The 108,425-nt window shown below is 59.9% G+C and carries 88 protein-coding genes, 1 tRNA gene and 1 riboswitch (1 of these 90 cut by a window edge); of the genes, 38 read left to right on the top strand and 51 right to left on the bottom strand.

Annotated elements, in window-relative coordinates; genetic code table 11:
- Positions 1-380: 380 nt before the first annotated feature.
- The 9 genes from rplT to recJ form a co-directional block, all read right to left on the bottom strand.
- Complete coding sequence (gene rplT, locus AAAX35_RS02780) at positions 381-740, bottom strand: 50S ribosomal protein L20 (RefSeq protein ID WP_006234421.1); 360 nt, start codon at positions 738-740, stop codon at positions 381-383.
- 46 nt (positions 741-786) lie between these two features.
- Positions 787-978, bottom strand: coding sequence for a 50S ribosomal protein L35 (rpmI, locus tag AAAX35_RS02775; RefSeq protein ID WP_006234422.1), 192 nt, complete (start codon positions 976-978; stop codon positions 787-789).
- A 32-nt stretch (positions 979-1,010) separates the two neighbouring features.
- Complete coding sequence (gene infC, locus AAAX35_RS02770; RefSeq protein ID WP_006234423.1) at positions 1,011-1,580, bottom strand: translation initiation factor IF-3; 570 nt, start codon at positions 1,578-1,580, stop codon at positions 1,011-1,013.
- A 431-nt stretch (positions 1,581-2,011) separates the two neighbouring features.
- Positions 2,012-2,098, bottom strand: a tRNA-Leu gene (locus AAAX35_RS02765).
- 39 nt (positions 2,099-2,137) lie between these two features.
- Positions 2,138-3,571 (bottom strand): transglutaminase-like domain-containing protein, encoded by a 1,434-nt coding sequence (locus AAAX35_RS02760; RefSeq protein WP_349116669.1) that lies wholly within the window; start codon positions 3,569-3,571, stop codon positions 2,138-2,140.
- Between the two features lie 350 nt (positions 3,572-3,921).
- On the bottom strand, positions 3,922-4,788 hold the full coding sequence (fba, locus tag AAAX35_RS02755) for a class II fructose-1,6-bisphosphate aldolase (protein WP_349116668.1): 867 nt from the start codon (positions 4,786-4,788) through the stop codon (positions 3,922-3,924).
- 194 nt (positions 4,789-4,982) lie between these two features.
- A complete protein-coding gene (locus AAAX35_RS02750) occupies positions 4,983-5,666 on the bottom strand; it encodes an MBL fold metallo-hydrolase (RefSeq protein WP_117758818.1) in 684 nt (227 codons plus the stop codon).
- Between the two features lie 88 nt (positions 5,667-5,754).
- On the bottom strand, positions 5,755-8,115 hold the full coding sequence (locus AAAX35_RS02745; protein WP_349116667.1) for a bifunctional (p)ppGpp synthetase/guanosine-3',5'-bis(diphosphate) 3'-pyrophosphohydrolase: 2,361 nt from the start codon (positions 8,113-8,115) through the stop codon (positions 5,755-5,757).
- A 15-nt stretch (positions 8,116-8,130) separates the two neighbouring features.
- A complete protein-coding gene (gene recJ, locus AAAX35_RS02740; protein ID WP_349116665.1) occupies positions 8,131-11,418 on the bottom strand; it encodes a single-stranded-DNA-specific exonuclease RecJ in 3,288 nt (1,095 codons plus the stop codon).
- 275 nt (positions 11,419-11,693) lie between these two features.
- Between recJ and AAAX35_RS02735 the strand changes: the two genes are divergently transcribed.
- Complete coding sequence (locus AAAX35_RS02735) at positions 11,694-12,692, top strand: bile acid:sodium symporter family protein (RefSeq protein ID WP_349116664.1); 999 nt, start codon at positions 11,694-11,696, stop codon at positions 12,690-12,692.
- Between the two features lie 27 nt (positions 12,693-12,719).
- Here AAAX35_RS02735 and AAAX35_RS02730 read toward each other — a convergent pair whose 3' ends face one another.
- From AAAX35_RS02730 to AAAX35_RS02695, 8 genes are all read right to left on the bottom strand, one after another.
- On the bottom strand, positions 12,720-13,520 hold the full coding sequence (locus AAAX35_RS02730; RefSeq protein WP_349116663.1) for a DUF4931 domain-containing protein: 801 nt from the start codon (positions 13,518-13,520) through the stop codon (positions 12,720-12,722).
- A 3-nt stretch (positions 13,521-13,523) separates the two neighbouring features.
- A complete protein-coding gene (locus tag AAAX35_RS02725; RefSeq protein WP_349116662.1) occupies positions 13,524-14,201 on the bottom strand; it encodes a copper homeostasis protein CutC in 678 nt (225 codons plus the stop codon).
- A gap of 318 nt (positions 14,202-14,519) precedes the next feature.
- A complete protein-coding gene (locus AAAX35_RS02720; RefSeq protein ID WP_117563737.1) occupies positions 14,520-15,221 on the bottom strand; it encodes an ABC transporter ATP-binding protein in 702 nt (233 codons plus the stop codon).
- Positions 15,222-15,233: 12 nt separating this feature from the next.
- Complete coding sequence (locus AAAX35_RS02715; protein ID WP_089573307.1) at positions 15,234-16,094, bottom strand: ABC transporter ATP-binding protein; 861 nt, start codon at positions 16,092-16,094, stop codon at positions 15,234-15,236.
- Positions 16,084-17,163, bottom strand: a complete 1,080-nt coding sequence (locus AAAX35_RS02710; protein ID WP_117821257.1) for a branched-chain amino acid ABC transporter permease — start codon at positions 17,161-17,163, stop codon at positions 16,084-16,086. Before AAAX35_RS02710 ends, AAAX35_RS02715 begins: the two co-directional genes overlap by 11 nt.
- A gap of 9 nt (positions 17,164-17,172) precedes the next feature.
- Positions 17,173-18,054, bottom strand: coding sequence for a branched-chain amino acid ABC transporter permease (locus AAAX35_RS02705; RefSeq protein ID WP_117582912.1), 882 nt, complete (start codon positions 18,052-18,054; stop codon positions 17,173-17,175).
- Positions 18,055-18,193: 139 nt separating this feature from the next.
- Positions 18,194-19,381: an ABC transporter substrate-binding protein gene (locus AAAX35_RS02700; protein WP_035137075.1), complete on the bottom strand. Its 1,188-nt coding sequence runs from the start codon at positions 19,379-19,381 to the stop codon at positions 18,194-18,196.
- 215 nt (positions 19,382-19,596) lie between these two features.
- The gene (locus AAAX35_RS02695) at positions 19,597-19,848 is read right to left on the bottom strand and encodes a hypothetical protein (protein ID WP_230318676.1); all 252 of its coding nucleotides are present in this window, start codon (positions 19,846-19,848) and stop codon (positions 19,597-19,599) included.
- Positions 19,849-20,098: 250 nt separating this feature from the next.
- Here AAAX35_RS02695 and AAAX35_RS02690 point away from each other — a divergent pair, with 250 nt between their 5' ends.
- Both AAAX35_RS02690 and AAAX35_RS02685 read left to right on the top strand, forming a co-directional pair.
- The gene (locus AAAX35_RS02690; protein ID WP_138340725.1) at positions 20,099-21,442 is read left to right on the top strand and encodes a homoserine dehydrogenase; all 1,344 of its coding nucleotides are present in this window, start codon (positions 20,099-20,101) and stop codon (positions 21,440-21,442) included.
- Between the two features lie 214 nt (positions 21,443-21,656).
- Positions 21,657-22,406: an SDR family NAD(P)-dependent oxidoreductase gene (locus tag AAAX35_RS02685; protein ID WP_138340724.1), complete on the top strand. Its 750-nt coding sequence runs from the start codon at positions 21,657-21,659 to the stop codon at positions 22,404-22,406.
- 345 nt (positions 22,407-22,751) lie between these two features.
- Here AAAX35_RS02685 and AAAX35_RS02680 read toward each other — a convergent pair whose 3' ends face one another.
- Positions 22,752-24,314: a cation:proton antiporter gene (locus tag AAAX35_RS02680; RefSeq protein WP_006234446.1), complete on the bottom strand. Its 1,563-nt coding sequence runs from the start codon at positions 24,312-24,314 to the stop codon at positions 22,752-22,754.
- A gap of 184 nt (positions 24,315-24,498) precedes the next feature.
- On the opposite strand from AAAX35_RS02680, the gene AAAX35_RS02675 reads away from it, so the two are divergent.
- A complete protein-coding gene (locus AAAX35_RS02675; RefSeq protein WP_349116661.1) occupies positions 24,499-28,245 on the top strand; it encodes a phosphoribosylformylglycinamidine synthase in 3,747 nt (1,248 codons plus the stop codon).
- Between the two features lie 99 nt (positions 28,246-28,344).
- Positions 28,345-29,280, top strand: a complete 936-nt coding sequence (locus AAAX35_RS02670; RefSeq protein WP_226790398.1) for a DMT family transporter — start codon at positions 28,345-28,347, stop codon at positions 29,278-29,280.
- A gap of 110 nt (positions 29,281-29,390) precedes the next feature.
- Here the strand turns inward: AAAX35_RS02670 and AAAX35_RS02665 are convergent, their stop codons facing one another.
- The 4 genes from AAAX35_RS02665 to AAAX35_RS02650 form a co-directional block, all read right to left on the bottom strand.
- Positions 29,391-30,533 (bottom strand): diguanylate cyclase, encoded by a 1,143-nt coding sequence (locus AAAX35_RS02665; protein WP_349116660.1) that lies wholly within the window; start codon positions 30,531-30,533, stop codon positions 29,391-29,393.
- A gap of 189 nt (positions 30,534-30,722) precedes the next feature.
- Positions 30,723-31,745, bottom strand: coding sequence for a 2-keto-3-deoxygluconate permease (locus tag AAAX35_RS02660; protein ID WP_195544283.1), 1,023 nt, complete (start codon positions 31,743-31,745; stop codon positions 30,723-30,725).
- A gap of 150 nt (positions 31,746-31,895) precedes the next feature.
- Entirely contained in the window at positions 31,896-32,219 is a 324-nt protein-coding gene (locus AAAX35_RS02655) for an AzlD domain-containing protein (protein WP_349116659.1), read from the bottom strand.
- Positions 32,209-32,865 (bottom strand): AzlC family ABC transporter permease, encoded by a 657-nt coding sequence (locus tag AAAX35_RS02650; RefSeq protein ID WP_196032218.1) that lies wholly within the window; start codon positions 32,863-32,865, stop codon positions 32,209-32,211. The genes AAAX35_RS02655 and AAAX35_RS02650 overlap by 11 nt, the downstream gene beginning before the upstream one ends.
- Positions 32,866-33,027: 162 nt before the next feature.
- Here AAAX35_RS02650 and AAAX35_RS02645 point away from each other — a divergent pair, with 162 nt between their 5' ends.
- Positions 33,028-33,840 (top strand): HD domain-containing protein, encoded by an 813-nt coding sequence (locus AAAX35_RS02645; protein ID WP_196032215.1) that lies wholly within the window; start codon positions 33,028-33,030, stop codon positions 33,838-33,840.
- Here the strand turns inward: AAAX35_RS02645 and AAAX35_RS02640 are convergent.
- From AAAX35_RS02640 to AAAX35_RS02630, 3 genes are read right to left on the bottom strand one after another with little or no spacing between them, the layout of a single operon-like run.
- Positions 33,837-35,042 carry an electron transfer flavoprotein subunit alpha gene (locus tag AAAX35_RS02640; RefSeq protein ID WP_196032212.1) on the bottom strand — a complete coding sequence of 402 codons (1,206 nt, stop codon included), beginning with the start codon at positions 35,040-35,042 and terminating at the stop codon, positions 33,837-33,839. The genes AAAX35_RS02645 and AAAX35_RS02640 overlap by 4 nt on opposite strands.
- Positions 35,043-35,858 carry an electron transfer flavoprotein subunit beta/FixA family protein gene (locus AAAX35_RS02635; RefSeq protein ID WP_349116673.1) on the bottom strand — a complete coding sequence of 272 codons (816 nt, stop codon included), beginning with the start codon at positions 35,856-35,858 and terminating at the stop codon, positions 35,043-35,045. It lies immediately after the preceding gene.
- Between the two features lie 2 nt (positions 35,859-35,860).
- Positions 35,861-37,462 carry an FAD-binding oxidoreductase gene (locus AAAX35_RS02630; protein ID WP_349116658.1) on the bottom strand — a complete coding sequence of 534 codons (1,602 nt, stop codon included), beginning with the start codon at positions 37,460-37,462 and terminating at the stop codon, positions 35,861-35,863.
- A 345-nt stretch (positions 37,463-37,807) separates the two neighbouring features.
- On the opposite strand from AAAX35_RS02630, the gene AAAX35_RS02625 reads away from it, so the two are divergent.
- The 9 genes from AAAX35_RS02625 (at position 37,808) to AAAX35_RS02585 (ending at position 47,554) form a co-directional block, all read left to right on the top strand.
- Positions 37,808-38,104, top strand: a complete 297-nt coding sequence (locus AAAX35_RS02625; protein WP_035137058.1) for a hypothetical protein — start codon at positions 37,808-37,810, stop codon at positions 38,102-38,104.
- The gene (locus AAAX35_RS02620) at positions 38,101-38,610 is read left to right on the top strand and encodes a hypothetical protein (protein ID WP_035137057.1); all 510 of its coding nucleotides are present in this window, start codon (positions 38,101-38,103) and stop codon (positions 38,608-38,610) included. Before AAAX35_RS02625 ends, AAAX35_RS02620 begins: the two co-directional genes overlap by 4 nt.
- Positions 38,611-38,699: 89 nt before the next feature.
- Positions 38,700-39,299 (top strand): hypothetical protein, encoded by a 600-nt coding sequence (locus tag AAAX35_RS02615; RefSeq protein WP_349116657.1) that lies wholly within the window; start codon positions 38,700-38,702, stop codon positions 39,297-39,299.
- Positions 39,283-39,564, top strand: a complete 282-nt coding sequence (locus AAAX35_RS02610; protein WP_035137055.1) for a hypothetical protein — start codon at positions 39,283-39,285, stop codon at positions 39,562-39,564. The genes AAAX35_RS02615 and AAAX35_RS02610 overlap by 17 nt, the downstream gene beginning before the upstream one ends.
- An 18-nt stretch (positions 39,565-39,582) precedes the next feature.
- Entirely contained in the window at positions 39,583-41,013 is a 1,431-nt protein-coding gene (locus AAAX35_RS02605; RefSeq protein WP_349116656.1) for a hypothetical protein, read from the top strand.
- A gap of 118 nt (positions 41,014-41,131) precedes the next feature.
- Positions 41,132-41,848: a DUF554 domain-containing protein gene (locus AAAX35_RS02600; RefSeq protein WP_349116655.1), complete on the top strand. Its 717-nt coding sequence runs from the start codon at positions 41,132-41,134 to the stop codon at positions 41,846-41,848.
- An 87-nt stretch (positions 41,849-41,935) separates the two neighbouring features.
- Positions 41,936-43,696, top strand: coding sequence for a TerB N-terminal domain-containing protein (locus AAAX35_RS02595; protein WP_349116654.1), 1,761 nt, complete (start codon positions 41,936-41,938; stop codon positions 43,694-43,696).
- On the top strand, positions 43,689-44,993 hold the full coding sequence (locus AAAX35_RS02590) for an ATP-binding protein (RefSeq protein ID WP_349116653.1): 1,305 nt from the start codon (positions 43,689-43,691) through the stop codon (positions 44,991-44,993). Before AAAX35_RS02595 ends, AAAX35_RS02590 begins: the two co-directional genes overlap by 8 nt.
- Before the next feature lie 116 nt (positions 44,994-45,109).
- The gene (locus tag AAAX35_RS02585; RefSeq protein ID WP_349116652.1) at positions 45,110-47,554 is read left to right on the top strand and encodes a DEAD/DEAH box helicase; all 2,445 of its coding nucleotides are present in this window, start codon (positions 45,110-45,112) and stop codon (positions 47,552-47,554) included.
- A gap of 26 nt (positions 47,555-47,580) precedes the next feature.
- Here the strand turns inward: AAAX35_RS02585 and AAAX35_RS02580 are convergent, their stop codons facing one another.
- From AAAX35_RS02580 to AAAX35_RS02565, 4 genes are all read right to left on the bottom strand, one after another.
- Entirely contained in the window at positions 47,581-48,459 is an 879-nt protein-coding gene (locus AAAX35_RS02580; RefSeq protein WP_349116651.1) for a fused MFS/spermidine synthase, read from the bottom strand.
- The gene (locus AAAX35_RS02575) at positions 48,460-50,367 is read right to left on the bottom strand and encodes a tRNA uridine(34) 5-carboxymethylaminomethyl modification radical SAM/GNAT enzyme Elp3 (RefSeq protein ID WP_349116650.1); all 1,908 of its coding nucleotides are present in this window, start codon (positions 50,365-50,367) and stop codon (positions 48,460-48,462) included.
- 97 nt (positions 50,368-50,464) lie between these two features.
- A complete protein-coding gene (locus AAAX35_RS02570) occupies positions 50,465-51,364 on the bottom strand; it encodes a DUF4097 family beta strand repeat-containing protein (protein ID WP_349116649.1) in 900 nt (299 codons plus the stop codon).
- Complete coding sequence (locus tag AAAX35_RS02565) at positions 51,361-52,083, bottom strand: helix-turn-helix transcriptional regulator (RefSeq protein WP_349116648.1); 723 nt, start codon at positions 52,081-52,083, stop codon at positions 51,361-51,363. The genes AAAX35_RS02570 and AAAX35_RS02565 overlap by 4 nt, the downstream gene beginning before the upstream one ends.
- A gap of 267 nt (positions 52,084-52,350) precedes the next feature.
- Here AAAX35_RS02565 and AAAX35_RS02560 point away from each other — a divergent pair, with 267 nt between their 5' ends.
- The 3 genes from AAAX35_RS02560 (at position 52,351) to AAAX35_RS02550 (ending at position 57,173) form a co-directional block, all read left to right on the top strand.
- On the top strand, positions 52,351-53,223 hold the full coding sequence (locus AAAX35_RS02560; protein WP_349074551.1) for a class I SAM-dependent methyltransferase: 873 nt from the start codon (positions 52,351-52,353) through the stop codon (positions 53,221-53,223).
- A 119-nt stretch (positions 53,224-53,342) separates the two neighbouring features.
- On the top strand, positions 53,343-54,182 hold the full coding sequence (locus AAAX35_RS02555) for a methyltransferase domain-containing protein (protein WP_349116647.1): 840 nt from the start codon (positions 53,343-53,345) through the stop codon (positions 54,180-54,182).
- A 309-nt stretch (positions 54,183-54,491) separates the two neighbouring features.
- On the top strand, positions 54,492-57,173 hold the full coding sequence (locus AAAX35_RS02550) for a DUF3516 domain-containing protein (protein WP_349116646.1): 2,682 nt from the start codon (positions 54,492-54,494) through the stop codon (positions 57,171-57,173).
- A 79-nt stretch (positions 57,174-57,252) separates the two neighbouring features.
- Here AAAX35_RS02550 and AAAX35_RS02545 read toward each other — a convergent pair whose 3' ends face one another.
- The 6 genes from AAAX35_RS02545 to AAAX35_RS02520 all read right to left on the bottom strand — a co-directional run bounded on the left by AAAX35_RS02545 (position 57,253) and on the right by AAAX35_RS02520 (position 63,332).
- A complete protein-coding gene (locus AAAX35_RS02545; RefSeq protein WP_349116645.1) occupies positions 57,253-59,010 on the bottom strand; it encodes a DUF2130 domain-containing protein in 1,758 nt (585 codons plus the stop codon).
- Positions 59,011-59,160: 150 nt separating this feature from the next.
- Entirely contained in the window at positions 59,161-59,721 is a 561-nt protein-coding gene (locus AAAX35_RS02540; RefSeq protein WP_349116644.1) for a metallophosphoesterase, read from the bottom strand.
- A gap of 51 nt (positions 59,722-59,772) precedes the next feature.
- Positions 59,773-59,952, bottom strand: a complete 180-nt coding sequence (locus tag AAAX35_RS02535; protein ID WP_349116643.1) for a hypothetical protein — start codon at positions 59,950-59,952, stop codon at positions 59,773-59,775.
- A gap of 18 nt (positions 59,953-59,970) precedes the next feature.
- Positions 59,971-60,297 (bottom strand): HIRAN domain-containing protein, encoded by a 327-nt coding sequence (locus AAAX35_RS02530; RefSeq protein ID WP_117655201.1) that lies wholly within the window; start codon positions 60,295-60,297, stop codon positions 59,971-59,973.
- Positions 60,298-60,722: 425 nt separating this feature from the next.
- Positions 60,723-62,102, bottom strand: a complete 1,380-nt coding sequence (locus AAAX35_RS02525; protein WP_349116642.1) for an aldehyde dehydrogenase — start codon at positions 62,100-62,102, stop codon at positions 60,723-60,725.
- Positions 62,103-62,111: 9 nt separating this feature from the next.
- Positions 62,112-63,332, bottom strand: coding sequence for an iron-containing alcohol dehydrogenase (locus tag AAAX35_RS02520; RefSeq protein WP_349116641.1), 1,221 nt, complete (start codon positions 63,330-63,332; stop codon positions 62,112-62,114).
- A 253-nt stretch (positions 63,333-63,585) separates the two neighbouring features.
- On the opposite strand from AAAX35_RS02520, the gene AAAX35_RS02515 reads away from it, so the two are divergent.
- Positions 63,586-64,149 (top strand): ferritin family protein, encoded by a 564-nt coding sequence (locus AAAX35_RS02515; RefSeq protein ID WP_070097113.1) that lies wholly within the window; start codon positions 63,586-63,588, stop codon positions 64,147-64,149.
- 242 nt (positions 64,150-64,391) lie between these two features.
- On the opposite strand, the gene AAAX35_RS02510 is transcribed toward AAAX35_RS02515, so the two are convergent.
- The gene (locus AAAX35_RS02510) at positions 64,392-65,273 is read right to left on the bottom strand and encodes a hypothetical protein (protein ID WP_349116640.1); all 882 of its coding nucleotides are present in this window, start codon (positions 65,271-65,273) and stop codon (positions 64,392-64,394) included.
- 538 nt (positions 65,274-65,811) lie between these two features.
- Entirely contained in the window at positions 65,812-67,251 is a 1,440-nt protein-coding gene (locus AAAX35_RS02505; RefSeq protein ID WP_349116639.1) for a PLP-dependent aminotransferase family protein, read from the bottom strand.
- A gap of 145 nt (positions 67,252-67,396) precedes the next feature.
- Here AAAX35_RS02505 and pdxS point away from each other — a divergent pair, with 145 nt between their 5' ends.
- Both pdxS and pdxT read left to right on the top strand, forming a co-directional pair.
- Positions 67,397-68,287, top strand: coding sequence for a pyridoxal 5'-phosphate synthase lyase subunit PdxS (gene pdxS, locus AAAX35_RS02500; protein ID WP_161115323.1), 891 nt, complete (start codon positions 67,397-67,399; stop codon positions 68,285-68,287).
- Between the two features lie 20 nt (positions 68,288-68,307).
- Complete coding sequence (pdxT, locus tag AAAX35_RS02495; RefSeq protein WP_349116638.1) at positions 68,308-68,895, top strand: pyridoxal 5'-phosphate synthase glutaminase subunit PdxT; 588 nt, start codon at positions 68,308-68,310, stop codon at positions 68,893-68,895.
- A gap of 399 nt (positions 68,896-69,294) precedes the next feature.
- On the opposite strand, the gene AAAX35_RS02490 is transcribed toward pdxT, so the two are convergent.
- Both AAAX35_RS02490 and AAAX35_RS02485 read right to left on the bottom strand, forming a co-directional pair.
- The gene (locus AAAX35_RS02490) at positions 69,295-70,197 is read right to left on the bottom strand and encodes a hypothetical protein (RefSeq protein WP_349116637.1); all 903 of its coding nucleotides are present in this window, start codon (positions 70,195-70,197) and stop codon (positions 69,295-69,297) included.
- 152 nt (positions 70,198-70,349) lie between these two features.
- The gene (locus AAAX35_RS02485; RefSeq protein WP_349116636.1) at positions 70,350-71,765 is read right to left on the bottom strand and encodes an MFS transporter; all 1,416 of its coding nucleotides are present in this window, start codon (positions 71,763-71,765) and stop codon (positions 70,350-70,352) included.
- 205 nt (positions 71,766-71,970) lie between these two features.
- Here AAAX35_RS02485 and AAAX35_RS02480 point away from each other — a divergent pair, with 205 nt between their 5' ends.
- Positions 71,971-72,381, top strand: coding sequence for a peptide deformylase (locus AAAX35_RS02480; RefSeq protein WP_349116635.1), 411 nt, complete (start codon positions 71,971-71,973; stop codon positions 72,379-72,381).
- Positions 72,382-72,456: 75 nt separating this feature from the next.
- Here AAAX35_RS02480 and AAAX35_RS02475 read toward each other — a convergent pair whose 3' ends face one another.
- Both AAAX35_RS02475 and AAAX35_RS02470 read right to left on the bottom strand, forming a co-directional pair.
- Positions 72,457-73,938: an aminotransferase class I/II-fold pyridoxal phosphate-dependent enzyme gene (locus AAAX35_RS02475; RefSeq protein ID WP_349116672.1), complete on the bottom strand. Its 1,482-nt coding sequence runs from the start codon at positions 73,936-73,938 to the stop codon at positions 72,457-72,459.
- Positions 73,939-74,139: 201 nt separating this feature from the next.
- Positions 74,140-74,997, bottom strand: coding sequence for a LysR family transcriptional regulator (locus AAAX35_RS02470; RefSeq protein WP_349116633.1), 858 nt, complete (start codon positions 74,995-74,997; stop codon positions 74,140-74,142).
- A gap of 118 nt (positions 74,998-75,115) precedes the next feature.
- Here AAAX35_RS02470 and AAAX35_RS02465 point away from each other — a divergent pair, with 118 nt between their 5' ends.
- A complete protein-coding gene (locus AAAX35_RS02465; RefSeq protein WP_349116632.1) occupies positions 75,116-76,027 on the top strand; it encodes a DMT family transporter in 912 nt (303 codons plus the stop codon).
- A 138-nt stretch (positions 76,028-76,165) separates the two neighbouring features.
- On the top strand, positions 76,166-78,415 hold the full coding sequence (locus AAAX35_RS02460) for a KUP/HAK/KT family potassium transporter (RefSeq protein ID WP_349116631.1): 2,250 nt from the start codon (positions 76,166-76,168) through the stop codon (positions 78,413-78,415).
- 79 nt (positions 78,416-78,494) lie between these two features.
- Here AAAX35_RS02460 and bsh read toward each other — a convergent pair whose 3' ends face one another.
- Both bsh and AAAX35_RS02450 read right to left on the bottom strand, forming a co-directional pair.
- Positions 78,495-79,460: a choloylglycine hydrolase gene (gene bsh / locus AAAX35_RS02455; protein WP_055310022.1), complete on the bottom strand. Its 966-nt coding sequence runs from the start codon at positions 79,458-79,460 to the stop codon at positions 78,495-78,497.
- 244 nt (positions 79,461-79,704) lie between these two features.
- On the bottom strand, positions 79,705-80,124 hold the full coding sequence (locus AAAX35_RS02450) for a peptide deformylase (RefSeq protein ID WP_138375320.1): 420 nt from the start codon (positions 80,122-80,124) through the stop codon (positions 79,705-79,707).
- A 193-nt stretch (positions 80,125-80,317) separates the two neighbouring features.
- Here AAAX35_RS02450 and AAAX35_RS02445 point away from each other — a divergent pair, with 193 nt between their 5' ends.
- The 4 genes from AAAX35_RS02445 (at position 80,318) to AAAX35_RS02430 (ending at position 86,471) form a co-directional block, all read left to right on the top strand.
- Positions 80,318-81,628 carry an NCS2 family permease gene (locus AAAX35_RS02445; protein WP_349116630.1) on the top strand — a complete coding sequence of 437 codons (1,311 nt, stop codon included), beginning with the start codon at positions 80,318-80,320 and terminating at the stop codon, positions 81,626-81,628.
- A gap of 207 nt (positions 81,629-81,835) precedes the next feature.
- A complete protein-coding gene (locus AAAX35_RS02440; protein WP_349116629.1) occupies positions 81,836-83,614 on the top strand; it encodes a hypothetical protein in 1,779 nt (592 codons plus the stop codon).
- A gap of 271 nt (positions 83,615-83,885) precedes the next feature.
- A complete protein-coding gene (locus AAAX35_RS02435; protein ID WP_349116628.1) occupies positions 83,886-85,598 on the top strand; it encodes a hypothetical protein in 1,713 nt (570 codons plus the stop codon).
- Between the two features lie 207 nt (positions 85,599-85,805).
- Complete coding sequence (locus AAAX35_RS02430) at positions 85,806-86,471, top strand: alpha/beta hydrolase-fold protein (RefSeq protein WP_349116627.1); 666 nt, start codon at positions 85,806-85,808, stop codon at positions 86,469-86,471.
- 61 nt (positions 86,472-86,532) lie between these two features.
- Here AAAX35_RS02430 and AAAX35_RS02425 read toward each other — a convergent pair whose 3' ends face one another.
- The 4 genes from AAAX35_RS02425 to AAAX35_RS02410 all read right to left on the bottom strand — a co-directional run bounded on the left by AAAX35_RS02425 (position 86,533) and on the right by AAAX35_RS02410 (position 91,093).
- Positions 86,533-87,867 carry a uracil-xanthine permease family protein gene (locus AAAX35_RS02425; RefSeq protein ID WP_349116626.1) on the bottom strand — a complete coding sequence of 445 codons (1,335 nt, stop codon included), beginning with the start codon at positions 87,865-87,867 and terminating at the stop codon, positions 86,533-86,535.
- A 121-nt stretch (positions 87,868-87,988) separates the two neighbouring features.
- Complete coding sequence (locus AAAX35_RS02420; RefSeq protein WP_349116625.1) at positions 87,989-89,122, bottom strand: 5-methyltetrahydropteroyltriglutamate--homocysteine S-methyltransferase; 1,134 nt, start codon at positions 89,120-89,122, stop codon at positions 87,989-87,991.
- Between the two features lie 155 nt (positions 89,123-89,277).
- Positions 89,278-90,174: a LysR family transcriptional regulator gene (locus tag AAAX35_RS02415; RefSeq protein ID WP_253056567.1), complete on the bottom strand. Its 897-nt coding sequence runs from the start codon at positions 90,172-90,174 to the stop codon at positions 89,278-89,280.
- A gap of 10 nt (positions 90,175-90,184) precedes the next feature.
- Positions 90,185-91,093, bottom strand: a complete 909-nt coding sequence (locus tag AAAX35_RS02410; protein WP_349116624.1) for an HAD family hydrolase — start codon at positions 91,091-91,093, stop codon at positions 90,185-90,187.
- A gap of 93 nt (positions 91,094-91,186) precedes the next feature.
- Positions 91,187-91,297: riboswitch (TPP riboswitch) on the top strand.
- 51 nt (positions 91,298-91,348) lie between these two features.
- On the opposite strand from AAAX35_RS02410, the gene thiM reads away from it, so the two are divergent.
- Genes thiM through AAAX35_RS02395 form a run of 3 tightly spaced genes read left to right on the top strand, consistent with a single transcriptional unit; the run spans position 91,349 to position 93,225 of the window.
- The gene (gene thiM, locus AAAX35_RS02405) at positions 91,349-92,188 is read left to right on the top strand and encodes a hydroxyethylthiazole kinase (RefSeq protein WP_349116623.1); all 840 of its coding nucleotides are present in this window, start codon (positions 91,349-91,351) and stop codon (positions 92,186-92,188) included.
- A gap of 3 nt (positions 92,189-92,191) precedes the next feature.
- Entirely contained in the window at positions 92,192-92,533 is a 342-nt protein-coding gene (locus AAAX35_RS02400) for a thiamine-binding protein (RefSeq protein WP_349116622.1), read from the top strand.
- On the top strand, positions 92,530-93,225 hold the full coding sequence (locus AAAX35_RS02395; protein ID WP_349116621.1) for a thiamine phosphate synthase: 696 nt from the start codon (positions 92,530-92,532) through the stop codon (positions 93,223-93,225). The genes AAAX35_RS02400 and AAAX35_RS02395 overlap by 4 nt, the downstream gene beginning before the upstream one ends.
- Positions 93,226-93,326: 101 nt before the next feature.
- On the opposite strand, the gene AAAX35_RS02390 is transcribed toward AAAX35_RS02395, so the two are convergent.
- Complete coding sequence (locus tag AAAX35_RS02390; protein WP_349116620.1) at positions 93,327-94,196, bottom strand: patatin family protein; 870 nt, start codon at positions 94,194-94,196, stop codon at positions 93,327-93,329.
- A 323-nt stretch (positions 94,197-94,519) separates the two neighbouring features.
- Here AAAX35_RS02390 and AAAX35_RS02385 point away from each other — a divergent pair, with 323 nt between their 5' ends.
- From AAAX35_RS02385 to AAAX35_RS02355, 7 genes are all read left to right on the top strand, one after another.
- On the top strand, positions 94,520-97,237 hold the full coding sequence (locus AAAX35_RS02385; protein ID WP_349116619.1) for an EAL domain-containing protein: 2,718 nt from the start codon (positions 94,520-94,522) through the stop codon (positions 97,235-97,237).
- Positions 97,238-97,365: 128 nt separating this feature from the next.
- Positions 97,366-98,895 carry a diguanylate cyclase gene (locus AAAX35_RS02380; protein ID WP_349116618.1) on the top strand — a complete coding sequence of 510 codons (1,530 nt, stop codon included), beginning with the start codon at positions 97,366-97,368 and terminating at the stop codon, positions 98,893-98,895.
- Positions 98,896-98,969: 74 nt separating this feature from the next.
- Positions 98,970-99,593 carry a flavodoxin family protein gene (locus AAAX35_RS02375; protein WP_349116617.1) on the top strand — a complete coding sequence of 208 codons (624 nt, stop codon included), beginning with the start codon at positions 98,970-98,972 and terminating at the stop codon, positions 99,591-99,593.
- A 14-nt stretch (positions 99,594-99,607) separates the two neighbouring features.
- Positions 99,608-99,946 carry an ArsC/Spx/MgsR family protein gene (locus AAAX35_RS02370; RefSeq protein ID WP_349116616.1) on the top strand — a complete coding sequence of 113 codons (339 nt, stop codon included), beginning with the start codon at positions 99,608-99,610 and terminating at the stop codon, positions 99,944-99,946.
- An 86-nt stretch (positions 99,947-100,032) separates the two neighbouring features.
- A complete protein-coding gene (locus AAAX35_RS02365) occupies positions 100,033-101,163 on the top strand; it encodes a GTP-binding protein (protein WP_349116615.1) in 1,131 nt (376 codons plus the stop codon).
- 101 nt (positions 101,164-101,264) lie between these two features.
- On the top strand, positions 101,265-101,864 hold the full coding sequence (locus AAAX35_RS02360) for a tRNA (cytidine(34)-2'-O)-methyltransferase (RefSeq protein WP_349116614.1): 600 nt from the start codon (positions 101,265-101,267) through the stop codon (positions 101,862-101,864).
- Between the two features lie 436 nt (positions 101,865-102,300).
- Positions 102,301-103,161, top strand: a complete 861-nt coding sequence (locus AAAX35_RS02355; protein ID WP_349116613.1) for an ATP-binding protein — start codon at positions 102,301-102,303, stop codon at positions 103,159-103,161.
- Between the two features lie 41 nt (positions 103,162-103,202).
- Here AAAX35_RS02355 and AAAX35_RS02350 read toward each other — a convergent pair whose 3' ends face one another.
- The 3 genes from AAAX35_RS02350 to AAAX35_RS02340 all read right to left on the bottom strand — a co-directional run.
- Complete coding sequence (locus AAAX35_RS02350) at positions 103,203-105,698, bottom strand: excinuclease ABC subunit UvrA (protein ID WP_349116612.1); 2,496 nt, start codon at positions 105,696-105,698, stop codon at positions 103,203-103,205.
- A gap of 10 nt (positions 105,699-105,708) precedes the next feature.
- Positions 105,709-106,827, bottom strand: coding sequence for an ATP-binding protein (locus tag AAAX35_RS02345; protein WP_349116611.1), 1,119 nt, complete (start codon positions 106,825-106,827; stop codon positions 105,709-105,711).
- A gap of 164 nt (positions 106,828-106,991) precedes the next feature.
- Positions 106,992-108,425, bottom strand: the 3' portion of a protein-coding gene (locus AAAX35_RS02340; RefSeq protein ID WP_349116610.1) for a translation factor GTPase family protein. It continues 567 nt past the right edge of the window; only the last 1,434 of its 2,001 coding nucleotides appear in the window; the start codon falls outside the window, past its right edge — the gene reads right to left on this strand; its stop codon occupies positions 106,992-106,994.

The raw sequence follows: 108,425 nt of genomic DNA, 5'->3' as shown, positions 1-108,425 counted from the left end.
GTTCGATGTCTGCCCGGATGCGACACTTGAAGTGTCCATCCTCGCAGTATCCGGTTCTCAAGGTGCACGCTTTGCGGCTCATCCGGTCCGACCGGGCCGCGCGGCAAGGAGATATATTGCCAGACCGCGAAGCCCTGTGGGACGTCAATTCCACTCTTCACAAGTCCTACACAACATATTGCTTTCTATAGGTAATAGAAAGACTGGTGCGGATCTTCCGCACGTATCAGATGATGACCCTTTGGTTCAGGAATATATAGAGATCGGTCACCTGTAAGTGTTTATCTACCCGCGCTTTTAGCAATGTAAACCGCGCCTCAGATAAAAAGAGGGAGCGCCGCGCACAACGCGACACTCCCCTAGCGATTCAAGAGAATCTATTAGGCCTCGAGAGCCTTCTTGGCGATGGTAGCCAGCTCGTTGAAGGACTCGATATCCTCGTAAGCCATCTGAGCCAGGACCTTGCGGTCGAGCTCGATGCCGGCAACCTTCAGGCCGTGCATGAACTGAGAGTAAGAGATGTCGTTCAGGCGAGCAGCAGCGTTGATACGAGTGATCCAGAGAGAACGGATCTCGCGCTTCTTGTTGCGGCGATCACGATACTGATACTGCAGGGAGTGCTGGACCTGTTCTTTAGCATGCTTGTAAGTACGCGAAGCGGCACCGTAGTAACCCTTCGCACGGTGCATAACGGTACGGCGCTTCTTCTTGGCGGCAACAGCGCGCTTAATACGTGCCATGTTCTATCAACTCCTAGACGGTAAAACGAAAAACGGGAACGCGAACTTAGGCGAGACGCGACTTGATGACCTTGCGGTCGGCAGCGGCGATCTCGGTCTCCTGACGGAAGCCACGCTTACGCTTGGTGGACTTCTTGCTCAGGATGTGGCTCTTGAAAGCCTTGGCGCGCATAAGCTTGCCGGTACCAGTCTTGCGGAAACGCTTCTTGGTGCCGCTGTGGGACTTCATCTTAGGCATGAAATACTCCTTAATCGGTTACAGAACACTAGTTACTTGGTATCGCTTGCCGCTTTATCCTCATCGAAGGCGCCCTTAATCGGGGCGAGCAGCATAAGCATGTTACGGCCTTCCATCTTAGGCTTGGACTCGACCGTAGCGTAAGGCTTGAGATCCTCGGCGAGGCGCTCGAGAACGTTAAGGCCCTGCTCCGGGTGAGCCATCTCACGGCCGCGGAACATGATGGTGATCTTAACGCGTGCGCCCTTCTTGAGGAAACGCAGAACGTGGCCCTTCTTGGTCTCGTAGTCGCCAACGTCGATCTTGGGTCGGAACTTCATTTCCTTGACCTCGACCTTGGACTGGTTCTTACGAGCAGCCTTGGCCTTCATGGCCTGCTGGTACTTGAACTTACCGTAGTCCATGACCTTGCAGACCGGCGGCTCCGCGTTGGGAGCGATCTCGACCAGGTCGAGACCCTGATCGTCGGCGACGCGCTGGGCATCGCGGATGGCGAACAGGCCGAGCTGAGAGCCATCGACGCCAATCAAACGGCACGAAGATGCAGTGATCTCGTCGTTGATGCGGGTGTCATCAGACTTAGCTATTTTCCCTACCTCCATTCATAAAAAAATAACCCGGCGCTTCTCAGCAACCAGGTCGTACACATAGACTTCCTCGATTTGAGGAAGGTAATCTAAGTTGTATGACCAGTCAGCTGCTCATTGGCGCCAAAAGGTGGGAACCCTCGGGTTCCTCTTTAGGGCATTGCGGGAACAACGCCTTGCGAATAATAACACGTACAGCGCGTTATCACATTACATACACGAAAAAGGGGCCTTGACCCCCTTGAACGCTCGCTTGCATGTATGGTGCCCGAGGCGAGACTCGAAGGGCCTTCGCTTCGCGAAGCCCCGGGCTTCGGGCGCGTGGCGCCCTCGCCACGCTCTGCTACAGACAGGCCACAGGCCTGTTTGCTTAACGCTTCGCGCGCTCACGCGAGTTCGGCACGAAAAAGGGGGCCGCAACCCCCTTGAACGCTCACTTGCATGTATGGTGCCCGAGGCGAGACTCGAACTCGCACGTTGTTGCCAACGGTGGATTTTGAGTCCACTGCGTCTGCCAATTCCGCCACTCGGGCACGCAATGCGTGAGTTAGTTTATCACAGCTTTCTACCGATTAGTCCGAAAATGGAACTTCGAGCATTTCGATGAGTTCGACCGTGCGTAGCATCTCGCGCTGACGGCATCCGCGACCGTCGACCGAAGCCTCACCCATCTGGTTATCGTAAGGGTCCTCGCGCATGCCGTCGAAAGAGGGCTCAAACTCTGCCTGGAATCGATTGTTGGCCACCATACGCCATGGGTCGAGATTGCCAAAGTAGTGACGGCGGCGCCACTCCTCCCCCATCCTGTGAGCAGAAGATCCAAATGACACGTCGGCGTTGAGCCAACCGGTCTGCGGCGTATAGAACTCTGCCCAGTCGTGCGACCCCACCGAATCGGGCGCAACGTACAGGCCGCTCTGCCAACGGGCAGGCACGCCCGCGATACGGCACATGGTGATAAACGTGAGCGCCATAACGCCGCAATCGCCGCGGAGCGAATGCGCGCAGTCATCGGCAATAGATCCCAAAAGCAAGTACGGCGGCTGATAGCGATAGTCGATATGCTGCGTCAGATAATCATAGATAGCACGAGCGCGATCGAGCGGATCCTCGAGTCCGTCAACAACACCGGCCGTCAGCTGCTGCAGATACGGCGTGAATGCAATGTGCGGACGGTCCTCGGAAATATCCTCGGGCAGAGGCGCGTCCATACGCGGATGAACCGGAAGTGTGCCACCGTAGACATCACAATAAGCAGCATCGATGTGATAACGATAAGTCACCGAGAATGAGCGCTCACTCGAAGAAGACCACGAGGCGGTACGCGCCGAAGCGTTCGCGGGAGCAACAGCACCCTCCGGCGTCATGTCGAGAATCTCGACCCGAGACTGCTGACGGCAGGCAGCCGCGACGGGAAGCCAAGCGCAAACGGTCTCCCCCTCCAGAGCGCCGGGGACAGACACGGACGCTTTAAGCGTAACGACGCGAGGCAATCCGTTTTGTGACTCCATCTCCTTGAGCATCTCGTCGCGCAGTGCTATTCCGTCCGTAGAATCGGGACGCATGCCGGGGACCTCTTTGGGATATACGCGAAGCGAATCGAGGAAGTTGTCGAGAACGAACAGCTCGCCATCGATAAAGCGCCAGTCAATACGCTTACGGTCAATCAGATCGTCAAACTGCTCCTCGGTAAACTCAGGCCACTCCTCGCGAATCATCGCAATAGCTCGATCGCGCGACACCGAAAAATGAAGCGGCGTCTCAAGCATGCGATACCGCTCGGCACGAACGCAGGCAGCAAGCGAGGGATCGGGATCTTGGGCAAGTAGGCGGTCGCAAGCCTCAATAGCCTGCGAAAGATACCCCGCGTCCTTTAAACGCAGAATCTCGGGTGGCAAACCAACATCTAGAAAACGGAAGTCATCATTGCAAACATCAACAGAGCAACCAACGGGACCCTCGTCAATAACCTTCCCATCCGAAGGCAGCACATTAATAACAGCCATACCAAACTCCAAGTCATTAGAACTCTTGAAGTCCATTGTAGCGAGATAAAAAAGAAAGCCCCAACAAGGGAGCCATCAACACCGCCGAGCGGTAGTCAAAAAATGAATTCAGCCCAGTAACCCTGTAGCGAGTTAACGAAGGAGGCCCCGTTTCCCCGGAGCTGATTCCGTCGCGCGACTTCTGGCGAAGCCAGTAGCCACCTTAATTCAGACTCGTAACCCTGCGGCGTTAAACGAAGGAAGCCCCGTCTCCCGGAACTGTTTCCTTGGCGCGACTTCTGGCGAAGCCAGGTGAGCGCAAAGGAAACAGTGTAGGGAGACGGGGCTTCCGGTGGGAAGTTTAGCGACGCTTACGCCTTGTTGACGGAGCCAAACTCCTCCATGAGCTCCTTGGTGCGGGCAACGATGTTGTCGCGACCAGGCTTGAGGAGCTTGCGGGGGTCAAAGCCCTTGCCCTGCTGATCCTTGCCAGCCTCGATATACTCGCGAACGCCCTTGGCGAAGACGAGCTGCAGATCGGTGTTAACGTTGATCTTGGAGATACCCAGGGAGATGGCCTTCTTGATCTGATCCTCGGGGATGCCGGTACCACCGTGCAGAACGAGGGGCAGGTCGCCGGTCTGAGCCTTGATCTCGCCCAGACGCTCGAAGGAAAGGCCAGCCCAGTCGGCGGGATACACGCCGTGGATGTTGCCGATACCGCAGGCGAGGAAGTCGACGCCCAGGTCAGCAATCTGCTTGCACTCAGCGGGGTCAGCGAGCTCGCCGTTGGAGGTCACGCCGTCCTCGGTGCCGCCGATGCCGCCGACCTCGGCCTCGATGGACATGCCCTTGGAGTGGGCAAGCTCAACGAGTTCCTTGGTGCGGTCGAGGTTAAGCTGGAAGGTCTCCTCGTGAGAGCCGTCATACATGATGGACGTGAAGCCGGCCTCGATGCACTTGAAGCAGTCCTCGTAAGAACCGTGATCGAGGTGAAGGGCGACGGGGACGGTAACGTCCGTGGCCTCGACGGCAGCCTTGACCATGTCGGCGCAGACCTTGAAACCGCCCATCCACTTAGCGGCACCAGCGGTGCACTGAAGGATCAGCGGAGACTTGGCCTCCTCGGCGGCCTGGAGAATAGCCAGGGTCCACTCGAGGTTGTTGGTGTTGAAGGCACCGAGAGCGTACTTGCCGGCCTCGGCCTTCTTGAGCATGTCTGCTGCGTTGACGAGCATAAAAGAAACCTCCTGTAAGGTTGCTCCGATAACGCCTGAGATTTTACCACGACATACCCGAGCATAAACGTTCGTTTGTTCACGAATACCATCCGATTGGACAAATTTTGACCGTTTGCCCCACAGAATCGACCCACTGGGGAAAATAGCTTGACGATTGAGCGGTCTTCGTGATTCGAAAGACGGCTTCGAGCCTACATCTGCATAAACGGATTCTGCATAAGTTCGCGCGCCATCGTGGTCGAATCGCCATGGCCCGTCAAGCAAACGGTATCGGGCGGAAGCGTCTTGGCAAGTTTGGAGAGCGAGCGCATAATCGCCGCCTCGTCACCGCCGGAAAGATCGGTACGACCGTGGCTGCCCGGGAAAAGCGTGTCGCCCACAAAGGCGATGTTCCCCTGCTCGGTCGCGGCGAACAGGACGATGCCGCCCGGCGTATGCCCCGGCGTCTCGATCACCTGCAGGCAGATATCGCCCAATTCAATCGTATCGCCCTCGGCAAGCAGCCGCGTCGGCTCGCCCGGATCGGGCGTCTCAATACCCCACATGGCGCGCTGCTCCTCGATATTTGCGCGAGGCACCGTCACGTCCTTAGCGCACAACTCATATAGTGCGCTGTCGCCAACGACAGCTCGAACCCCGGCGACCCCGCCAACATGGTCGGCATGACCGTGCGTGCAGACAGAGCCGAGTACGCGAACTTCGGGATGCGCGGTGCGGATATGCTCCACAAGACGCTCGCCCTCCCACGCCGGATCGACGATTAAGCACTCGTCATTCGAAATCACGGCGTAACTGTTGGTCTGAATCGGGCCGTTGACGAGTGCCTCAATCGAAGCTGCACCTCGGGGTGTCAGGTCCAAAGTCATATCGCCCATGCGCATACCCTCCTTCTAAAATACGTTCGAGGCACCAAACGATGCCTCGAACGTAACCAATATCTATGATGCTGAGAGGCTCTCGCACCTACACACGGCGCTTGAGCTGAGCTCCGCCTTCGCCGGGCATAAGACGGCGAGCGTCGTAGACCGAATCGACACTGCTGATGGAAGCCAGCAGCGGATCCAGACCGCTCGCGTCCGAGATCTCGACCATAAAGCGCAGGGTTGCAATACCCTCGCGGTTGGTCGACGTGGCGGCAGAAAGGATATTGCCGCCCGCATCGCCAATGGCAATGGTGACATCCTTGAGCAGGCCCATGCGGTCCAGGCACTCGACCACGATCTCGACCTGGAAGAGGGTGTCGGCAGCGCCGTCCCACTCCACATCGATCATGCGCTCGGGATGTTCCATAAGACCCTTGACGTTGGGGCAGTTGGCGCGATGCACCGAAACGCCACGGCCGCGCGTGATGAAGCCGACGATATCGTCGCCCGTCACCGGATTGCAGCAATGCGCCAGACGAACCAGCAGGCCGCTGTTGCTCTCGCCCTTGACGATAATGCCGTTGCTGGCGCTCTTGCCGCGCTTTTGCGGCTTGCGGTTGGAGCCTCGGGCCGGCTGTTTCACGACCTCGGCGATAGCCTCGGCCTTGGTGAGCTGTTCCTCGGGCTTGGGGTCCAAGATTTGCTCGACCTTGTTACCCACAGCGCGCGGGGCAACTTTGCCGGCGCCGACGGCGGCAAACAAGTCCTCGAGCTGCTTATAGTTAAACTGCTCCGCCACGGCGTTGAGTGCACGCGTCGAACGCGGCGTGGAAATGCCATAGCCACGCTTACGCAGGTCCTTGGCCAGTATATCGCGACCGGTGGCAGCGTCGTCGTCCTTGGTCGCGGCGGCAAAATAGCGGCGGATCTTTGACTTGGCGGAAGGCGTCTTGACGATCTTGAGCCAATCGCGCGACGGCTTGGAACTCTTGTTGGTCAGGATCTCGACGCGGTCGCCCGTCTTGATCTCGTGCGTGAGTGGGGCCACCGCACCGTTGATCTTGGCACCGACGCAGTGGTTGCCCACCTCGGTGTGAACGGCGTAGGCAAAGTCGAGCGGCGTGGAGCCGGCGCGAAGCGCCATGACCTCGCCCTTGGGCGTAAAGACAAAAATCTCCTGGTCAAACAAGTCGACCTTCAGCGAGTGCAGGTATTCCTTAGCGTCGGTGATCTCGTCAGACGCCGCCCAATCGAGCGAATGTTTGAGCCAGTTAATCTGGTCGTCCAGACGCTGGGCATCATTGGTCTTAGACGCAGACGATCCGCCCGACTTCTTATAGAGCCAGTGGGCGGCAATGCCGTACTCGGCCTGCTCATGCATCTCATAGGTTCGAATCTGAATCTCGAGCGGGCGGGCCGTGGGGCCGATAACCGTCGTATGGAGCGACTGGTAGTTATTGACCTTGGGCATGGCGATATAGTCTTTAAAACGACCGGGCATGGGGTGCCACAACGTATGCACCGCGCCGAGCGTGGAGTAGCAATCGCGCACCGAATGCGTGATGACGCGCAGTGCCACCAGGTCGTAGATCTCGGAGAATTCCTTGCCCTTGCGCTTCATCTTTTGGTAGATGGACCAATAGTGCTTGGAGCGGCCATTGATCTGGAAGCCCTCCAGGCCAATGCGGTTGAGCTCGTCGGTGAGCGTCTTGATGGTCTCGGCCAGATAGCGTTCGCGAACCTCGCGCGACTCCGCCACCATCCGCGCGATGCGCTGGTAGGCATCGGGCTCCAGGTAGAAGAAGGACAGGTCCTCGAGCTCCCACTTAATAGAGCTCATGCCCAGACGGTCGGCCAGGGGCGCATACACGTCCATGGTCTCGCGAGCCTTAAACAGGCGACGGTCCTCGCGAAGGGCCGCCAGCGTACGCATGTTATGCAGGCGGTCGGCAAGTTTGACGATGATAACGCGGATGTCCTTGGACATGGCGAGGAACATCTTGCGCAGCGTAAGCGCCTGCTTCTCGTCCATGCTATCGACTTCGATGTTGGTGAGCTTGGTCACGCCATCGACGAGCTCGGCCACCGTATCGCCAAACAGGCCGGAAACATCGGCAAGCGAGGTCTCGGTGTCCTCGACGGTATCGTGCAGCAGCGCGGCGCACACCACATCGCAGTCCATCTTGAGATCGGCCAAGATGATGGCCACCTCGACGGGATGGTTGATGTACATCTCACCCGAGCGGCGCTTTTGGTTGCAGTGCTTCTCGGCGGCAAAGCAATAGGCCTGCTCCACCTTGGAGAAGTCCTCCTCATTCATATATTTGAGGCACAGGCGCTCCAGCTTGTCGTAGCTGTCCGCCATAATCTCGGGCGGCAGCTCATCGGCATGCTTATAGTGCTCCATCTCCGAAAACGGCTGGAGGGTGGAATCATGGGCGGTACGGGCTGCGGCATCCATCGAGGTCCCCTTCCCCTAGGCCCGCGGTACGATCGGGCGGTTAACTTTGGCTAGCATATCAGAAGCACACGAATCGAGCGCCCAACTCCGGAAAGCCGAGAACTCCATGCGCGAGCGCAAGCCCTCCAAATAGCGAATTGACCTGCTCAATTGCACACGGCCGGGGTTTTCTGCCATCGCGATGCGACGGGTGTCGTCAAACCCCGAAACGCGACAGAAACCAAGCTCTTCGAAGATTCCCAGGCCGCTTTCCACCGAGCGCTCGTCGACCGGCGTGCGGGCATCGATGGCAAGACACATCTGCGCGATATCGATATCGCTCGCGCTAAACGAGTCGTCTCCGGTCTTGCCGCGGTTGGAGCGCCACATAGTCTGCAGCGCTCGATAGAGCGTGACGAGCTCGTCGCGCTCGGGCGCGTAGCAGTCGAGCAGGCGCTCGTTAATGCGGGCGTCACGCGACGAATAGAGCAGGTGGATCACGGCAGGTTGGCCGTCGCGACCGGCGCGTCCGCTCATCTGGTTGAACTCAATGCTGCCAAACGGCATGTGATAGAGCACGACATGGCGGATATCGGGCAGGTTGACGCCCTCACCGAAGGCCGAGGTTGAAACGATGCAGCTCAGGCTTCCGTCTCTAAAGGCTTCCTCAACACGGCGACGATCGGAGCGCGCAAGCCCCGCGTTATAGAACGCGATGCGGGTCGCGCAATCGGGCACCCGCTTGCGCAGCGTCTTAGCAAGCGCCACGGACTGATCACGCGAGTTGACGTAGATGACGGTCTTCTCCCCCGTCGCCACGATCGACACCAAACGGTTCTCGCGGCTCGCAAGATCTCGGTCGTCCTCGAGCTGCAGGTTCTCGCGCACCGTCTCGTCGACCACCGTGCGAGTGATTGGCAACATGCGGGCAAGCTCGGCCACGACCGGAGCCGTCGCGGTGGCCGTCGCAGCCATAACGACCGGGTCGCCCAGGGCTTTGAGGATATCGGGCATGTCAAGATAGGCGCTACGGTCGCCGCCCTTGGCAAGGCCGGCGTGGTGCGCCTCATCGATAACGACAAAGCCGATGCGGCCCGAACGCGCGAAACGGTCACGGTGGATAGACAGGAACTCGGGCGTCGTGAGCACGATACCGGTGCGACCCGAAGCTAGGCCGGCGAACACGTCATCGCGTGCGGCCTCCACGGTCTCGCCGGTCAGCACGCCAACGCCAATGCCAAGCGCTGCCATCGTCGACGAGAGGTGATAGGCCTGGTCGGCAACGAGCGCACGCAGCGGATAGACAAAGATGCTCGCACGCCCGCGAAGGACCGCCTCGCGCGCGGCATGCACATGGAAGATGAGCGACTTGCCGCGCCCCGTTCCCATAACGGCCAGAACACTCTGGTGATCGGCCAGGGCATCGAGCGCCTCGACCTGCGCGCGGTGCGGCTGGTTCGAGCCGATAAAGCTATGGATAAGCGAGCGCGTCAGCTCGGTATAAGAAAGCTGGGCGAGCGTCTCGCGTTTACGCGACTCCAGGCGCAGGCCAGAATCCGCCGGTTGCACGCCGCGGCGAAGTTCACATGCCGGATCGTCGATATTGGACGCCGTGGTATCGCGCACCAAGACATCCTTGATCATGAGCTTGGGCTTCACACGCCCCTGCCAATGCTCGGCAACGGCCTCGAACACCAAGTCGACAGCGCTATCGCAGTTGATGAGCTTATCGATTTGCGGCACGCGGAACATAATGGCCGGCACGCTCGCGGCGCCATCGGTCGCCACAAAGCGCATGTGCTCGCCGGTTTTGCCCACCACGGCGCGATCGCACATCGTCACGCCCTCGGCGGCCAGCAACGGCACCTTGTTGCCCTGGCCAAACGGCTCAAGACGGGAAATCTGCTCTATAGTCTCAATATTCAGCTCGGAAAGGTCGACCGTGGCGGCAACCTCGTCGATGTCTTCAAAGTCCTCGGCGGGAATCTCCGATAGCACGGCGGAAAGGCGACGACGGAATTCATCGAGCTTGGATGCCTCGATGGTCACACCCACCGCACCGGCATGTCCGCCGCGACGAATCAGCAGGTCGGAACAGCGCTCGACGGCGTCAAACAGGTTAACTTTGCCCACCGAGCGACCAGAGCCGCGCGCGATACCGTCCTCGATCGAGAACAGCAGCGCCGGCACGTGATAGCGGTTGGTCAGACGGCTTGCCACGATGCCCTTGACACCCTCGTGCCAGCCCTCGCCACCCACGACAATCGCGCGTCCGCCGTCATAGGTCTCCTCGACCTTTGCCATGGCATCGCGCGTGAGCTCCGCCTCGATCTCACGGCGCTGGTGGTTGATTTCCTCGAGCTCAGCCGCCAGCGCGCTTGCTTCGATGGGATTGCGGGCAAGCAGCAGGTCGAGCGCCAGCTTGGGATCGGCCATGCGACCGGCAGCGTTTAAGCGGGGAATGAGCGAGAATGACAGGCCATCCGCCGTAATGCTCGAAAGGTCCGCCTTGGCGAGCGCGGCAAGTGCGATGTAGCCGGGACGGGCCGTCACGCGCATCTGCTGGATGCCCTCGGCGACCAGTGCGCGGTTCTCGGGCGTGAGCGGCATCATGTCGGACACGGTGCCCAGCGCCGCGACCTCGATTAGCGAACGCCAATACGACGGCTTGCCCAGGCGCTCACCCAGGACTTGCACCAGCTTGAGCGCCACACCAACACCGGCAAGCTCGCGCGAGGGGCCCTCGTCCTCGAGCTTGGGGTCGGTCAGGGGCACACCCTGCGGCACCTGGTCGGAGGGCTCGTGATGGTCCGTGACCACCAAATCGATCCCCAGGCTCTCCAGATAGGAAACCTCTTCCTTGGCGGCAATGCCGTTATCGACGGTCACGATCAGCTGGGGGCGAGCGAGCTCGTTAACGCGGTCGAGCGCCGCGCGCGAAAGACCGTAGCCCTCGTCAAAGCGATGCGGAATAAACGGCGTGACATCGGCGCCAAACGTGCGCAGAGCCTCGGTCAACAGGCAAGTCGACGTAATACCGTCAACGTCAAAATCGCCAAAGACTGCAATGTGCTCGTGGTTGCGAATAGCACGCTCGACGCGGTCGGCAACGACTGACATGCCCGGGATAATGAGTGGGTCGGCCCAGTCGCGATCGAGCGAAGGCGTCAAAAACAATTGGCCCTCTTTGATGGAGCCAATGCCGTGCGCGACCATAATGCGCGCCACCAGCCCGGGAATGCCCAGACCAGCCGAAAGCTCCTTTTCGAGCTCGGGGTTTTGCTGAGCGACCGCCCAGCGATGCGTCGTCTTAAGCGATGACATAGGCACCCACCCCTGATAGGGGCAGGTCGCCGCGATACCTCTCACGGTTCATAGCGATGAGTCCTCTGTGTATGCCCGCTTCGGCAGGCAGATCTGTTGAACGGATTTATTATACCGTGCAGCGCGGACGCACAACATCCAGCACGCCGTGGTTTCGATAAACGAGGGCGGTAATAGCCTCGAAATAATCGAGCGTTTCAGCCACACGGACGCATGCGAGCGTCTAGCATATCCATTCAAAACGGATTCACGAGCAAAGGGAGTCACAAGAGCATATGAAGCAATGGGTTGGACTGGGCAAATTTCTCGCAGGACATATGCAGGCCATCGTTCCGATTTGCGTGGCGCTCGGCGTGCTCTTTCCTCAGCAGATCGGCGTTCTCAAGCCCATCGTTCCCACCCTGTTTGCCTTTATGACGTTCCAAGGCGCGCTCAGCAACACCTTCCACCAGGTGGCTGAGGTGTTCCACCGTCCCCTGCATCTGATTTTGGCGTTATTTGTCTCGGCGGCGCTTATTCCCATCGCGGCCTATGCCATGGGATCGTTGTTCTTTGGTTCCAACCCCAACCTTGTCTGCGGCATCGTGCTCGAGTACAGCGTACCCGTGGCAGTCACTGCCTTTATGTGGATCAGCATGTTCGGCGGCAACGGCCCGCTCGCGCTCACCATCATCCTGACGTCCTCGGTTATATCGCCCGTGACGATTCCGCTCACGCTCAAGCTCCTGTTGGGCGCCACCGTCGCAATCGATGTTCCGAGCATGATGCAGAACATGGCCTTTATGATTGCCATCCCCGCCGTGCTCGGCATCGTGATCAACGAGCTCACGCACGGCTGGGGACACGAGAAACTCTCCCCCGCGCTCTCGCCCGCCTGCAAATTTATGATGATGGGCGTCATCGCGTCCAACTCCACCGCCATGAGCGAGTACGTGCTACACATGAACGCGGTGCGCCTGGAAGTCGCCCTCTTTATTCTGGTGTTCGCCATCAGCGGTTTTGTCGTGGGCATTCTGGTCGCCCGCGCGCTGCATCTGCCATATAGCGAAACGACCACCATGTGCTTTACCTGCGGCATGCGCAATATCTCTTCGGGCGCCGTCATCGCCACGCAATACTTTCCGGGCGAAGTTGTGTTTCCCGTCATGTGTGGAACGTTGTTTCAGCAGGTGCTCGCCTCGCTTATCGGGCACTTCTTTGAGCGTCTGACCGGCGAGGAGCGCGCCGCCCAGCGCAAGCGCGTCGAGGCCGGCCGCGATGCAATGGCGCGCTAAACCGTCCGCAGTGTGCGGGCGCTCACTTTACGATGTGAGCGCCTCCAGATGTGCGCGGAGTCGCTCCGCATCGACATCGAGCGTGGTCTCAGCATTGACCTGAGCCAGCCGATACCCGACAAAGTAGGGTGAAACCACCCAACGTGGAAGCGCCTTGGCAATGGTCCGGCCGCTCATGTGATAGAAGAACAGGTTGTACGACTCTGCACGACCGCCATGGTGCTCGTGCAAGATATAGCGCAGAGCTACCTGGATTGCGTCGGCGAAGAGATCCGCCTCGGCTTGGTCTCTCGTGTCATCGCTGGCGGCGATTCCCTGCGGGGCTGAAACGTTAATCTCAAAGAACCCCATGATCGGTTCGGTTGAGATGTTGACCGCGATTCTCCCCTGTCGCCAGACATTGATGCCTTCGAAATTGGCAGAAGTCAGCGAAGCATAGCCGTCTTCCTGCTCCAAACCCACAATCTGCATGTGCGGATGGACGAGGCTGCCGCCCGAAAGCGGGCCTTTGTTCTTGTACATGAGCACACTGCGGTACTGTTGGGAATCGATCATCTGCTGCCAACAGCCCAGGGCAAACCGCATCACATGATGCAGCTCATCCGGTTCATAGGTCACCAGGTCGGCGTCGTGATTGGCAGACTCGATCAATACGGTCTGACGTGTGGCCCGCAATGTCTTGAACTTATTCTCGAGCCAGATGCAGTCACCATCGCGCTGGATGATGTTGGCAAGCCCCTCCGTGTCGCAAAAGGGGCACGCGGTGCCAGGGCGACGATTATCGTCGGGCTTACCGCTCGCCTGCTGAACGTCAAATACCAGCGCCACGGGTTATACCTCCAGCGGCACGATCTTGGTGCCATGGAGCTCGGAGACGCCTAGCGCCGCCGCGACCGCGTCGCGATTTGCCGTAGTGATGCCGCCGCCGGGAAGGATGGTCAAACGATCGCCCGCATACTCGATTAAACGAGCCAGGTGATCGAAATTATCCTCGATCGACGTACCGGCAGCGCCGCCATGCGTGAGGATGCGTGTGATGCCGCAGTCGGCGAGTATGTCAATCGCGTCGAGCTGAGCCTCGGGCGAGAGCTGGTCAAATGCCATGTGGAAGGTAATGTCGATGGGCTCACGCTTACATTCCTCGGGCGCGCAGCCCGCGGCCATCACGAGGGCGCCAAGCGTAAGTTCGTCGAGCGCCCATCCGCCAGCGCAGGGCTTGCAGCAGCCAAAGACCAAGCCGTCAACGCCGGCGCTCACGGCAAGGCCCAGGTCCATCTCCATCATACGCAGCTCGTCCTGGTTGTAGTGAAAGTCGCCGCCACGCGGGCGAATCATGCACATCACCCGTGCATCGTGCTCGTGGGCATAGTTGGTCGTAGCGCTGATAACGCCGGCCGAAGGCGTGGTGCCACCAACGGCAAGGTTGTCGCACAGCTCGATACGCCTTGCACCGGCATCGATAGCCGCCGGCACCCGCTCAAAGTTCTCGGCACAAAACTCGTACAGCATAGATAGACCCCCAAAGACAGCAGATGTTTTCCGACGGGCATTGTCACACATCCCCATGAAGTTGCGGTGGAATAGGGACTGTTTTGGCCTCTGAGGCTCCCATCTAGTCCCTATTCCACCGCAACATAAAGGGGGCAGAACCAAAGTAACGCCGCAGGCAGAGGACCGACAGCGAGCGGGCGCCAGAGCGAATAAATTGGCATGAAAAGAGGGCGGCATAGACCTTCTGGTCATGCCGCCCTCTTTGAATGACAAGTTGTCGCTCTGGCGCCCGCGCAGCGTCGACTGGTCCGCCGTTCGGTAGAACGGCGGAACCGCCTAACCGCCCAGATAGGCCTTACGCACGTTATCGTCGTGCAGGAGTTCTTGGCCCGTGCCGGTCATGGTGATCTTGCCGGTCTCGAGCACGTAGCCGCGCGTGGCGATGGAAAGAGCCATCTGTGCGTTTTGCTCGACCAGAAGCACCGTGGTGCCGGCCTTGTGCAGGTCCTCGACAATCTGGAAGATCTGCTCAATCAGAATCGGCGCCAGACCCATGGAAGGCTCGTCGAGCATAAGCAGTTTGGGGTTACTCATAAGAGCGCGCCCCATAACAAGCATCTGCTGCTCACCGCCCGAAAGGGTGCCGGCGACCTGGCGACGGCGTTCCTTCAGGCGCGGGAACTGCTCGTAGACGCGCTCGAGGCCCGGAGCCACCGTGGACTTGGGCTGCGTGTAGGCGCCCATCTCCAGGTTCTCCTCAACCGTCATCTGCAAAAAGGCGCGACGACCCTCGGGAACCTGAGCCAGGCCCTTACCAACCAGCTTGTCGGCGGGCGTATGGGTAATGTCCTCGCCCATAAACTTGATGGAGCCGGTCTTGGAGCGCAGCAGGCCCGAGATGGTCTTGAGCGTTGTGGACTTGCCGGCACCGTTGGCACCAATCAAGGCCACGATCTCGCCCTCGTTAACGTTAAAGGAGATGTCCTTGATGGCGTGGATGGCGCCGTACCAGACGTTGATGTTGTAGACGGAAAGCATCGGCTCTGCCATTTAGTTCTCCCCCTTATCCTGCTTACCCAGATACGCCTCGATAACGGCGTCGTTGTTCTGGATTTCCTCTGCCGTGCCCTTGGCGATAACCTTACCAAAGTTGAGCACGCAGATACCCTCGCAAATATTCATGACGAGCGACATATCATGCTCGATAAGCATGATGGCAATGCCAAAGGTGTCGCGAATCTTGACGATGTTCTCCATGAGCTCCGCGGTCTCGGACGGGTTCATGCCGGCGGCAGGCTCGTCGAGCAGCAGTAGCTTGGGGTTGGTGGCAAGCGCGCGGACGATCTCCAAACGACGCTGAGCGCCGTAAGGCAACGATCCGGCCTGCTCGTTTGCCAGATGCTCCATATCAAAGATGGACAGCAGCTCCATGGCGCGCTCGTGAGCAGCCTTCTCGTGCTTCCAATACGTCGGCAGGCGCAGCACGCCCTCAAAGCCGGAGTAGCGCTCCTGGTTGTGCAGGCCGACCTTAACGTTATCCTCCACCGTCATGGTGTTGAACAGACGAATGTTCTGGAAGGTACGGGCAATACCCATGCGGTTGACCTGATAGACCGACTTGCCCGAGGTGTCCTCACCGTCGAGCAGGATGGTGCCGTGCGTGGGCTGATACACCTTGGTGAGCAGGTTGAAGACCGTGGTCTTACCGGCACCGTTGGGGCCGATCAGACCGGCGATCTCGGTCTTGCCGATAGTCAGGCTAAAGTCGTCGACCGCCTTAAGGCCACCGAACTCAATGCCCAGGTGGATGCACTCGAGTGCAGGGCGTTGGCCCAGGTCGCGGTCGGGAACGATGGCGCCAGAAGGATACGGGACCATCTTGCCCTTGTTGAACTCAAATTTACTGGGCATCGGCTGCCACCTCCTTCTTGGAAGCAAAGCGATCCTTGACGCGACCGAAGAACGCCTTGAGCTGCGGGTTGTTGGTAAAGATCATGACCAAGATCAGCACGATGGCGTAGATGAGCATGCGGTAGTCCGAGAACTGACGGAGCAGCTCGGGAAGCACCGTGAGCAATGCCGCCGCGATGACGGAGCCGCGCATATTGCCCAGACCGCCCAGGACCACGAACACCAGGATGAGGATGGACGTGTTGAAGTCGAACTTGGTGGCGGAGAGCTGCGAGAAGTTACCGCCGAAGAGAGCTCCGGCAGCACCGGCGAGGGCAGCGGAAACCACGAAGGCGATCATGCGGTACTCGGTGACGGAGATGCCCACAGACTCGGCAGCGATCTTGTTGTCGCGCACGGCCATAATGGCACGGCCGGTACGGCTGCGAACCAGGTTGAGCACGATCACGAGTGCGACCATGACCAGGATGGCACCGGCGAGGAAGGTCGAGTACGTCGACACGCCCGAGGCGCCCTGGGCGCCCTTGATGATGGCGGTGCCGTCCTCGAGCAGGTGCAGGTCATCGATCGTGGAGTTACCCGTGATGTTAAAGATCACATGCAGGCCGCGGGAATCGACGCCCACAATGAGGCAGGTGACGATCTCCTTGATAATCTCGCCAAAGGCCAGCGTCACGATAGCCAGGTAATCGCCGCTCAGACGAAGGACCGGGATGCCAATCAAGAAGCCCAGGATGGCGGCAGCGATGGCGCCGACCACGATACTGATGATAAGGCGCACCGGATCGGACGGAACGGCGCTCTCAAGGGCGACCGCGGTGACGATGCCCGTGTAGGCACCGACGCTCATAAAGCCCGCGTGGCCCAGCGACAGGTCGCCTGCGATGCCGACGACGAGGTTAAGGGAGATGGCCATGACGATATAGGCCGTGATGGGAACCAGCTGACCGGCAATCATACGCGGGATCATGTGGTTAGACTGCATAAAGAACACGATGGCGAACGCCACAAGGCACATGGCATACGTAACAAAGTCGTGACGCGTCTGTTTGTCTTTAAGAAACTTCATAACGCTCACCTACACCTTCTCGGGGACGTACTTGCCCAAGAGGCCGGCAGGCTTGACGAGCAGGACGATGATCAAAACACCAAAGACGATGGAGTTGGCAAGGCTCGTGGAAATGTAGGCCTGCGCCATCGCCTCGATGATGCCGATGAGAATGCCACCGACAAAGGCACCGGGGATGGAGCCGATGCCGCCGAAAACAGCGGCATCGAAGGCCTTGATGCCAGGCATGGCGCCCGTGGTGGGCTGCAGGACCGGCGAGTAGGAGCACAGGAGAACACCGGCGATGGCGGCAAGGGCGGAGCCGATGGCAAACGTCATCGAAATAGTGCGGTTGACGTTGATGCCCATGAGCTGAGCGGCAGCCTTGTCCTCGGACACGGCGCGCATGGCTTTGCCCATCTTGGTCTTACCTGTAAAGAACATCAGGCCGGCCATGATAACCAGGCAGGCGACGATGGTGACGAGCGAGACGGCGCTTACGTTGAACTTGGCCAAGAACTCCGGCACCTGGAAGGTGACGAGCGAAGTGAAGTTCTTGGGCGTGGCGCCCCACAGAAGCTGCGCGGCGTTCTGCAGGAAGTAAGACACGCCGATGGCCGTGATCAGAACGGCCAGCGGGCCTGCTTGGCGCAGCGGCTTGTATGCCAGGCCCTCGATAAGAACACCGAGAACGGTACAGACCACACAAGAGAGAATTACAGATGCCCAGCCCGGGAGGCCGAGATACGACGTGGCACAGAACGAGACATAGGCACCGACCATGATGACGTCGCCGTGAGCGAAGTTCAGCATCTTGGCGATACCGTAGACCATGGTGTAGCCCAACGCGATGATGGCGTAGACGCTGCCCATGGACAGGCCGTTGACCAGGTATTGGATAAAGACCGTCATGTTCCACATCCCCCTTTCGAATAGGTTTCCAGTTGATGTATGAAACAGGGACGTTACACTGTCCCTAGATACCAAGCAAGCAGGGAAGGCCAAAACCTCCCCTGCTTGGGATCAAAACCGCTCTATGTAAGGCGGCCAATTAGGCCTGTACGTACTTGCCGTCGGTGATGACGTACGCCGTGGGCTCCTTCTGGACCTGGCCCTTATCGTTCCAGGTGAGCTTGCCGGTCAGACCATCAACGGTAATCTTGAGCATAGCCTTGGACAGCTTCTCGGCGACCTCGGTCGGGTCGGCGTCGACACCAAGACCGGCCTCCTTGACGGCCTCGGCCACCGCGTGCACGCCGTCGTAGGCGTCGGCGGCAAACTGGTCGGGGGTATCGCCGTACTTATCCTTGTAGGCGTTGACGAAGTCGGCGTTCTTCTCGTCGTCGGCAGAGAACGGGGTCATGAGCAGCAGACCCTCAGCAAGAGAGGTATCGAAGCCCTCAACGCCCAGGATGCCGTCCATACCGTCGCAGCCCATCATCTTGACGTCGTAGCCCATGTCCTTGGCGTTCTTGAGCAGGACGGACGCCGGCGTATAGTAGATCGGCGCAAAGATCATGGTGGCGCCGGCCTGCTTGGCCTTGGTCAGCTGGTTGGTAAAGCTCGTGGCGGAGTCGTCCTTAAAGGTCTCCTCGTCAACAATCTCGAGCTTGGACTCAGCGGCCTGGGCTTTAAAGGAATCTGCGATGCCCGAAGAATAGGCGTCGCCGGAGTTATAGAACAGCACGAACTTCTCGTCCGCATACTTCTGCGCCAGGAACTTGGCAGCGTTGACACCCTGGTTGGGGTCGGTGAAGCAAACCTGGAAGACGCAATCCTTGCCGTCGGTGACGTCCTCGGAGGACGCGGACGGGGTGATCATGAACGTCTTGGGGTCGTTACCACACTCTGCGGCAACGGCAACCGACGCACCCGTGGTGGTCGGACCGACGAGGGCCTGCATGCCCCAGTCGAGCAGGGTGTTGAAGGCGTTGACGGCCTTCTCGCCATCGGCCTGGTCATCCTCGGCCTTGCTGGCAAGCGGCAGCTCCTTGGTCGAGAAATCCTTGCAGCCAAGCTCGACACCCTGGGTAACGGACTTGCCGTAGGACGCGTTGGCGCCGGTCAGCGGGCCGATGGTGCCGATCTTAAACGAAGCGTCGCCCGAAGCGGAACCGCTGTCGCCGCCGTTGGAGGAGCAACCGGCTAGAATGGACATCGCCCCCAGACCTGCTGCGCTCGCGATAACGCTCCTGCGATTCATAACAGGGTTCAATGACTTACCGGTGAGGCTCGACATGCGGCTCTCCTCTCAAATCTCGTCGGGTTTCGGTTACCCGACAGGCCATCCTTCGCCGTGTTCGGCGTTCGCAAAATACTAGACGCTTTAGTTAAGGAAAGTGGCGATTATTTCAACTTTTCTTTGGATTTGTTGATTTATCCATAATTCTGCGTATTTCTATTACTTTATACAGTATTGCCACTTTATTATGTAAAAGTAATGTTTCCGTTCTGTTACAAGCATACCTGCCTTAAATAAAACAGCCTCACCGGTCGTGCTTTATGCGCACTTAGGAAGCGATGTACTTGCCGTCCTGGATCACATAGGCTGTCCATGCCGTCGACACCCATTAGTGTCATGTCGTAGCTCATGTCCTTGGCGTTCTTGAGCAAAACGGACGCTGGGGTGTAATAGATCGGGGCAAAAATAAGCGTGGCTCCGACAAGGAAACTCCTGCGGTTAAGTACGTTGTTGATGCTAAACATGGTGTCCCCCTTTTCGCTGGCCGCGGTGCGGCCGTCTTGCGGTACAGGGCAAACCTTATGGTGCAAACGTTGACAGTTTGTTGCGGAAGTTCGTTTGTAGCGAGCATGTTTCCAATGTTTCCGCAGCGTTTCGGGGGTGCCGTTTTGTGCGACTCCTGTTGCCTGGCGAGCACGCGCCCTCGGTTCACGCTAGAATGCACTCAACCTTTAAGCGGTTAATCCATCCATAAGATGCACGAAGGAGCTATCTATGAGCGAACCCCTGCGCACCGTGAACGTCGGCCTCATCGGTCTGGGAACCGTCGGCGGCGGCGTGGCCCGCCTGATCAAGAGCCACCACGATGAGTACCTGGCAGCCTACGGCATCGACCTTAAGCTGACCCGCGCCTGCGCGCTTGCTTGGGAGCAAGCCGAGGCAGCCGGTATTGAGCGCGAGGCCTTTACGAGTGACTGGCATGACGTCGTCACCGACCCCGCCGTCGATATCGTCGTCGAGCTGATCGGCGGCGAGCATCCCGCAACCGAGATCTTCACCACTGCCTTTGAGCACGGCAAGCACGTCGTCTCTGCCAACAAGGCCCTGCTGGGCCGTCATGTCGAGACGCTCGCCGAGAAGGCGCGCGCGTGCGGCGTGCAGATTAAGTGCGAGGCCAGCTGTGGCGGTGGCATCCCCATCGTGAGCACGCTCGAGCACGACCTGGTGGGCAACAAGATCCTGACCATCGCCGGCATTCTCAACGGTACCACCAACTATATCCTGTCGCGCATGGACGCCGAGGGCGCCGATTACGCCGATGTGCTTGCCGACGCGCAGGCCAAGGGCTATGCCGAGGCCGACCCGTCCGCCGACGTCGACGGCTTCGACGCCGCCAGCAAGACGGCAATCCTCGCTTCCATCGGCTTTGGCACCCGCGTGACCACCGACGATGTCTACCAGCAGGGTATCCGTACCATCGGCGCCGAGGACATCGCCCAGGCCCGCGAGCTCGGCTACACCATCAAGCTGCTGGGCATCGCACGCAACACCGACGCCGGCGTCGACGTCCGCGTGCATCCCACGCTCATCCCGGCAGACCATATGCTCGCCAAGGTCAACGGCGCCATGAACGCCGTCTACGTGGTGGGTGACGCCGTGGGCGAAACCATGTTCTACGGTGCCGGCGCAGGCTCCTTCCCCACCGCGAGCGCCGTCGTGGGCGATATCCTGTCGCTCTCCGAGCAGATCAGCCGCGGCGTGGCTCCGCTGCCCGAGATTGAGCCCTATGGTCACAACCTCGCCTTTAAGCCCATGGACGAGCTCCAGACTAAGTACTATGTGCGCCTGAAGGTCGCCGACCGCGTGGGTGCCCTGTCCGAGACGGTCGACATCTTTGCCAAGCACAACATCTCGATCTCGCTCATCAACCAGGTCGAGGACGGCAAGTCGGGCGCCAGCGATACTTGCTCGGTCATCTTCCTGACGCACCGCGCGCTCGAGAAGGACGTCCAGGCTGCCACCGCCGAGCTTGCCAGCGTCGACTGCGTAGCCGAGGTCGCCAACGTCCTGCGCATCGAGGACGTTGAGGCTTGGACCGAAGGCGTCATGGCGAACTAGCTCAACGCTCGCCTAGCAATACACGCTTTGAGGGCTCCCGTCCGATGCGGGACGGGAGCCCTTTTGTCTCCTGCCCTAAGCACAACGGCAGAGCACATTTGCGCGAGCCGCTCATCGGTAACGCGGGCTACCGTTCACCGATATGCAAACACGGCCGATTCCAGTTACGGCTACGCTGTGCTGCGAATGTCCGCCCGCGATGAGAGGAAATACCATGTTGCTCGAGGGCAAGAAAGCAATCATCACCGGAGGCACGCGCGGTATCGGCTATGCCATCGCCTGCCGTTTTATCGAGGAAGGCGCCGCCGTCACCGTCTTTGGCTCGCGTCAGGAGACCGCCGATGCGGCCGTTGAGAAGCTGACAGCCGCCTATCCCGACGCCAAGGTCTGGGGCCGCTCCTGCGACCTCACCTCACTCGAAGCCGTGACCGAGGCCTTTACCCAGGCTGCAGCCGACATGGGCGGCTTGGACACGGTCGTCAACAATGCCGGTATCTCCCAGCGTTCACCCCTCTTGGACTACACGGCCGAGGAGTTCGCAAAGGTCATGGACCTTAACGTCGTCGCCGTCTTTAATGGCCACCAAGCTGCCGCCAAGATCATGACCGAGGCCGGCCACGGCGGCACCATCACCACCACGAGCTCGATGGTTGCCAAGTACGGCCAGCCCTCTGGCGTCGGCTATCCAACGTCCAAGTTTGCCGTCAACGGCATGGTCCAGTCGCTCTCGCGCGAGCTCGCCCCCATGGGCATTCGCGTCAATGCCGTAGCACCCGGTGTAACCAAAACCGACATGGTCGCCAACCTGCCTGAAGAGGTTATTAAGCCCATCGTCGCCACCATTCCGCTGGGTCGCATGGGCGAGCCCGAGGATGTCGCCAACGCCTTTGTTTTCCTGGCGAGCGACATGTCCTCCTATGTCACGGGCGCCGTGCTCCCCGTCGACGGAGCCGCCCGCTCTTAAGGGACCACAAGCCTCAGCTCCCAGCCTCAACATAGTCCAACAAAGAAGGCGCGCCGTCTGCATCAACTGCAGGCAGCGCGCCTTCTTCTGTTTGAAAGGGAAGCTGTGTCCCGGAATTCCGACTCAGACCGGGACGCAGCTTCCCTCAGGGCCATGTTTCGGAAAGAGCGCCCCGTTTTGAACGCCGATTCTGGGATACCGTTTCCGCAACGGATCTCTCGCGGAAACTGCATCCCACTCTGAGCGCCCATTCCGGGACACAGTTTCCCAACGGCCCCCGTTTCGGAAACCACATCCCGTTCCGAGCCTTCAAAGCGGGACGCGGCTTCCCCGAGAGAGTATCGACTACTTGCCGTCGTCGTCCTCGGCTTCTTCTCTTGCATAGAGCTCCAGCATGCGGCGGCGGTATTCGCGCACGGCGAGCTTGGCGCGCTCCAGGCGGCGACGCTCACGCGGGGTCAGCTCGGACGGGTCGACCTCGTCTCCATAGGTCTTATCGGCAAGCAGGTGCGCCGCGTCCACAATACGGGCATCGATGTGGCCGCTCGCCGCCTCGGCGGAAAGACGCTCGGCAATCGTATCGAGCGTAGGCAGGCCCTCGAATACGCGACCATGGCCATGCGAAGTCAGCAGCTCATGCTCGCGCGCGAGCAAGCTCGCTAGGTCGTGATGGGCGCGCAGGATGTCAAGCGCATCGGATGGATGCTCGGCAACCTCTGCCACGGCGGCGACCGGTGCGGCGTCGACCACGCGGTAGAAGAGCTGCGCGAGCAATGGCATCAAGAACACCGTGATGGCACCGGCGGCAACCATGACCGACGCAATATCTTGCGACAGCGCACCCGCGTTGACGGCAACGCTCGTAACGGCAACGATGATCGGCAGGGCCGTGGTGCAGTACAGGGCCACGGTAATGCGACCATACGCCGACACATCGCGCGTCGCAGGACAAATGCTCATGGAAATAAGAATGGGCACGGCACGAATAATCAACAACGCCACGATAAAGCCCACGAGCAGACCCGGGCGCGACGCCACGGCCGTCAGATCGATCTTTGCGCCCGATACGGTAAAGAACACCGGAATCAAAAAACCGTAGGCCAGACCGTCGAGCTTGGTCTCGAGCGTATGGTTGCCCTCGGGGATGATATAGCGCAGGACAAAGCCGGCGGCAAAAGAACCCAACACGATGTCGAGATCAAAGACAGCCGAGAATGCCACGAGCGTGACCAGGATGAGCACCGTCAGGCGCACGAAGGTCTGCGACGTGGTATCGGCGCGTTCCTCGACAAACGCAAAGAAGCGGCTGCCGACGCGCTTGGAGCGGCTCGGGACCACGGCCAGCAACACGCAGACCACCGCAAACAAGCCAAGGATTACAAGCGTTTGGATGCCGGTGCGGGCAGACAGCAGCACCGACATGGCAAGCACAGGGCCGAGCTCACCCCAGGTGCCATACGCGAGAATCGAGTCGCCCACGCGCGTGCCGGTGAGCGAGCGCTCACGCATGATGGGCACGAGCGTACCGAGCGCCGTCGAAGTGAGGGCAAGCGTCACGGCGATACCGTCGAAATGACTGACCGAGAACCACGGGGTAAAGCGCACGGCAAGCCAGGCGATACCAAACGTGACGACCCACGTCGCCAAGCCGTAGCGTCCCTCGACGCCCGTGATGCTCTTGGGGTCGATCTCAAAGCCGGCAAGCAGGAACAAGAAGGCCAGGCCCAGCTCGGACACAAGCGAGACCTCGGCATCTACATGGATGACGCCGAGCATATGAGGTCCCAGCACCGCGCCGAGCACGAGCAAAAAGACCGTCTCAGGAACGGGTTTTCCGGGAATCGCCGAGGCGATAAAAGGACTCGCAAAGGCCACGAGTGCGATGATGGCGAGCGAAACGAATGCCATGTGATGCCTTTCTCTTGTTTGCGCTTCACTGTAGCATCCTCGCCGTCCTCAACGCGCCGCGAGCTGTCGTATCATAGTGAGGTTTACAAACATGTGGCTCAAGGCGACCGCAGGGCAGACCCCGCAAACCGACCGCTGCCGCATACCGTACCGTACGCCCAACCGATCAGGAAGGCAGGAACCAATGGTCTCTCGTATCTACGTGGAGAAGAAACCCGGGTTCGACGTCGAGGCTCAGCAGCTCAAGGGCGAGCTGACCGAAATTCTCGGCATCAAGGGCATCGAGGCCCTGAGGATCATCAACCGCTACGACGTCGAGGGCATCGACGAGGAGCTTTTCCGCTCCTGCGTGCCGACCGTCTTTAGCGAGCCCCAGGTCGATGTGACCTACGACGAACTCCCCGCAAGCGATGGCGCCGTCTTTGCCGTCGAATTCCTGCCTGGCCAGTTTGACCAGCGCGCCGACTCCGCCAGCGAGTGCGTGCAGCTCATCAGCCAGGGCGAGCGCCCCGCCGTGCGCTCCGCCAAGGTCTATATGATCTCGGGCGCTCTGGACGAGGCCGCCATCGATGCCATCAAGCACTACGTGGTGAACCCCGTCGAGGCACGCATCGCCTCGCTCGACCTGCCCGAGACGCTGTACATGGAGACCCCCGAGCCCCAGCCCGTCGAGGTGCTCGACGGCTTCCGCGAGCTCGACGAGGCCGGCCTTGCCGCCTTTATCGCCGATCGCGGCCTTGCCATGGACGAGGCAGACATCGCCTTCTGCCAGCAGTACTTCCGCGATGAGGACCGCGACCCCACCATCACCGAGATCCGCGTGATCGACACCTACTGGTCCGACCACTGCCGCCACACCACCTTCGGCACCGTCCTGGACGACGTGACGATCGACGACGCCGTGGTGCAGCAAGCCTTCGACCGCTACATGGAGATGCGCCACGAACTCGGCCGCGACGCCAAGCCCGTCTGCCTCATGGACATGGGCACCATCGGCGCCAAGTACCTTAAGAAGACCGGCGTCATGACCGATGTCGACGAGTCCGAGGAGATCAACGCCTGCACCGTCAAGGTGAAGGTCGATGTCGACGGCGAGGACCAGGACTGGCTGTTCCTGTTTAAGAACGAGACCCACAACCACCCGACCGAGATCGAGCCCTTCGGCGGTGCCGCCACCTGCGTGGGCGGCGCTATCCGTGACCCGCTCTCGGGCCGCAGCTATGTGTACCAGGCCATGCGCGTCACCGGCGCCGGCGACCCCACCGTCCCGGTTTCCGAGACGCTCGAGGGCAAGCTGCCGCAGCGCAAGCTCGTGACTACTGCCGCCGCTGGCTACTCCAGCTACGGCAACCAGATCGGCCTTGCCACCGGTCAGATCAACGAGCTCTATCACCCCGGCTACGTGGCCAAGCGCATGGAGGTCGGCGCCGTCGTGGGCGCTACCCCGGCAAACCACGTGCGCCGCGAGTGCCCCGCCCCCACCGACAAGATCATCCTGCTGGGCGGCCGCACCGGCCGTGACGGCATCGGCGGCGCCACCGGCTCCTCCAAGACTCAGAACACCGAGTCCATCGAAACCTCGGGCGCCGAGGTCCAGAAGGGCAACGCTCCGGTCGAGCGCAAGCTGCAGCGTCTGTTCCGCCGCGGCGATGCCTGCCGTCTGATCAAGCGCTGCAACGACTTTGGCGCCGGCGGCGTCTCGGTCGCCGTAGGCGAGCTTGCCGACGGCCTGTATGTCGACCTGGACACCGTGACCAAGAAGTACGACGGCCTAGACGGCACCGAGCTCGCTATCTCCGAGTCCCAGGAGCGCATGGCTTGCGCCGTCGCCGACGGTGACGTCGAGGAGTTCATGGGCTACGCCGCCGAGGAGAACCTGGAGGCGACCGTTATCGCCGAGGTTACCGCTGAGCCGCGCATGCGCATGGCCTGGAACGGCGTCGCTATCGTCGACCTGTCCCGCGAGTTCCTCAACTCCAACGGCGCACCCAAGCACCAGGTCGCCCACGTGTGCGCCCGTAGCGTGTGGCAGCCCAGCTGGGCCGGCACCACGCTCGCCGAGCGCATGGCCTCGCTCGTCACCGACCTCAACGTCGCTTCCAACAAGGGCCTTTCCGAGCGCTTCGACTCCACCATCGGCGCCGCGACCGTGCTCATGCCCTTTGGCGGCAAGACGCAGCTCACCCCCAGCTCGGCCATGGTCGCCAAGTTCCCCGTGGACGGCGAGACCACCACGGCGAGTGCCATGGCATGGGGCTTCAACCCCTATCTGATGGAGGCCGACCAGTTTGCGGGCGCCTACCTGTCCGTGGTCGAGTCCATCGCCAAGCTCGTGGCTGCCGGCTTTGAGCACAAGCGCGCCTATCTCTCCTTCCAGGAGTACTTCGAGCGTCTGCGCACCGAGGCCGAGCGCTGGGGCAAGCCCACGGCAGCCGTCCTGGGCGCCCTCATGGCCCAAGTCGACCTGGGTGCCGGCGCCATCGGCGGCAAGGACTCCATGAGCGGTTCGTTTGAGGACGAGACCGGCGAGCTCAACGTTCCGCCGACCCTGATCAGCTTCGCCGTCGCCGTGGGCAAGGCCGCCCGCGCCGTCTCGCCCGAGTTCAAGGGCCTCACGCACCGCGTCGTCCGCATCGCCCCCGCCACCTATGGCGAGGACTACCGTCCCGAAGCCCAGCAGTTGCTCGCCGCGTTTGACGCCGTCGAGGCGCTCACTGCTACCGGCAACGCCCTGGCCATATCCACGCCCGGCTACGGCTGCGGCGCCGAGAGCCTCTTTAAGATGTGCGTCGGTAACCAGATCGGTATCGAGCTTGCCGAGGATGTAGACGTGGAGAGCCTCTTCACCCCGCTCTACGGCAGTTTTATCGTCGAGCTCGCCGAGGACGCCGAGCTGCCCGAGGTCGCCGACGGCGTTGTCGTCGAGCCCCTGGGCACCACCGTCGAGGGCTATGTCATCGACACCGGCTCCGAGGTCATCGAGCTCGCCGAGCTCCAGGAGGCCTGGGAGAGCGGCATCGAGGGCGTCTTCGCCTACCGCAGCGCCGGCGAGACCCCCGAGGTCGAGACCATCGACTTCCGCGCCAAGGATATCCACGTGTACGGCGGCGCCAAGATCGCCCGCCCGCGCGTGATCATCCCCGTGTTCCCCGGCAACAACTGCGAGTACGACAGCGCCCGCGCCTTCCGTGCCGCCGGTGCCGAGGCCGACACCTTCGTGATCAACAACCTCACGCCCGAGGCCGTCGCCGAGAGCACCCACGAGCTTGCCCGCCGCATCCGTGCAAGCCAGATCGTTATGATCCCCGGCGGCTTCTCGGGCGGCGACGAGCCCGACGGCTCTGCCAAGTTCATCACGGCGTTCTTCCGCGCTCCCGAGGTCACCGAGGCAGTCCGCGACCTGCTCAAGGCCCGCGATGGCCTGATGCTGGGCATCTGCAACGGCTTCCAGGCCCTGATCAAGCTCGGCCTGGTGCCCTACGGCGACATCGTCGACGCCACGCCCGATGCGCCCACGTTGACGTTCAACACCATCGGTCGCCACCAGAGCCGTCTGGTGCGCACCCGCATCTCGTCCAACTTGTCCCCGTGGCTGTCGCAGTGCAGCCTGGACGACCCCTACACCGTCGCCATCAGCCACGGCGAGGGCCGCTTTGTCGCCAATGACGAAGTGCTCGCCCAGCTGATCGCCAACGGCCAGGTCGCCACGCAGTACGTGGGCGAGAACGGCAAGCCCAGCATGGACCTTTCCGTCAACCCCAACGGCTCCGCACTCGCCATCGAGGGCATCACGAGCCCCGACGGCCGCGTCCTGGGCAAGATGGGCCATGCCGAGCGTCGCGGCGACAACCTGTACCGCAACGTGCCCGAGCATGTCCCCGGCGATAAGTTCATGCCGATCTTTGAGAGCGGCGTGGCCTACTTCGCTTAAACCTTTCCCATCGGGTACAATCCCTTCGGGTAACAACACCCGCCACCGGCACATCCGGTGGCGGGTTCTTTTTTGCTTCGCGCATGTAGGAAGGACATCATGGAAAGCCGCAAGCCGTATCTCGCCACCCTGCCCGGACTCATCCTGGGCTGCCTCGTCTGCTGTGCACTCTGGGGATCGGCCTTTCCCTGTATCAAGATCGGTTACGCACTCTTTGGTATCCCAGCGCACGATAGCGCCTCGCAGCTGCTCTTTGCGGGCTTGCGCTTCACGCTTGCCGGCGCCCTGGTTATCGTTGGGATGAGTGCGGCCCAACGCCGCCCCCTCATTCCGCAGGCTCGCGACATCAAGCCCATCTTTGTCTTGTCGCTCTTCCAGACTATCGGGCAGTACTTCTTTTTCTATCTGGGCCTCTCGCGCGCCAGCGCCATGTCGAGCTCCATCATCGAGGCCAGCGCCAACTTCCTCGCAATCCTCTTTGCCGCCCTGGCGTTTCGCACCGAGAAGCTCAATACGGCCAAGGTGCTTGGCTGTGCGCTGGGCTTTGCCGGCGTCGCTCTCGTCAACCTTTCGGGCGCGGATGGCACCTTTGGCTTCAGGCTCGATGGCGAGGGCTTTATCCTAGCCTCCACCGTCGCGGGTGCCCTTTCGACCTGCCTGATTGGCATCTTCTCGCGCGAGCACGACGGCGTCTTGCTTGCCGGGTGGCAGTTCTTGGTCGGCGGCCTTGTCCTCACCGCCATCGGCTTTTTGATGGGTGGCGCGCTCTCCCCCACGGCGATTGCCCCCGCCATCGCGCTCATCATCTACATGGCGCTTATCTCCGCGGTCGCCTACTCGCTGTGGTCGCGCCTGCTTGCCGTCAACCCCGTCAGCCGCGTCTCGGTCTTTGGGTTTATGAACCCCGTCTTTGGTGTGCTGCTGAGCGCGCTGCTGCTCGGCGAAGGCGCGGGCACGAGCCCCGTTACCGTCATCGTTGCCCTACTGTTGGTTTGCGGCGGCATCATCATCGTAAACAAGCCCAAAAAGGCCTAGCGAACTGCCTCGTTCCAAGAAAAAGACGAGGCGCATCTTCGACAGCCGCTACTAATCCCGCCAACGCAATAGGGGCGCACGACCATCAATGCGGTCGTGCGCCCCTTTTCCTAGCGTATCTGAACGCCAGCTTTCTTTTTCTCGGCCTTGACGCGGTAAAGCTCCGCATCGGCAGCGCGAAGTAAGTCTTGCCAGGTATCAACACTATCGCCGACCCGCGCGTAACCGATGGACATCCGCAATGCATACGGCACCTCGGCATGCGCGAGCTCGTCGTTGATTGTCGCGCACAGATGCATGATATCCCATTCCGCCACTGCCTTTTGGAGCACCACGAACTCATCGCCACCGTAGCGTGCGATAAAGCCACCAGACGCCGAGCAGACCTCTTTGAGCGCAGCGGATATAACCTGAAGAGCATGGTCGCCCTCCACATGTCCATAGCGATCGTTAATCTGCTTAAAGCCGTCGGCGTCCATCATGAGCAGATACACATCTTCGGCCTGATCCACATTTGAGAAGAGCGACAGGATATAGGTCTCAAAACGGTTGCGATTGTTGAGGCCAGTCAACGGGTCGGTCGAGATGAGCTGCTCCTGGCAGATAATGTAGAGCAGCAACATGCTAATCATTATGCCGACACAAAGGCCAGGCACCGAGTATACGATCTGAAAGGTACCGCCCACCAGGGCCGGAATGGCGAAAAATGCCAAGGTTCGATAGATAGCCTTCGTCTGCAGGCTCTCGACCCTGCGAGATTGCACAAACGCATGCAGGGACGTATGTATAACGTAACAGTAGCTGACAATGGGCTGGATCATATAGGCAAAGCCGCGACGATACACGCCCTGCGAATCGATATAGAACAAGGCGTGCGTCCAGTAACTGGTAAAAGCCAGCACGACCACCAGAGCCGTAGGCAACGTTACAAGCACCACCCTATAGCGCGAGGTCACAAGGCGAGAGCCCTGCATCGTCTCGGAATAGATAAACCAAATGAGACACGCGATGGCAAAGAGCGAAAACGAAACCGCGTTGGAAATCCAGTTGGCAGCAATACCCAACGTGCCGTCCGCACCATCCGAAAGCGTCCAGATCATATCGAATAATATGTACGCGGCAGAGGTGTAGCCAAGCATGCTAAACAATAGCTGCAGGGTGCTCGAGAACAAGGAGCGACGACTTCGCGCGGCAAGCCCGATAAGAACAATCATGCATAGCAGGAATATCTCAATCTTGAGTGCCTTAACCACTAGACGCCATCCCTTCAATATCCGAATGGTCAGAATCGCCCAATTCAAATCAGGGCAATAAACACCCCTTTACTCCGCAGGGGTAAAGGGAATCATAGCAAAGCGCCCGAACATCACTGCAAAACAGTTTCTGTTCGGGCGCTCGGACGGCGCGAATTGCACGCCGGAATCAATTATCGGTAACGGCCGTTACTCGCCATCGATGTCGGTCGCGACGGCCTCCTCGATGGCCTCGACACCGGCAGGCGACAGGTCCTCCTTGCCCTGGCAGAACTTCTTGTCGACCCAGCCGGTCAGAATCGGAGCCATGATTGCCGTGATGATAACGGCAGTGGCGATCTGGGCGTACGCGGTGGGCGCAAGCTCGGCGTAGCGCGGCGCGACCTCGGCGAGAGCAACCGGCGTGGTCATAGCCGTGCCGGCGATGGTGGAACAAGCCACGGCAGCCTTGCCGTTACCACCGCACAGGCGCTCGAACGCAAAGGTGATGGGACCGACGACAAACAGCGTGACAAGGCCCAGCAAGATGCCGGAAATACCGCCGGTGATAAAGCTCGACAGGCTCATGGACGCGCCAAGCTGAAATCCGATGACGGCAATCGCAGGGTTGGAACCGGGAACCAGCAGGTTCTTGATAAACGGGAACAGGTTGCCCAGAACCATGCCGATAACGAGCGGCAAAATGGAGCCGATGATAGTACCGACAGGGATGTTGGCAAGACCCGAAACACCAAGGATGATCATCGTGACGGCGGGGCCGGCCGTAAAGAACAGGATACCGACGGCGCCCTGCTCGGACTCATCGCCGAACTCGCCCATGATGCCCGTATAGAGCGCCATGTTGCAAAACGTAATGCCGCCGATGATAGACACGGAGCTCAGACCCAGGAAGTTGTCGTTAAAGAAATATGCCACGCCTAGGCCGAGAGCCGCTGCGACGACCAGCTTGGGAATCAGCACGACGATACCGGTCTTGATGGCGCCCGGCGTGGACTTAAAGCTGATGCCGGCGCCCACGAACAGCAGGATCGCGGCGACGATGGTATTGGAGCCACCGCGGCAGGCAGCCGTAAAGAAGCCGCCGATCTCAAAAACCTGCGGGCAGAAGGTGTTGAGCAAAAGACCGACGATCATCGGATAGATCATGATGTCGCCCGGGATGCGCGGAACCTTGAATTTCTTTTGCTCGTTGGCAGTCGCTTCCTGTGCCATGAAACCCCCATTTCCGCTGACGCGGAACAAAAGCCCACGTCATGCTTTGCTACAGTAAAGTTTGACCATGGTACCAGAAGAAATAGACCAGCTCGGTGAAAAATTCGACAAGTTGGGATGGAACGAGATTCGGCGCCCGCGACGCCACCCCTATATAAGGCTCAAGACGATATAGAGTACGATGCCCGAGACGCAGCACCACAGCATCGATTTTGTCTTGACCGCCACGACCACGACGCCGGCGGCCGCAATCCAGGGAACCAAGGCAGGCCAGAGTCCCGCGTCGAACGCGCCGGGGCTCACCAAGTCGTTGGCGACCAGCGCGGCAAAGGCAGCGGGCGGGATATAGCCCAGGGCCTCGGTAATACGGGGCGACAGGGTCCGCCCGCGCAAGGCGAACGCCGGCGCGATGCGAAAGAACACGATAGCAGCCCACGACGACAGCCACAGAACCAAGAACTCGTTAACGGGCATCGCGGGCACCTCTTCCGTCAAATACAGCATCGCACGCCAACGCAATGGCAATGCCGGCCACGACGCTTGCCGGCACGGCAATATTCGTGAGGCCCAAGAACTTGCATATGGCGACAGACACCGCAGCCATAACAGCAGCCACGACATTGCCGCGCGACAGCCGCTGCGAAAAGAGCAGGCAGATAAAGAGTGAGGTGCAGACAAAGGCTGCAATGGCGGTGGGAACATCGACAACGGCGCCGACGATGGCGCCCGTCGTACACGAAACGCCCCATGTTGCGATAAGGATCACGTTGAGCACGAAGGACTCACGCGGGCCCCAATCCTCCCCTTCAACCAACTTGGCAAGCGAGATGCCGTATGCCTCCTCGGTAAGTGTCGCGGCAACAGCCAGCGTCTGACACTTCGAGGCACCCGTCAGATGCGGCGCGATCGATGCCGAGTAAAGCGCAAAACGCGAGGAGACGGCGGCGACGCTCGCGACGATCGATGCTGCAGGCACACCCGCCAGCCACAGGTTGCAGATCATAAACTGCCCGCTGCCCGTCACAAACGTGCTGCTCAGAGCAAAGACCATCCAGGGCTCCATTCCCGTCTGCCCCATGATCATTCCGCACGGCGCGCCTATTGCAACATAGGTAAGCATCACCGGCCAGACGGTTCTAACGATTTTGAGCACCATACGCTTCTCACCCTGACAAGGTCTCCGAGCCGCATGTAGCGATACGGCAGAATCATCATCCGACAGCAACCGAGTTCACCTACAATTGCCACCGGATCGAAAGACACAACTTTTTAGGAAGTCATTATGACAGCTATCGATCGAGACCGGGCGCGCGCGGCCTTCAAAAGCTACACCGATGCCTACGACGCCACCAACCCACGCATCGCGCTCAAAATCGAGCATACGTACCACGTGGCCGAGGCATGCGATGCCGTAGCGCGCGAGCAGGGCTGGTCGTCAGAAGATATTGACCTGGCATGGCTTTGCGGCCTGCTACACGATATGGGCCGCTTTGAGCAGCTGCGACGCTGGGACACCTTTAAGGACGCCGAGAGCATGAGCCATGCGGCGCTGGGCATCGAGGTCCTCTTTGGCGAGAATCCCGCCGATGCACCCGCCACGACAAACATCCGTGACTTTATCGAAACCGGTGCACATGACGAGCTCATCCGAGCGAGCATCGCCTATCACAGCGACTTTCGCCTGCCGGCACTACTCGACGAGCGTACACGGTGCTTCTGCGATATCGTGCGCGATGGTGACAAGATCGACATTATGCGCACCATCGCCGACAGCACCGTCGACACCATCCTCAAGGTGGACGAGAAGACGTTTCTCGGCAGCCGTTTCTCGTCGCCGACACTTGCCGCCTTTGACGAGCACCGCTGCGTCGCACGCGATGAACGCAACGAGCCCGCAGACTACCTGGTGGGACTCATCTGCTTTATGTTTGAGCTCGTCTATCCAGCAAGCCGCGCGCTGGCGCGCGAACAGGGCGATATCCACCGCCTGCTCGACGCGCCCTTTGGCATTACGCGGCCCTTTACCGACCCCGCCACGCAGGCGACTTGGAGCCGCCTTAAGGACGAGATGCGCGACTGGCTGGCGCGCGCCTAGCGCTCAAGCTGGGCCAGCAGTTCCTCGACGACCTCGACGGCATCGCCGACAACCTTGTACTGGGCAGCACCAAAGATGGGGGCATCCGGGTCCTCGTTGATGGCGATAATGCACTCTGCCCCACCGATGCCGGCAAGATGCTGGATGGCGCCCGAAACACCGATACTCACGAGAAGCTTGGGCGAAACCGATACGCCGGTCTGGCCAATCTGATGGCGATACTCCAACCAGCCGGCCTCCACGACAGGTCGCGTGCAACCAAGCTCGGCTCCCAGAGCCTCGGCGAGCCTTCGCATCAGGGGCAGATTCTTCTTGGAGCCAATGCCGCGGCCCACCACGACCAAGCGTTCGGCATCGGCGATCGAGGCCTGCTGCCTCCACTCCTCGGCGGGAATCGAGATCTCGACACGAGCCTTAGCATCATCCGCAAGCGATATCTGGGTGATCGTGCCGGAGCGGTCGTAGTCAAAGTCGGGCGCCTTAAAGATGCCGGGACGAACCGTTGCCATCTGGGGACGATGATTGGGGCAGACGATGGTGGCCATCAGGTTGCCGCCAAACGCCGGACGCGTCTGTTGCAGCAGTCCCGTCTCCGTATCCATCGAAAGTACGGTGCAGTCAGCCGTAAGGCCCGTCTGCAAGCGCACGGCAACGCCGGGTGCCAGTTCGCGGCCAAAAGCGGTCGCACCGTATAGGATGGCCTCGGGTTTGCGTTCGGCTACCAAATCGCAGATCAAGCGGGCGTAGACCTCCGCATCGTTTTGGCGCAGGCGCTCGTCGCGACAGGCCAGGACTTCGTCGGCGCCCGCGCAAACCAGATGCTCCAGGTCGCCGAGAGAACCCTCGGGACCCATACCGATCAGTGCCACCAGACGGCAGTCGCGAGCATCGGCAAGCTCGCGGCCCTTGCCCATAAGCTCATAGGCAACGGGAGTCACCGTATCGTGCTCGTCGGTCTGCGCGAATACCCAAATGTCTCGATATGCATCAAGGTCCACCGCACCAGCGGCCTCGTCACGCTCGATCGAGATAGCGTTGACAGGGCAGGCGTCGACGCACCCACCGCATAGGATGCAGCCGTCGGTTACGCGGGCGCATCGGCTGGGTCGCTCGCCTTCCACTACGATGCCGCCCGAGGCACAGGCGCGAACGCAGCGACCGCAGCCGATACAGGCTTCGCTATCGATAATCAGTCCGCTCATCTATGCCATCCCCTCGATAATCTTGGCAAGCTTTGCCGCCTGCTCGGACGCCGTCCCCTCAACGGCCTCGCACGTTTGGTCACGGTCGGGCACAAACGAGCGCACGACCTGTGTCGGCGACCCGGCAAGACCGCAACGCGCGGGGTCGGCGTTCACGTCGGCGGCACTGACCACGCGCACGTCCGCCTCCTCCGCCGCGCGAATACCGGCAATACTCGGCATACGCAACTGGCCAATCTCCTTGGCAGTCGTCATCGCGCACGGCATCTCAAGATAGACCGTCTCCTCGCCGGCATCGCAACCGTGAACGAGCGAAAGCGCACCGCACGTCGTAAAACCTACGCTCTGCACGCAGCTCACATCGGTCACGCAGGGAATCTCAAAGGCGCCGGCAAGCTCGGGGCCAATCTGGGCCGTATCGCCATCCACCGCCATCTTGCCGCAGATGAGCAGGTCGAAGTCCTCGTCGAGCGCTTCGATGCCGCACTTGAGGGCATAGGTGGTTGCCAGGGTATCGGCGCCCGCAAAGGCTCGGTCGGTCAGCAGCAGCGCGTCGTCGGCGCCTCGAGCGATGCAGTCGCGCAGCAGCGATTCGGTCGCGGGGATGCCCATCGACACCACCGTCACGCGCACGTCCATGCCAAAGCCGATAAAGTCGTCCTTCAGCGCCAGCGCGCATTCCAAAGCGCTCGCATCAAAGGGATTAATGACCGCCTGCTTGCCATCGCGCACGATGGTATTGGTCTTGGAGTCCATCTTGACCTCGGTGCTGCCCGGCACGGCCTTGACGCACACCACCATATGGAAATCGCTCATCTTCACGCGCCCCCTTTCTGGACGAGCTCATCCAAGAGCTTCTCCGAAAACAGGTTACCGCGACCCAGCTGCCCGGCAGGATCGAGCTGGAGCTTGAGCCGCGCCGACTCGACCATGGCCTCGTGACCGTACATCGTCTCCAAGAAGCCCGCCTTGATCTTGCCGACGCCGTGTTCTGCGGAGACGGCACCGCCCATGGCCGTGACCTCGGAAGCCCACTGGGCAAAGAGTTCTCCGCCGCGGCGATAATCCTGTGCATTGCGCGGCAGAATGTTCACATGCAGATGGTTGTTACCGATATGCCCCCAAGCGGCAGATTCAAGCCCACTTTCCGCCAGCGTGCGGCGATAGAGGGCGATAACATCGGCCAAGTGCGCGTTGGGCACCGACATGTCCGAACCCAGTTTGGTGATGGTGGGATCCATGCGGCGGCGCTCGTCGATGAGCATGTTGACGCTCTCGGGCACCGCATGGCGGAAGAATCGCTGACACTCGCGATCGACCTCGGCGCGCGCGACCCATGTCGCATCGTCACTGCTGCCCGCAAGCTCCAGTACCCACCCCAAGTGATACAGCTCCTCAATCGCCTGGGCTTCGTCGTCGCAGTCGAGCTCCACGTAGACACAGACCTTGGCGTCTTTGTCGAGCGCAGGCAGCGAGGCAAACGCCGTCGACTGCTCGCGCTGGCGACGTAGAATATCCAGGGCGCCAGCATCGAAGTACTCGATGGCAGCCGCATGGGACAGGACGGGACGCACAGAATCGGTGAAGGACACGGCCTTGTCTTCGCTGTCGAAGAAGCAGCTCACGCCCCAAACGACCGCGGGTGCCACCTGCAGGGCAATCTCGAGCTCGGTGATAACGCCGATTGTGCCACACGCACCGATAAACAGATCGATGGCATCCATATCGTCAGCAACGAAATAGCCCGAAGCATTTTTTGTCTTGGGCATGGTATAGCCGGGAAGATCGAGCTCGAGTGTACGGCCCGCTGCCGTCACGAGCGACAGGTGGCGGCCCTGGGCAAAAGCCTCGCCGCGCCGAAGCTCAAGCAAATCGCCATCAGCCAGCGCGACGTGGAGTCCCGTGATATGTGGGCGCATGGGGCCGTAGGCGTAGCTGCGGGCACCGGAGGCGTTACATGCCGCCATGCCGCCCAGACAGGCAGACGCCTCGGTGGGATCGGTGGGAAAAAACTGCTCGGGAGCCTCTTGGAACTCCTCGTAGGCCTCAAGCGATGCCTGGTCCCAACCAGCGGTCGGCAGCACCTTCTTGCTCAGCTGCTTACGCAGCTCCGAGAGCACAACGCCCGGCTCCACGCGCAGCAGAAATTGGCCTTGTTCATCGCGGCGAAGGCCCAAATAGCGATTCATACGGGAAGTATTGAGGATATGCCCGCCGTGGGGCACGGCGCCGGCGGCAAGGCCGGTTCGGGCGCCCTGAACCGTTACCGGAACACGCTCGACATGGAGCTTTTCCAAAATGGCACGGACCTCGTTTTCCGTTGTCGGAAACGAAATGCTCGAGGCCTCGCCCGATGCGCGAGATTCATCGCGGCCATACTCTTCGAACTCGTCGGTGAAGGGTTTGATGGTTGCAGACACGCGAACTCCCCCTTTAGCTAACTACAGTGTTTGCAGGGAGATGTTACCGCATCGTTTCGTCGACGTGTTCGAGACCGTCTCCATAATTGGCGTTTTTTACGTTCGTGCAATTCGGCGAGCGGCTTGATTTCCTCGGCAGACGATGCTTTTGACACATATGGCCCCGCCGTCGCCGACCGCGCGATTGTCGCTCGAAAAAAGTTGGAGTATTTTTTGCCGCCTTTTACCTGCGGAGACGCCAATCCGTCAAGCATTTGGTCAGAAATTGGTCAAGTAGCGGCTGATAAGGTCGGCGTCGACAGCCAAAACCGATAGAAGTTTTGGCCCAGAAGCAGGGAGGTTCCCATGGCATATTACTGGCCCCAGTACGGCATCGCCATCGAAGTCGACGACGATCCCCATCTCCTGCCTTTCGACGAAGAGGCATTCCCCGATACGACGGTCTACCACGTTACCACCGATGTGATCTGCGACCCCGAGTCGTTCTCGGCGCTCGCCCACCACATCGCGCATATCCACGACATCGAGCTCCCTCCCGACTTCGACGAGCTCGTCTACTCGCGCCGTCTGATGCTTCACATGCTCTTTGGAGCGGACCCGTCCACCTTTGCGCGCGTCTATACCGCCAAGGATGCCGCATGAGCGCGAAGAAGCCACCCCACTTTGCAGGCCTGGGTCGTCGCAAGAAGCTCATCGTTGCCTGCTTGGCCATCGTCTGTGCCCTTGTCGCCGTAGGACTATACGTTTGGCAGTCGCAGCCCGTACCCGAGGCGGGCGCTTCGGTTACGACGGCCGAGGGCAAAACGCGCCAGGAAATCCAAGATGAGCTCGACGCCATCGTCCGCGACAACATGATGACGATTTCGGTCGCGCCGGTCGCTCAGCTGCAGGAGGACGGCAAACTGCGCGTCAACGTGCAAAACGTCCAAGACAATAAATTTCCCCAGCGATTCCGCGTCATCCAAAACGACGAGACCATGTACGAATCCGGTGTGGTCGAGACCGGCAAGACAATCGAGACGTGCCCCGCCGGCGACATCAAAGAAGGCGAGGCGTACATCGAGATCCAGGCACTCGATGCAAAGACCCTCGACAGCCACGGCAATCCGACACGTGTCAAGGTACGGGTTGAGCAAACCGAGAACTAGCCTTCCGGCCGACACGGCACCGCATGCAATTCACCAGCATTCGTCCAATCATCGCGGGGACGGCCCGCGGCGAATAGAAAGGAACGACCATGGACATCACCAGGAACATGAACGGAGTCAGAGCGCTCGTCGTGGGCACAGGGCTCGCGCTCGCGCTCGCAATGGGCGCCGCCCCGACGCCAGCTATGGCAGCCGGGCGTGTTGGAACCACGAAGGTAATGGTCAAGACCGAGATCGACAACGTTGAGTTCAAAGTTCCGACGGTTATTCCCTTCGTCGCCAAGGCCGACGGCACGCTTCAGGGCCCCTCTGAAGACGCGACCACCATCGACAATCATTCGGCCTACGGCATCCATGTCACCAACATGAAGATCGACGCCATGAACACCTGGACCATTGCCGCCGACGCCAAGGCCGGAACCGCACAGAACTCCATCGACTTTAAGGTCGGCCCCGACGGCGCACTCCAGAACGCCAGCGCCGCAATGCAAGGGACGGGCCTCGATCTTTCCAAGAACGCAGCCTTCGACATGGGCTACCAGGGCATTGCCGGCGGCACGGACAAAATTAAGCTCAAGACAAGCGGAAACGTCGCCCGCGTCACGCGCGACATCTTCCGCGTAACCGGCGAAGGCGATCAGGTTGCAACGATCACCTGGACGGTCGAGCCCGGTGCGCACACGGCATAAGGCCGTCGCCCTGGCCGCCGCCGTCAGCATCCTAGCGTTTGGGCCAGCCATGGCCTTTGCCCAGCAAGAACAGGCTCAGGCCGCCACGCAAGTGACGGTCGACCTCTCGGAGCTCGACCGCGGCGACCGCGAGGAACCGTTGGCGCAGACAGGCGACAGACGATGGCTCTTGGCAGCAGGCGCCACAGCAGCAGGCGCGGGAACCGCCGGCCTCGGTCTGCACATCAAACGCAGCCAGAAACAAAACACGGACAGACCGCACTAAATTAGCTAAGGAGACCCCATGGCATCGAAGAACCTTTTGCCCGTCGTCGCACTCTGCGGCGCGCTCGCAACCGGAACGCCTGTCGCCGCTTGCGCGACTCCCGTCATGGCAGACTCCTTACCAGCAGCCCTAAGCTCCGCACCAAATCCGTCGAGCGCCATTGCGTGCAAGCGTTTTTCGATCGCACAGGCCGCAATCTCAACCTCGGGATGCCTTCGTCGTAACACGGACGACTCGATAGTCGTGGATATCAATCGTTCGAACAAGGCAAACGTCTCCCAGGCGGGGTGCGCCGTCTGCACGTGGCGCTCGGTTGTGCTCGATGCAGATGGCGATCCTTGCAATTTAGAGCTGCGCATCGACATCGCTTCGGTCGATGACTCGGCGAACGGAGCGAAGGTCGCCTTCGACGGTGCGCTTTTCGAGAAAGGAGGCGGTATATGCCTGGGCTGCGCCGCCGCGAATGCAGACGATGTGCAGCCCACCCTCTCATTCACGGCATCGTTGCGGCTGACCAAAGCCGGCGCCGATGCCATCGCGGCGGGAGAAGCGTCCCTGCTGTTCTACGCCGTCAGCACCAAAGACACAGACGCTCATTTCGAGAAGCCAGCCGGATCACTCAGCCTTACACGAGGGATAGAGGCAGGCCCTATTGAAATCGATGCCCACGCGCAAAGCAGGCAATGCATTCTTGCCGACCCGGCGCTTCTCGAAATGGAGTGGAACGGATCCGGAGCCATCGGAATTCTCCCCTCCGCGCTTGACGCCAAGACGCTCCCCTCAAACGACGAACCCATCAACACAACCATACAAGAGGAGAGCGCGGTCAAAGAAGCAGGTGCGGGCGACACGCCGTCGCCGACAAACGGCGTCCCAGCTTCTTTCGAAGCACCGAATGAGCCCGCTACCGATCCAAACAATCCCGAGCTCGCGGACAGCCTGGGGCTTGCTGATCCTCAAGAGATCGATGAAGGTAACTGCTGCGTGCTTGCCGCGCTCGACCACACAGAGGTCATCGACGCTGCGAACATCGAAGTTGCCGCCGCCAACCAGCCCGTCCGCAAGTCGGCTATCATCGCATTTCCTGAATCCATCGAAGTCGTCTTTTTGCCATCGGGCGAGGTCGTGGCCCCAACACTGCTCACCTTGTTGGGCGCCAAGAATACTCGAAACGAAATTAAAAAGGTCACGGTTGTCGACCCTGCAACCACCGCCAAGCTGCGTCTATACGCCGTTGCTCCAGACGGAGGCAAGACCTTGGAATTCGATGGTGACACACTCCTAGCCTGGCGACGTCTGGACATTATGCAAGACGTCTCGTATCAGATCGAACTCGAAGGGTTTGATCGTGCCCGCGATGCCAATATCATTGCCGCGGCTATTGAATCCCCACAGCGGCTTATGACGCTGCGCTTTGACTACTATCCCTATGTCCCGACAACCACCTGAGGCTTAAATACTGCGCATCATTCCTAACACCACTTATATAACGTATTAGATGAGTCGCGATGTGCCTCGCATTTCGTTCTGCTACGATTGCCACGTTGGCATCAATACAGGAGGGCTCATGCCGGGCTTGGGAACAATCATCAACGTTGTGCTTTTAGTTGCGGGCGGTCTTTTGGGATTAGCGGGCGGCCGCTTCATTACACCGCGCATCCAAGACACGCTCATGAAAGCATCGGGGCTGTGCGTCCTGTTTATCGGCCTTGGCGGCACCATGCAAAAGATGCTCCTTATCGATGGGGAGGCGCTGGCGACCACTGGTACCACCATGCTCATTGTCTCGTTCGCCCTCGGCTCGCTCATCGGCGAGGCCGTCAACTTGGAAGCCGTCATCGAGAACCTTGGCGAATGGCTCAAGCGCAAGACTGGCAGTGAGGGCGATAACGAGTTCACCAACGCTTTTGTCTCGACTTCACTCACCGTCTGCATCGGTGCCATGGCTATCGTGGGATCAATCCAAGACGGCCTGCTCGGCGACTGGTCCACGCTCGCCCTCAAGGGAGCGCTGGACTGCGTCATCGTCTGCACCATGACGGCGTCGCTCGGACGCGGCTGCATCTTCTCGGCCCTGCCCGTAGCCGTGTTCCAGGGGACGATCACGTTGTTTGCCGGCGCGCTCTCGCCCATCATGACCACAGCGGCCCTCAACAGCCTTTCGCTCGTAGGCTCCATGCTCATCTTCTGCGTCGGCGTCAACCTCATCCGTCCTCAGACCTTCCGCACGGCCAATATGCTTCCCTCCGTCGTCATCGCCGTCATCTACGCCCTCCTGTTCTAAATCTATCAACACAGCGGTATCTCGAACATCTGTTTGATGCTGTGCTATGATATGAGGTCACCGTAGCTGCGTTCGAGAGGAGAAGCGGTGGCCGACCAGGACATCAAGATGCTCATCGAGCGCATTATGGCCGAGGCCCGGACCCATCAGTCTGCCCGCTTCTCACATGAAGTCTACGCAGACGAGCCGATTCTCAAAACCGGTCGTCAGATGCAGAACTTCCTTCCCGACCAATACCGCAAGATGCGCGAAATATCGCGCTGGCAGGATGACCCCAAAGGCGGCGCGGGTCGCTGGCTTTCGGAAGCCGAGCTTTTCTACCGCCAAGGCCTGCTGATGGCCGACTTTGAGGACGACTGCCCCTACAACGGCACCTTTAAGTCGTACTTTCCCACCTACAATGCCATGAGCGATCGACAGTTGCGCGGCTACTTTACCTGGCGTGCCCAAGTGCGTCACGGAACCGTCGAAGAAACGTCTACGTCCTTTGCCTTTCTGTATCTCTATGAGCTGATTTGCGGCATTGGCGTAGATAATCCGCTCGATGGTTTTAACAAGATCAAGGCCTTTTGGGATGCCTATCGCGCCTTCGAGCCCGGCATCGACCGGTTTGCACGCGTGTGGCTGCAAGATTACGCCGTGTTCCACGGGCTCGACCCCAAGCTGCTTCGCGACTCTAAAACCGTCATGTTCGATAACGCCCTTATCGAGCTGCGGCGCGCGGCTCGAGACCTTGTACCAGCACAGGCACCGTCCGGCCAGACCCCTAAGCGTCGCAAAACCTCCGAGCCCACGCTCCCCCTTCCGCCCGACGAGGCAGGCGAGGAGCGACTCATGACCGCTATAAACGCCCTCTCCACGTACAACCTGAATAACTCACGGCTCGACCGTTCCCACCATCGCGACCTGCGCCACGTGGCATGCGCCGTGTATGTCCGTATGGCTCGTTACTATGACACGCACCGAAAGACCGGTATCGTGGCGAGCTTGTTTGGGGAGGAGACGGCCATGCCCTATACCATGTTTGCCTCGGCCGTGTTCTTTGCGCCCAATCGCCACGAGGACTGCGAATACCGTCTGGACCCCATCCATATTTACCGTTGTCAAAACGGCTTTTGGGAATGCATGCGCATCCACGGCAGCAGACAAAAAAGCAGCAAGCTCGGTGAGATGATGCGCGCTTGTGATCAGCGTCTGCGCTTGGCACTGGATCCCGGCCATCCCCTTAAGGAAGAGAAGGTCCCCAAATATCTGGCTAAGATTATCGATGACGAGATCGTAGCATGGCTCTCGTGGGATGCCGCACACCAGCCCGTCAAGATCGATATCGATCTGAGTCAGCTGGGGCACATTCGGAGCGCCGCTGCGCAAACGCGCGAAGCGCTTTTGATCGACGAAGAGCGCGAGGACGACGCATCCGCAGAAGCCGAGGCAGCGGACTCAGGGCAACCGGAAGCCGAGCCCGTAACCGACGCGATTGTCGAACCGGTCGTGGCACCCATTCGGCAGGACTTGACCGACGAGCCGACCATATCCACCGAACAGTTTGGTGTCGTGGCACCGCTTCTCGCGCCGACGCCCGCGTTCGCAGCTGCTGCGCCCGCTGACGCCACAAACGAACTCGCGCCCGCCGCAGATGCCTTCCTTCGCGCACTGCTCGAGCAAAACGCAGTACAGGCGGAATCGGCGGTAGCGCAATCGGGGCAGAGCGAGGACATGCTCGTCGATACCATCAACGAGGCGCTCTTTGACCTGGTGGGCGACACCGTAATTGAATTTAGCGCGGCAGGGCCGCAGATTATTGAGGACTACGAAGCAGACGTGAGAGGATACCTAGACCATGAGTGATACCGCATCCGCAGCACCCCGCGTGCCCAAGCGCGTCGCTGCCGTCATTCTCAACTCGCTCAAGGGCGGCGTGGTCCCGCGCATCGGCCTTCCCTACATTACCGTAGGGCGCGAGGTCGAGATCCGCGCCCTGCTCACCGATCTGAGTCTCATCGCCGACGGTGGGGCGAGCTTCCGCTTCCTGGTCGGTCGCTACGGCGCCGGCAAGAGCTTTTTGCTCCAAACCATCCGAACGCATGCCATGGGCGAGGGATTCGTCGTCGCCGATGCAGACTTGTCCCCCGAGCGCCGTCTGCAGGGCGGGCAGGGGCAGGGCCTTGCCACCTACCGCGAGCTCATACGCAATATATCGACCAAGACGCGCCCCGAGGGCGGTGCGCTCAACCTTATTCTTGATCGCTGGGTCACCTCGTGCGCCGACGTCGACGAGTCGGTCGTCAATGCCCAACTGGCCCCGCTCGAGGAAATGGTCCACGGCTTCGACTTCACCCGCATGCTCCGCCGCTATCGCACGGCCGTATCCGAGGGCGACGAAGAAGCCATGAGCTGCGTGACCAAATGGATCCGCGGCGAATACCGTACCAAGAGCGAGGCTCGCGCCGAGCTGGGCTCCTCGACCATCATCAGCGACGACGACTGGTACGACTACGTTAAGCTCATCGCGCGTTTTTTGGTCTGCAGCGGCTACAAGGGTATGTTGGTGCTCATCGACGAGCTCGTGAATCTGTATAAGATTCCCAACGCCATCACGCGCCAGTACAACTACGAGAAAATCCTGACCATGTACAACGACACACTCCAGGGCAAGGCGCAGTATCTGGGCATGATTATGGGCGGCACGCCAACCTCCATCGAAGACCGCCGCCGCGGCGTGTTCTCCTACGAGGCTCTGCGCAGCCGACTCGCTCAGGGTCGCTTTGCGCGCGAGGACCTTAAGGACATGCTCGCGCCCATCATCCGTCTGCAGCCACTCACCTACGAGGAGCTGCTGGTGCTGATCGAAAAACTCATGCAAATTCACGCCGGCTACTTTGGCTGGACGCCCACGCTTACCGAGAACGACTTGGTGGACTTCCTCAAGATTGAGTTTGGCCGCGTGGGGGCCGACACGCATCTGACGCCCCGCGAGGTCATCCGCGACTTTATCGAGCTGCTCGATATCCTGTGTCAGAACCCCGATGCAAATGTGGCGGAGCTACTGCAAAGCGTTGGTGGCGACGCGCTGGCGCCGGCAGCCGCAACAGGCGGCACCGGCACCGCAGACGGCGACCGTAACTTCGCCGAATTCACCATCTAACCTGCCAAAAAGGGACAGGTTTATTTTGGTAGGTTTTATCTGGGAAAACGTTGAGGCAGTAATGCAGCAAGCCACTGCCCACCGCGTTGAGAGATTCGCTTTTGAAAGGAGGCTCCGTGAACGCCTTTGACCGCTACGCCCCATTTATCCAAGACTTCATCTACTCCCACGATTGGGAGAGCTTGCGCTCTATCCAAGTTGCGGCGGCAGATGCCATCTTTAACACGCAGGACAATGTGCTCCTGACGGCATCCACGGCTTCCGGCAAAACCGAGGCGGCCTTCTTTCCCATCCTGACCGAGTTTTGGGAGAACCCGCCCGCAAGCGTTGGGGCCCTCTATATTGGCCCCCTCAAAGCACTCATCAATGATCAGTTCGTCCGTCTCAATGACCTGTGCGAAGAAGCCGCCATCCCCGTCTGGCACTGGCACGGCGATGTCTCGCAGTCGCACAAGGCAAAGCTCATCAAAAAGCCAAGCGGCATCCTACAGATTACGCCCGAATCACTCGAGGCACTCCTGATCCACAAGCACATGGCAATTCCGCGTATGTTTTGCGACCTGCGCTATGTGGTCATCGACGAGGTCCACTCGCTCATGCGTGGTGACCGCGGCGGGCAGACGCTCTGCCTTATCGAGCGTCTTTCGCGCATGGCGGGCGTGCGGCCCAGGCGCATCGGCCTTTCGGCCACCATCGGGGACCCGGAACGCACGGGCGCCTTCTTGTCGCAGGGGACGGGACGCGACTGCGTCATCCCCCGCTTTGAGGAGCCGCGCCGCGTGTGGCGTATCTCCATGGAGCACTTCTACAACTCGGGTCCCCAGGCTCAGCAGCGGGGATTCGAGGGCATGGGTCCTCAAGAGGCCGAAGTGCTTGCATGCGAGCGCATTGAGGCAGCGGCACCCGCGGCACTGCCCGTCAGCACCCAAGACATGCGCCATAGCGGACAACTCACACAGGAGGAACGCCGCCAATGTCGCGAGCAGGCACGGGGCAAGGCTGCCCCCAAGGACAGTCGCGCTTCCTCGGCCCCCGAGGGCGAAGTCGACATCCCCCGGGCCACCGAGCAGACGCTTCTCAACCCCACCGACACCGCACCCGACAACGCCGACCCCGGCATGGGCTACATCTTTGAACATACCCGCGGCCGCAAGTGCCTGGTCTTTGCCAACTCGCGCGAGGAGGCAGAGGCCGTGTGCTCCATGTTGCGCAGCTACTGCGAGAGCCGACACGAGCCCGACCGTTTCCTCATCCATCACGGTAATCTTTCGGCATCGTTGCGCGAGACGGCAGAAGAGCTTATGCGCGACGAGGAACAGGCACAGACAACCGTCACCACCTCCACGTTGGAGCTTGGCATCGATATCGGCCGTCTGGAGCGCGCCTTCCAGATTGACGCGCCGTTTACCGTCAGTTCCTTTTTGCAGCGCATGGGGCGCACGGGACGCCGCGATCTTCCACCCGAGATGTGGTTTGTCATGCGCGAGGAAGAACCCGAGCCGCGCACGATGATGCCCGAGACCATTCCGTGGAAGCTCCTGCAAGGCATCGCGCTCGTACAACTCTATCGCGAGGAAAAATGGGTCGAGCCGCCCGAGCTCGATCGACTCCCCTACAGTCTGCTCTACCACCAGACCATGTCGACCCTCGCCAGTACCGGAGAGCTCACGCCGGCCGAACTTGCCCAGCGCGTGCTCACACTCAGTTATTTCCACCGTATCTCGGCAGACGATTACCGTGTGCTGCTACGTCACCTCATTAAGATCGACCATATCCAGGTCACCGAAGGTGGTGGGCTCATTGTGGGTCTCGCGGGCGAGCGCATCATCAACAACTTTAAGTTCTACGCCGTGTTCCAGGAAAACGAGGAGTTCACCGTTCGCAGCGAGTCGGCCGAGTTGGGCACAATCGTCAATCCCCCACCGCCCGGCGAGCGCATCGCCATCGCCGGACACTGCTGGATTGTCGAGGAAGTGGACTGGAAGCGTCATACCGTCTTTGCCACACAGGTCAAGGGCCGTGTGCCGGCCTACTTTGGCGACTGCCCCGGTGACATCAATACACACGTACTCGAACGCATGCGCAAGGCGCTCAACGAGCATGCGGCATATCCGTATCTCATGGGCAACGCACGGGCACGTCTTGCACAGGCTCGCCATACGGCCGAGATTTCGGGCGCGGGGACCAAGCCACTCATCAACCTGGGTGGCGACACCTGGGTGCTCTTCCCCTGGCTGGGCAGCTACGCCTTTTTGGCGCTCGAACGCATGCTCAAGATTAAGTGTGCCGCGGAGCTGGGCCTTCGCGGACTCGACCCGTCACGTCCGTACTTTATGCAGTTTAAGATGAAGGCCGACGAGGAGACGTTCTTTGAGGTGCTCGCCGCCGAGGCCGAGAAGGACTTCGATCCCATCGAGCTCGTCTATCCCGGCGAGGTGCCTTATTTTGATCGTTACGATGAGTTCGTTCCCGAAGAGCTCGTGCGCAAGGGCTTTGCCGAAGGCATGCTCGACATCGAAGGCATGAAGCAGCGCGTTCTCGGCTGGCGCGACCACGCCTAAGACCAGTCTTTTTGGGACGGGGAAACTTATTTGTCGTGAAGGACGGTGCCGAGGAAGTCGGTGTCGAAGGGCACGGCTTCGGCAAAGGCGTAGTTGCCGTCGCTGGCGATGAGCAGGTAGTTTTCCTCGCCGCCAAACTTCGCATCGCCACATGGGACCACCCAGGCGTGGACGAATACCTCGAGTGCCGTGGCAGCGCAGTCGCGCAGGAACGTCACATCGCTCCCCTCGTTTGCGCTCACGATATTGGCCACGTAGATACCCCCGGGGTTCAGGCCGCCCCGCACCAGGCGCAGCGCTTCAACGGTCGCCAGCTCGCGCACGGGCTCGGCACCGCCAAAGCAATCGCTCACGACCACGTCGTAGCGACGATGGCCCACGCTCGTCACACCCAGATACGAGCGAGCCTCAGCGGTTATCACCCGCAGGCGATCGCCCGCCGCGCGCTCCAGCTCGTCTAGGTAAAACCAGCGGCGCGCCAGGCGCGTAATCTCTCCGTCATACTCGATGACGTCCATGCGCAAGCCCTCGTGCGACATCAGGGCGAATTTAGGATAGGCAAACCCGCCGCCGCCCAGCATCAGCATGCGGTCGATACCGTGACCATAAGCGTCGCGCATCGCATCCTCGGCCTCAAACACGTCGTCAAACGCGCGATAGTACGCAAAGACGGGCTCTGCCCAGCGCTCGCCAACGTAACTCGCGCTTTGGTAGACGCCGCCTTGCACCAATACGCGGACTTCGTCGTCGCCCTCGTCGTGCACGCGTTTCACACGCGCCAACCCATTGCGGGTTCGCGCAACCTGCAGACAGGCAGCACGAACAGCGACAGCGGCCGCACCAAGCGCCGCGGCTCCCAGAGCAACGCCGGCAACGACGCCGGCAGAAACACTCGGCTTGTTCATCTAGAGCTCCTTTTGCAGATAAAGACCATGGTCATAAAATCCAAGATGGCGATAGTACTCGCGCGTACCGATCGCGCTGATCACGTTGATGCGCGCATAGCCGGCATCCCGGGCAATCTCGCACGCACGCTCTACGAGCAAACGCCCCAACCCGTGATGCTGCGGCGCCTGGCCCTGGTCGCCCACGCGTGCCGCCATGCCATACACGTGCACCTCGCGAATCATCGCCTCGTCCGGCGACGTCGGCAACTCGTCCGCATGCGCGGCAACAAACGAATGGTCGGGCAGCGACAACCGCAAAAAGCCCGCGATCTTGCCCTGCGGCGTCACCCACTGCAAAAAGCGCTCGTAAGTCACCGGCGTCTCGTACGCCACTTCCTCATCAAGAGATAGCTCATCCAAGTCGGCACCCGCCGTACTGATCTCGCGATAGCGAATCTCGCGCACCGTCGCACCGTCACCCCGAGCAGCCAGGCGGTTCTCAACGAGCTGACGCAGGTTGGGTTTCTTGTTGCCCACCATAATGTCGTCGGAACTAAAGTCGCGGATCATGCGACTGATGCGGCAGAACGCCGGCGTCACCACGATGTCGTCGGCCAGCACATCGAGCAGCTCTTCCTCGGTATAGGGACGCCACTCGCCGCGCTCATAGCAGCCCACCAGACGCGAGCCCTCGATGAGCGCGCACGGGTAGACCTTGACCTCGTCGGGCATAAAGGCCCCTTCGGTCATAAAGCGTTCGTAGTCGCGCTTGTCCCCCTCGGGCGTGGCGCCCAGCAAGTTGAGCATAAAATGCGCGTGGATCTTAAAACCAAACAGGCGCGCAAGCGAAAACGCCCGCTCGATCTGCGCCACCGAAATGCGACGCTCGTTGATATCGAGCAGGTGCTGATCAAGGCTCTGGATGCCCATCTGGATCTTGGTGCAGCCCAGGCGGCGGATGAGCGTGAGGGCCTGCGGCGTTACGGCATCGGGGCGCGTCTCGATAACGAGCCCCACCACGCGATGCTTCGCCGTCTCGTTGATGCGCTGCTGACGCTCAAGCTCCTCCATCGTTGCCGTCTGCCACTCGGCAGCCTCGCCCCACGGCGTACCAGGACCGTACAGACGACGCACCGCGCGGTTATAGCCACCAACGACAGCATCCACACGCCCCTGCTCGTCGGCAACGCCGGCAGCAAGCTCAGCCTCGTCTGTCGCAATGCCGGCGGCCCGATAGCGCTCGCGGCGCTCCGCTACCACCGGCGGCAGGGCATCGGCGGGAGCGTCATCGAGCAGGCGCCCTGCCTCGGCACGGCTGATGCCCGGACGCGCCAACATGGGGTTAGCCGCCACACCAGCCACGGCATCGTCATTGAGCGCGCGGAAGAGCTCCGACATAAACCACGCCTGATACCCTTGCGGATAGTCGCTCCAGGTGCCACCGAGCACGATGAGCTCAATCTTATCGGTTGCGTGCCCCATCTGCGAAAGCGCGGTCAGACGAGCGCTCACCTGCAGATACGGGTCAAAGCAATTTTGCTCCGCACGGGCGCACGCCGGCTCGGCGTGCAGGTAGCTTTTGGGCATGCGCAGATCGTTGGGACAAAACAGGCAATCGCCCGAGCATGGCCAGGGCTTGGTGATGACGGTAATGGTCGCCACGCCCGAAGCCGTGCGACGAGGCTTCATGCGCAGGACCTGCAGCAGTTGACGTTCCAGATCGGAATCGACATTCCACGCAGCCCACCGAGCCGGCTCCTCACGTTTAACCCGCTGGTAAAACGGCAGCAGACGGCGCTTGGCCAAATCGCGTTTGTCGGCACCCTCACGGCGCGCCTCGGCATGTATCAGTTTGACGAGCGCTTTGTCGTCCACGGTCTCGCCGCGACGCAGGGCCTCGAGTATGTTCAAGATAATCTGTTCCATGCCCCCATTGTAAAGGCAAAGGCGCCGGAGCCGATCTCGGCTTCGGCGCCTTCATCAAAGAGCATGCCTATATGTACCGATCTCCGAAAACCGCATGTCACTCCGGATCAAACGACATGTCGCCCGAACCGACCTCGAAACGATACGTAGCAGACTTATCGCCGTTGTCGAATTCATGATTCAATATGGTCTCGCCATCGTAGCCAAGCGGAAGGAAATCGCTCTCGAAGTCACCGCTGCCCACGGTGAGGCTCGCCTTAAAGCCCGTAGAGTTCGGAACCGTCATCTCCACATCGCCCGAGTCCACGCTTACGTCCATCGACTTCGCGGGGGCCTGGTAGAGCTCGAACGTCACATCGCCCGAACCGACCTCAGCACTGAGCGCATCAGTCACGCTGCCCGTAAACTCAACGTCTCCAGAGTCCAAAGTCAGGTTGAGGTCATGACACGCAATGCCCGCGACCGTCAGGTCACCCGATCCTACATTCGCTGTAATGCCCACCATGTTATCGGCAACTTCGCGCGGCAGTTCGACGGTAACCGTGCGGTCAATGGCGCGCTCGTCATCGCAATCGAACTGGCGAATCTTGAGCGTAGAGCCCTTGATTTCGGCCAGGTTCTGGGTTGCCGCATCGAAGGCAACGGTCCCCGTTGCCACGCGACCGCTTTCAATTACGCGCACTGGCCCGCTGGAGACGTGTTTGACCTCGACCGTGCCCGACGTCACGTCCAAGTCAAGCGATGTGAACGCGTCGGCATCAAAGGTTTCGCTCGAAAGCTGCTGAGGCTGAGCGGAATAGTTACCGCCATCCAAAAGATCGTCCTCGTCAACCGCATCGTCCATACCAGACAGGCCGGATACAACATCGTCGAAATCCCACGGGCCATCAAAATGAATCAATGTCCGCGAAACGCCAAAGACAAGCCCAACAATGAGCACAAACGCTCCGATGCCAACACCCAGGCGTACCTTGGATTCATGCGAAAGCTTCATCATTCGTCACCCTCTTTGGCACATGGCTCAGCGGTGGTCGTGGTAGCCACGTCAGCATCAGGTTCCGCAGAAGCATCCTTCCCCTGGGCCTTGATCGCCACCGACGCCGGACCAACCTGAATATCCCCGCGCGCCCAATCACCATCGAGCGCACGCGCCACCCAGTGATAGATAGGAATCGTAAAGAAGATCAGTGCGGGAAAGGGGCTGGCACCAACCAGGAACATCAGTAAAAAGAACAGCAGCCAGCACACGGCCCAATACGGGAACGACTGGAACGGGCCCTTCACCGGAGTCGAGCCAACTGCGCCGCCACTCGTCGCCTGCGCCGTAGCGGCATTGGCGGCCTGCGCACTCCAGCTTGCCGCTTGCGCCGCCTTGGCCGCGGCATCACTTGCCTGCGTAGCTGCCTCCGTGGCGCGTGCCGCCGCCTCATGGGTGCGGGCGCGCTCTGCCGCCTCGGCCTCGCGCTGACGGGCGCGGTCCTCGTTCTCAAACTCGATATCGTCCTCGATCTCGTCGCTCGGATTGAGCAGCTCGTCCAGGCTCACGCCATAGAGTTTGGCGAGCGAGATCAGGTTCTCGGTATCGGGCGAGCTCTCCGCGCGCTCCCATTTACTGACCGCCTGGCGCGACAGTCCCAGCTTTCGTGCCAGCCCTTCTTGGCTAAAACCCTTCCTGCGACGAAGGTCGGCGAGCCGCTGCGCAGTTTCTACATTCATGGTTCCTCCTATGTGATGCCGGCCGTGCCGCCGGACCGTTTTTGTTCTTAAGGCGCCTTGCACAGTTAAAAATCTATCCGCCACCGCCAAGAGCATGCCACCTATTCTAGTGAGATTTTTGACAACCGGCGGTTGCGGGTGCATATGAGCTGCGGAAATGTGTCCAAACAAAGCAATGACACCTAGCTCGGTTGTCCCCGTTGCGGCGTTAACGGTAGTATGGTCGTACTGTTTATTTCGCACCGCCAACGGAGGGAGTTCCGCGCCGTGAACCGCGATTTCGCCTCATCGCTCATCCAGCTCAACAACACGTTCTATCGCGAGCACTCCGCCTCCTTTTCCGATACGCGCCAGGCCCCGTGGCCCGGCTGGGTACGCACCATGGATATCGCGCTCGAGCAGCTCGACGTCGCCACGATCGAGCATCCCGTCCGCGTCTTCGACCTTGCCTGCGGCAATATGCGATTCGAGAACTTTGCCGCCGGCGGCGCACTTGCCGCCAAGGGCGTCGACGGTGCAAATCCTTCGGCAGATGCCAGCTGCCCGTTTGAGTTCTATGGCGTCGACTCGTGCCAAGACCTGGCCATCGATGCACATGGTCACGCCCTGCGCATTCCCAACCTGCACTTCCAGGAACTCGACGCGCTCGATGCCCTTATGAAGCTCAACCCCGCCGAGACACCCGACGTGCTTTTCGACGCCCCGCTCGCCGACATCTCGGTCTGCTTTGGATTTATGCACCACGTGCCGTCGTGCGAGTACCGCGTACGCGTGCTCGACGCTCTGGTGCGCCAGACGCGCCCAGGCGGCATCATCGCCATCAGCTTTTGGGAGTTTATGAACGACGAGCGCATGGCGCGCAAGGCCGTTCGCGCCGAGGCCCGCGCCGAGCTCACCCCGCCGTTTGAGGGTTACGATTCCGCGCAGTTTGAAGCCGGTGACCACCTCATTGGCTGGCAAAACGACCGCCACGCCTACCGCTATTGTCATCACTTTGACGATCAGCAGATCACCGACCTGGTGCGCGGCGTCCGTACGTTCTACAAGAGCGGCGAGGTCCCCGTGCGCGAGCTCGAGCGCTTCCATGCCGACGGTCGCAGCGGCGATCTCAACCGCTATGTGATCCTCAAGCGCCTGTAGGCATCGGCGACTCGCCGTCGAGCCGCACCGCGTCTTTCGGGCATAGTATGCCCACCCCTTTTTCAACCCATTGATGGAACGCGCAGCTATGCGTTCCATACTTATGACCAAGGAGCCTCATGGGAGCCGTCCACGTTCGCACGCCTAAGAACTTTGTGCTCGAGGAGCGCCTGGAGCGCTACGCCGATGCGATTGAGACGAACCCCGAGGCCTATGCCGGAGATTGGCGCGAGGCTTGCGCGCCAGTTGGCAGCGTCTCGTTCACCCGCCTTCATCTGGATCTGGGCTGCGGCAAAGGCACCTATCTGGTTGAGCGCGCTCGCCGCGAGCCCGACACCCTCTTTATCGGTATGGACCAAGAGCCCATCTGCATCGCCTATGCCGCACAGAAAATCTGCGAGCATGAACTGACCAACGCACTCGTTCTGCCTCGAGGCGCCGCATCGCTACCGCAGCTATTTGCCACAGGCGAGCTCGATGCCATCACCATCAACTTTCCCACGCCGCAGCCCAAGGCCAGGTACGCCAAAAAGCGCCTCGTCCATGTCGACCATCTGATGCTCTATCGCCCGCTCTTTGCAGCCGGCGCCACCGTAACGCTGCGAACCGACAGCAAACCGTTGCGCGATTACGCCCTGGGACAGTTTGCCGCAGCCGGCTACGATACGCTTTGGGTAAGTGACGACGTCCGCCGCGACCATCCCGAGCATCCCGAGACCGAATATGAATGCCGCACGCGCGAGATGGGCGCCGCCGTCTATGGCATTTGCGCTACGCCCGGCGCGGAACCCATCGAAGAGCAGCTCGCGGCGGGCCGCGCGCAGGAGCAAAGCCTTGCCTGCTACCTGCCCGAAAACCTCGATGAGCTCACCTACGTGCCTCTCGGCATGGAAGAGGCCGTCGAGAACTTCAGAAACCGTGCCCGCAAGGGCAAGAAGCGCCTGCCGCAAGAGTCCTAGGGACTTCTGATGGTCGCAGCGTCAGCAAATAAGCGCGAATAGGCGCCAGCAAACAACCCTCAAACCTAAGTGAGTAGACTTTTTTGCAATAGCCAAGCACAACCCGCATAGCGAAAACTAAAACCGCAGATAGAACCCTTGTGCAAAATCCATGTGCTCGCGACATCGCAAAAAGTCTACTCACTTAGCTGGCAACTGCACCAAACGGCCGGGCAGAACGCCCATTTCCTGCATTTTCTTGCCTGCAAACGCATCGATGCGCCGCTACGCCATAATAGTTGGCGGACAATCGCGAGAGAAAGCAACCACATGGCACAGACCACGACAGATACCGCCGCCAGCACCGTCTCCGGCGCCGGCGCCGCCAGCTCATTCTCGGGCGGCACGGGAACCGAAGCCGAATTCGGCTCGCTCGGCGCGCTCTCCCCCACCTGGTGGGAGCCCGAGGACGGCAGCGAGCCCGAACCGTGGCTCACGCCCGATCAGGCCTTCGAGCGCTTCTTTGAATGGACGAGCGATCGCGGTATTGAGCTGTGGGACCACCAGGAAGAGGCCCTCATGGATCTAGCCGCCGGTGACCATGTCATTTTGGGAACACCGACCGGATCGGGCAAGTCGCTTGTCGCGCTGGGCATGCTCTTTATGGGCATGGCACAGGGCAAGCGCTGCTACTACACGGCTCCTATCAAGGCTCTGGTCAGCGAAAAGTTCTTCGATCTGGTACAGGTACTCGGCCGCGATAACGTTGGCATGATCACCGGCGACACGCATATCAACACCAAGGCTCCCGTCATCTGCTGCACGGCCGAAATCCTTGCCAACGATGCGCTGCGCGAGGGCGAGGATGCCGATGTGGGCTGCGTGGCCATGGACGAGTTCCACTACTTTGCCGACCCCGACCGCGGCTGGGCCTGGCAGGTGCCGCTGCTCACCCTGCCCCACACGCAGTTTATGCTCATGAGCGCCACACTTGGCGATGTCACTGCAATCGCCGCCTCTCTCGAAGAGCACACCGGTGCTACCTGCGACTTGGTCGTCGATGCCCCGCGCCCCGTGCCGCTGAGCTACGACTACGTGACGACCTCGCTCGAGGGCACGGTCGAGCTCGCCATGCGCCGTGGAGAGGCCCCGCTCTATATCGTGCACTTTAGCCAGGACGCCGCCCTTGCGACGGCGCAGTCGCTTGCCAATTTCGGCATCGCCAGCAAAGAGCAGCGCGAAGCCATCAAGGAAGCCGCCAAAGGCACGAGCTTCTCCACGGCTTTCGGCAAGATCCTCAAGCGCTTGCTCGGCTGTGGCGTCGGCGTGCACCACGCCGGTATGCTGCCGCGCTATCGTCTGCTGGTCGAGCGCTTGGCGCAGCAGGGCCTACTGCCCGTCATTTGCGGCACCGACACGCTCGGCGTTGGCATCAACGTACCCATCCATACCGTGGTGCTCACCGCGCTCACCAAGTTCGATGGCTACAAGATGCGTCGCCTGCGCGCCCGTGAGTTCCATCAGATCGCTGGTCGCGCCGGGCGCTCGGGCTTTGACACCGAGGGCATGGTGATCGCCGAGGCCCCGGAGCACGAGATCGAGAACGCAAAGCTCATGGCCAAGGCGGGCGACGACCCCAAGAAGCTCCGTAAAATTAAAAAGAAAAAGGCCCCCGAGGGCTTTGTCACATGGAACAAGCAGACCTTTGAGCGCCTGATCGAGACGCAGCCCGAGACACTCAAGCCACGCCTGCGTATCACGCACTCCATGGTGATTAGCGTGGTCGAGCAGGGCGGCGATGCCCGAGTCCGCGTACACGACCTCATCGAGACGAGTCTGCAGACTCCCGAGGAAAAGGCAAAGCTCGAGGTTCGTGCCGACGAAATCTTCGCCACGCTCATCGATTCCGGCGTCGTCGTTCGCACCGAGGTGCCGCCCGCGCCTGACGCTCCGGCTGACGCCGCACCAGACATCGACTATGCGCTGACGGTCGATCTGCCCGAGGACTTTGCGCTCGACCAGCCGCTCTCGCCGTTTTTGCTTGCCGCGCTGGAGCTGCTCGACCCCGAGAGTGAGACCTATACCATGGATCTGATCTCGATGGTCGAGGCAACGCTCGAGGACCCCAAGCAGGTATTGCGCGCACAGGAGCGCGCCGCGCGCGACCACGCGATGGCCGAAATGAAGGCTGACGGCGTCGATTATGAGGAACGCCTGGAGCGCATCCAGGATGTCACCTACGAAAAGCCGCTCGAGGACTTGCTCGATGCCGCCTTCGACAAGTACTGCCAGGAAGTACCCTGGGCCAACGACTATCAGCTCTCGCCCAAGAGCGTCCTGCGCGATATGTTGGAGAGCGCGAGCGATTTTAAGGGTTACATTCAAAAGCTCGGCATCGCCCGCTCCGAGGGCATTTTGCTGCGCTACCTGGCAGAGGCCTACCGCTCGCTCGACCGCACCGTGCCCATCGAGAAGCGTGACGAGCGCCTACGCGACATTATCTCGTGGCTGGGCTTTGTGGTGCGCTCGGTAGACTCGAGCCTGGTGGACGAGTGGGAGAATGCCGGCAACCCAGCAGCCCTCGACGCCGCGCCGCCGCAGGGCATCGACGAGGTCGTGGCGGACCGTCGCGGCTGCACGCTGTTGGTGCGCAACGCGCTCTTCCGCCGCGTGACCCTTGCCGCCCGCGAGCACATTCGCGACTTGGGCGAGCTCGACGACGACTGGGGCATGAGCGAGATCCGCTGGCAAAAAGCACTCGACGCTTACCACGAGCAGCACGAGGAAATCCTCACCGACGGAGATGCCCGCAGCGCCGCGATGTTTTCCATCGACGAGTCCGACGAGAAGACCGCGCACGTATGGCACGTGCACCAGATCTTTGCCGACGAGGATGGCGACCACGATTTTGGCATCATGGGCGATGTCGATCTGGACGCCACGCAAGACGGCGGCGAGGTCATCTTCAAAAACTACCGCGTCGGCTTTATCGAGGACCTGCTCGAGGACTAGCCGTACATACTGGAACGAAATGAAGTGGGGCCGCTGGCAACATCGCCAGCGGCCCCACTTTTGCACTATATGCTATGCCTTACTCGGCATCCTCGACCTCATATGAATCCGCCTCGGCGGGCTCATCGTTTGTCTCCGTCGCAGCCCCGCGCGCCTCGTCAAACGCCGCCTTCATGGTCTTGTTACCCCAGGTGAGCTTGCGAATGGTAAGATCGTCGGCCTTCTTGTTGGCCAGGCGCAGATTGTTCTCGGAGGACAGCAACGCCTCCTTGGTTTTCTGCAAATGGCTAATCGTCTTGTCGATCTCATCGATCGCCGTTTGAAACTTGCGGCTCGCGATCTCGTAGTTGCGACCGAAATCATTCTTGAACTTTTCCATCTTGGCTTCGAAGTTCGTAACGTCGATATTCTGCTGTTTGTACTCCGCCAGCTCCTGCTTATAGCGAAGCGAACCCATGGCGGCGTTGCGAAGAAGCGTGATCATGGGAATAAAGAACTGCGGACGGATCACGTACATCTTCTCGTAGCGATAGCTCACGTCCACGATGCCGGCATTGTAAAGCTCGCTCTCGGGCTCGAGCAGCGTGCAGAGCACTGCATACTCACAGCCCTTCTGGCGACGATCGTGGTCGAGCTTCTTAAAGAAGTCCTCGTTCTTGTGCTTGGTCGCAGTCTCGTCGTTCTCGTTTTTCATCTCGAACATAATCGAAATGACCTCGTTGCCGCTCGCGTCGCACTCGCGGAAGATAAAGTCGCCCTTGGTGCCCTCGGACGCATCGTTATCTTTCTCAAAGTACGCGTTAGGAAACGCCGTCATGCGTAGGCGGTTAAACTCGGTCTCGCAGTGCTGCTCGAGCGACTCGCCCACCATCTTGGTGGACAGGCGGATCTTCATTTCCTTAAGGCGCTCAATCTCTTCGTCCTTGTAGCGGATCAACTCGTCGCTCACGCGCTTGGCCTGCGCGAGCTCAAGCTCGTGGGCTGCCTTGGCCTGTTCCTCACGCGAATCGCGCACCGCCAGCTCACTCGTCAGCTTGGCACGTGCCTCATCGCGCTCTCGCTCCGCCGCGGCGACCGCCTCCGATAGGTTCATTTTGGCCGTCAGCTCCTGCTCGCGCAGCTGGGCACGCAGGCCCTCGGCCTCTTGCTCGGACTGAGCCTTTGCGGCGGAAAACTTCTCTTGCACCTTCGCGCGATAGTCAGCAAGCGCGCGCTCGGCCTCGCTGCGAGCGGCATCGAGCTCACGCTGCGACTCTGCCGCGGCAGCGGCAAGCGCCATCTCCTGGGCCTTGTCCGCCGCGGCAAGCCTGGCCTGCAGCTCGGCAATCTGAGCGTCGCGTGCAGCTAAATCGTTTTGAGCAGCGTTGCGCGCCGCCGACTCGGCAAGCTTTGCTTCGTCATCTTTGCGCCCAAGCTGCGCACGCAGGCTATCAATCTCACGCTGGAGTTCGGCATTCTCTTTTTGAGCATTGGCTCGTGCCTCAACCGCCGCGCGCTGGCTTGCACTCTCGCGCTCTGCGGCAGCGCCCTCGAGCTTAGCGCGCAGCTCGGCAAGCTCAGCATCGCGCTTGGCAACCTCTTGCGCCAGTTTCTGATCCGCAGTGTTCTTCTGCTCGACAAGCTGAGCATTGCGCTGAGACTCTGCCTGTTGCAAGGCAGCCGTCGAACGCGAGCGCTCAAGCTCCAGCGCCTGCTCACCCTCACGCTGGACTGCCTTCACACGCTCATCCAGGTCGCGCGAGAACTCGGCATCGCGCACCTGCTTGACGATATCCGCATAGCCGGATGCATCGACCTTAAAAACTTCGCCGCAATGCGGGCACTTGATCTCGTTCATAGCAGCTCCTCGATGGACGCAAATATCAACCGGCTACACTCTACCGCGCCGCGCGGACAAAAAAGGCGCCGCCGCCATAATGGCAACGGCGCCAGAACCACCACAAAGGTGCCTGTCCCCTTTGTGGTGGTTTGTGTGGTGGTTCGAGCATTACAGTCCAAAGAAGCCCAGGATTTGATCCCGACTTACGGGCTTGTACTTGTTGGCATCGAGACCGACATCGTAACGAAAGATAGGGCGTTCGCGGTCGCGGTTGCGCACGTTGGTGCGGTCTCCTCTGCTGTGGATATGCCCGTGTAGCATGATGGCGCCACGCGCCTTACCATTCCAGCTGAGCATGGGGTAATGGCTCATCACCAGACGATGGCCCTTGGCATAGCCGGGAGCAATCTCCAGGTAATCGCGCACGTCTTCCCAAATCTGCGGGGTGTCGGGATCTTCCCAGTCGCCGTCATGGTTACCGCGGATGAGCGTCACGTTCTGGCATTCGATACGCTCGCGCAGGCGCACCGCCTCCGCCAGGGGCAAACGATAGGTAAAGTCACCCAGAATATAGAGGCGGTCGTCCGCAGCCACGCACTCATTGATGGCATCGATGACCTTGCGGTTCATCTCCTCGACCGAATCAAACGGCCGATCCATGTCGTGCAAGATATTCGTATCGCCCAGGTGCAGGTCGGCGGTAAACCACATCATCGTCTGTGTCCTCATTTCGCAACGCGTCTAACACGTGCCTAGTATACAGACGCTCTGGCGCGTCGGTTAGCCAAAGAGCCCGCCGAACAGTCCGTGGCGGCGCTTGTCTTGCTTTTTCGAAGCGTCACCCTGAGTTTTCTTGTCCTGCCGTTTCCTACGGCCCTGCTCCAACTCATCGTCATCGAGTAGCATATCCCACCCAAACGGATCGTCTGTCAGATCGAACAGGTCATCGTCATCAAACATGGCAGTCTCCCATACCGATTAGCGAGCATCCACCACATAGAGCCCAACGCGCACCTGATGCCACGGGCTGCGCTCGGGAGCAACCTGTTGCACGCGGGCCTCAAATACGTCCTCGTGGCCGTAATACATCATCAAGGACAGCGGGCCGACCTCGTTTCCCGGAACATAGCCAAGCTTGGTGTTGCCGTAATAGATCGCAACCGCCTCAGGGTCATGGGGATTATCGCGCTCGGCACACAGCGTCAGCTTATCGCCCGCTTTAAGATCGCCCAGGACCAAGGCGCCATCGGCATACTGAAATCCTGCAATGTGAAATGACAGAAGAACACGTGAAGGCTCGTACATAGCAGCTCCTCTAACAGCCGGATAAACCGGTGTGTAACCTTATTGAGAAGTCTACGGTCCCGTGCGGACACAAATACATCCTGCCTGCGTCCTTCAATCGTTTGCCTCAACGCTTGCGCGACAGAACGCTTGCAGATAAGATAGGAACACGGATGGCACCCGTTGCCGCGGGTCTTGCCAACTCCGATACACGTTTTCATCGTGAGAAGTGGCCGTCTTCGCTTACGCGGGGGCGGCTATTTCATTCGGCCGATAAACAGACCGAGTTCGATAGCCGCAATCAACAACGCCAATAACGAAATAACATCGCTTACGTTCATACCAAATCCCTTCTAAAGGGAGTTGGCCCATCCGTGCTCCATAACAGTAGTCTAACGCAAAATGCAGGTAATAGGAACACTTGTTCGTATTACCTGCGCCCTTTTCTAATGCACAAACATGCGCACGAACTTGTGCTTCCAGCTTGCGTAGGGCGCATACCGAAACGGCACGTCCAGCCAAGTTGCCTTGTTCACGATACTCTTCTTGTGGCTAAACGTATCGAAGCTCTCGCGTCCATGGTACTGCCCCATACCGCTCGCGCCCATGCCGCCAAAGCCCATATGGCTCGTAGCCAAGTGCATGATCGTGTCGTTGACACAGCCACCGCCAAAGGGCACGTAACGCACGAAGCGCTGCTGAACTGCGCGATCCTGACTAAAGATATACAGGGCCAGCGGCGTCGGACGATCCGTAATAAACGCTTCGGCCTCGTCTAGGCTCTCAAACGTCAGCACCGGCAAGATGGGACCGAAGATCTCCTCCTGCATCACGGCGTCATCGGGGGTCACGACGTCCAAAATTGTCGGCTCGATCTTCAGCGAAGTCTCCCGCGCGGTGCCTCCAAGCACGACCTTATCGGGATCGATCAGCCCGCGCACGCGCGCAAAATGCTTGGCGTTGACGATATGCCCGTAATCCTCGTTATCGAGCGGATGCTCACCAAACATACGGCGGACCTCTTCCTTGATGAGGCCCAGCAGCTCGTCGTGCACGCGCGTATCGACCAGCAGGTAGTCGGGCGCCACGCAGGTCTGCCCCACGTTGAGCCATTTGCCAAAGGCGATACGCCGTGCCGCGACCTTCAAGTTTGCCGTCGCATCCACGATGCAGGGGCTCTTGCCGCCCAGCTCAAGCGTCACGGGCGTGAGGTTTTTACTCGCGCGCTCCATAACGAGCTTGCCGACCGAAACGCTACCGGTAAAGAAGATCTTGTCCCAGCACTCATCGAGCAGCGCTTCGTTTTCGGCGCGCCCGCCCTCGACAACCGTCACCAGGCACGGATCAAATGCCTCTTCACAGATTTGCTTGAGCACCGCACTCGATGCCGGAGCATAGGCACTCGGCTTGATGACCACGGTATTGCCCGCGGCAAGGGCGCCGGCGAGCGGCTCGAGTGTTAGCAAAAACGGGTAGTTCCACGGAGCCATGATGAGCGTGACGCCATAGGGCACGGCTTGCGTTTTGCACACACTCACGGCGTTGGCAAGGTCACACGGACGCAGGCGCGGACGACTCCATCGAGCCACGTGAGCGATCTGATGACGAATCTCGGAAAGCGACGTGCCGATCTCGCACATATATGCCTCGTCATGCGACTTTCCCAAATCGGTCTTGAGTGCATGGGCAATATCGGCCTCGTGCGCCCGTACCGCATCGCGTAAACTCACGAGCGCGCGACGTCGGGCATCAACATCAAACGTAGCGTGCGTTTTAAAGTAAGTGCGCTGATCGCCGACGATGCGCGCAATTTCCTCGGTGTTCATGGCACCCTCCTAGTTCTCGTCCTCAAACATATCACCCGCGACGACCTCGTACATACGCTCGAGCTCCAAGCGGTCCATCAAAAGCGGAACGGGGTACAGCGGATTGGCCTCGGCATCGGCATGCGCCGCCATCTCGGGAATGTCGGAGCGGCGAATGCCCGAGACATATTTGGGGATTCCCAGGATCTCGTTCATGCGGTCGACCCAATCGATAAAGGCCTCGGCCGCAAGACTATCCTGCGCGGTAGCCGGCGCAATGCCCGCCATGCGAGCAAGATCGGCAAGCTTGGGGGCGGCGGCGTCACCATAAGCGCGAAGCATGTGCGGCAGGATGATCGCGTTGGCCAAACCGTGCGGAATTCCGTATCGGCCGCCCAGACTGTGCGCGATGGCATGCACATATCCGACATAGGAGCGGGTAAACGCAACGCCCGCCTTATACGCCGCCGAAAGCATATTGCGACGAGCGCGCATGTCGTCACCATGCTCATAGGCCTCGAGCAAATTGTCGTGGATAAGCTGCACCGCCTGTCGCGCCATCTTGCGCGTATAGGGCGTGGTGCTTCGCCCGATAAAGGCCTCAACGGCATGCGTCAGGGCGTCCATGCCCGTCTGCCCCGTAATGGAAGCGGGCAAGCCGCACGTAAACTCGGGGTCGTGGACTGCAAAACGCGGGATGAGCACAAAGTCGTTAATGGGGTATTTGTAGTGCGTCCCGTCATCGGTAATTACCGCCGCAAGCGTGACTTCGCTTCCCGTACCGGCGGTAGTGGGAACGGCGATGAGCAGCGGCAGGCGACGATGAATCCGCAGCAGGCCGCGCATCTTGTTGATGGGCTTGTTTGGCTGCGCAATGCGTGCGCCCACGCCCTTGGCACAGTCCATGGCCGAGCCACCGCCAAAGCCGATAATGGCCTGGCAGGCGCTCTCTCGATACAGGGACGCCGCTTCTTCCACGTTTGAAACCGTGGGGTTTGCACGCGTTTCGGCATAGACCGTAATGCCAATCCCCCTGGATGCGAGCGCCGTCTCGAGCGGTGCCGTGAGCCCCAGACGGGTAATGCCGGGATCCGTCACGATAAGGACCTTCTGGATCGAGCGCTTTTGAAGCACCGCGGGCACATCCTCGGCATGCTCTAAAATGCGCGGCTCGGTATAGGGCAGGATCGGCAATGCAATGCGAAAAACCGTCTGATATGTTCGGCACCAGGCACGACGGGCTAGATGCATAAAGGAAACTCCTTCATTTGTTGATAGGTCAACATTTGCTCGCCCGATTGTACTCAGCGGCGGTCAAAGACGGCCTGCCAATCGTTAATCAATCAACATCTTCATATCTCAAAATTGTTTTATTAAAAATCATTCCTAATAGGCTTCACATTTGGTTGCATTTATGGATAATAGAACTCGTCAAGACGCACGTCCGGAGAGGGCCCTTACGGGACCGGACGAGCGCGCAATCGCCATCGATCGAAAGGATCGAATCATGAAGTTTGTTTGCCCCGTTTGCGGTTATGTGGAAGAGTTCGACGGCGACCAGCTGCCCGAGGATTTTAAGTGCCCCCAGTGCGGCGTTCCCGGTTCTCGTTTCCTGAAGCAGGAGGAGGGCCAGCTCGAGTGGGCCGCCGAGCACGTCGTGGGCGTCGCCAAGATGGAGGGTGTCTCTGAGGACATCGTTGCCGACCTGCGCGCCAACTTTGAGGGCGAGTGCTCTGAGGTCGGTATGTACCTGGCCATGGCTCGCGTCGCTCATCGCGAGGGCTATCCCGAGATCGGCCTGTACTGGGAAAAGGCTGCCCACGAGGAGGCCGAGCATGCCGCCAAGTTCGCCGAGCTCCTGGGCGAGGTCGTGACCGACTCCACCAAGAAGAACCTCGAGATGCGCGTTGAGGCCGAGAACGGCGCCACCGCCGGCAAGACCGATCTTGCCAAGCGTGCCAAGGCCGCCGGCCTCGATGCCATCCACGACACCGTGCACGAGATGGCTCGCGACGAGGCCCGCCACGGCAAGGCTTTCGCCGGCCTGCTCAAGCGCTACTTTGGCTAAGCCAACCGCCTGAGACATAACCTCAAGCTCGATGAGGCCCGGACCGTATTGGTTCGGGCCTTTTTCGTGCCTCACGAACTTGTTAACGCCCTGAAATAGGACCGCCTTCGGCATCGGCTTCTCGTCAAAAACTAAGTGAGTAGACTTTTTGGAACTTGCCGAGCACACCACCCATATTGCTTTATAAAGCCGCAGGTAAATGACTTGTTGCAAAACGGCCTGGTCGCCAAAGTGCCAAAAGTCTACTCACTTAGAACCGCAGCCGTCCACGATCGAGCCATTTTGTGTCTAGCGGGCATCTTTCCGTCGATTACTCCCAATTTTGTCCAGTCAATGAATAGTTCAGACCGGAGTAATGCCTCAGCCCTTTGCTCATCCGAGCTTTTATCACGATATTCAGCATCGAGCATCCTGCATACGGCCTTAACGATCGCGCGGAATCTATCCTCATCCGATATCTGTCTGTGTGTAAGGAGAAGCACATCGTAGCCCATGGCCTGAAGGGCCGTCATGCGGTCAGCGTCACGCAAGCCATCCCCTGCGCGTCCGTGCGAGGCCTTTCCCTGACATTCAATGGCCACCTGTCGCCTACCGTCCGGCGAAGAAAGAAGTAGGTCGATATATACACGGGACTTTCCCACAATCGCTCGAGCACTTGTGCTTAGTATCACTTCAACATTAAGCTCTATGCCACAAAAACCTTCGCCTCCCAGGGACCGCGGCAGTGCAAGCAACAAATTCGCCTCGACCTCAAAAGGCGATGCGGCACCCAATGGAACGAGTTGCGACACCTCCCTAAATCTATTGCCGTAACGTATCCCGCAAACATCTGAACAAAAACGGTGAAGGTCTCCGCCCAAAACCAAAGCGTCTCGACGCCATAAATTTGAGTCGGTGCCGTCCTCGGACGGACAGCGCACCCAACCGAACGTTGTCGAAATCGCGCCCGAATCAATTGCACGCGAAAGCTCCGCCTCAAGTGCCGCCGGCAGGGCACACACCGCAAACAAGCCACACATCTCCGCCAATACCAAAAGAAGCTGAAGATCCGTCAGATGCCGCAACATGATGAATGCCGTCAGTAGAGGAGACGTAATCAAAAACCCATGCTCCGTTTCCAGCACGGATTCCCTGGGAAGCTCACCAAGGAACAGCCGCTGCCTAATGCTGGCAGGACAAGTCCGTTTGTTTCTCGTCCGAACCAATGTATACAACGGAAAACCGAGCGCGACCGCAGCCGTCGGGTTGCGGGCGAGATCATATCGCTGCCGGTCTTCTTCCGGTCGTGGAAGCGGCGGACACAAAGCGCGGACTTGAGGAGGCAAACGCCAGTACCTAAAAGCCGATATGTCACAAAGTAGATCCTTCATAGGCACAGGAGAACACGAATTTCAACCCAGTCAGTCACGCATTGGCGCGAACGCACCAAAAATGGCGCCGAACGGACTGCCAAGTTTTCAACAGCCCTCCCCAACTGGCCAAAAGCTTGTCGAGAGCTGGACGAAGCCCTGTTGAAAACCCCATTTTTTTCTCATGCAGAAGCTTTACGCGGCAAGTGAGTAGACTTTTTCGAACTTGCCGCGCAGGCCAGTCATCCTGCTTCTCAAAACCACAGGTAGATAGCTTGTTTCAAAACGACCCGGTCGCCAAAGCGCCAAAAGTCTACTCACTTAGATTGCAGAGCGCCCCCATTAGCTGCAATTCCAAGGTATTAAGCACTTCCGGACTCAGGTCGTCATACTGGACAAGAATTTGAGTTGAGTTTTCAGGGACAGATGCGCCATCGGCACACCAATAACAGTCACTGATATCGATAAACGGAATACCCGAGCGCGTGAGAGCCCGCGCAAAAGAGCTTCCGCCCGTTCCGCGCTCCGCAACCACAGTGCAGTAAAGACCCGCGTCTGCATGCTCGATCGAGACTTCCCCTGCCGGAAACGCCTTCCGCACAAGCGCCGCCAGGCCATCGCGCGCCTCGCGAGCGCGCACGCGCACGCGGTTCACATGTCGCTCGTAATCACCCGATTCCAGTAAACGCGCCAAAGCAACCTGGTCAACAGAGCTCACCGACGAGGCGTAAAAACCAAGGTTGCGCCTAAACCGCTCCATTAGTTCATCGGGCAACACCATGTACGCTAGACGCAACGCCGATGACAGGCTCTTCGAAAACGTGTTGGTGTAAATAACCGACTGGGCGGCATCGATCGATGCGAGCGCGGGAATCGGCTTGCCGGCAAGGCGAAACTCACAATCAAAATCATCTTCGATGAGATATCGACCCGGCCGTTCGGCGGCCCAGCTCAGCAGCGCATAGCGACGCGCAATGCTCGTCACAAGACCGGTGGGATACTGATGCGACGGCATAAGGTGAAGGATATCGGTCCCAGTTTTCTGCAGAGCGCTCAGGTCCACGCCGTCATCATCCAACAGGATATGTCGAACTTTGCAACCCATAGCCTGATAGATGCGCGTCAGACGCAAATAGCCCGGATCCTCAACCGCATACACCTTGTCCGCGCCAAGCAGCTGAACCAACATGGTATCGAGCAGCTGGGCGCCCGCACCGATAACAATGTTGTCGGGGTCGACATTCATACCCCTCGTCCCGCGCAGATGATGAGCAATTGCGCATCGTAGCCGAACGGTGCCCTGTACCGGTGCGGGCGAAAAGATCTCGCGCTCGTCTTCGGATGCCAGCGTCGCCCGCAGTGCGCTTTGCCAAAGCCGCGCCGCCTCCAAAGCGGAAGGAGAAAGTGCGTCGAATTGCTCGACCCGCCCGCGGACATCATGCGCGCTGGGGTCCACAGAGACGGCATCTCGGTCGATGCCCTCCGAAGCCAAAGGCAAAACCGGTGCATCCGGAAGCTTGCAAGCGTAGTAGCCACGCCGCGGCTTTGAGCAAATATAGCCCTCGGCAAGTAGCTGGCTATATGCATTCTCGATAGTAATGACACTGATTCCCAGATGACTGGCAAAGGCGCGCTTAGACGGCAAATGCTCCCCCGCCACAATGCGTCCAGCTACGATATCATCTCGAATTTGCTGGTAAACATACTCATAGAGCGATGCTTCGCCGCGTTTTTCCAAATTGTAGTCAAGCATGAGTTTGCCACCTGATCTTATCGAGCTGTTCAATCTGGTATTAGTCTGACCTTATTATTATCTCGAAAACTGAGTATTTCGCCATACCCAGCTCCCAGATAGGATGTTCCGTCAAGCAATGCACATGCCAACCAAGGGAGCAACCATGCCAGAACAGACCAGCAAGGCCGATCGCGTCAAACTCAATCGCGAGCTCGCGCAGATGCTCAAGGGCGGCGTCATCATGGACGTCACCACGCCCGAGCAGGCACGCGTCGCCGAAGAGGCGGGCGCCTGCGCCGTCATGGCACTCGAGCGCATTCCGGCCGACATCCGTGCCGCAGGCGGCGTCTCGCGCATGAGCGACCCCAAGATGATCAAGGGCATCCAGGAGGCCGTCTCCATCCCCGTCATGGCCAAGTGCCGCATCGGTCACATCGTCGAGGCGCAGGTCCTTCAGGCCATCGAGATCGACTACATCGATGAGTCCGAGGTTCTCTCCCCTGCCGATGACGTCTATCACATCGACAAGACCCAGTTTGACGTGCCGTTTGTCTGCGGCGCCCGCGATCTGGGCGAGGCGCTGCGCCGTGTTGCCGAGGGCGCCACGATGATCCGCACCAAGGGCGAGCCGGGCACGGGCGACGTCGTCCAGGCTGTACGCCACATGCGCAAGATCCAAAAGCAGATCCGTGACGTTGTTGCTCTGCGCGACGACGAGCTCTTTGAGGCAGCCAAGCAACTGCAGGTTCCGGTCGAGCTGGTGCGCGAGGTCCATGCCACGGGCAAGCTTCCCGTTGTGAACTTTGCCGCCGGCGGCGTAGCGACCCCTGCCGACGCCGCGCTGATGATGCAACTGGGCGCCGAGGGCGTCTTTGTCGGCTCGGGCATCTTTAAGAGCGGCGACCCCGCCAAGCGCGCCGCCGCCATCGTCAAGGCCGTGGCAAACTTCACCGATGCCAAGCTCATCGCCGAGCTTTCGGAGGACCTGGGCGAGGCCATGGTGGGCATCAACGCCGACGAGATCGAAATCATCATGGAGGAGCGCGGACGCTAGTCCGGCAGAAAGGATCGCACATGAGCGATTATGCAGACCAAACGGTCGCCGTGCTGGCGGTCCAAGGCGCATTTGCCGAGCACGAGGCAAGACTATCCGAGCTGGGCGCGCGCTGTATTGAGCTGAGGCAGGCGGCTGATTTGAAGCCGGACTTTGACCGTCTGGTACTTCCCGGCGGCGAGTCTACCGTTCAAGGGAAGCTGCTTGATGAGTTGGGCATGCTCGAGGAGCTTCGCACCCGCATTGTTGAAGGCATGCCCGTCCTGGGCACCTGCGCCGGCCTGATTCTGCTGGCTCACGACCTTGCCGCCCATGACGATAAGGGCACGCCGCGCCTGGCAACCATGGATGTACTTGTCGAGCGCAATGCCTACGGCAGGCAGCTCGGCAGCTTTCGAACCAAGGGGCAGCTAGCCGGCATCGACGGTGAAGTGCCGCTGACGTTTATCCGCGCGCCCCGCATCGTCGAGGTCCACGGCGATGCCGAGGCCCTGGCCGAAGTCGATGGCCGCATCGTCGCCGCCCGCCAAGACAACCAGCTCGGCGTAACCTTCCACCCCGAACTCGACGAAGACACCCGCCTCCACGAACTGTTCCTACAAATGTAGGCAGAACAGAAACGAGAGTGGATAATCTCCCACTTTGAGCCTGAATGCGAGCCCAAACTGGGAGATTATCCACTCTCATGCTATGTAGTCGTTGGGGACGTTCTTGAATGACTAGTCAAACAAGAACGTCCCCAACGACTAGTCATTTAAGAACGTCCCCAATGACTACAAGGAGTGTCCCAAACTGCCGGCAGAAAAGGAACGTCCCTAACTGCCGCATCCGGAGCAAGACAGCGCCGCAGGTAGAGGACGGACAGCGAGCGGGTCGCATTTGAGGCAAGGTGACGTGAAACGAGAGGGCGCTGACCTTCTGGTCGCGCCCTTGAAGTTGAACGTCAGATTGTCCAAATGCGGCCCGCGCAGCGTCGGCCCGTTACGGCGTTTGGTAAAACGCCGTAACTAAAAACGGTTACCGCGGAAGCCGCCGCCGTTGCGGCCGCCACCGCGACAGCCGCGGTCGTTACCACGGTTGCCGCCGAAGCCGCCACGGTTGCCACCGCGATCGCCATAGCCACCACGGTTGCCGCCAAAGCCGCCGCGACCGCCACGGTCGCCGCCACGGTCACCAAAACCGCCACGGCCGCCACGATCGCCACCGCGACCGCCACGGTCGCCGCCACGGCCACCACGATCGCCAAAGCCGCCGCGACCGCCACGGTCGCCGCCACGGCCACCACGGTCGTCACGGCCGCCGCGAGGACCGCGATCCTCGTCCAGGCCCATGGCGACGAGCGGAGCGATAACCTTATCGAGGGCGGCCATCAGCTCGGTGGCCTCCTCGTAAGAAAGCTCGGGCAGGAGCTTCTCCTTCTTGTTGGCAAGCTCGACCAGGCCCTCAGCGGCATCCTCGGCGGCGAAGACGACGATCTTGCGCATATCGCCCTCGGCGTCGTCGATGCGGCCGACCAGATCGGCAGCCTCGGCCTCGGCCATCAGGCCATCAAGCTCACGGAGGCGCATGCCCAGCAGGTCGGACATTTCCTTCTGCTCCATCTTGGGCTTGAGGTCAAGAAGCTTGATGGCGCGCTCGATGTTCGCCATGCGCTCGGCCTTGGCCTCCTCCTCCTTGGAAATAGCAAAGCGACGGCTACGCAGCAGGCGGGCGGCCTTCTGCATCTTGTCCATCAGCTCCTCGTCATCGTAATCAACGGCGGCCTCGACAACCTCGGCCTCCTCCTCGGCGGAAACCTCGTCAGCAACCTCAACCTCGGCAGCTTCGGTCTCCACGGTCTCGACTGCCTCGACCTCGGCAGCCATGGTCTCGTTCTCGGTCTCGTTCATGATCTCTTCGTTCTCGGACATGAGACTCCTTCTTGGCCCTCTCGGGCATCATCGCCCCATTCGCGGGGCCCGTCGCGCACTCTTTGCGCTTTAAACAATCATGCCTCTCGGCAAAACGTCCATTAGTTTATGGTGTCGCCATCCAATCTAGCTGCAGAATCTATGTGCACACATTAATGCGACATGTGTGACTCGCGACGAGCGTACACCAGCGACGCCACGAACCCGACCACGGCAATTACAGCCGCTACACGCACGGCAGCTGCAAATCCAATCGCCTGGGCAACGTCTGTCGCAGCGCCAGCGGCGCCGGCGGTCGCAGCAGAACTCGAGAGCAGACCGATAAACAGCGACGGGCCAAACGATGCGGCAATCATATTCCACGTGTTAAGCAATGCCGTTCCGTGAGGATGTTCAGCGGCGGGTAGCGTCTCCAAGCCGGCCGTTTGCGAGGGGCTCAGCACCAAACCGACTCCGGCATACACCACAACGGTCAGCGCCACGACGACGCCGATGTTCATGCTTGCCGCCGTCATCGAGATGGCAGTCTGCCCCACGGCAATCAGGGCAAAGCCGACCGGCAGCAGCGGCCATGCGCCACGGGCGTCCATCACGCGTCCGCCCACAATCGAGGTCACGGCGTTGCAGGCAATTGCCGGCAAAATGAGCAGGCCCGCAACAAGTGCGGTCATGCCGTATGCGCCCTCAAAATAGAGCGGCAACAAAACACTCATCGAGAACGTTGTCATCATCGACACCACCACAAGCAGGCACGCAGGCCAAAAACGAACGCTCGCCATGGGACGCACGTTAAGCACCGGATGCTCGAGTTTGAGCTGACGGGCCGCAAACAGGCCGAGCAGCACAATGGCGGCGAAAAGCGCCACAATGCCGGCAATCAGATTGGTCGAGAACTCGCCTACGGAATACACAAATGCCGTAATGTCGGCGGCGAGCAAAACAACCGACAGAATATCAAGCGTGGTGTTCGAACGCTCTCCGACATTCTGAACAAGCTTAACGCCCGCCGCAGCGACCACAATGCCGCCCACCAGCGGCACTACGAACACCGCCCTCCAGCCAAACAACGTGCACATAAGACCGCTGATTACGGGTCCAAACGCCGGCCCTAGCGTAATGCAGGCACCGCCCAGGCTCAGATACAGACCGAGCTTCTCGCGCGGGGCGCAAGACAGCACCACGTTCATCATGAGCGGAAACAAGATGCCCGATCCCGCAGCCTGCAAAATACGACTTGGCAGCAAAACGCTAAACGACGGAGCGATCAGACACAGGACTTCGCCGGCAACCATACATCCGCATGCGAAAAACAACAGCTTGCGCGTCGAGAAACGGCCGGACAGGAAGGCCATGATGGCCGTAAAGATCGACGTCACGATCATGTAGCCCGAGACGAGCCACTGCGCCGTGGTGGCACTCACCGAAAAGGCTGCCATAATGTCGTGCAACGCCACGTTAATGATGTTCTCGTTAAACGCGGCAACAAAGGCTGCAATATACATTACGACGAGAATCGCCGCAGTGGCCGATGGCGCTACTTGAACTTGTTGCTGAGATTTGCTCCCCATGCATTTCCTTCCTCTTGGAACGACAGTCGCATCGCCCCAGAGGAACAGTCCAGGGCGAAAAATGAGCCCTAGACTTACGCCAGACGCCGTACACGACGAGCCTGGCAACATGGTCCAACGTCGAAAGATTGTAACGCGGACGTACAGCTTTCCTTCCGCGCTATTATTAAAAGTCCACGAAAGCATAAGACATGAGGAGCCCGCCATGATTAAGCCCATCATGAAATCCGAGTTCTTTTTGCGCCTGCCTTCCGAAGACGCGGGCCCCGATGACGCCGCGACCGGGCAGGACCTCCTAGATACACTACACGAGCATGAGCACGAGTGCGTGGGCCTTGCCGCCAACATGATTGGCGTGCGCAAACGCATCATCTGCGTAAAGGACGGCAACAGGGCGCTGCTGATGTACAACCCTCAAATTCTTGAGCAGGTCAATTCCTATCAGACGAGCGAAGGATGCCTCTCGCTGGCCGGTGAGCGTCCCTGTACCCGCTATCGCCGCATCAAGGTGGAGTATTTGGACGAGAACTTTGTCCACCGCATCAAAAACTTCTCGGTCTACACCGCCGAGATCATCCAGCACGAAATCGACCACTGCAACGGGATCGTGATCTAGTTCCGCCGATTCAAGAAAGCTCCCTGCAGCAAAACAACTGCAGGGAGCTTTTCATAGTGCGGAACTTCTATCCCACTAGCTCTGGTGGTAATGGTCGAAGAAATCGGCGAGGTCTTCGAGGGACTCTTTGAGTACTTCCATGCGCGGCAGGTACACGATACGGAAGTGGTCGGGCTCAGCCCAGTTGAAGCCGCCGCCGCGCGTAATCAGGATCTTCTTCTCGTGCAGCAGGTCAAGGGCGAATTGCTCGTCATCGGTGATGTTGAACTTCTTCACATCCATCTTGGGGAAGATGTAGAACGCTGCACGCGGCTTAACCACCGAGATGCCGTCAATCTTGTTGAGCGCCTCATACACAAAGTTGCGCTGCTCGTAGACACGGCCGCCGGGACGGATGTAGTCGTTAACGGACTGATGGCCACCGAGTGCCGTCTGAACGATCGACTGAGCCGGCACGTTGGAGCACAGGCGCATGTTCGAGAGCATGTTGACGCCCATGATGAAGTCGCTCATGCAGCGCTGGTTGCCCGAAAGCACCATCCAGCCAATACGATAGCCCGCGATCATGTGCGACTTGGAAAGGCCGCTAAAGGTGACGCAGGGCAGGTCGGGGGCGAGCGAGGCAATCGAGACGTGCTCGTAGCCGTCCATGCACAGGCGGTCGTAGATCTCATCGGCAAAGATCATCAGCTGATGCCTACGTGCAACCTCGACGATGCCCTCGAGCACCTCGCGCGGATAGACAGAACCCGTGGGGTTGTTGGGGTTGATGATGACGAGGGCTTTGGTCGCGCTCGTAATCTTGGACTCCATATCCTCCAGGTCGGGATACCAATCCGCCTGCTCATCGCACAGATAATGTACGGGATGACCGCCAGCAAGGGTTGCGCACGCCGTCCAGAGCGGATAGTCGGGGCTGGGGATCAGAATCTCGTCGCCATTGTCGAGCAGCGCGTTCATCGAAAGCTGAATGAGCTCGGACACGCCGTTGCCCGTGTAGATATGCTCCATCTGAACGTTGGGCAGGCCCTTGATCTGCGAATACTGCATGATCGCCTTGCGCGCGGAGAACAGGCCACGCGAGTTGGAATAGCCTTCGCAGTCGGGCAGCTGCTGGCGCATGTCCTTGATGACCTCATCGGGTGTGCGGAAACCGAAGGGCGCCGGGTTGCCGATATTGAGCTTGAGGATGCGCTCGCCCTCGTCCTCCATACGGGCGGCCTCGTCGACGACGGGACCGCGCACGTCATACAGGACGTTATCGAGCTTGGTGGATTTAGAAAAAGTACGCATGGTGGTGCTCCTTGCAATTTGAGCTGAGGGATGGGGTTCGGGCTTGGAATCGTTGCGGGGTGATGATGCCTCGCCTTGATCGGCGTCGCCGGCAAGCAGCCAGGTAACATCGACCTCCAAAATACGGGCGAGCAGCTCAGCCACATCGCGCCGCGGGATCGTCTTGCCGCTCACATATTGGCTCATCTGACTCTTGCCGAGTTTTTTGCCGAGCATCTCCGATGCGCGGATCACGTCCGACTGGCGAACGTCGCGATCGGACATAGCCTGTCGCAGGCGATCGCTAAACGTCTCTTGGGCCACTAGAACCTCCTTGCTGGCAAAGTTCAATTTATAGAACACGAATTGAACCATGGTTCAATTTAGCAAGCAGTATAACGCGGCACCTCATTCGATAGTTCAATTTCATAAGAAAATGTACCGGACTCCGAGATTTGCCCAAAGCGGACAATAACATGCACGCGTTTAGAGGTATTCAAGGAATCGAGCAGCGGCAAGCGAAACGTCAGCCGTTCGATATATGGCGTTGATCTGCCGATGAGGATGTCCCTCGAGTGGGCGCACGGCAACATCGAACTGACAGCGGCGCAAGATGAGCGCGGGAAGAATGCTCACGCCCAGGCCGTCCTCGACCATAGCCATAATCGCATAGTCATCCCAAGTCGACAGCTTGGAGCACACCGTCAGCCCCGCCCGACGGAACAGCGGCGTAATCTCATCATCGGTGCCGCGTTCTAGCAGAATAAACTGCTCGTTGGCTAAATCGGCAAGAGAGACGACCTCCGCCGTGGCAAGCAAAGAGTCTGTCGGCACTACCGCCATCAACTCGTCGCGCACCAAAGACCGCGATGTCATGCCATTTTCTCGAGGCTCATACGGGATAAAGCCCAGATCGCAGCGGCCCTCTGCCACCCATTGTTCGATCTCTGAATAGTCGCCCATCAGCAACTCATAATCGACGTCCGGGTGATCGGCGCGAAAGCGCGCAATCACCGGCGGCAGCACGTGGGTCGCCACGCTCGAAAACGTACCGATGCAGATCTTGCCACGCATGAGCCCTCGCATCTCGTCCACGCGTCGCTGCAGGCGGCCAAACTCTTCGCATAACGCCTCGACTGCCGGCATGACCTGCCGCCCGTCGGCAGAAAGCACCACGCCCTCGCGGCTGCGATCAAGCACCTTAAAACCCCAGTCTGCCTCAAGGTCGCCCACCATGCGGCTCACGCCCGACTGCGAATAGCTCAGGCGCTCTGCAGCACGCGTAAAGCTGCCGGCACGCACCGTCTCGAGCAGCACTTGCATCTTTTGGATATTGGTCTCCACGGCACGTCCCCACCCTTGCATGAGTTTTTGTCATGTTTTCCATGCATTATATTCGCTTTTCTTCTAAAGCCAGTTCACCCATAGTGAACATGTTCGGATATAGAGGGGATGTCAGCGCATGAACAACGGACTGTTTACGTACTTAGCAGCATTGCTATTGTTTGGCTCCAACGGCATCATCGCCGCCGCCATCGCACTGCCGAGCTCCGATATCGTGCTACTGCGCACGTTTTTGGGCGCCCTCTCGCTTGTCACTATCCTTGCCATCACCCAACGCCATAAACTGCAGGCGCCATCTCGTCCCCGCGAAGCCGCAGCACTCCTTCTCTCGGGAGCCGCGCTGGGCGCCAGCTGGATTTTTCTGTTCCGCGCCTACCAGACGATCGGCGTCGGCGTATCCTCGCTGCTGTACTACTGTGGCCCCATCATTGTCATGGCGCTCTCCCCACTCATCTTTGGTGAAAAACTGACCGGCAGCAAAATCGCCGGGTTTATCGCCGTCGCCTGCGGTGCTTTTCTCATTGCAGCACAAGGTCTAGGCGGCAATATGCCCATTGCGGGTATCGTCTGCGGTATCGCCTCGGCATTTTGCTATGCGCTGATGGTCATCGCTAGCAAGGGTGCGCCGCACATCGAAGGTCTCGAGAACTCCGCGCTCCAGGTGAGCGCCGCTTTTGTGACCGCGCTGGTCCTCACGCTCATCACGCAGGGCGCTCCCTCATTCTTGTCCGCCGGTGTCGCCGCCAGCATTGATTGGCGCGCCGTCGTCATGCTCGGCGTCGTCAACACCGGACTCGGTTGTCTGCTCTACTTTAGTGCCGTCGCCAAACTGCCCGTGCAGACCGTCGCGGTCGTCGGCTACCTCGAGCCGCTTTCGGCCGTCGTGTTCTCGGCCGTCCTTTTGGGCGAAGCCATAACACCGGTCCGCCTGATGGGTGCCGCGCTTATCATCGGCGGCGCGATTTTTTGCGAACTCGCCGGCAAACGTGCAAGCGCCAAGGCTGGCATCGCCCAGACAGCGCGTGCTTAATAGCCCTGCTCTGAAATGCTACCTGCGTATATGAATAATCCCCAGATGAGGATTATTGTCTAAAACACCCCGATGTGCCAAACTGCTCTTATATGTATAAAGATGGCATAAAGGTCTACTGCTCTTGGCAGAGACCGGATGTCTAAGGGAGTCCACGTGGCACACAACAAGCTGGAGGCAAGCCTCCAAGACCAGCATAGTCAGGGCGGGCATGGCGCCATCCCCCTCTCCGCTGGCATGTTGCTCGTAACGCTCGGCGTCGTCTATGGTGACATCGGCACGAGCCCCATGTACACCATGAAATCAATCGTCGCCAACAACGGCGGCATCGGTACCGTCAGCGAGGACATGATCCTGGGCGCGCTTTCGCTCGTCATCTGGACCATGACGCTCGTGACCACGGTCAAGTACGTGGTAATCGCCATGAAGGCCGACAACCACAACGAAGGCGGCATCTTCGCCCTGTTCAGCCTCGTACGCAAGGTGGCACCATGGCTGATTCTGCCCGCCATGATCGGCGGTGCGGCACTGCTTGCCGACGGCATCCTCACCCCCGCCGTCACGGTCACCACAGCCATCGAGGGTCTGCACACCATCGAATGGGGCCATGCGCTTTTGGGTGACGGCCAGACTAACGTCATCATTATTACCATCATCATTATCTGCGGCCTATTTGCCATGCAGCGCGCCGGTACCTCGTCGATCGGTAAGCTCTTCGGCCCGCTCATGACGCTGTGGTTCCTGTTCCTGGCGGGCGCCGGCTTGTTCAACATGCTCGGCAACCTGTCCATCTTGCGCGCGCTCAACCCCATCCGCGGCATTATGTTCCTGTTCTCGCCCATCAACCATTCGGGCATTATGGTGCTCGGCTTTGTCTTCCTGTCGACAACCGGTGCCGAGGCACTCTACTCGGACATGGGCCACGTGGGCAAGGCAAACATCTATGCATCCTGGCCATTTGTTAAGGCGGCCCTTATCCTCAACTATCTGGGTCAGGGAGCTTGGCTACTCGCCAATAACTCCAACCCCCAGATGCTCGCGATGGATATCGTTAACCCGTTCTATATGATGCTTCCCGAGCCCCTGCGCCCCTTTGCCATTGTGCTTTCGGCCGTGGCGGCCATCATCGCCTCGCAGGCGCTCATCACCGGCTCGTTCTCGCTGGTATCCGAGGCAACGCGCCTCAACCTTATGCCGCACCTGCGCATCCACTATCCCAGCGACACCAAGGGTCAGCTCTATATTCCGCTCGTCAACAACATCATGTGGGTCGGCTGCATCTTCATCGTGCTGCTGTTCCAGAACTCCGAGCGCATGGAAAGCGCCTATGGCCTCGCCATCACCGTGACCATGCTCATGACCACCACGCTTTTGACGAGCTATATCATCGGCATCCTCAAGCACAAGCTGGGCGCCTGCATCTTTGCCCTGCTCTTTGGTGCCATTGAGCTGTGCTTCTTCGCTTCGTGCCTCACCATGTTCTTTGACGGCGGCTACGTCATGATCTTCCTGGCCGCACTGCTGTTCGGCCTTATGTATGTGTGGCGTCGCGGCGCCGCCATCGAGCGCACGCAGACGATTCTGCTGCCCGTCTCCAAGTACATCGACCAGCTCAACCGCCTGCGCAATGACGAGACCTACCCCGTGCTCGCCGACAATCTGGTGTTCCTCACCAATAGCCCCGACCCGCTCACGCTCAACCGCGACGTGCTCTATTCCATCTTGGACAAGCATCCCAAGCGCGCCAAGGCATATTGGTTCATCAACGTACACGTTACCGACGAGCCCTATACGCACGAGTATTCCGTTGAGACCTTTGGCACAGACTTCCTGTTCCGCGTGCGCTTGGACCTGGGCTTTAAGGTCAATCAGCGCATCAACGCCTACCTGCGCCAGATCGTTGGCGACCTGATGGCCTCGGGTGAGTTGCCGCCGCAGCACCACACCTACTCCATCTACGAGACGCGCGGCAACGTGGGCGACTTCCGTTTTTGCATGCTGCGCAAGATGCTTGCCCCCGAAACGGACATCAACCGCAATGACCACCGCGTGATGGCCATCAAGTACGCCGTCCGCCGCGCTTGCGGAAGCCCGGCGCGCTGGTACGGTCTCGAGAACTCTGCCATCATCATCGAGTACGTGCCGCTGTTTGCCCGCATGCGCCCGGCCGTTAGGCTCGTGCGCACCCAGGTGCCGCTCGAGGTTCAGATCGAAGAGGCCGAGGAAATGGAAGTCGATATCTTCTCGGACGACTTGGTCAACGGCAACGAGGCCGGCAAGAGCATGAACGTCGATCCCACCGAGCTGCTCGAGAGTGTCGCCGATACGCCTGAACAGCAACAACTCGACGGCCTCGAGAACGAACAACTCAACGACGCCAACTTCTAGCGACGTCATAAATCAACGACAGCGGCCCTGCACCTCACGAGAGACGCAGGGCCGCTTTGCATTGCAGTAAAGCTAACGGCTACGAACGACGCGGCTCGGGAACCACGAGCCTATCGGGGCTCGCGCCCTCGGCATCCATCAGGCTCACGTAGCGAATCGACGGATCCCCATACATCGCGTAGTAATAATTGCCCGTGCGCGCGCTAAAGCATCCGGTGTAGATAGTCTTCTCGAACTTGCCATCGCCCATCCTGGACGCCCCCTCGATCATCACCACGCCCTCGAGCGAGCGGAACATGCGGACGACGTTTTCGGTCTCGCTCTCCTTTTGCGGGTAATTGGCATTGAGGTACGCCGCCTTTACAAAACGGCTCGGCGAATAGCAATCGCCCGGAATGCCGCGCATGCCGGCACCCGCGCCATAGGGCTTGAGCTCGGCGCCACGCCATGTCGCCGTCTGCGGAAAATCGCTTGTGGCGGTGATATAGGTGCGGAGGTTTTCCATGTGCCACGGGAAGGTCGGCTGGTTGGCAAGGGTGTCGACCGGATCGTCGTATACATGCAGGCCATCAGCCATCATCTCGACCACGATGCTGCGCTGGCTGTCGCCGATAATCCAATGGAGCAGCGACACGCCCAGCCCCTCTCCTGCAGATTTGGCGACAATCACCGTGTCGCGCAGCGCGGCCTCGACCTCATCGACCGTCGAGAACGTCGCTGCCACCCACAGGGGAAACTCATAAGCCGCGATATTGGTCTTTCCATCAACCGGCCCCTCGGCATACTCGGCATAACCCGGGAAATTGAGGCCCGCCACGGCGAGGCCCGCATCGTTGCCGCAATCGAAGAACATAGGGTAGTTCTTGTAATCGATGCACATACCGATCACCGCGTGTGCCGCTGTCGCGTCGTCGATAAACGAATACGGAATGTGGAACCCGCGCGGCATCACGCGAACCTGTTGGCCGTAGTCAAAGCTCCAGTCGAGATTGCGGCCCAGATACATGTGGCCAGAATTATCGGTAAATCGAATACTCGTGCACATAGCGCCTCCTAGCTTTACGTTCTTGCTAAGGTTATTGTCACCAAACAAAAAGGCGCTAAACACAAAAGCCCGGACATGACAACAATGTCACGCCCGGACTATTCAAGCTGGATAAACTCAACCAAGTTAACCCCGCAGGTCGTCTAAGGGGTCAAAGTGCCGCAGATTGCCACGAAAGAGGAGCGCCGCGTACTAACGGTACGCAAGCGACGATTGAGCGGCAAGGTGCGGTGCTTTGGTCCCCTTAGACCAACTTGCCGAGACAGTGGTCGATCATATGCTGGACCATTTGCGCCTCGAAGCCGACGAAGTCCTGCTTGCGCTCGCGCATCTTGCCGTCGACGATCACGTCATAAGCGACCTTGCACTTGATGTAGCGCGTGGACTTGGTGACCTCCTCGTGCGTCAGGCAGCTCTCCTCCATCTTGCTGGCGCCCAGGCCAAACACCAGACGGGGGTTGTAGAGCACGTGGGGCTCGCCGGCATCGTCCAGGTAGACGCAAACCTTCTTGGTAACGCCAATCTGGTTGGCAGCAAGGCAGCCGGCATCATCGAGTGACTTGATGGTATCGATCAGGTCCTGAGCAACCGACTCGTCCTCGACGGTCGCAACCTCGCAACGCTGAGACAGAATAGCCTCGTCGTGGCAGAGCTCTTTAATCATACGTTCCTCCATAGGGGTCGTTGTAACCGCTTAAGTATACGGTACCCACACATTTTCATGCGAAAAATACCGTCCGTCTGCTACAAAGCGCCGAACATCAACATGCGAGGAACAACAGCGTCGTAAAGGGGCTATAGTAGTTGAGTTCGTGTCAATCGGCCTAAACTCGGGGCCGAACAAGGAAAGGGTATGCATGGACGAACTTTTTCACGTCAGTGAGCGCAAGTCCACAATCGGGACCGAACTCCGCGCTGGACTGACAACATTCCTGGCGATGGCCTACATCATCGCCGTCAACCCCGCGGTGCTCTCGGGCGCTGGCATCGATGCGGGAGCGCTCGCCTGCGCCACCTGCCTGGGCGCCGGCATCATGACCATCTGCATGGGCATCTTCGCCAACCGCCCGCTCGCCTGCGCGTCGGGCTTAGGCGTCAACGCGATGATCGCCGGAATCACCACCACCGTCTGCGGCGGTGACTGGCACGTGGCCATGAGCGTCATCTTCCTTGAGGGTATCGTCATCTTGCTGCTCGTGCTTTGTGGCCTGCGCGAGGCCATCATGGACGCCATCCCGGTTGTCCTGCGTCACGCCATCTCGGTGGGTCTGGGCCTGTTCATCGCCATGATTGGCCTATGCGATGCCGGCATTATCACCGCTGGCGCCGGTACACTCGTCGGTCTGGGCGACATCGCCTCCCCCACCTTTATCGTCGGCATCATCTCCATCGTCGTGACGGTTGCCCTGGCTTCCCGCAACGTGCCGGGCTCGCTGCTCATCGGCATCATCGTCGCCGTTATCGCCGGTATCCCGCTGGGCGTCACCCACGCCCCCGAGGGCCTCATCGCACCGCTCGACTTCTCGAGCATCGGTGGCCCCATCGCCGACGCCGGCGGCGTGCCCGCCATCGTCAAGGTCCTTACCGACCCCACGCTCCTCGTCATCTCGTTCTCGCTGCTCATGAGTGACTTCTTCGACACCATGGGCACCGCGATGGCCGTGGCCAAGCAGGGCGAGTTCCTCACCGACGACGGCAACGTCGAGAATATCAAGGAGATCCTGATCGTCGACTCCGCCGCCGCTGCTGTGGGCGGTTTCATGGGCGTCTCCTCCATCACCACCTTCGTCGAGTCCACTTCCGGCGCCGCCGACGGTGGCCGCACGGGCCTCACCTCCGTCACCACCGGCGTGCTGTTCATTCTCGCCGCGTTCTTCTCCCCCATCGTCACCATCGTTTCCAGCGCCGCCACCTGCGGTGCTCTGGTCTACGTCGGCTACCTCATGATGAGCGAGGCCTCCGAGATCGACTGGTCCGACGTGTCGCAGGGTTTCCCGGCGTTCATGATTGTCGCCGGCGTGCCCTTCACCTACTCCATCTCTGCCGGCATCGGTCTGGGCTTTATCGCCTACGTGATCGTCGCGCTCTTTAAGGGCGAGGCTTCCAAGATCAAGCCGCTCATGTGGATCGCAGCCCTCGCCTTCCTCGTCTACTTCTTTGTAGCGTAGCGGCAAAGCTGCCAAAGCAGAACACCAAAGCGCGGAGTCGCATCGAGCGGCTCCGCGCTTTTCTTTTAAAGCCAGGCAACGCACGGGCGCGCGATGTATTGCTTCCCGAGTTTTGGACATTTTGCCCTCCAAACGGCACTACCGACGACTACATCCTGCAGATATGCTGAATGTAATCGCATAGGCCCTATGAGGATGGGAGTAACCATGGCCGCCTTGTTCACGACCCCCAAGCGCAATGACAAAACCTCTGGAGCCCATTTTGTCGAGCCCGACGTGCGCCGTCACACGCTGCTCGCACACGGCAGCTGGCGCCGCGTGACACGCCGCATCGTCGTGGGCGCCGTGTGCGCGCTCACGGCAAGCTCGCTGCTCATGCCGAGCGTCTCGCTCGCGGCCGAGTGGGTCAACGTCGGCGGCACTCAGTACAACACTGCAGCAGGCGACGAGGCCGGCACCTGGGCCTGGGACGGCGCCGACGACATGAAGCTCAACGGCTATGACGGCGGCGCGATCAATGCTGCAGGCAAGCTCAACATTGCGTACGAGGGCAAGAACACCGTGAAAACCGAGCCCGATTACACCGGAGCCGCCATCAAAGCGCAGGATGGCAATAGCCAGAAAGCAGAGTTGAACATAACGAGCTCGAATAGCACGGATGAGCTCAATGTGACAGCCGAGGCCGATGCAATTAAATCCACAGGCGACCTCTCCATTTCTGGCCCAGGCACCGTGAACACCACAAGCACTACTTCCGACGGAATTGAGGCAAAGGGCGATCTCTCTATCGCGGGCTCGGGCACCGTGAATGCAACGGGCGGTACCGAAGGCATCCAATCCAAGGGCAAGACCACCATCGATTCCTCTGGCACAGTGATCGCTAAAGGAGGCGAAGGCTACGGCATCACCGCGGGCAGTGACCTCATCATAAAAGGCGGTGGCAAGGTAGAAGCAAGCTCGATAGAAGAAGCAGCGATTTGGGCTAAAGACGGCATCAACATCTCAGGCGGCAGCCGGGTCAAGGCGAACTCCGAGGGAGATCTTGCCGTCGACACTGAGGGCAGTCTCGCGGTCACGAACGCCTCCCTTGACGCAAGTGGTGTTGAATATGGCGTCTATGCCTACAAGGGCGTTACGCTCGATCACGCGACCGTGACGGTCCGTACAAGCGCGAGCGGCGGCCAGGCCATCGCCCTCATCACTGACGGGGACGACATCGTCATCAAGAATGGTTCCATCGTGGACGCGTTCGCGGAAGGCAAATTCTCGGTTGCAATCTCTACCAGAAACCACCAGCCAAACGTCGCTGGCGGCCACATCTACATCAGCGACTCCGTTGTTAAGGCTATAGCCCGCTATGTCGAGACCGGTGGCGATGGCCCCGATCACTACAGCAACGACCAAAGCGGCGCGGTCATCCCTGAGCCTAGGGGTCTGAACATCGGTATCTTCGCCCAGACCTACGAGGGCATCACGCCCGCGAGTATCTCGATCGTCCGCAGCAAGCTCACGGCTGAGGGAGACACGGCGGCAATCTTCGCTCTTGCCATAAGCGAAGATGGCAAGGCGATCGGCACCATCAAGATCGAAGGCGCTCCCATCCAGGCGCCCGCAGGCGGCAAGATCATTAACTATCGCTACGAAGAAGAGTACGGCTCCAGCATCTCCTACGAGGCGGGTCAAACCATCGGCACGGGCGACGCCACGGTCGACTCCCCCTACGACGAAGCTGTCGCCAAGAGCACGGTCATCGTGCCTCCCGAGGAGACCAAACCCGAGGAGAAGCACGGCGAGACCAAGCCCGAGGGTTCCAAGTCCGAGGGCACGAAGACGACCAAGACCGTTGCAGTTGCAGCCACGGGAGCCAAGACCACCGGCAAGCTCGCGGCAACCGGCGACGCCTCGAACGCAGCCATCGTGGCAGCCGCCCTTGCAGGAACAGCCGCCATCGCCGTGGGCGCCGTGGTGAGCCGCAAGCGCTCGTAAACACTTTTTCGCACGGGACGGGTGGATCGCGGCCCTTGCCTTCCTCGTCTACTTCTTCGTAGCGTAAGGGCAAGGCTGCAAAAGCTGAACAATAAAGCGCGGAGTCGCCATGCGGCCCCGCGCTTTTCTTTTAGCGCCGGTCCCTGCGCCGGCGTGCGGCCTATTTCTCCCCCATTTTGGCCATTTTGCCCTCCAAACGGCACTACCGCCGGCAACATCCAGCAGATACGCTGAATCTAGTCGTATAGGCCCTATGAAAACGGGAGCAACCATGGCAGCCTTGTTCACGACCCCCAAACGCAATGACACTACCGCCGGAACCCATGTTGCCGAACCCGACGTTCGCCGTCGCATAGGACTCGCGCACGGCAGCCGGCGCCGCGTGACGCGCCGCATCGTCTCGGGCGCCGTGTGCGCGCTCACGGTGAGCTCGCTGCTCATGCCGAGCGTCTCGCTCGCAGCGGAATGGGTCAAGGTCGGCGGCAACAAGTACAACACCGCGGCGAGCGACGAGGCCGGTACCTGGTCGTGGGACGGCGCCGACGACTTGAAGCTCAACAACTATAACGGCGGCGAGATCCAGGCCGCAGGCAAGCTCAACGTGAATTACTCGGGAACCAACATCGTCACTGCCGAATGGATCGAAAGCATCAACGTTTCTCATGGCACTAACGAGAATGCCGAGCTCAATATCCAAGGCGACGAGGGCGGCACGCTCAGCGTGACATCTACTGAGGACGCTATCCTCTCCACGGGTAATATCAACATCGACGGAGCCGGATCCGTCAACGCCACGAGCACTGGGTTTGATGCCATCAATGCCGGAGGTGATCTCGCTATCAAAGGTTCGGGCAACGTCAACGCCACGGGTGCATCGGATGGCATCAGGGCAAACGGCAATATCACGATTGACGACAGCGGAGCCGTCACCGCCAGGGCTACCAAGGACAAGGGTATTGGAGCCGACAAGAACCTCACCATCAAGGGTGGCGGGACGGTCAAGGCAAGCTCCGAGAAAGACGCTGCCGTCGAGGCCAAGGGCAGCCTCGCAGCCACAAACGCCTCCCTCAACGTAAACGGTGTTGAATATGGCGTCTATGCCCACAAGGGCATCACCCTCGATCATGCAAACGTGACGGTCCGTGCAAGTAAAGGCAGATACGGTGGCGCCAACGCCCTCTTCACCTACCAGGACGACATCGTCGTCAAGAACGGCTCCACCGTGGACGCGTTTGCGGAAGGCGAGGTTTCGGCTGCATTCTCCACCAGAAACGATCGACCCAACGAGAAGGGCGGCCACATCTACATCAGCGACTCCGTTGTCAAGGCCATAGCCCGCTATGTCGAGAACGGCGACGGCCCCATCCCCTACAGCGAAAACCAAGATGGCGAGACGAGGCGCGAACCCCAAGGCGAGAACATCGGCATCATCGCCCAGACCAGCGAGGGCGTCACACCCGCAGTCATCTCGATCATCCGCAGCAAGGTAACGGCCGAAGGAGATACAGCGGCAATCTTTGTCCGTGCCATGAGCGCTGACGGCAAGACAATCGGCACCATCAAGATTGAGAACGCCGCCATCCAGACGCCCGAAGGCGGCAAGGTCATTGACTATCGCAAGCTCCGTGACGGCATCTACGAGGCAGGCCAAGCCATCGGCACGGGCGACGCCACGGTCGACTCCCTCTATATCAAAGCAGTCGCCAAAACTACGACCATCGCACCTCCCGAGGTAGCCAAGCCGGAAGACCCCAAGCCCGACGAGACCAAGCCCGCAGAAAGCAAGCCCGCGGAGTCCAAACAGAACCCCAAGCCTGAGGGCTCAAAGCCGACCAAGGCCGTTGCGGCTTCAACCACGAAAGCCAAGACTACCGGCGTGCTCGCGGCAACCGGCGACACCTCGGGTGCGGCCATCGTGGCAACCGTCCTTGCGGGAACAGCCGCTATCGCCGCAGGCACCATGGCGAGCCGTAAGCGTTCTTAAACGCCTCTGCGCACATGGCAGCTCCCGCGAAGGCCCCGAGCCCCAGCACCGTTTAACAACGCCACCGCCGAGCTCCCCTCCGGCGGTGGCGTTTTCCATATGAGTCCGCAGGGGATGCACGAGATTGTCTTTGGTCTAGCCCAACCGGCATACGCTGGCGTGCGACAATTGGGGCTGCCGATATCACAACACTGAGAGAAGCCCGTCATGGAAGCGCATCAAAAGCAGATAACCGTTTATTCGAATCATACGGAAAGCGCGCCTGTCATCTACCTTCCTGTGGTCGTGGGCGACGGCAGCGAGGTTTATAAGTGTTGCCGAGAGCTCGACTGTCCGCCATTTACCCTCGTCGCCATTGGCGGTCTCAACTGGAATCGCGAGCTGAGCCCCTGGGAATGCGACGGAACCGTACGCGATGCCGAGCCTTTCGGCGGCCAAGCTGCCGGTTTTCTTGATGAGCTGCTGAATCAGATAATCCCCCAGGTCGAGTCGTCGCTTCATCAGCCGCCCACCTGGCGCGGCATTGCTGGCTACTCGCTGGCAGGCCTCTTTTCGCTTTGGGCCCTCTGGCAAACCAATGCCTTTGACCGCGCCGCAAGCGCATCGGGATCCCTGTGGTTTCCTGGCTTTATCGACTATGCGCACAAGCACGCTATGGCAGTTACGCCCGACGCCGCCTACCTGTCGCTTGGCAAAAAGGAGACCAAGACGCCCAACCGCATGATGCGGCATGTACTCGACGACACACGCGCGATGGAAGCGCTGCTCGTCGAACGCGGTATTCCCACGACGCTGGAACTCAACCCCGGCAATCACTTTGCCCAAACCGACTTGCGCATGGCCCGCGGCATCCACTGGATACTGACGCATTAAAAATGGTGCCCACACGCATATACGCATGGACACCATATCTTGTTTTAGCTGAACGCAGCTGCTACTCAGCAGCCTCTTCAAGCTCGGAGACATCAAACTCAAAGTCGTTACCCGGTAGGATGGCGTTGAGCACGATGCCAACCAGCGAGCCCACGGCAATGCCGGACAGTGAAATGGTCACGCCGCCCAGCTCCAGCACGATGGCACCGGCGGTGCTATAGGCAATGCCGAGTGAAAGCACGAGCACCAGAGCTGCCACCAGCACGTTGCGGTTGTTCTGGAAATCGACCTGGTTCTCGATGAGGTTGCGTACGCCCACGGCACTGATCATGCCATAGAGCACGAGCGACACGCCGCCGATAACGCATGCCGGCATGGCGGCGATTACGGCAGCGAACTTGGGGCAGAACGAAAGCACGATGGCGCAGCACGCGGCAATGCGAATCACGCGCGGGTCGAACACGCGCGTCAGGGCAAGCACACCGGTGTTCTCGCCATACGTCGTATTGGCGGGAGCGCCAAAAAGCGATGCCAAGATGGTCGCCAGGCCATCGCCGAGCAGGGTACGGTGCAGACCGGGATCGGCAATGTAATTGCGTTCGCAGGTAGAGCCAATGGCGGAGATATCGCCAATATGCTCGATCATAGTTGCAAAGGCCAGCGGCATGATGGTGATGATGGCCGTCGTAGCAAGACCGCTATCGAACTGCGGTCCAAAGAGCGCAAACACGGTGTTGTTCCACACGATGGGCAAACCGACCCACGGCGCGGCGGCAACGCCCGAAAAATCGACCTCACCCAACGCGGCCGCAACGGCATAGCTCACCACGACGCCCAGCAGGATCGGCACGATCTTGACCATGCCGCGGCCCCAAATATTGCAGATGACGATGACGGCCACAGCGACAACAGCAACAAGCCAATTGGTCTGGCAGTTGGCGATAGCAGAGCTTGCCAAGATCAGGCCGATGGAAATGACGATGGGGCCGGTCACTACCGGCGGGAAGAAGCGCATGACACGCTTGGCGCCAAACGCGCGGAACAGGGCCGCCAGCGCCGGATAGAGCAGGCCGGCGCAGGCAACGCCCAGACAAGCGTAGGGCAAAAGCTCGGCCTCGCCGTTGGGTGCGATGGCGGTATAACCCGCGATAAAGGCAAACGACGAGCCCAAAAATGCCGGCACCTTACCGCGCGACAAGAAGTGGAACAGCAGCGTGCCCAAGCCGGCAAACAAAAGCGTCGCCGAAACCGAGAGACCGGTGAGCACGGGCACCAGCACGGTGGCGCCAAACATGGCAAACAGGTGCTGCAGACCGAGCAGGAACATGCGCGGGCGGCCGAGCGACGATGCGTCGTAGATGGCATCGCTGACGGCGGGCGTCGAGGACTGGGACATGGATGTCCTTTCGAATGGAAGGGCGATCAGGCATATCGGATAACCTGCCCGAACGATACGATCCGAATCATTGTACGTGATATATGCCGCCCCGCACGCACCGTCCCCGCAAACGGTACTGCTACTTCCAAACGCGCTCAGCAATGCGCTTGACCAGCGCGATCTTTGCCCATTGCTCGTCCTCGGTCAACTTGTTGCCAATCTCGCAGCTGGCAAAGCCGCACTGGGGCGACAGGTACAGGTTCTCGAGCGGCACGTACTTTGCGGCTTCGCGGATGCGCTCGACGATAACATCCTCGTTCTCGAGCTCTGCCGCCTTGGTGGTTACCAAGCCCAGCACGACCTTCTTGCCCGGGGCAACGTACTTGAGCGGCTCAAAACCGCCGGCGCGCGGCGTATCGAACTCCAGGTAAAATGCGTCGACATCCTCGTGTGCGAACAGGTACGGCGCGATGGGGTCATAGCCGCCCTCGAAGGCATAGGTAGAGTGGTAGTTACCACGGCACACGTGCGTGTTAATGACCAGGTCATCGGGCTTGCCCTCGATGGCGGCGTTGTTGAGCGCCACGCCCAGCTCGCTTACCTTTTGCAGGTCGACCGGGCTCATGCCGGTTTTGGCGACAAAATCGGTATCGCAGTAAATGCCCCAGGTGCAGTCATCAAACTGGATGTTGCGGCAGCCTGCTGCGTACAGGTCGGCGATCACCGTGCGATAAGCGGCTGCAATGGCGTCGGCAAGTTCCTCATCGGTCTTATAGACAGCGCGCAGGCTCTCCTGCTGGCCGTCGCAGCGATCGAGCGTGACCTCAGAGAACGTCTGGATCGGCGCCGGGATGGTTTGACGCGCGACCTGGCCCTCGCCCTCAAGTGCCTTGACAAACTTAAAGTGCTCGACGAACGGATGGTTCTCGCCGCTGATGGGGCCGGTCACCACGGCGGTATCGGCCGTGGTCTCCTCGTCGTGGAACATATAGCCCGTACGCGAGGTACGGCGTTCAATGCCGTTGAGCCCCCACATAAAGTCGAGGTGCCAGTAACTGCGGCGGAACTCGCCATCGGTAATCACCTGCAGGCCAGCGGCCTTTTGCTTGTCCACCAAATCGCGAATGGCATCGTCCTCGACGGCCTTAAGCCCCTCGGCATCAAGCGTGCCCGCGGCGTAGGCGGCACGGGCGTCCTTTACGGCCTGCGGACGAAGAAAGCTGCCGACGATATCGGCGCGAAACGGCGCGTTCGGTTGAATCGAAGTGCTCATAGATATCTCCCTTTGCATTGGTTGCTTTACCGAGACAGAGTATGAGCGCTTATATGGCCATCGTAAAATATACGTTTATGACAGTTTGATATAGATGCTTCCTATATCAGTCTGGACTGCCATAAAGAGATTTGACCCGCGCGGAGCACAGCAGCCTAGATATGCTGACGAATCGCATCGATATAGGCCTGCCCGTAGCGCGTAAGTGTCGTGTTCTTGCGCGTGATGATGCCGATCTCCATGTACTCGTCCACATCGAGCGGAATCGAGATAATACCGGGGCCGTTAAGTTCATGGCTGATCACGCCCGAACACACCGTGTAGCCGTTGAGGCCCATGGCCAGGTTGAACAGTGTCGCACGGTCACGCACGCGGATATTCTTGCGGCGCTCAAAGGTCGAGGTCAGCTCCTCGGAATAGTAAAACGAGTTGTAGCTGCCCTGCTCATAGGACAAAAACGGATAGTCCTCGAGATCCTCGAGTGTCACGCTGGCGTGGTCCGCCAGTGGATGGTCGGCGCACACGAAGACATGCGGCGCGGCGCAGAAGAGCCCTTCGAATACGAGCTCGTTGGCCGCCAGCATGCGCTCGATGACCTCGCGATTGTGCTCCGACAGATACAGGATGCCGAGCTCGCTTTTCATATGCGCGACGTCCTCGATAATCTCGTGGGTCTGTTCCTCGCGCAGGGTAAAGTCGTAGCGCGCGGCATCGAACTCACGGATCACATCGACAAACGCATTAACGGCAAAGGAATAATGCTGGCAGCTCACACTAAAGTGCGGCACCTGCTCGGACGCGCCCTTGTACTTGCCTTCGAGCAGATCGGCCTGATCGAGCACCTGGCGCGCATAGCCCAAGAAGGTCTCGCCTTCCTCGGACACAATGACGCCCTTGTTGGTGCGCTCAAAGATGTGCACACCCATCTCGTTTTCGAGATCGCGAATCGACGCGGTAATCGAAGGCTGCGACACAAAGAGTCGGCGCGAGGCCTCGGTGATGCTGCCGCATTCGGCAACTTTGACGACATACCTGAGCTGCTGAAGCTTCATGGCTTTCTCCCTAGACGTTCGTGATGCCAAGACCCGCCGCGTCCATCTGACGCATAAACGGTGGCATCTCCCCCGTCGCGGCGCAGGCGGCAATCTGATGCAGAGCCCCGGCGACCGCATCGTCTGCCGCAGCGCCGATATGCCAGCGCGCGGCAGCCGTGACGGCCTCGTTGGCATTGGCGACTGCAACGGAGTTGGGAACGGCATCGATCATGGGCAGGTCGTTATCGGAATCGCCAAATACGGCCACCTCGTCGGGCGCCAGGCCCAAAGCGCGCGCCAGCTCCAGCGCAGCGCAGCCCTTGTCCCAACCGGCCGGAAGGATGTCGAACAGGCGCACACGATTGTTGGGAAACACAAGCGAGAGTTCCGGCACCTCAGCGGCAACGCGCTCGCGTAGCTCCGCGAGCTCCTCACGCGAACGGGCACTCCAGATATTCGCCTTAAACACCGGCGCGTCATCAACGACGGGACGGCACGGGGCCTCTTCGCCTTTGAGCCACGCATTGCCGCCCGACTCCATAGCGCGACGCACGCGCTCGGGATCGCTCGTCACGCAGTAGGCATCGTTGCCCCAAAAGTCATCGCCCAGGCTATAGACCTTCAGATAGGTATCGTCGGTCTCTTGCTCAAGATAGTCGGCAAGACGCATGAGGGCACCGTTGTCGCTCGCACGGGAGGCAACAACCTCGCCGTCGACAAACATCACCTGGCCGTTACAGAACGCGCCAGTCGAAAAACACTCGGAACGATTTTTGAACATCCAGCCCATCGCGGACGGCTGACGACCCGAAACCGGACCAAAGTGCAGACCCGCCGCCTGCATGGCATGAATACCCTCGATGGCGTAGTCGCTGGCTCCGTCATGCCCGGCTGGAATCAGCGTATCGTCCATATCGGTCAGCACAAGTTTAATCATAAGGCCCCCATTCGTATCGGTCCTACCTATTGTAACGACCTGCCAAAATAAACCTGTCCCTTTTTGGCAGGTGCGTTAGTATAGGGAACAACAGATTCGATGCGGGAGTGCCGGTGGTGCAAACCACAAGGCTGAGAGGGCATAGGGCCCAATCCTTTGAACCTGTCAGTTAATGCTGGCGTAGGGAGCATGCCGCCTTTACAGGGGCGCTGTCTATGCACAGCGCCCCTTTTCTATGCCAAGGAGGCATGTGCAGTGATTGATTCGGAACAGCTTAAGCAGAATGTGGTCAAGGCCGTGGAGGAGATTCGCGCCACCAATCCGATGGCCGGCTCCATCACCAACACGGTGACGATCGACTTTGTCGCCAACGCGCAGCTCGCCGTGGGCGGTTCGGCCGCCATGGTCTATCTGCCCGACGAGGGCGAGGCGCTCGTTGCCGGCGGCGGCGCCATCTATCTCAACATGGGCACGCTCTTCCCCATCTACGAGCAGACGATTCCCCGCGCGGCCAAGGCGGCACACGACGCCGGCAAGCCCTGGGTGCTCGATCCAGTGGGACTAGGTATCGGTAGCCTGCGCACCCAGCTGGTAAACGAGCTCAAGCAGTACAAGCCCGCCATCGTACGCGGCAACGCCTCCGAGATCATCGCACTCGCCGGCCTGTGGGGTCTTGAGGGCGAGGCGGCCGATCTGAGCCGCGTGCGCGGTGTCGATACCACCGACACGGTAGACGCCGCCCGCGATGCCGCCGTGGCGCTCGCCCGCTACACCGGCGGCGCCGTGGTCGTCTCGGGCGAAGTCGACCTGATCACCGACGGCACGACCGTGGCCAAGTCCCACGGCGGCAGCCCACTCATGTCCAAGATCACCGGCTGCGGTTGTTCGCAGGGCGGCGTGCTGGCTGTGTACGCCTGCGCTGCCGATCCGTTTACGGCCGCCGTCTGCGGTACCGCCGCCTACAACGTTGCCGGCACGCGTGCCGCCGCTGTCGCCGATGCCCCGGCAAGCTTTAAGGTCGCCTTTATCGACGAGCTCTACCGCGCAACCGCCCAGGACATTGCCGATAACCGACTCGAGCTCGAGGAGGCATAAGCCATGTCCGAGCCCGCAACCAATGCCGGCATGAACACGCTCGTCGCCGTGGCCATCGCCCCGTGCGGCACCGGCGATGAGCTGTCCGCCGAGGTCGCCGAGGTCGTGCGTGTTATTCGCGAGAGCGGCCTTCCCAACCGCACCACCTCGATGTTCACCGAGATCGAGGGCGACTGGGACGAGGTCATGCAGGTCGTGCGCGACGCAACCTTTGTGTTGGCGAGCAAGGGCATCCGAACCGAAGTCGTGCTCAAAGCCGATATTCGACCCGGATTTACCGACACCATGAGCGGCAAACTCGAGCGCATGGAAGCGCAGATCAAAAAGCAGGAGGAAGCACGATGAGCATCCGCAACAACCTTGATATCTCGGCCTATCTGGTACTCGGCCCCGAAAACACCCTCGGGCGCCCCGTGGGCGATGTGGTGGCCCAGGCGCTCGATGCCGGCTTTACCTGCATTCAGGTGCGCTCCAAGGTGGCAAGCGCCCGCGAAATCATCGCGCTGACCGGCGACGCCGCGCAGGCAATCGCACAGGCTGGCAAGACCGGTCAGGTCGCCTTGTTGATCGACGACCGCCTGGACTGCGTACTCGCCGCGCGCGAGCAGGGCATCGCCGTCGATGGCGTACACGTGGGCCAAAGCGATATTCCCGTCGAGGTCTGCCGCAAGCTGTTGGGCCCCAACGCCATCGTGGGCCTTTCGGCCCGCTGCGAGGAGATGCTCGAGTACGTCAAGACCGCCGACATGAGCTTGGTCGACTACCTGGGCATCGGCCCACTCCACGAGACCGAGACCAAGCGCGACTGCGGACGCGCAGCCGATGGCTCTATCATCACCAAGAGCTTTGAAGACCTGGCTGCCCTCCATGCGGCAAGCCCCGTGCCCATCGTGGTGGGCGGCGGCGTCAAGACGGCCGACCTGCCGCAGCTCAAGGCCACCGGCGTCAACGGCTTCTTTGTGGTGAGCGCCGTCTGCAGCGCCGATGACCCCCACGCCGCAGCCAAGGAGCTCGTCGACACCTGGCAGCAGGCATAAGTCTAGGCCGAGCAGTTGCCCTGCAGCCTCATATCTTCAATAACGGAAAGCGCATCCCAGTTTGGACGTCCATTCTGGGATGCGCTTTCCGCATGCGCCCCTTACCCCGCCAGATACGCTTCCAACGCCGGCAAAGTCGCCTCCGCATCGTGGCGGCCGATCTGATAGATGCGCTCGAGCTCATCGGGTTCGCGGCACAGTGACGGCACCTTCACCGATTCGCTCGGACGCACCACAAAGATATCGCCGGCGGCCTCACGACGTGCCAGGTCATCGAGCGTGGCATTGTAAACCTCATGCCGATGCTCAAGCGCTGCGACAAACTCCGGGTAGTGACGGAACACGCGACGCAGCATGGGCATCACGCTGTTGGGCTGCTTCACAAAGCCTGCCGGCTGCGTGAGCACCACGATATTGCGGTCATACCCCTGCGCAAACAGCCATGCACTGGGAATGGAATCAGCCACGCCACCATCCAGATACTTATGCCCGTCAATAGCAACGGGACGCGTCGCCACGGGAATCGCCGACGATGCCCGGATCCACTCGATATCGCGCTCGTCGCCATAGGGCAGGTCGTGGTAGACGGCCTTGCCCGTCTCGATATCGGTGCACACGCACGTAAACCGCATGGGACAGGCGCGATACGCCTCCAAGTCAATGGGATCGCGCTCGATGGGCACCTCGTGATAGGCAAAATCGGCATTGAACATATCGCCGGTCCGCAGCCAGCTTGCTACACCCGCATAGCGCTTATCGGCACAATAGGCCTTGTTATAGCGAATGGCACGGCCGATCTGGCGCGATTTAAAGTTGTAGCCAAACGCCGCGCCCGCCGAGACGCCCACCATATGGTCGCAGGTCAAACCGTGCTCCATCCAAACGTCGAGCACGCCCGCCGTATACATACCGCGGTAGCCGCCTCCCTCGAGTGCCAGCCCCACCGTGCGCGTCGTATCCGGCTGTGCCATGCGACCATCTCCGTTCCTGCGTTTAAAACCGGAACAAGTATACACGTCAACATATATCGTCTCAGTCGCATTTTCATCGAACATCGCATCGTCGCGCTACCGCCTGTCGAATAATAGCCGCCCACAGCATGTGCACCCATATATAATTCTGCACTGTTGTTTATACTACTCAGCAGTTATCAACAGCGAACATTAGCCGGTAAATTAACCCAACAACGCAGCAAGGCGGGGGCCTGGATACACGCAAAGCGCCGAACAACAACGCGTGTGCACAACGAGCTCGCCCGACGCAATTCGCCCGACCTCAGAAAGCCGCTTACGACATGGATACTGTCAGCAATTACACCGAAACGCTCGAAAAGACCGTCCGCGACCTTCTCGAGCGTCAGGAGGATCTGATCAGGACCGCCTTTACCGACCAGCTTACCGGGCTTGGCAACCGTGGCGGCTTTGCCCGTTCCCTCGAGGAGCTCTGGGAGCAGGACACCCCCGTTACCATGGCGTTCATCGATATCGACAATCTCAAGCACTGCAACGACGTCTTTGGCCATGACGAGGGCAACCGCTATATCTTGCAGGTAAGCCTCTATCTTAAGCTGTATATGAAAGTAGACGAGGCGGCATTTCGTCTGGGAGGCGACGAGTTTGCCATCCTGTCTACGATTGCGACCGAAGACGACCTCGCCGAACGTCTGGAACACTGCCGAACGGTCCTGCTCAAAAACAACGATTCCGAGATGCCCCGCTCGTTTAGCTACGGAGTGGCACACGCCGACCCCGCCCTGGGCGAAGCCTCCAATCGCATGACACTCGATGCCGACCATCGCATGTACGACTACAAGCTACGTCATGCCATGCACCTCGATCGGCGCAATATCACGCAAGTCCACGCCGACGACTTCGAAATAAGCGATCGCGTTTTCGACGCCTTTTCGATGCTCAACGAGGGCCGTTATTTCTTTATCGAGAACTTGGACAAACATCGCACCCTTTGGTCACAAGGTGCCTTGCGCGATCTTGGCCTTCCCTCAGAGCACATAAACAACTGTCGCGATTACTGGAAAACGCGCGTCCATCCCGACGACCTTGAGGCCTGCGTCAACGACATCGACCAAGTCTACAACGGTACCAAGCACCGTCGCGTCATGCAGTATCGTGTGCGCAACGCCGTCGGCGACTACGTCCTTTGCCGTGCTCGCGGGTTTCGTATCGACGGCGACGGAAATGTCCCCTCGCTCTATGTCGGCGAGCTCGTCAACCACTCACTTGCCGAAACCGTCGACGCCGCCACAGGCCTCGGAACGCAGCGCATGCTGGTCAACGCTATCGATACCTGCCGCCTTGACCGTTGCAAGACAGGGCTTATAGCGGTGCGCGTTCGTGGCACGACAAAGCTCAACGAGCTCTACGGGGCCGAGGCTGTCGACAACATGCTTGCCGAATACGCAGGCCGCATGCTGTCGATCACCCGCGGCAGGAGCAGGGTCTACCGTTCACGTAGCGTCCAGTTCGTCGTGCTCAGCAACGACCTGGACCACGAGGCATTCGAGCAACTGACCCGCCACCTTAAAGAGGCCGTTTTCGCTCCTGTGCAAATCGCAGGCGACACCATTGCTCCCGTCTGTCTTGTCGTCCCGACCTTTTACGAACGCCTGGACTCCCAAGCATCGACTGTTTTGGGCGAACTCGATCGTCGCCTTCGCACGGCCGGCGGACTTGTTCCCAACGACAGTCTGCCCATACCCGAGATGGAACGCAAAGGCGCCGTCGCCGAGCACCTCGACATGCTCACAGGCCTCTACCGCCCCAGCGAGTTTATGCGCCGTGCCAATGCCTTCATCAAGGCAAGGCGCGACTGCGCTTGGTGTATCGCCACCGTCGACATGGGCCACATGCGCCTATTTAACGAATGGTATGGACAGGCCGAAGGCGACCGTATGCTTGCCGATGTGGGCACGGTGCTCAAGGATATCGAGAACGCCGACATGGGTGTCGCGGGATACTGGGGACAAGACGACTTTTGCGTACTCATCCCCTTTGAGCACATCACCGTCCATCAAATCTACAACCGCGTTCGCGAGGCAGTAGCCAGGCATGATGACGGCGTAGGTTTTTGGCCGTCCATGGGCGTCTACCCCATCGATTCCAATGAGGAGATCACCATCGATGCGCAGGCAAAGGCCATGTTTACCAATCGGCGCGCAAAAAACGACTTTAAGGAGCGCATTGCCATTTTTTGCCCCGAGGAGTACAAGCGCGAAATCGTGTCCAACCGCACGCTGACCGAATTCCAGTACGCGCTGTCAAATGGTCGCATCACGTACTATCTTCAGCCCCAGGTCGATATGGAAACCGGCGAGATTATTGGCGCCGAAGCACTCACCCGCTGGATTGACAAGGACGGCTCTCTCATTTCGCCCGCAACGTTTATCCCCGCACTCGAGGAAAGCGGCTTTGTAGTGACGCTCGACAAATATGTTTGGCAGGGCGTCGCCATGTGGCTCCGCGAGCGCCTCAATCGAGGACTTCGCGTGGTTCCGATTTCCCTCAATGTGTCGCGCGTAGACATTCTTGCCTGCGATGTCGCCGAGCATATGGGGTCGCTCGCCGCCCAGTACAACCTGCCGCCCGAACTCATGCACATCGAGATCACCGAGACCGCCTATACCGGAGAGTCCGAGGCCGTGGATAAGCTGACCGCGGATCTGCACACCCGTGGCTTCTCGACCTACATGGACGATTTTGGCACCGGCCAGTCCACGCTCGCGATGCTCAAGAACGTCAACGTCGACGTCATCAAGCTCGACCGCACCTTTGTGCCCACCGACCGCGATCAAGGCCGCAGCGCGCAGATCGTGTCATCGATGCTCGAGATGGCGCAGTCGCTCCATCTGCCCGTCGTGGTTGAAGGCGTCGAGACAAATGAGCAGGCAAACATGCTACGACAAATGGGCGCCCGCTACGCTCAGGGCTTCCTCTACTACCGTCCCATGCCGGCGAAGGATTTTGAGGCATTGCTCGATGGTGGCAATAACAACTGATACGCTCGCGCGCAAAACGCCACCGCCAAGCGGGGGGATTTGCCTCCATTAGCCAACTTATATCCCCAACTCAAACCGAATTGGGGATATGATACAAACCGCTGTTCCGTCCAAGGAGGGTATCCATCATGAACGAGTCATATCGCCTGGGCGAGCAATCGATTATTGCCTATCTTCAGCGACTTGCGAATGGCATCTCGACCGCCGAACTCGATGTTGCCGCGCTGCCCGCTGGGCTACGCGCCGTTGGCGAGCAACTGCAAAAGACGCACGCCATCCTGCAACAAGAGCGCCGGCTGCTTGAGAGCAACGCCTATATCGACCCGCTCACCAACTTGGGCAACCGCAGCGGACTCGACCGTCACGTCGAGCAACTCTGGCACAAAGGCGACCCCTTCACCTGCGCCTATATTGACATCGACCATCTCAAACATTGCAATGATAGGTTTGGCCACGCCGAAGGCAATCGCTATATTCTGAGCATCTGCCGCACGCTCTCCGAAACCATGGAGCACGATGAGATGCTGTTCCGTATCGGTGGAGACGAGTTTGTGCTTATCTCGCCCTCCGCAAACGAGACTGAACTCGAGCAGCGCTTGGAGCAGGTACGTGCCGGGCTGATCGAGGCGAGCTCAGGCGGCAAGGCGCCCATGATCGGCAGCTTTAGCTTTGGCTGCTCGCGCGTCGATCCACTTGCCGGCGACACGCGTCGCCAGATGACGATGGATGCTGATCGCAAGATGTATCGCTATAAGCTTATGCATCGTGTGCAGCAACCGAAAGACAATGACGCGCCGCAACGCCCAATCGTCGATCAGCTTCCCTGCAACGACCGGGTGTTCCAAGCGATCTCCATGAGCTCCGAGACGCGCTATCCGTTCATCCTTAACCTCGATACGGGCGAATCGCAATGGTCGGTTAACGCCGTGCGCGATTTTGACCTGCCCTCCCAGCATCCTTTTAATTCGGTCGATATGTGGCTTGCCCGCGTTCATCCCGAGGACCGCGACAACGTACGCGCCGAGCTCGACATGGTGATAAACGGCACGTGGCACTTCCACTACATGCAGTATCGCGTAATGGATGCCACCGGAAAATACGTGCTTTGCGACTGCACGGGCTACCGCTTGGACGGCACCGATACCGAGCCCAGCATGTATGTGGGCATTATCGTCAACCGAAGCCTAGCGGATACGACCGATTCCGTGACCGGCCTGGGCGATGTCCACGCGCTGGTCAACGCTATTGGAGAGATGCGCCGTGTGCCGCACGAGGCAGGCTTTATTGCCATTAAGGTCGACGATATCGCCGAGGTCAATGCCCGCTTTGGATTCGATGCAGGCGACCGCGTGCTCGCCGAAAGCGCCGCCTGCCTCATGGATTGTTCGCGCGGCAAGGGCCGCCTGTTCCGCTCGACGGGGCCGATGTTCGTGGCACTCTTCGATGAGCTCGGCCCCGAGGCAATCGACGATATTGCAAGCGACATCGAACGGTTCCTGGGCTCTCCCGTGCTCATCGGCTCGCTTGAATATCAGCCGCCCATTCGCGTGGCGACGCTTCATCTCGACGGCGTCGACCGTCAGCCCGTTTCCATTTTGAACGAGCTCAAAGCGTTGCTCTGGAAAGCCGTGCAGGTGCCAGGTACCAAACTGGATTAGCGCCGTGCCCGCGCCGCCTCCCCCATCGTGCGATAATCCTCTGCAGAAGTCACCTAAAGCAGAGGGAGTTTGTGATGAAGGTTCTTTTGGTCAATGGCAGTCCCAAGGCAAATGGCAACACCGCCCGCGCACTCGACGAAATCGCCGAGCAGCTCAATACCGAGGGCATTGATACCGAGGTGTTTCAGCTGGGCGCCAAGCCCATTCGCGATTGCATCGGTTGCGGCCAGTGCGGCAAGCTTGGTGGTCGCTGCACCTTTGACGACGACGTGGTGAACGAGCTCATCGCTGCCGCCGAGCAGGCAGATGGCTTTGTCTTTGGCTCGCCCGTCTACTACGCGCACCCCAGCGGCCGCATCCTTTCGGCCCTCGATCGCGCATTCTATGCCGGCAGCAAGGCCTTTGCACACAAGCCGGGCGCTGCCGTCGCCGTCGCCCGTCGCGGCGGTACATCGACCACCTTCGATGTGCTCAACAAGTACTTCACCATCAACCAGATGCCCGTGGTCGCCTCCACGTACTGGAACAACGTGTTTGGTCGCGTGCCCGGCGACGCCGATGGGGATGCCGAGGGCCTTGCCACCATGCGCAACATCGGCAAGAACATGGCCTGGCTCCTGCATTGTATCGAGGCAGGACAGGCCGCTGGTATCAACGCACCCGAGGCAGATCGCGCGCGCACCAACTTCATCAGGTAGAACGGCGGAACAAAATGATTCAGATTTTTGGCACTAAGAAGTCCTTCGATACCAAGAAGGCGCAGCGCTTTTTTAAGGAGCGCCGCATTAAGGTGCAGTTTATCGACCTTAAGGAAAAGGAGATGAGCAAGGGCGAGCTCACGAGCGTGATGCAGGCGGTCGGCGGTATCGACAAGTTGCTCAACCCCAAAGCCAAGGACGAGGAGACGCTCGCGCTCATCCAGCACCTCACCCCTAGCCAGCGCTTCGACAAGCTGCTCGAGAACCAGCAGGTTCTAGCCGAGCCCATCGTGCGCAACGGCAAAAAGGCCACCGTCGGTTATTGCCCCGATGTATGGGGAGCCTGGGAGTAGCTTGTGTTATTTGCCGGCGCGTGGGTATAAGAGCAGGCGTTTGGCATAAGATTCAACTGTAAGCCATGTCTAACAAAGGAGGGCACATGCCCAACAAACCCGTGAAGATCATCATGCTTACCGGATACCTCGGTGCCGGCAAGACCACGCTGCTCAACCACATCCTCGCTAACGACGGCGGCATCCGCGCCGCCGTGATCGTCAACGACATCGGCGAGATCAACGTCGACGCCAGCCTTATCGCCGACGGCGGCCTTTCCGAGACCGACGACCTCATCCCGCTCACCAACGGCTGCATCTGCTGCACGCTTTCGGACGACCTTGCTAACCAGCTGCAGGGCATCGCCGATTCGGGCAACTTCGATTACATCATCATCGAAGCCTCGGGCATTTGCGAGCCCATTCCCATCGCCTACACCATCTCGAGCTTCTGCGACGAGGCCAAGGTGGGCGGCGAGCCCAAGCTCGCGCTCGACAACATCGTGGCCGTGGTCGACTGCGCCCGCATGTACGACGAGTTCAACGGCGGCCGCGACCTGCTGGCAGAGGATATCGACGAGGACGACATCGAGAGTCTGCTCATCCAGCAGATCGAGTTCTGCTCCACGCTGGTCCTCAACAAGACCGATACCGTGAGCCCTGAGCAGATCGCCGAGCTTAAGGCCATCGTGCGCAGCCTGCAGAAAGACGCCGTGATCGTCGAGGCCCAAAACGGCGAGGTCCCCATGGAGGAGCTGCTCGACACCGACCGCTTCGACTTTATGCGCGCCTACAACTCCGCCGCCTGGATCGAGGCCATGGAGCATCCCGAGGAGCACGACGACCCCGAGGTGCTCGAGTACGACATCGAGACCTTTGTTTACTCGCGCCGCAAGCCGTTTGACCTGCAGAAGTTCACCGATTTTGTTGAGCAGGAGTGGCCCGACGAGGTCATTCGCGTCAAGGGCCCGCTGTGGCAGACCGGCGATCCGGACATGTGCTACATGTTTGAGCAGGCCGGCCACCAGATGCGCCTGATGGAGAACGGCCTGTTTGTCGATTCGGCGCCCGAGGGCGAGAAGCAGAAGATCATCGACGAGAACCCCGAGATCATGCAGATTTGGGACGACGAGACGGGCGACCGCATGACGAGTCTGTGCATCATCGGCCGTCACATGGACAAAGATGCGCTCATCGCCTCCCTCGATGCCTGCCTGACCGACTGGCACCGCGCCTAGGTTTAACCAAGCGGGTATTTTTCCGCCTACGTAACCGCTAAACCACCACGAAGGTGCCTGTCCCCTTCGTGGTGGTTTTTCGTTCTGAGCCAAGGAGATTCATGTTCAACATTGTGCTGTATGCGCCCGAGATTCCGGCCAATACGGGCAATATCGGCCGCACCTGCGTGGTCACCGGCGCCCGCCTTCATCTGGTGGAGCCGCTGGGGTTTTCACTCGACGACAAGACGGTGCGTCGCGCCGGCCTGGGCTACTGGCAAAACTTGGACGTGACAACCTATGCCGGATGGGAGGATTTCCTTGCGCGCAACGGCCTCTCCCCCGCCGACGAGCGCCTGCATCTGCTGACCAAAAAGGCACGCCGCACCTATGCGCAGAGTACCTACCGCGATGGCGACTATTTGGTCTTTGGCAGCGAGAGCTCGGGCATTCCCGAGCCACTGCTTGCCGAGGCGCCCGAGCGCTGCGAGCGCATCCCGATGCTGCGCGATTGTGACTCACTCGATAACGCCGAGGCTTGGGGAGCCCACGAGGAATCGCTCGGGCATACCGAGCACGGCCACGAAACCATCCTTCGGCAGGATATCTGCGGCAACTTCGTCAACCCGGACGACTACCGCATCAGCGCCCTCAACCTCTCCAATAGCGCCGCCATCGTCCTCTACGAAGCCCTGCGCCAAACAGGCTTTCCGGGCATGTAACAAACCTGCCATTTGGGGACGGGGTAGAAATGGCAGATTTTTAAACCCTCTAGCTCTTGACAAGCTGGTTTTGGCATCAATGTGACAAAGGGACTGTTCATTTGTCACATTGATGCTCTAAATAACGAACCATTGCTTTTAATCAGAATTGACTAAAATAAAATGAAGTTAAACGGCGGTGTGAAAGGAGAGCCTTGTGGAATATCTCGAGAACCCGTTTACCCCCAGTTTTGGTGAGGTTCCCGCCCATCTCGCTGGCAGACAACAGATTATTCGAGATTTGGACCGTGCCTTCTTGAGCCAGCGCAGGCGCCCAGAATTGACCTCGATCTTCTCAGGCGCGCGTGGAACCGGTAAAACCGCTCTCATGTCGTCGCTCGCGACAAGGGCGGAATCCCACGGCTGGATAGCCGTAAAGACGACCGCGCTCCCGGGAATGCTTGAGGAAATCGAGTTCGGGGCGAAACGTGCTGCCGGCCATCTCATCGACCCGTCTAACAACTTCGAAGTCACCGGCCTCGGAATTGCACCGCTCGGCAGCATCGAGGTCAATCGCGTTCACGATGCCTCAACCTGGCGTTATCGCATGAGCGACATCATCGACCAGCTCAACGAGGCGGGCACCGGTCTGCTCGTCACGGTTGACGAGGTGGACCCGACACTCGACGAGATGATTCAGCTCGCAGCGACGTATCAGCACTTTGTGACCGATGGGAAACGCGTCGCCCTGCTCATGGCGGGACTTCCCAACAACGTATCGACGTTGCTGAACCACAAGACGGTCTCGTTCCTTCGCCGCGCCCAACAATATCGTCTGGGTCGCATTGCCGACTATGACGTACGTGAGGCCCTGATTCGCACGATCCAGGAAAACGATCGCCTGGCAGATGCTGAGGGAATCGATAGAGCCGTTCGCTCGATCTCTGGTTTTCCCTTCCTATTGCAACTCGTAGGCTACCGTGCCTGGGATCTCACAAGCAATTCGAAGGAAATCTCGTCACGCGACTTTGACCTGGGAATCAAAATCGCGCGCGACGAGATGGACGACCGAATCCTCGCGGCAACCTATCGGGAACTCACTGCAGAGGACAAGCGATTCCTCATCGCCATGCTCGATGACGAGGAAGAGTCCACCACCGCCGACCTTGTCGAGCGCCTTAAGCGTTCGCCGCAGCAGGTCTCCCGCTACCGACGCCGCATGATAGATGCCGGCATCATCGGGGAACGAGGACGAGGGCTCGTCGCATTTGAATTGCCATTCTTCCGCGACTATCTCGCGGCTCAATGCGTGAAATAGGCATCAATGAGGCAAAGAGGCTGTCCCTTTGCCACATTCGGTTATAGGTAGCGACCGGTAATGCTCTTGGAGCAGGCTGCGATGTCGCCCGGCGTGCCGGTGCAGACGATTTGCCCGCCCGCATCGCCACCGCCCGGGCCCATGTCGATCACGTAATCGGCGTTACGGATAAGATCGAGGTCGTGTTCGATCACGATAACCGTGGCGCCCTTGGCAACCAAGCCGTCAAACACGCTCAGCAACACCTGGACATCGAGCGGATGCAGGCCGATCGTGGGCTCGTCGAACACAAATACGGCATCGTCCTGCACGCGACCCATCTCGCTCGCGAGCTTAAGGCGTTGTGCCTCGCCGCCCGAGAGCGCCGGCGTGGGCTCACCGAGCGTGAGATAACCCAGGCCCAGGTCGTGCAAGGTCTGTAAGCGTGTCTGAACCTTCTTGAGTCCCACCGTGGCGTCGAGGGCCTCGTCCACACTCATGTCCATGAGCTGCGGCAACGTAAGCAGACTCCCGTCCTTGCCCTCGCGATGGATACGCGAAGCCGTGTCTGCATAACGAGAACCGCGACATGCCGGACAGACGATCTCGACGTCGGGCAAAAACTGCACGTCGAGCGATATCGAGCCCGTGCCATCGCACGTAGGGCAGCGCAAGGCGCCGGTGTTGTAGCTAAAGGCACCCGCCTTGTAACCGGCTGCCTTGGCCTCTGGCGTGCGGGCGAAGGCGCGGCGCAGCTCATCATGGATGTCGGCATAGGTCGCCACCGTCGAGCGCACGTTGGCGCCGATGGGCGTAGCGTCAATCAGGTTTGCGCGGGCAATACCTTCGGCATCGACCCAACGCACGTGTCCCGGCAGGCGCTCGCCGGCTGCCTGCGCCTTGAGCGCCGGGATGAGCGTCTCGAGCACCAACGTCGTCTTACCCGAACCCGAAACGCCCGTCACCGCGACAAGGCGGCCACGCGGGATATCGACTTCGAGCGGCTTGACGGTATGGATGGCATCGGTCGCCATGCGGATATGGCCCTGGTCGAACATTTCCTCGTCAGTCACCTGCGGACGCAAGCGCTTGGACTCTGCGCGCAAAAACGGGGCGATGCGGCTGCTTTGCGATTGTTCGACCTCGTCTACCGTACCAGCGGCGATCACATTGCCGCCGCCTGCTCCGGCAACGGGGCCCATCTCGACCAGATAGTCGGCTTCCGTCAGTACGCGCGTGTCGTGGTCGACAACAACCACGGTGTTGCCGTCATCCACCAGATCGCGCATCACGCCCACCAAGCCGTCGACATTGGCTGGATGCAAGCCGATCGAAGGCTCGTCCAGCACATAAAGCACGCCCGTCGACCGGTTGCGCACCACGCGGGCAAGCTGCACGCGCTGGCGCTCACCCGTGGAGAGTGTGGCGCCAGCGCGGTCGAGTGAAAGGTAATCGAGACCCAGGTCGACCAGACGACGGGCCACACTCAAAAACGAATCGCAGATATCCGCTGCCATGGGCTGCATCTCGGCCGGCAAGGACATAGGCACCCCACGCACCCACTCAATCGCCTCGCCCAGCGTCATAGCCGCCGCCTGTGCCAGATTGATACCGCGCACCTGGGGCTGGCGCGCAGCCTCGGAAAGACGCGTGCCACCACAGTCACGGCATGGCCCCTCGCGCAAAAAGCGTGCAACGCGTTTGAGGCCCTTATCGTCCTTGACCTTGGCGAGCGCATTCTCAACGGTATAGACGGCGTTGTAATAGGTAAAGTCGAGCGGCGTGGCGCCCTCCCCGTTTTTGGGAACGTAGAGAATGTGCTTCTTAACCGCCGGGCCGTGGAACACGATGTCGCGCTCTTGAGGCGTGAGCTGGTTAAACGGCACGTCGGTACGCACGCCCATCTCGCCTGCCACCTGCTTCATCAGATCCCACATGAGCGTGCCCCAGGGAAGGACCGCGCCCTCGTTGATAGTCTTTGACTCGTCGGGTACCAGGCTCGCTTCGTCCACCTCGCGCATGACACCGGTGCCGCCGCAGGTGGGGCATGCACCGCCGCTATTGAAAGCCAAATCCTCGGCACTCGGCGCGTAGAACTCGCGACCGCACGCAGGGCACGTGAGCGACAGGCCAGCGGCCACGTTAAGGCTCGGCTCTACACGCGCCCCGCAATGCGGGCACACATGATGGGCGCAACGGCTAAAGAGCAGACGCAGGCTATTGTTAAGCTCGGTCATGGTGCCAAAGGTGGAACGCACGCCCGGCACGCTGGGGCGCTGATGCAATGCGAGCGCCGCCGGCACGTGCAGCACCTCGTCCACCTGAGCGTGCTCGGCCTGCGTCAGGCGACGGCGAGTATAGGTGCTGAGTGCTTCCAAGTAGCGACGCGAGCCCTCGGCATAAAGAACTCCCAGCGCCAGCGAACTCTTGCCCGAACCCGATACGCCGGCAATACCCACCAGCTTTCCCAGCGGAATATCGATATCGATGTCTTTGAGGTTATGGACGCACGCGCCACGCACCTCGATAGCCTGCGGGCTCATCTTCTGTTCCGTCACCTTTATCACCCTACTCATGCCATAAAACTCGATCGCGAATGTACGCGCCCAGCATGGGCACGGTAAACCGGACGAGGCCGTATCCGGCAGCCTCGATGACGCGCTCGCGAATCAGGCTTGCGCGATATTTACTCGCCCAGCTCTGGGTGCGATCGCAGCGCTCAATGATATCCGCCATGCGCGTCGGTTTACCCTCGTCAACCGCCATGGCCTCGATAAAGAGGCGTTGCGGACTGCGCAATCCATAATACAGGGGCGCGTCGACCGCTTCGTAGAACTCGGAAACGGCATCCGCATAGCCATCCTCGACATCGCACCTTTCAATGACCTGCGAGTTGCGTCGGACAGCAGAGCGCCACATGTAATAGCCCACCAGCTGAACCATATAGGGATGTCCCATGCTCTTGTGTGCCGCAAGGTCCGCCGTCTCCGCGTCAACGTAAAGACCAGCGTCTTTGACCGTCTGGATATACGAATCGCGCACCTTGGGCAAAGAAATCGCCCCCAGCGTACGCTGCTGGGCACGGCGCAAAAACGTCACGCTCGGCTCTTCGAGCAAGTCATCAACCATACTGGGCAATCCAGCGAACACCAGCGCAAGACCGCGCTGGTCGCTATCGGGCAATCCCGTGGCATCCTGGTCTCCGAGCACTTGCTGATAGAGAACGGCAAGAGCCGCCAGCTCCTCGATAGACGCAGACTGCGCCTCGTCAATCGCAAACAGTATGCCCTTGCCTGGACCGAGCTTCTTGAGGCGCTCGTTGACCAGCCCTCGCAACGTTTCGCCCTTTGCCCGCGCCGCCTTGACCGGCATACGGCCAAATGACGGCCCGAACTCCATTGACGTCACAACGGGTTTATTCGAGCGAAGCGCGTCGGCCAAGCGGTCGCATAAGCCAAACGAAGCGGAATCGGAGACAACCGCCCATCTGCGCTCATTGGCTAGACGTTGCAGCTCCCGCAGGAGAACCGTCTTGCCGCAGCCGCGGTTTCCCGTAATGAGCATGAGCCTGCCCGGCGCTCCGGCGCCGTTATCGAGCCCTTCTTCGAAATCTTCGATGACCGACTCGCGACCGATGAGCATCGGAGGCCGCTTGCCTGCCGTTGGCTTAAAGGGATTTGGATTCATGTCGGCCTCCTCGGATCGGTAAACCCTGGTAACAGTTATACCAACTTATACCGAGTTATACCATCAGCAGGTGACAAAGGGACTGTCCCTCTTGCAGCGTCGGCGCCAAAATCAATTAGTCAAGGATCAGAGGGTTCAAAAATCTACCATTTCTACCCCGTCCCCTAATGGCAGAAGAAGGTGGGGTCGGCGGGGCGATAGGGGCGGAAGGTGGCAGGATCGACCTTTACGTGAGCTGCGGCGGGGACGTCGTACCACTTGACCGTGTAGCCGGCGCCGTGAGAGCAAAAGACCGAGTCGGGCGTGTTGGGCAGATCGGCCTCGGGCTCATAGGCGGCCGTCTCGATTACGCACTCGGCATCATGGCAAGGCGCATAGCCGGCGAACTCCAGGTACAGATGCCCACGACCACTCGTGTAGGCAGCCACCTCCAGCGCGTAATCCTGCACCTCAGATGCCGGCACGCGACCCACAAGCTTCGCCCGGTCTCCCGCCATCGTCGGCGGCTCGTACTCGGCACCCATGCGCGTGGCATCCGAGAGCGCCCGGCCCACGCACTCCCCCGGCACCTCGAGCTCAAAGCGATACCACGGCTCCGACAGCACCGCCGCGCCGGCCTCACGCGCCTGCATGAGCCCCTGGCGAATCGCGCGGTACGTGGCCTGGCGAAAATCGCCGCCCTCGGTGTGTTTGGCATGCGCGCGGCCACCCGTGAGCGTAATGCGCACATCGGTGATGGGCGAGCCAGTCAGCGCGCCCAGATGATCGCGCTCCATGGCGTTGGTGAGCGCCAGACGCTGCCAGTTAAGATCGAGCTCGTCGGTCGAGGTCACGGTGCCAAACTGTACGCCCGAGCCCGCCGGCAACGGCTCCAGGCGCAGATGCACCTCGGCATAGTGGCGCAGTGGCTCAAAGTGGCCCACGCCCTCGACCGGCTGCGAAATAGTCTCCTTATAGAGAATGCCGCCAGACTCAAACGTAACCGAAAGGCCAAAACGATCGGCCAACACCCGCTGCACGATCTCGAGCTGCACCGCTCCCATGAGCTGCAGATGTATTTGTTCAAGATGCGTGTTCCAGCTTACGCCGAGCATGGGGTCTTCGTCTGCCAGCTCAGTCAACGCTTTGAATACCACATGGACGTCGTGTTCGCCCGGCAGCACGGTATAGGTGAGAACCGGCGCAATGACAGGCGCATCGCCCGCGGGCTCCGCGCCCAGGGCATCCCCCGGACGAACATGCGCAAGACCCGTCACGGCACAAATACCGCCAGCAGCAACTTCTTGGGCAAGCTCATACTTCTCGCCGTTATAGATGCGCACCTGGTCGATCTTTTGCTCCCATGCCTCGGCACCGGAACGTCCGTTAATCATCTGCTTGGCATGCAGCGTGCCGCCGGTCACTTTAACCCAAGCCAAGCGCTCACCGCGATCCCCGCGGCTCACGCGGTAGACGCGCGCGGCAAACTCCGCGAGCCACGCCTGTTCACGCATCAGTGTACACATGCCATCTAGCAGCTCGTCCACGCCTTGGTCCTTGAGCGCCGAGCCGGCAAAGCAGGGAAAGAGCTTGCGCTCGGCAACCATGCGCGACAGCGT

This window comes from Collinsella sp. CLA-ER-H11, from assembly GCF_040092445.1.
In the GTDB taxonomy this organism is placed as follows: domain Bacteria; phylum Actinomycetota; class Coriobacteriia; order Coriobacteriales; family Coriobacteriaceae; genus Collinsella.
The sequence above is the reverse complement of the archived record's forward strand: the minus strand, read 5'-3'. Positions and strand labels throughout refer to the sequence as shown.

Excerpts from the sequence above, each read along its gene's own strand:
- AAAX35_RS02435 (WP_349116628.1), top strand. The coding sequence starts at position 83,886 with ATGGCAGCCTTGTTCACGACCCCCAAACGCAATGACACTACCGCCGGA.
- AAAX35_RS02385 (WP_349116619.1), top strand. The coding sequence starts at position 94,520 with ATGGATACTGTCAGCAATTACACCGAAACGCTCGAAAAGACCGTCCGC.
- AAAX35_RS02390 (WP_349116620.1), bottom strand. The coding sequence starts at position 94,196 with ATGGCACAGCCGGATACGACGCGCACGGTGGGGCTGGCACTCGAGGGA.
- AAAX35_RS02760 (WP_349116669.1), bottom strand. The coding sequence starts at position 3,571 with ATGGCTGTTATTAATGTGCTGCCTTCGGATGGGAAGGTTATTGACGAG.
- AAAX35_RS02485 (WP_349116636.1), bottom strand. The coding sequence starts at position 71,765 with ATGGGGAGCAAATCTCAGCAACAAGTTCAAGTAGCGCCATCGGCCACT.
- AAAX35_RS02345 (WP_349116611.1), bottom strand. The coding sequence starts at position 106,827 with ATGAATCCAAATCCCTTTAAGCCAACGGCAGGCAAGCGGCCTCCGATG.
- AAAX35_RS02400 (WP_349116622.1), top strand. The coding sequence starts at position 92,192 with ATGTCCGAGCCCGCAACCAATGCCGGCATGAACACGCTCGTCGCCGTG.
- AAAX35_RS02690 (WP_138340725.1), top strand. The coding sequence starts at position 20,099 with ATGAGCGAACCCCTGCGCACCGTGAACGTCGGCCTCATCGGTCTGGGA.
- AAAX35_RS02370 (WP_349116616.1), top strand. The coding sequence starts at position 99,608 with ATGATTCAGATTTTTGGCACTAAGAAGTCCTTCGATACCAAGAAGGCG.
- AAAX35_RS02420 (WP_349116625.1), bottom strand. The coding sequence starts at position 89,122 with ATGAGCACTTCGATTCAACCGAACGCGCCGTTTCGCGCCGATATCGTC.
- rpmI (WP_006234422.1), bottom strand. The coding sequence starts at position 978 with ATGCCTAAGATGAAGTCCCACAGCGGCACCAAGAAGCGTTTCCGCAAG.
- AAAX35_RS02565 (WP_349116648.1), bottom strand. The coding sequence starts at position 52,083 with ATGAATGTAGAAACTGCGCAGCGGCTCGCCGACCTTCGTCGCAGGAAG.
- AAAX35_RS02360 (WP_349116614.1), top strand. The coding sequence starts at position 101,265 with ATGTTCAACATTGTGCTGTATGCGCCCGAGATTCCGGCCAATACGGGC.
- AAAX35_RS02745 (WP_349116667.1), bottom strand. The coding sequence starts at position 8,115 with ATGGATGCCGCAGCCCGTACCGCCCATGATTCCACCCTCCAGCCGTTT.
- AAAX35_RS02695 (WP_230318676.1), bottom strand. The coding sequence starts at position 19,848 with ATGTTTAGCATCAACAACGTACTTAACCGCAGGAGTTTCCTTGTCGGA.
- AAAX35_RS02700 (WP_035137075.1), bottom strand. The coding sequence starts at position 19,381 with ATGTCGAGCCTCACCGGTAAGTCATTGAACCCTGTTATGAATCGCAGG.
- AAAX35_RS02620 (WP_035137057.1), top strand. The coding sequence starts at position 38,101 with ATGAGCGCGAAGAAGCCACCCCACTTTGCAGGCCTGGGTCGTCGCAAG.
- AAAX35_RS02720 (WP_117563737.1), bottom strand. The coding sequence starts at position 15,221 with ATGCTTTCCGTCTACAACATCAACGTCTGGTACGGCGCCATCCACGCC.
- AAAX35_RS02365 (WP_349116615.1), top strand. The coding sequence starts at position 100,033 with ATGCCCAACAAACCCGTGAAGATCATCATGCTTACCGGATACCTCGGT.
- AAAX35_RS02750 (WP_117758818.1), bottom strand. The coding sequence starts at position 5,666 with ATGGGCGATATGACTTTGGACCTGACACCCCGAGGTGCAGCTTCGATT.
- AAAX35_RS02710 (WP_117821257.1), bottom strand. The coding sequence starts at position 17,163 with ATGAAGTTTCTTAAAGACAAACAGACGCGTCACGACTTTGTTACGTAT.
- AAAX35_RS02425 (WP_349116626.1), bottom strand. The coding sequence starts at position 87,867 with ATGTCCCAGTCCTCGACGCCCGCCGTCAGCGATGCCATCTACGACGCA.
- pdxS (WP_161115323.1), top strand. The coding sequence starts at position 67,397 with ATGCCAGAACAGACCAGCAAGGCCGATCGCGTCAAACTCAATCGCGAG.
- AAAX35_RS02505 (WP_349116639.1), bottom strand. The coding sequence starts at position 67,251 with ATGCTTGACTACAATTTGGAAAAACGCGGCGAAGCATCGCTCTATGAG.
- AAAX35_RS02545 (WP_349116645.1), bottom strand. The coding sequence starts at position 59,010 with ATGAACGAGATCAAGTGCCCGCATTGCGGCGAAGTTTTTAAGGTCGAT.
- AAAX35_RS02380 (WP_349116618.1), top strand. The coding sequence starts at position 97,366 with ATGAACGAGTCATATCGCCTGGGCGAGCAATCGATTATTGCCTATCTT.
- AAAX35_RS02635 (WP_349116673.1), bottom strand. The coding sequence starts at position 35,858 with ATGAGCGATTTCCATATGGTGGTGTGCGTCAAGGCCGTGCCGGGCAGC.
- pdxT (WP_349116638.1), top strand. The coding sequence starts at position 68,308 with ATGAGCGATTATGCAGACCAAACGGTCGCCGTGCTGGCGGTCCAAGGC.
- AAAX35_RS02645 (WP_196032215.1), top strand. The coding sequence starts at position 33,028 with ATGACAGCTATCGATCGAGACCGGGCGCGCGCGGCCTTCAAAAGCTAC.
- AAAX35_RS02375 (WP_349116617.1), top strand. The coding sequence starts at position 98,970 with ATGAAGGTTCTTTTGGTCAATGGCAGTCCCAAGGCAAATGGCAACACC.
- AAAX35_RS02490 (WP_349116637.1), bottom strand. The coding sequence starts at position 70,197 with ATGTCCGAGAACGAAGAGATCATGAACGAGACCGAGAACGAGACCATG.
- AAAX35_RS02525 (WP_349116642.1), bottom strand. The coding sequence starts at position 62,102 with ATGAACACCGAGGAAATTGCGCGCATCGTCGGCGATCAGCGCACTTAC.
- AAAX35_RS02475 (WP_349116672.1), bottom strand. The coding sequence starts at position 73,938 with ATGTCCGATCGCGACGTTCGCCAGTCGGACGTGATCCGCGCATCGGAG.
- AAAX35_RS02460 (WP_349116631.1), top strand. The coding sequence starts at position 76,166 with ATGTCTAAGGGAGTCCACGTGGCACACAACAAGCTGGAGGCAAGCCTC.
- AAAX35_RS02530 (WP_117655201.1), bottom strand. The coding sequence starts at position 60,297 with ATGTACGAGCCTTCACGTGTTCTTCTGTCATTTCACATTGCAGGATTT.
- AAAX35_RS02355 (WP_349116613.1), top strand. The coding sequence starts at position 102,301 with ATGCTTGAGGAAATCGAGTTCGGGGCGAAACGTGCTGCCGGCCATCTC.
- AAAX35_RS02615 (WP_349116657.1), top strand. The coding sequence starts at position 38,700 with ATGGACATCACCAGGAACATGAACGGAGTCAGAGCGCTCGTCGTGGGC.
- AAAX35_RS02535 (WP_349116643.1), bottom strand. The coding sequence starts at position 59,952 with ATGTTTGATGACGATGACCTGTTCGATCTGACAGACGATCCGTTTGGG.
- AAAX35_RS02550 (WP_349116646.1), top strand. The coding sequence starts at position 54,492 with ATGGCACAGACCACGACAGATACCGCCGCCAGCACCGTCTCCGGCGCC.
- fba (WP_349116668.1), bottom strand. The coding sequence starts at position 4,788 with ATGCTCGTCAACGCAGCAGACATGCTCAAGAAGGCCGAGGCCGGCAAG.
- AAAX35_RS02555 (WP_349116647.1), top strand. The coding sequence starts at position 53,343 with ATGGGAGCCGTCCACGTTCGCACGCCTAAGAACTTTGTGCTCGAGGAG.
- AAAX35_RS02445 (WP_349116630.1), top strand. The coding sequence starts at position 80,318 with ATGGACGAACTTTTTCACGTCAGTGAGCGCAAGTCCACAATCGGGACC.
- AAAX35_RS02650 (WP_196032218.1), bottom strand. The coding sequence starts at position 32,865 with ATGCTTACCTATGTTGCAATAGGCGCGCCGTGCGGAATGATCATGGGG.
- AAAX35_RS02715 (WP_089573307.1), bottom strand. The coding sequence starts at position 16,094 with ATGCCCAGTAAATTTGAGTTCAACAAGGGCAAGATGGTCCCGTATCCT.
- AAAX35_RS02640 (WP_196032212.1), bottom strand. The coding sequence starts at position 35,042 with ATGAGCGGACTGATTATCGATAGCGAAGCCTGTATCGGCTGCGGTCGC.
- AAAX35_RS02540 (WP_349116644.1), bottom strand. The coding sequence starts at position 59,721 with ATGAGGACACAGACGATGATGTGGTTTACCGCCGACCTGCACCTGGGC.
- AAAX35_RS02735 (WP_349116664.1), top strand. The coding sequence starts at position 11,694 with ATGAAGCAATGGGTTGGACTGGGCAAATTTCTCGCAGGACATATGCAG.
- AAAX35_RS02705 (WP_117582912.1), bottom strand. The coding sequence starts at position 18,054 with ATGACGGTCTTTATCCAATACCTGGTCAACGGCCTGTCCATGGGCAGC.
- AAAX35_RS02605 (WP_349116656.1), top strand. The coding sequence starts at position 39,583 with ATGGCATCGAAGAACCTTTTGCCCGTCGTCGCACTCTGCGGCGCGCTC.
- AAAX35_RS02655 (WP_349116659.1), bottom strand. The coding sequence starts at position 32,219 with ATGCCCGTTAACGAGTTCTTGGTTCTGTGGCTGTCGTCGTGGGCTGCT.
- AAAX35_RS02480 (WP_349116635.1), top strand. The coding sequence starts at position 71,971 with ATGATTAAGCCCATCATGAAATCCGAGTTCTTTTTGCGCCTGCCTTCC.
- infC (WP_006234423.1), bottom strand. The coding sequence starts at position 1,580 with ATGGAGGTAGGGAAAATAGCTAAGTCTGATGACACCCGCATCAACGAC.
- AAAX35_RS02580 (WP_349116651.1), bottom strand. The coding sequence starts at position 48,459 with ATGAACAAGCCGAGTGTTTCTGCCGGCGTCGTTGCCGGCGTTGCTCTG.
- AAAX35_RS02625 (WP_035137058.1), top strand. The coding sequence starts at position 37,808 with ATGGCATATTACTGGCCCCAGTACGGCATCGCCATCGAAGTCGACGAC.
- AAAX35_RS02660 (WP_195544283.1), bottom strand. The coding sequence starts at position 31,745 with ATGGCACAGGAAGCGACTGCCAACGAGCAAAAGAAATTCAAGGTTCCG.
- AAAX35_RS02430 (WP_349116627.1), top strand. The coding sequence starts at position 85,806 with ATGGAAGCGCATCAAAAGCAGATAACCGTTTATTCGAATCATACGGAA.
- AAAX35_RS02685 (WP_138340724.1), top strand. The coding sequence starts at position 21,657 with ATGTTGCTCGAGGGCAAGAAAGCAATCATCACCGGAGGCACGCGCGGT.
- AAAX35_RS02600 (WP_349116655.1), top strand. The coding sequence starts at position 41,132 with ATGCCGGGCTTGGGAACAATCATCAACGTTGTGCTTTTAGTTGCGGGC.
- AAAX35_RS02440 (WP_349116629.1), top strand. The coding sequence starts at position 81,836 with ATGGCCGCCTTGTTCACGACCCCCAAGCGCAATGACAAAACCTCTGGA.
- AAAX35_RS02410 (WP_349116624.1), bottom strand. The coding sequence starts at position 91,093 with ATGATTAAACTTGTGCTGACCGATATGGACGATACGCTGATTCCAGCC.
- AAAX35_RS02725 (WP_349116662.1), bottom strand. The coding sequence starts at position 14,201 with ATGCTGTACGAGTTTTGTGCCGAGAACTTTGAGCGGGTGCCGGCGGCT.
- AAAX35_RS02395 (WP_349116621.1), top strand. The coding sequence starts at position 92,530 with ATGAGCATCCGCAACAACCTTGATATCTCGGCCTATCTGGTACTCGGC.
- AAAX35_RS02590 (WP_349116653.1), top strand. The coding sequence starts at position 43,689 with ATGAGTGATACCGCATCCGCAGCACCCCGCGTGCCCAAGCGCGTCGCT.
- AAAX35_RS02575 (WP_349116650.1), bottom strand. The coding sequence starts at position 50,367 with ATGGAACAGATTATCTTGAACATACTCGAGGCCCTGCGTCGCGGCGAG.
- AAAX35_RS02465 (WP_349116632.1), top strand. The coding sequence starts at position 75,116 with ATGAACAACGGACTGTTTACGTACTTAGCAGCATTGCTATTGTTTGGC.
- AAAX35_RS02570 (WP_349116649.1), bottom strand. The coding sequence starts at position 51,364 with ATGATGAAGCTTTCGCATGAATCCAAGGTACGCCTGGGTGTTGGCATC.
- recJ (WP_349116665.1), bottom strand. The coding sequence starts at position 11,418 with ATGTCATCGCTTAAGACGACGCATCGCTGGGCGGTCGCTCAGCAAAAC.
- AAAX35_RS02520 (WP_349116641.1), bottom strand. The coding sequence starts at position 63,332 with ATGCATCTAGCCCGTCGTGCCTGGTGCCGAACATATCAGACGGTTTTT.
- AAAX35_RS02670 (WP_226790398.1), top strand. The coding sequence starts at position 28,345 with ATGGAAAGCCGCAAGCCGTATCTCGCCACCCTGCCCGGACTCATCCTG.
- AAAX35_RS02680 (WP_006234446.1), bottom strand. The coding sequence starts at position 24,314 with ATGGCATTCGTTTCGCTCGCCATCATCGCACTCGTGGCCTTTGCGAGT.
- rplT (WP_006234421.1), bottom strand. The coding sequence starts at position 740 with ATGGCACGTATTAAGCGCGCTGTTGCCGCCAAGAAGAAGCGCCGTACC.
- AAAX35_RS02675 (WP_349116661.1), top strand. The coding sequence starts at position 24,499 with ATGGTCTCTCGTATCTACGTGGAGAAGAAACCCGGGTTCGACGTCGAG.
- AAAX35_RS02415 (WP_253056567.1), bottom strand. The coding sequence starts at position 90,174 with ATGAAGCTTCAGCAGCTCAGGTATGTCGTCAAAGTTGCCGAATGCGGC.
- bsh (WP_055310022.1), bottom strand. The coding sequence starts at position 79,460 with ATGTGCACGAGTATTCGATTTACCGATAATTCTGGCCACATGTATCTG.
- AAAX35_RS02450 (WP_138375320.1), bottom strand. The coding sequence starts at position 80,124 with ATGATTAAAGAGCTCTGCCACGACGAGGCTATTCTGTCTCAGCGTTGC.